Source organism: Thauera phenolivorans, assembly GCF_001696715.1.
Classification (GTDB): domain Bacteria; phylum Pseudomonadota; class Gammaproteobacteria; order Burkholderiales; family Rhodocyclaceae; genus Thauera; species Thauera phenolivorans.
Genome location: NZ_MBFM01000003.1, coordinates 510,431 through 621,810, shown reverse-complemented (window position 1 = coordinate 621,810; position 111,380 = coordinate 510,431). Strand labels below are relative to the sequence as shown.

At 69.0% G+C, this 111,380-nt stretch carries 107 protein-coding genes, 6 pseudogenes and 1 riboswitch (1 of these 114 cut by a window edge); of the genes and pseudogenes, 78 read left to right on the top strand and 35 right to left on the bottom strand.

The features are described 5' to 3' along the window. Nucleotides 1-250 carry the start of a pyridoxal phosphate-dependent aminotransferase gene (locus BB334_RS09830; RefSeq protein WP_068807828.1) on the bottom strand. The gene continues 1,073 nt to the left of window position 1, outside the view, so the window shows 250 of its 1,323 coding nt (coding positions 1-250); its start codon is at nt 248-250; its stop codon lies beyond the left edge, outside the window. A gap of 153 nt (nt 251-403) precedes the next feature. Here BB334_RS09830 and BB334_RS09825 point away from each other — a divergent pair, with 153 nt between their 5' ends. From BB334_RS09825 to BB334_RS09795, 7 genes are all read left to right on the top strand, one after another. Next, nucleotides 404-784, top strand: coding sequence for an Mth938-like domain-containing protein (locus BB334_RS09825; protein ID WP_068807826.1), 381 nt, complete (start codon nt 404-406; stop codon nt 782-784). An 82-nt stretch (nt 785-866) separates the two neighbouring features. Beyond that, complete coding sequence (locus BB334_RS09820) at nt 867-1,322, top strand: peroxiredoxin (protein WP_068807823.1); 456 nt, start codon at nt 867-869, stop codon at nt 1,320-1,322. A 71-nt stretch (nt 1,323-1,393) separates the two neighbouring features. Further along, the gene (locus BB334_RS09815; RefSeq protein ID WP_068807820.1) at nt 1,394-2,881 is read left to right on the top strand and encodes a PhoH family protein; all 1,488 of its coding nucleotides are present in this window, start codon (nt 1,394-1,396) and stop codon (nt 2,879-2,881) included. 50 nt (nt 2,882-2,931) lie between these two features. After that, nucleotides 2,932-4,830, top strand: a complete 1,899-nt coding sequence (locus BB334_RS09810; protein WP_068807816.1) for a DUF294 nucleotidyltransferase-like domain-containing protein — start codon at nt 2,932-2,934, stop codon at nt 4,828-4,830. Next, the gene (locus BB334_RS09805; protein WP_068807814.1) at nt 4,827-5,480 is read left to right on the top strand and encodes a 3'-5' exonuclease; all 654 of its coding nucleotides are present in this window, start codon (nt 4,827-4,829) and stop codon (nt 5,478-5,480) included. The genes BB334_RS09810 and BB334_RS09805 overlap by 4 nt, the downstream gene beginning before the upstream one ends. A 56-nt stretch (nt 5,481-5,536) precedes the next feature. Then, complete coding sequence (locus tag BB334_RS09800; protein WP_068807811.1) at nt 5,537-6,067, top strand: C40 family peptidase; 531 nt, start codon at nt 5,537-5,539, stop codon at nt 6,065-6,067. Nucleotides 6,068-6,279: 212 nt separating this feature from the next. Beyond that, on the top strand, nt 6,280-7,299 hold the full coding sequence (locus BB334_RS09795) for a Fe(3+) ABC transporter substrate-binding protein (RefSeq protein ID WP_068807808.1): 1,020 nt from the start codon (nt 6,280-6,282) through the stop codon (nt 7,297-7,299). A gap of 344 nt (nt 7,300-7,643) precedes the next feature. Here BB334_RS09795 and BB334_RS09790 read toward each other — a convergent pair whose 3' ends face one another. Beyond that, on the bottom strand, nt 7,644-9,302 hold the full coding sequence (locus BB334_RS09790; RefSeq protein WP_068807805.1) for an ABC transporter permease: 1,659 nt from the start codon (nt 9,300-9,302) through the stop codon (nt 7,644-7,646). Between the two features lie 114 nt (nt 9,303-9,416). Between BB334_RS09790 and BB334_RS09785 the strand changes: the two genes are divergently transcribed. From BB334_RS09785 to BB334_RS09770, 4 genes are read left to right on the top strand one after another with little or no spacing between them, the layout of a single operon-like run. Then, complete coding sequence (locus BB334_RS09785; protein ID WP_068807802.1) at nt 9,417-10,538, top strand: ABC transporter ATP-binding protein; 1,122 nt, start codon at nt 9,417-9,419, stop codon at nt 10,536-10,538. Further along, entirely contained in the window at nt 10,535-11,260 is a 726-nt protein-coding gene (aat, locus tag BB334_RS09780) for a leucyl/phenylalanyl-tRNA--protein transferase (RefSeq protein WP_068807799.1), read from the top strand. The genes BB334_RS09785 and aat overlap by 4 nt, the downstream gene beginning before the upstream one ends. 21 nt (nt 11,261-11,281) lie before the next feature. Further along, on the top strand, nt 11,282-12,013 hold the full coding sequence (locus BB334_RS09775) for an arginyltransferase (RefSeq protein WP_068807796.1): 732 nt from the start codon (nt 11,282-11,284) through the stop codon (nt 12,011-12,013). Nucleotides 12,014-12,062: 49 nt separating this feature from the next. Next, on the top strand, nt 12,063-13,070 hold the full coding sequence (locus BB334_RS09770) for a quinone-dependent dihydroorotate dehydrogenase (protein WP_068807793.1): 1,008 nt from the start codon (nt 12,063-12,065) through the stop codon (nt 13,068-13,070). A gap of 43 nt (nt 13,071-13,113) precedes the next feature. Here the strand turns inward: BB334_RS09770 and BB334_RS09765 are convergent, their stop codons facing one another. The 3 genes from BB334_RS09765 to BB334_RS09755 form a co-directional block, all read right to left on the bottom strand. Beyond that, on the bottom strand, nt 13,114-13,407 hold the full coding sequence (locus BB334_RS09765) for a hypothetical protein (RefSeq protein WP_068807791.1): 294 nt from the start codon (nt 13,405-13,407) through the stop codon (nt 13,114-13,116). 69 nt (nt 13,408-13,476) lie between these two features. Further along, complete coding sequence (locus tag BB334_RS09760) at nt 13,477-14,289, bottom strand: N-acetylmuramoyl-L-alanine amidase family protein (RefSeq protein WP_083200380.1); 813 nt, start codon at nt 14,287-14,289, stop codon at nt 13,477-13,479. 37 nt (nt 14,290-14,326) lie between these two features. After that, entirely contained in the window at nt 14,327-16,723 is a 2,397-nt protein-coding gene (locus BB334_RS09755) for a putative bifunctional diguanylate cyclase/phosphodiesterase (RefSeq protein ID WP_068807787.1), read from the bottom strand. A gap of 303 nt (nt 16,724-17,026) precedes the next feature. On the opposite strand from BB334_RS09755, the gene BB334_RS09750 reads away from it, so the two are divergent. The 11 genes from BB334_RS09750 to BB334_RS09700 all read left to right on the top strand — a co-directional run bounded on the left by BB334_RS09750 (nt 17,027) and on the right by BB334_RS09700 (nt 27,581). Beyond that, nucleotides 17,027-17,452, top strand: a complete 426-nt coding sequence (locus BB334_RS09750) for a c-type cytochrome (protein ID WP_068807784.1) — start codon at nt 17,027-17,029, stop codon at nt 17,450-17,452. 34 nt (nt 17,453-17,486) lie between these two features. Continuing rightward, on the top strand, nt 17,487-18,869 hold the full coding sequence (locus BB334_RS09745; protein WP_068807781.1) for a cbb3-type cytochrome c oxidase subunit I: 1,383 nt from the start codon (nt 17,487-17,489) through the stop codon (nt 18,867-18,869). A gap of 158 nt (nt 18,870-19,027) precedes the next feature. Next, complete coding sequence (locus BB334_RS09740) at nt 19,028-19,624, top strand: cytochrome c oxidase subunit 3 family protein (RefSeq protein WP_068807778.1); 597 nt, start codon at nt 19,028-19,030, stop codon at nt 19,622-19,624. A 9-nt stretch (nt 19,625-19,633) separates the two neighbouring features. Beyond that, a complete protein-coding gene (locus BB334_RS09735; protein WP_068807774.1) occupies nt 19,634-19,936 on the top strand; it encodes a cytochrome C oxidase subunit IV family protein in 303 nt (100 codons plus the stop codon). Next, nucleotides 19,936-20,736, top strand: coding sequence for a CbbQ/NirQ/NorQ/GpvN family protein (locus tag BB334_RS09730; RefSeq protein WP_068807771.1), 801 nt, complete (start codon nt 19,936-19,938; stop codon nt 20,734-20,736). The genes BB334_RS09735 and BB334_RS09730 overlap by 1 nt, the downstream gene beginning before the upstream one ends. Before the next feature lie 28 nt (nt 20,737-20,764). Next, nucleotides 20,765-21,175 carry a hypothetical protein gene (locus tag BB334_RS09725; RefSeq protein WP_068807768.1) on the top strand — a complete coding sequence of 137 codons (411 nt, stop codon included), beginning with the start codon at nt 20,765-20,767 and terminating at the stop codon, nt 21,173-21,175. Next, nucleotides 21,168-22,187, top strand: a complete 1,020-nt coding sequence (locus BB334_RS09720; protein WP_068807765.1) for a 4Fe-4S binding protein — start codon at nt 21,168-21,170, stop codon at nt 22,185-22,187. The genes BB334_RS09725 and BB334_RS09720 overlap by 8 nt, the downstream gene beginning before the upstream one ends. An 18-nt stretch (nt 22,188-22,205) precedes the next feature. Next, complete coding sequence (locus BB334_RS09715) at nt 22,206-24,107, top strand: nitric oxide reductase activation protein NorD (RefSeq protein WP_068807762.1); 1,902 nt, start codon at nt 22,206-22,208, stop codon at nt 24,105-24,107. Between the two features lie 4 nt (nt 24,108-24,111). After that, the gene (locus tag BB334_RS09710) at nt 24,112-24,873 is read left to right on the top strand and encodes a Crp/Fnr family transcriptional regulator (protein WP_068807759.1); all 762 of its coding nucleotides are present in this window, start codon (nt 24,112-24,114) and stop codon (nt 24,871-24,873) included. 117 nt (nt 24,874-24,990) lie between these two features. Then, on the top strand, nt 24,991-26,226 hold the full coding sequence (locus BB334_RS09705) for a CNNM domain-containing protein (RefSeq protein ID WP_083200365.1): 1,236 nt from the start codon (nt 24,991-24,993) through the stop codon (nt 26,224-26,226). A 17-nt stretch (nt 26,227-26,243) separates the two neighbouring features. Then, entirely contained in the window at nt 26,244-27,581 is a 1,338-nt protein-coding gene (locus BB334_RS09700) for a hemolysin family protein (RefSeq protein ID WP_068807756.1), read from the top strand. A 1-nt stretch (nt 27,582) separates the two neighbouring features. Here BB334_RS09700 and BB334_RS09695 read toward each other — a convergent pair whose 3' ends face one another. The 4 genes from BB334_RS09695 to BB334_RS09680 all read right to left on the bottom strand — a co-directional run bounded on the left by BB334_RS09695 (nt 27,583) and on the right by BB334_RS09680 (nt 32,264). After that, nucleotides 27,583-28,773 carry an NnrS family protein gene (locus BB334_RS09695; protein ID WP_068807754.1) on the bottom strand — a complete coding sequence of 397 codons (1,191 nt, stop codon included), beginning with the start codon at nt 28,771-28,773 and terminating at the stop codon, nt 27,583-27,585. A gap of 66 nt (nt 28,774-28,839) precedes the next feature. After that, entirely contained in the window at nt 28,840-30,402 is a 1,563-nt protein-coding gene (locus BB334_RS09690; RefSeq protein WP_083200364.1) for a cytochrome D1 domain-containing protein, read from the bottom strand. A 2-nt stretch (nt 30,403-30,404) separates the two neighbouring features. Next, entirely contained in the window at nt 30,405-31,607 is a 1,203-nt protein-coding gene (gene nirJ / locus BB334_RS09685; RefSeq protein ID WP_068807752.1) for a heme d1 biosynthesis radical SAM protein NirJ, read from the bottom strand. A 78-nt stretch (nt 31,608-31,685) separates the two neighbouring features. Continuing rightward, a complete protein-coding gene (locus tag BB334_RS09680; protein WP_068807749.1) occupies nt 31,686-32,264 on the bottom strand; it encodes an NnrU family protein in 579 nt (192 codons plus the stop codon). A gap of 194 nt (nt 32,265-32,458) precedes the next feature. Between BB334_RS09680 and BB334_RS18185 the strand changes: the two genes are divergently transcribed. Continuing rightward, complete coding sequence (locus tag BB334_RS18185) at nt 32,459-32,740, top strand: hypothetical protein (RefSeq protein WP_158014385.1); 282 nt, start codon at nt 32,459-32,461, stop codon at nt 32,738-32,740. A 280-nt stretch (nt 32,741-33,020) separates the two neighbouring features. Here BB334_RS18185 and BB334_RS17570 read toward each other — a convergent pair whose 3' ends face one another. From BB334_RS17570 to BB334_RS18895, 3 genes and pseudogenes are all read right to left on the bottom strand, one after another. Beyond that, nucleotides 33,021-33,221 (bottom strand): SDR family oxidoreductase, encoded by a 201-nt coding sequence (locus BB334_RS17570; RefSeq protein WP_232756709.1) that lies wholly within the window; start codon nt 33,219-33,221, stop codon nt 33,021-33,023. Between the two features lie 88 nt (nt 33,222-33,309). Beyond that, a pseudogene (locus BB334_RS18900) lies at nt 33,310-33,576 on the bottom strand (dioxygenase family protein); the annotation flags it as partial. Further along, nucleotides 33,486-33,974: a DODA-type extradiol aromatic ring-opening family dioxygenase gene (locus BB334_RS18895; protein WP_408646442.1), complete on the bottom strand. Its 489-nt coding sequence runs from the start codon at nt 33,972-33,974 to the stop codon at nt 33,486-33,488. The pseudogene BB334_RS18900 and the gene BB334_RS18895, both read right to left, overlap by 91 nt. Between BB334_RS18895 and BB334_RS09670 the strand changes: the two genes are divergently transcribed. The 6 genes and pseudogenes from BB334_RS09670 (at nt 33,951) to BB334_RS09650 (ending at nt 38,923) form a co-directional block, all read left to right on the top strand. After that, nucleotides 33,951-34,364: a LysR substrate-binding domain-containing protein gene (locus BB334_RS09670; RefSeq protein ID WP_198531217.1), complete on the top strand. Its 414-nt coding sequence runs from the start codon at nt 33,951-33,953 to the stop codon at nt 34,362-34,364. The genes BB334_RS18895 and BB334_RS09670 overlap by 24 nt on opposite strands. A gap of 93 nt (nt 34,365-34,457) precedes the next feature. Further along, nucleotides 34,458-34,828 (top strand): annotated as a pseudogene (locus BB334_RS18670) (ISAs1 family transposase); the annotation flags it as partial. A 79-nt stretch (nt 34,829-34,907) separates the two neighbouring features. Then, nucleotides 34,908-35,336 carry an ABC transporter permease gene (locus BB334_RS09665; RefSeq protein ID WP_068807743.1) on the top strand — a complete coding sequence of 143 codons (429 nt, stop codon included), beginning with the start codon at nt 34,908-34,910 and terminating at the stop codon, nt 35,334-35,336. Between the two features lie 20 nt (nt 35,337-35,356). Next, nucleotides 35,357-36,133, top strand: coding sequence for a PEP-CTERM/exosortase system-associated acyltransferase (locus tag BB334_RS09660; RefSeq protein WP_068807740.1), 777 nt, complete (start codon nt 35,357-35,359; stop codon nt 36,131-36,133). A 190-nt stretch (nt 36,134-36,323) separates the two neighbouring features. Beyond that, complete coding sequence (locus tag BB334_RS09655) at nt 36,324-37,145, top strand: THxN family PEP-CTERM protein (RefSeq protein WP_068807737.1); 822 nt, start codon at nt 36,324-36,326, stop codon at nt 37,143-37,145. A 179-nt stretch (nt 37,146-37,324) separates the two neighbouring features. After that, complete coding sequence (locus tag BB334_RS09650) at nt 37,325-38,923, top strand: FAD-binding oxidoreductase (RefSeq protein ID WP_068807734.1); 1,599 nt, start codon at nt 37,325-37,327, stop codon at nt 38,921-38,923. A gap of 59 nt (nt 38,924-38,982) precedes the next feature. Here BB334_RS09650 and BB334_RS09645 read toward each other — a convergent pair. The 7 genes and pseudogenes from BB334_RS09645 to BB334_RS09615 all read right to left on the bottom strand — a co-directional run. Continuing rightward, nucleotides 38,983-39,573, bottom strand: a pseudogene (locus BB334_RS09645) (IS66 family transposase); the annotation flags it as partial. Between the two features lie 127 nt (nt 39,574-39,700). Further along, complete coding sequence (locus tag BB334_RS09640) at nt 39,701-40,186, bottom strand: YajQ family cyclic di-GMP-binding protein (RefSeq protein WP_068807731.1); 486 nt, start codon at nt 40,184-40,186, stop codon at nt 39,701-39,703. Nucleotides 40,187-40,208: 22 nt separating this feature from the next. Further along, entirely contained in the window at nt 40,209-40,532 is a 324-nt protein-coding gene (gene ppnP / locus BB334_RS09635; RefSeq protein ID WP_068807728.1) for a pyrimidine/purine nucleoside phosphorylase, read from the bottom strand. Nucleotides 40,533-40,552: 20 nt separating this feature from the next. Beyond that, nucleotides 40,553-40,783, bottom strand: a complete 231-nt coding sequence (locus BB334_RS09630) for a DUF2788 domain-containing protein (RefSeq protein ID WP_068807725.1) — start codon at nt 40,781-40,783, stop codon at nt 40,553-40,555. 27 nt (nt 40,784-40,810) lie between these two features. Continuing rightward, nucleotides 40,811-42,040: an argininosuccinate synthase gene (locus BB334_RS09625; protein ID WP_068807722.1), complete on the bottom strand. Its 1,230-nt coding sequence runs from the start codon at nt 42,038-42,040 to the stop codon at nt 40,811-40,813. A 52-nt stretch (nt 42,041-42,092) separates the two neighbouring features. Next, nucleotides 42,093-43,019 (bottom strand): ornithine carbamoyltransferase, encoded by a 927-nt coding sequence (gene argF, locus BB334_RS09620; RefSeq protein WP_068807719.1) that lies wholly within the window; start codon nt 43,017-43,019, stop codon nt 42,093-42,095. 15 nt (nt 43,020-43,034) lie between these two features. After that, entirely contained in the window at nt 43,035-44,210 is a 1,176-nt protein-coding gene (locus BB334_RS09615) for an aspartate aminotransferase family protein (RefSeq protein ID WP_068807715.1), read from the bottom strand. Nucleotides 44,211-44,439: 229 nt separating this feature from the next. Here BB334_RS09615 and BB334_RS09610 point away from each other — a divergent pair, with 229 nt between their 5' ends. Beyond that, nucleotides 44,440-44,730 (top strand): DUF3579 domain-containing protein, encoded by a 291-nt coding sequence (locus BB334_RS09610; protein ID WP_068807712.1) that lies wholly within the window; start codon nt 44,440-44,442, stop codon nt 44,728-44,730. 97 nt (nt 44,731-44,827) lie between these two features. On the opposite strand, the gene rpsT is transcribed toward BB334_RS09610, so the two are convergent. Further along, nucleotides 44,828-45,094 carry a 30S ribosomal protein S20 gene (gene rpsT, locus BB334_RS09605; protein ID WP_068807708.1) on the bottom strand — a complete coding sequence of 89 codons (267 nt, stop codon included), beginning with the start codon at nt 45,092-45,094 and terminating at the stop codon, nt 44,828-44,830. A gap of 178 nt (nt 45,095-45,272) precedes the next feature. On the opposite strand from rpsT, the gene murJ reads away from it, so the two are divergent. Beyond that, nucleotides 45,273-46,811 carry a murein biosynthesis integral membrane protein MurJ gene (gene murJ, locus BB334_RS09600; protein ID WP_068807705.1) on the top strand — a complete coding sequence of 513 codons (1,539 nt, stop codon included), beginning with the start codon at nt 45,273-45,275 and terminating at the stop codon, nt 46,809-46,811. 6 nt (nt 46,812-46,817) lie between these two features. Here murJ and BB334_RS09595 read toward each other — a convergent pair whose 3' ends face one another. After that, nucleotides 46,818-47,747 (bottom strand): LysR family transcriptional regulator, encoded by a 930-nt coding sequence (locus BB334_RS09595; RefSeq protein ID WP_068807702.1) that lies wholly within the window; start codon nt 47,745-47,747, stop codon nt 46,818-46,820. A gap of 112 nt (nt 47,748-47,859) precedes the next feature. On the opposite strand from BB334_RS09595, the gene BB334_RS09590 reads away from it, so the two are divergent. From BB334_RS09590 to BB334_RS09565, 6 genes are all read left to right on the top strand, one after another. Beyond that, nucleotides 47,860-48,636 carry a ferredoxin--NADP reductase gene (locus BB334_RS09590; protein ID WP_068807699.1) on the top strand — a complete coding sequence of 259 codons (777 nt, stop codon included), beginning with the start codon at nt 47,860-47,862 and terminating at the stop codon, nt 48,634-48,636. 139 nt (nt 48,637-48,775) lie between these two features. Beyond that, complete coding sequence (locus tag BB334_RS09585; protein ID WP_232756702.1) at nt 48,776-49,744, top strand: cytochrome-c peroxidase; 969 nt, start codon at nt 48,776-48,778, stop codon at nt 49,742-49,744. Beyond that, entirely contained in the window at nt 49,741-52,311 is a 2,571-nt protein-coding gene (locus BB334_RS09580) for an EAL domain-containing protein (protein WP_068807693.1), read from the top strand. The genes BB334_RS09585 and BB334_RS09580 overlap by 4 nt, the downstream gene beginning before the upstream one ends. 88 nt (nt 52,312-52,399) lie before the next feature. Beyond that, nucleotides 52,400-54,064, top strand: coding sequence for an energy-dependent translational throttle protein EttA (gene ettA / locus BB334_RS09575; RefSeq protein WP_068807690.1), 1,665 nt, complete (start codon nt 52,400-52,402; stop codon nt 54,062-54,064). A 123-nt stretch (nt 54,065-54,187) separates the two neighbouring features. Next, the gene (locus BB334_RS09570; protein ID WP_068807687.1) at nt 54,188-54,538 is read left to right on the top strand and encodes a hypothetical protein; all 351 of its coding nucleotides are present in this window, start codon (nt 54,188-54,190) and stop codon (nt 54,536-54,538) included. A gap of 94 nt (nt 54,539-54,632) precedes the next feature. Then, nucleotides 54,633-55,646, top strand: a complete 1,014-nt coding sequence (locus BB334_RS09565; RefSeq protein WP_068807683.1) for a DnaJ C-terminal domain-containing protein — start codon at nt 54,633-54,635, stop codon at nt 55,644-55,646. Nucleotides 55,647-55,677: 31 nt separating this feature from the next. Here the strand turns inward: BB334_RS09565 and BB334_RS09560 are convergent, their stop codons facing one another. Next, a complete protein-coding gene (locus BB334_RS09560) occupies nt 55,678-56,007 on the bottom strand; it encodes a DUF2249 domain-containing protein (RefSeq protein ID WP_068807680.1) in 330 nt (109 codons plus the stop codon). Nucleotides 56,008-56,149: 142 nt separating this feature from the next. Then, nucleotides 56,150-56,728 (bottom strand): O-acetyl-ADP-ribose deacetylase, encoded by a 579-nt coding sequence (locus BB334_RS09555; protein WP_068807677.1) that lies wholly within the window; start codon nt 56,726-56,728, stop codon nt 56,150-56,152. A gap of 123 nt (nt 56,729-56,851) precedes the next feature. Between BB334_RS09555 and BB334_RS09550 the strand changes: the two genes are divergently transcribed. The 4 genes from BB334_RS09550 (at nt 56,852) to BB334_RS09535 (ending at nt 60,752) form a co-directional block, all read left to right on the top strand. Then, nucleotides 56,852-57,946 (top strand): hypothetical protein, encoded by a 1,095-nt coding sequence (locus tag BB334_RS09550; RefSeq protein WP_068807674.1) that lies wholly within the window; start codon nt 56,852-56,854, stop codon nt 57,944-57,946. After that, nucleotides 57,943-59,634: a single-stranded-DNA-specific exonuclease RecJ gene (recJ, locus tag BB334_RS09545; protein WP_068807671.1), complete on the top strand. Its 1,692-nt coding sequence runs from the start codon at nt 57,943-57,945 to the stop codon at nt 59,632-59,634. Before BB334_RS09550 ends, recJ begins: the two co-directional genes overlap by 4 nt. Before the next feature lie 117 nt (nt 59,635-59,751). After that, nucleotides 59,752-60,186: an RNA polymerase-binding protein DksA gene (gene dksA, locus BB334_RS09540; protein ID WP_068807668.1), complete on the top strand. Its 435-nt coding sequence runs from the start codon at nt 59,752-59,754 to the stop codon at nt 60,184-60,186. Between the two features lie 209 nt (nt 60,187-60,395). Continuing rightward, nucleotides 60,396-60,752, top strand: coding sequence for a BON domain-containing protein (locus tag BB334_RS09535; protein WP_068807665.1), 357 nt, complete (start codon nt 60,396-60,398; stop codon nt 60,750-60,752). Nucleotides 60,753-60,757: 5 nt separating this feature from the next. On the opposite strand, the gene BB334_RS09530 is transcribed toward BB334_RS09535, so the two are convergent. Next, complete coding sequence (locus BB334_RS09530) at nt 60,758-61,459, bottom strand: VIT1/CCC1 transporter family protein (protein WP_068807662.1); 702 nt, start codon at nt 61,457-61,459, stop codon at nt 60,758-60,760. Nucleotides 61,460-61,646: 187 nt separating this feature from the next. On the opposite strand from BB334_RS09530, the gene BB334_RS18795 reads away from it, so the two are divergent. The 3 genes from BB334_RS18795 (at nt 61,647) to BB334_RS18790 (ending at nt 63,326) form a co-directional block, all read left to right on the top strand. Continuing rightward, nucleotides 61,647-61,781, top strand: coding sequence for a hypothetical protein (locus BB334_RS18795; RefSeq protein WP_269799000.1), 135 nt, complete (start codon nt 61,647-61,649; stop codon nt 61,779-61,781). A gap of 45 nt (nt 61,782-61,826) precedes the next feature. Next, nucleotides 61,827-63,062, top strand: a complete 1,236-nt coding sequence (locus tag BB334_RS09525) for a DUF2254 domain-containing protein (protein ID WP_088179168.1) — start codon at nt 61,827-61,829, stop codon at nt 63,060-63,062. A gap of 138 nt (nt 63,063-63,200) precedes the next feature. Further along, complete coding sequence (locus BB334_RS18790; protein ID WP_269798999.1) at nt 63,201-63,326, top strand: hypothetical protein; 126 nt, start codon at nt 63,201-63,203, stop codon at nt 63,324-63,326. Between the two features lie 177 nt (nt 63,327-63,503). On the opposite strand, the gene BB334_RS18180 is transcribed toward BB334_RS18790, so the two are convergent. Then, nucleotides 63,504-63,698 carry a hypothetical protein gene (locus BB334_RS18180; protein ID WP_158014384.1) on the bottom strand — a complete coding sequence of 65 codons (195 nt, stop codon included), beginning with the start codon at nt 63,696-63,698 and terminating at the stop codon, nt 63,504-63,506. 848 nt (nt 63,699-64,546) lie between these two features. Between BB334_RS18180 and BB334_RS18950 the strand changes: the two are divergent. The 4 genes and pseudogenes from BB334_RS18950 to BB334_RS09505 form a co-directional block, all read left to right on the top strand. After that, nucleotides 64,547-64,627: pseudogene (locus tag BB334_RS18950) on the top strand (DUF3309 family protein); the annotation flags it as partial. Between the two features lie 480 nt (nt 64,628-65,107). Beyond that, a complete protein-coding gene (locus BB334_RS09515; protein WP_198531215.1) occupies nt 65,108-66,106 on the top strand; it encodes a rhodanese-like domain-containing protein in 999 nt (332 codons plus the stop codon). Between the two features lie 2 nt (nt 66,107-66,108). Next, nucleotides 66,109-66,618, top strand: coding sequence for a YeeE/YedE thiosulfate transporter family protein (locus BB334_RS09510; protein WP_068807653.1), 510 nt, complete (start codon nt 66,109-66,111; stop codon nt 66,616-66,618). Between the two features lie 8 nt (nt 66,619-66,626). Then, on the top strand, nt 66,627-67,262 hold the full coding sequence (locus BB334_RS09505) for a YeeE/YedE thiosulfate transporter family protein (protein WP_083200360.1): 636 nt from the start codon (nt 66,627-66,629) through the stop codon (nt 67,260-67,262). A gap of 197 nt (nt 67,263-67,459) precedes the next feature. Here BB334_RS09505 and BB334_RS18890 read toward each other — a convergent pair. Next, nucleotides 67,460-67,615 (bottom strand): annotated as a pseudogene (locus BB334_RS18890) (hypothetical protein); the annotation flags it as partial. Between the two features lie 347 nt (nt 67,616-67,962). On the opposite strand from BB334_RS18890, the gene BB334_RS18665 reads away from it, so the two are divergent. From BB334_RS18665 to prfB, 3 genes are all read left to right on the top strand, one after another. Continuing rightward, nucleotides 67,963-68,115, top strand: a complete 153-nt coding sequence (locus tag BB334_RS18665) for a hypothetical protein (protein WP_232756701.1) — start codon at nt 67,963-67,965, stop codon at nt 68,113-68,115. Then, a complete protein-coding gene (locus BB334_RS09500; protein WP_083200359.1) occupies nt 68,112-68,696 on the top strand; it encodes a polyhydroxyalkanoate granule-associated phasin in 585 nt (194 codons plus the stop codon). The genes BB334_RS18665 and BB334_RS09500 overlap by 4 nt, the downstream gene beginning before the upstream one ends. A 116-nt stretch (nt 68,697-68,812) precedes the next feature. Continuing rightward, nucleotides 68,813-69,917 (top strand): peptide chain release factor 2 gene (gene prfB, locus BB334_RS17975; protein WP_108722496.1). Its coding sequence is split into 2 segments (ribosomal slippage): nt 68,813-68,893 and nt 68,895-69,917, totalling 1,104 coding nucleotides; the frame shifts between segments, so codons are not numbered across the junction. A 49-nt stretch (nt 69,918-69,966) separates the two neighbouring features. On the opposite strand, the gene BB334_RS09490 is transcribed toward prfB, so the two are convergent. After that, nucleotides 69,967-70,593, bottom strand: a complete 627-nt coding sequence (locus BB334_RS09490) for a hypothetical protein (protein WP_068807646.1) — start codon at nt 70,591-70,593, stop codon at nt 69,967-69,969. A gap of 201 nt (nt 70,594-70,794) precedes the next feature. Here BB334_RS09490 and BB334_RS09485 point away from each other — a divergent pair, with 201 nt between their 5' ends. Next, nucleotides 70,795-71,640 (top strand): phosphate/phosphite/phosphonate ABC transporter substrate-binding protein, encoded by an 846-nt coding sequence (locus tag BB334_RS09485; protein ID WP_083200358.1) that lies wholly within the window; start codon nt 70,795-70,797, stop codon nt 71,638-71,640. An 18-nt stretch (nt 71,641-71,658) separates the two neighbouring features. Here the strand turns inward: BB334_RS09485 and BB334_RS09480 are convergent, their stop codons facing one another. Beyond that, nucleotides 71,659-72,393, bottom strand: coding sequence for a PEP-CTERM sorting domain-containing protein (locus tag BB334_RS09480; RefSeq protein ID WP_158014383.1), 735 nt, complete (start codon nt 72,391-72,393; stop codon nt 71,659-71,661). 181 nt (nt 72,394-72,574) lie between these two features. Here BB334_RS09480 and lysS point away from each other — a divergent pair, with 181 nt between their 5' ends. The 7 genes from lysS (at nt 72,575) to BB334_RS09445 (ending at nt 82,477) form a co-directional block, all read left to right on the top strand. Continuing rightward, nucleotides 72,575-74,077 (top strand): lysine--tRNA ligase, encoded by a 1,503-nt coding sequence (gene lysS, locus BB334_RS09475; RefSeq protein WP_068807640.1) that lies wholly within the window; start codon nt 72,575-72,577, stop codon nt 74,075-74,077. Between the two features lie 132 nt (nt 74,078-74,209). Next, nucleotides 74,210-75,442: a ChaN family lipoprotein gene (locus BB334_RS09470; protein ID WP_068807637.1), complete on the top strand. Its 1,233-nt coding sequence runs from the start codon at nt 74,210-74,212 to the stop codon at nt 75,440-75,442. Beyond that, the gene (locus BB334_RS09465) at nt 75,439-77,478 is read left to right on the top strand and encodes a M1 family metallopeptidase (RefSeq protein ID WP_068807635.1); all 2,040 of its coding nucleotides are present in this window, start codon (nt 75,439-75,441) and stop codon (nt 77,476-77,478) included. The genes BB334_RS09470 and BB334_RS09465 overlap by 4 nt, the downstream gene beginning before the upstream one ends. A 120-nt stretch (nt 77,479-77,598) precedes the next feature. Next, nucleotides 77,599-78,609: a patatin-like phospholipase family protein gene (locus BB334_RS09460; RefSeq protein ID WP_068807632.1), complete on the top strand. Its 1,011-nt coding sequence runs from the start codon at nt 77,599-77,601 to the stop codon at nt 78,607-78,609. A gap of 61 nt (nt 78,610-78,670) precedes the next feature. Continuing rightward, on the top strand, nt 78,671-80,752 hold the full coding sequence (locus BB334_RS09455; RefSeq protein ID WP_068807629.1) for a hypothetical protein: 2,082 nt from the start codon (nt 78,671-78,673) through the stop codon (nt 80,750-80,752). A gap of 16 nt (nt 80,753-80,768) precedes the next feature. Then, nucleotides 80,769-81,974, top strand: a complete 1,206-nt coding sequence (locus BB334_RS09450) for a ComEC/Rec2 family competence protein (RefSeq protein ID WP_068807625.1) — start codon at nt 80,769-80,771, stop codon at nt 81,972-81,974. Between the two features lie 62 nt (nt 81,975-82,036). Next, the gene (locus BB334_RS09445) at nt 82,037-82,477 is read left to right on the top strand and encodes a GatB/YqeY domain-containing protein (protein WP_068807622.1); all 441 of its coding nucleotides are present in this window, start codon (nt 82,037-82,039) and stop codon (nt 82,475-82,477) included. A 3-nt stretch (nt 82,478-82,480) separates the two neighbouring features. On the opposite strand, the gene BB334_RS09440 is transcribed toward BB334_RS09445, so the two are convergent. Further along, nucleotides 82,481-83,503, bottom strand: a complete 1,023-nt coding sequence (locus tag BB334_RS09440) for a patatin-like phospholipase family protein (RefSeq protein ID WP_068807619.1) — start codon at nt 83,501-83,503, stop codon at nt 82,481-82,483. Nucleotides 83,504-83,713: 210 nt separating this feature from the next. Between BB334_RS09440 and BB334_RS09435 the strand changes: the two genes are divergently transcribed. The 10 genes from BB334_RS09435 to purT all read left to right on the top strand — a co-directional run bounded on the left by BB334_RS09435 (nt 83,714) and on the right by purT (nt 92,555). After that, entirely contained in the window at nt 83,714-84,253 is a 540-nt protein-coding gene (locus tag BB334_RS09435) for a CYTH domain-containing protein (protein WP_068807616.1), read from the top strand. A 52-nt stretch (nt 84,254-84,305) separates the two neighbouring features. Then, complete coding sequence (locus tag BB334_RS09430; RefSeq protein ID WP_068807613.1) at nt 84,306-85,073, top strand: SDR family oxidoreductase; 768 nt, start codon at nt 84,306-84,308, stop codon at nt 85,071-85,073. Nucleotides 85,074-85,077: 4 nt separating this feature from the next. Continuing rightward, nucleotides 85,078-85,249: riboswitch (yybP-ykoY riboswitch) on the top strand. Between the two features lie 11 nt (nt 85,250-85,260). Next, the gene (locus tag BB334_RS09425) at nt 85,261-85,836 is read left to right on the top strand and encodes a TMEM165/GDT1 family protein (RefSeq protein WP_068807610.1); all 576 of its coding nucleotides are present in this window, start codon (nt 85,261-85,263) and stop codon (nt 85,834-85,836) included. Between the two features lie 137 nt (nt 85,837-85,973). After that, nucleotides 85,974-86,474: a c-type cytochrome gene (locus BB334_RS09420; protein WP_068807607.1), complete on the top strand. Its 501-nt coding sequence runs from the start codon at nt 85,974-85,976 to the stop codon at nt 86,472-86,474. A 61-nt stretch (nt 86,475-86,535) separates the two neighbouring features. Further along, complete coding sequence (locus BB334_RS09415; RefSeq protein ID WP_068807604.1) at nt 86,536-87,033, top strand: hypothetical protein; 498 nt, start codon at nt 86,536-86,538, stop codon at nt 87,031-87,033. Beyond that, a complete protein-coding gene (locus BB334_RS09410) occupies nt 87,030-88,382 on the top strand; it encodes a GAF domain-containing protein (protein ID WP_068807601.1) in 1,353 nt (450 codons plus the stop codon). Before BB334_RS09415 ends, BB334_RS09410 begins: the two co-directional genes overlap by 4 nt. Nucleotides 88,383-88,524: 142 nt before the next feature. Further along, nucleotides 88,525-89,487 carry a thiamine pyrophosphate-dependent dehydrogenase E1 component subunit alpha gene (locus tag BB334_RS09405; RefSeq protein WP_068807598.1) on the top strand — a complete coding sequence of 321 codons (963 nt, stop codon included), beginning with the start codon at nt 88,525-88,527 and terminating at the stop codon, nt 89,485-89,487. Nucleotides 89,488-89,506: 19 nt separating this feature from the next. Next, nucleotides 89,507-90,469 (top strand): alpha-ketoacid dehydrogenase subunit beta, encoded by a 963-nt coding sequence (locus tag BB334_RS09400; RefSeq protein ID WP_068807595.1) that lies wholly within the window; start codon nt 89,507-89,509, stop codon nt 90,467-90,469. A gap of 335 nt (nt 90,470-90,804) precedes the next feature. Continuing rightward, nucleotides 90,805-91,269, top strand: coding sequence for a PRC-barrel domain-containing protein (locus BB334_RS09395; protein ID WP_068807592.1), 465 nt, complete (start codon nt 90,805-90,807; stop codon nt 91,267-91,269). An 89-nt stretch (nt 91,270-91,358) separates the two neighbouring features. Further along, complete coding sequence (purT, locus tag BB334_RS09390; RefSeq protein ID WP_068807589.1) at nt 91,359-92,555, top strand: formate-dependent phosphoribosylglycinamide formyltransferase; 1,197 nt, start codon at nt 91,359-91,361, stop codon at nt 92,553-92,555. 37 nt (nt 92,556-92,592) lie between these two features. On the opposite strand, the gene BB334_RS18465 is transcribed toward purT, so the two are convergent. Then, complete coding sequence (locus BB334_RS18465; RefSeq protein ID WP_198531214.1) at nt 92,593-92,769, bottom strand: hypothetical protein; 177 nt, start codon at nt 92,767-92,769, stop codon at nt 92,593-92,595. A 93-nt stretch (nt 92,770-92,862) separates the two neighbouring features. Between BB334_RS18465 and mnmC the strand changes: the two genes are divergently transcribed. Continuing rightward, nucleotides 92,863-94,872, top strand: a complete 2,010-nt coding sequence (gene mnmC, locus BB334_RS09385; RefSeq protein WP_068807586.1) for a bifunctional tRNA (5-methylaminomethyl-2-thiouridine)(34)-methyltransferase MnmD/FAD-dependent 5-carboxymethylaminomethyl-2-thiouridine(34) oxidoreductase MnmC — start codon at nt 92,863-92,865, stop codon at nt 94,870-94,872. A gap of 218 nt (nt 94,873-95,090) precedes the next feature. Here mnmC and gltX read toward each other — a convergent pair whose 3' ends face one another. After that, nucleotides 95,091-96,491, bottom strand: coding sequence for a glutamate--tRNA ligase (gene gltX / locus BB334_RS09380; RefSeq protein ID WP_068807583.1), 1,401 nt, complete (start codon nt 96,489-96,491; stop codon nt 95,091-95,093). A 146-nt stretch (nt 96,492-96,637) separates the two neighbouring features. On the opposite strand from gltX, the gene BB334_RS09375 reads away from it, so the two are divergent. Next, entirely contained in the window at nt 96,638-98,956 is a 2,319-nt protein-coding gene (locus BB334_RS09375; RefSeq protein WP_068807580.1) for an acetate/propionate family kinase, read from the top strand. 25 nt (nt 98,957-98,981) lie between these two features. On the opposite strand, the gene BB334_RS09370 is transcribed toward BB334_RS09375, so the two are convergent. Together BB334_RS09370 and BB334_RS09365 are read right to left on the bottom strand one after the other, a co-directional pair. After that, on the bottom strand, nt 98,982-101,009 hold the full coding sequence (locus BB334_RS09370) for an alkaline phosphatase D family protein (protein ID WP_068807577.1): 2,028 nt from the start codon (nt 101,007-101,009) through the stop codon (nt 98,982-98,984). An 80-nt stretch (nt 101,010-101,089) separates the two neighbouring features. Beyond that, entirely contained in the window at nt 101,090-102,418 is a 1,329-nt protein-coding gene (locus tag BB334_RS09365) for a ferredoxin reductase family protein (protein ID WP_068807574.1), read from the bottom strand. A gap of 216 nt (nt 102,419-102,634) precedes the next feature. On the opposite strand from BB334_RS09365, the gene BB334_RS18175 reads away from it, so the two are divergent. The 7 genes and pseudogenes from BB334_RS18175 to BB334_RS09330 all read left to right on the top strand — a co-directional run bounded on the left by BB334_RS18175 (nt 102,635) and on the right by BB334_RS09330 (nt 109,093). After that, the gene (locus tag BB334_RS18175; RefSeq protein ID WP_068807571.1) at nt 102,635-103,051 is read left to right on the top strand and encodes a hypothetical protein; all 417 of its coding nucleotides are present in this window, start codon (nt 102,635-102,637) and stop codon (nt 103,049-103,051) included. Between the two features lie 230 nt (nt 103,052-103,281). After that, complete coding sequence (locus tag BB334_RS09355) at nt 103,282-103,956, top strand: thermostable hemolysin (protein ID WP_068807568.1); 675 nt, start codon at nt 103,282-103,284, stop codon at nt 103,954-103,956. Then, a complete protein-coding gene (locus BB334_RS09350; protein WP_068807565.1) occupies nt 103,946-105,424 on the top strand; it encodes an AMP-binding protein in 1,479 nt (492 codons plus the stop codon). The genes BB334_RS09355 and BB334_RS09350 overlap by 11 nt, the downstream gene beginning before the upstream one ends. Next, the gene (locus BB334_RS09345) at nt 105,421-106,074 is read left to right on the top strand and encodes a TenA family transcriptional regulator (RefSeq protein WP_068807563.1); all 654 of its coding nucleotides are present in this window, start codon (nt 105,421-105,423) and stop codon (nt 106,072-106,074) included. The genes BB334_RS09350 and BB334_RS09345 overlap by 4 nt, the downstream gene beginning before the upstream one ends. A gap of 11 nt (nt 106,075-106,085) precedes the next feature. Beyond that, complete coding sequence (locus BB334_RS09340; RefSeq protein ID WP_068807560.1) at nt 106,086-106,880, top strand: SDR family oxidoreductase; 795 nt, start codon at nt 106,086-106,088, stop codon at nt 106,878-106,880. 75 nt (nt 106,881-106,955) lie between these two features. Beyond that, nucleotides 106,956-107,615 (top strand): annotated as a pseudogene (locus BB334_RS09335) (response regulator). After that, the gene (locus BB334_RS09330; protein WP_068807558.1) at nt 107,615-109,093 is read left to right on the top strand and encodes an ATP-binding protein; all 1,479 of its coding nucleotides are present in this window, start codon (nt 107,615-107,617) and stop codon (nt 109,091-109,093) included. Before BB334_RS09335 ends, BB334_RS09330 begins: the two are co-directional and overlap by 1 nt. 68 nt (nt 109,094-109,161) lie before the next feature. Here the strand turns inward: BB334_RS09330 and BB334_RS09325 are convergent, their stop codons facing one another. Next, nucleotides 109,162-109,908, bottom strand: a complete 747-nt coding sequence (locus BB334_RS09325; RefSeq protein ID WP_068807554.1) for a phosphatase PAP2 family protein — start codon at nt 109,906-109,908, stop codon at nt 109,162-109,164. Between the two features lie 4 nt (nt 109,909-109,912). Further along, on the bottom strand, nt 109,913-111,380 hold a 1,468-nt coding region (locus tag BB334_RS09320), incomplete at its 5' end, for a phosphoethanolamine transferase (RefSeq protein WP_068808006.1).

The window sequence follows — 111,380 nt, the reverse complement described above, 5'->3', positions numbered from 1 at the left end:
CGGGCGAATCGAAGCCGAAGGCTGCGAGGTTGCCGATGTTGAGCTTGATGATCTGGTGGCCCTCGTCCTCCATCTGTTTGGCACGCGTGAGCACCGGGCCGCGAATGTCGTAGCAGACCTCGGCGAGCTTGGCGGACTTGCGCACCTGCCGCCTGCCGGACCCCGCCCCCCCGCCGGCGGCTGCGGCCTCGGCCTCGCGCGCCGGTTCCGGTGCTGCCGCTGCAAGTTCCAGAGTCTTCACCACTTTCATCTTGGGTCGTCCTGATCGCCGAGGGGGAATGGACGGGCAAGGGCCACGTCCGCCACAAAAGATTGTAATCTTAGCCCCCTCGCCGCACTGCCGCAATTTGCAGCCGGACGGCTCCGCCCTCCACTTCCAGGCGGTCCTCCCGCCCTCTGCGCCATGAAGCTCCACCTCGACAACAACGCCAACACCAACATCATCACCGGCTACGGTGAGGACCACGTGCTGATCAACAAGGTGCGCCATGAGGGCAATCTGCTGGTCACCGCCGGCGAGGTCGTCGGCGGCTGGGCGAGCGGCGGCTTCGACGCGCTGTCGGCGGATGATTTCGAGGCGGTGCGTGCGCTCGGCGTCGAGATCGTGCTGATCGGCACCGGCCGCCGCCAGCGCTTCCCCGCGCCGGTCCTGCTGCGACCGCTGATCGACGCCCGCATCGGCTTCGAGGCGATGGACCTCGCCGCCGCCTGCCGCACTTACAACATCCTCGTCGGCGAAGGCCGCTCGGTGGCCGCGGCGCTGCTGTTCGATCCGCCGCGCTGAAGGCGCGTGTCCCCGGGCGGGCGCATCTGTTGTCCGCCATCGGCGCATCCGGTAGGCTGGCCGCAAGACGACAGGAGACACCATGACCACCGCGCTCGCGCCCGATTTCACCCTGCCCGCCACCGGTAACCGCAGTATCACCCTGTCCGCGCTGCGCGGCAGCAAGGTGGTGCTGTATTTCTATCCGAAGGACAACACGCCGGGCTGCACCAACGAGAGCCGCGACTTCGGCACGCAGCACGCCGCCTTCGTCGAGGCCGGTTGCGAGGTCTTCGGCATCAGCCGCGACAGCCTGAAGAGCCACGAGAACTTCAAGGCGAAGCTGGAGCTGCCGTTCGAGCTCATCTCCGATCCCGAGGAAGTCGCCTGCGAGGCCTTCGGCGTGATGAAGCTCAAGAACATGTACGGCAAGCAGGTGCGCGGCATCGAGCGCAGCACCTTCCTGATCGACGCCAGCGGCGGCATCGCGCGCGAATGGCGTGGCGTGAAGGTCGCCGGTCATGTCGACGAGGTCCTCGCCGCGGTGCGCTCGCTGTAGTTCGCAAGCCCCACGATCCGCTCCCCCAGGCCGCCCGCCGAGGGCGGTTTCCCCAGCTGCCGGACACGCTCATGCCAGCCACCACGACCGCCGCCATCACCGAAGCCGACGCTGCCCCCAGGAGCCCCGCCCGCCGCCGCCGCAAGTCCGCCACGCCGCCGGGGAGCGAGGCGAAGAAGCTGTTCATCCTCGACACCAACGTGCTGATGCACGACCCGACCAGCCTGTACCGCTTCGAGGAGCACGACCTCTACGTGCCGATCATGACCCTCGAGGAGCTGGACAACAACAAGAAGGGCACCACCGAGGTCGCGCGCAACACCCGCCAGGCGAGCCGCATGCTCGACGAGATCGTGTGCTCGTCGCCGACCGGCATCGAGGCCGGCATCGCGCTCGACGGCCCCTCGCGCGGCCAGGCCACCGGTCACCTCTACCTGCAGACCGAGGCGATCGACGTCGCCCTGCCGCCCGCGCTGCCCACCGCGCGCGGCGACAACCAGATCCTCGCGGTGCTGATGCACCTCGCCCGCCGCCACCCCGAACGACCGGTGATCCTGGTGTCCAAGGACATCAACATGCGGATCAAGGCCCGCGCGCTGGGTCTGGCCGCGCAGGATTACTTCAACGACAAGGTGCTCGAGGACACCGACCTGCTGTACTCGGGCAGCGTCGAGCTGCCGCCCGACTTCTGGGAGACCCACGGACGCGGCATGAAGTCGTGGAAGGAAGAGAGCCGCACCTACTACGGGCTCACCGGCCCGCTCGCGAGCACTCTGCTGGTCAACGAGTTCGTCTGGCAGGACGGTCCGACACCGTTCCAGGCCTGGGTCAAGGAGCGTGACGGCGCCGGCGTGGTGCTCGAGACGCTGATCGACTACAGCCACCAAAAGAACAACGTGTGGGGCATCACCGCGCGCAACCGCGAGCAGAACTTCGCGCTCAACCTGTTGATGAACCCGGAGATCGATTTCGTCACCCTGCTCGGCCAGGCCGGCACCGGCAAGACCCTGCTGACCCTCGCCTCGGCGATCACCCAGGTGCTCGACATCAAGCGCTACGGCGAGATCATCATGACCCGCGTCACCGTGCCGGTGGGCGAGGACATCGGTTTCCTGCCCGGCACCGAGGAAGAGAAGATGGCGCCGTGGATGGGCGCGCTCGAGGACAACCTCGACGTCCTCACCGGCGCCGCCGGCGAGGGTGGCGAGGGCGGCGACTGGGGGCGCGCCGCCACCCGCGACCTGATCCGCAGCCGGATCAAGATCAAGAGCCTGAACTTCATGCGCGGGCGCACCTTCCTCAACAAGTTCCTGATCATCGACGAGGCGCAGAACCTCACGCCCAAGCAGATGAAGACGCTGATCACCCGCGCCGGCCCGGGGACCAAGGTGATCTGCCTCGGCAACATCGCGCAGATCGACACCCCCTACCTCACCGAGGGCAGCTCGGGCCTGACCTTCGTCGTCGACCGGTTCAAGGGCTGGGCCCACTCCGGCCACATCACCCTGCAGCGCGGTGAGCGATCGCGCCTGGCCGATTACGCCGCCGAGGTGCTGTAGGCGGCGCGGACACACCTATAATCTTCCGCACCCCGATCGAGCCCGAGACCATGGCCCAGAATGCTACCGATCTGCTGGTCGGCGCCAGCACCGACTTCCTGCAGCATTTCTCGCCGTTCAACGGGATGGAGCCCGAGGCGCTCGCCTATCTCGCCCGCCACGCGGTGCTCGCCTTCCATCCACGTGGCAGCGAGCTGCTGACGCCAGCGATGGGCGAACCGCGCCACTTATTCATCGTCCAGCGCGGCAAGATCCTGGCGCGCCAGACCGGTCCGACCGCGGTCACCGAATACACCGCGATCACCCTCGGCCCGGGCGAATGCTTTCCGATCGGCGCGATCTCCGCGCACCGGCCGTCGACCAACGCCTACGTCGCGGTCGACGACAGCTTCTGTTTCCAGATCGGCGCCGACGAGTTCCACGAGCTGGTGCGGATGAGCCCGGTCTTCCACCGCTTCTGCACCCAGTACATCGCCACCCTCCTCAACCAGTCGCGCCAGCAGCTGCAGGCGAGCTTCTCGCAGCGCGCGGCCGAGCAGCAGACGATGACCACGCCGCTCGGCCAGCTCATCGGCAAGGAGGCGGCCTGGGTCACCCCCGACACCAGCACGCGTGCCGCGCTGGAGATGATGAACGAGCGTCACGTGGGCAGCATGGTGGTCGCCGACGACGACCGCCGGCCGATCGGCATCCTTACCCGCAGCGACCTGCTGCCGCGCATCGTGCTGCCTGGCTTCGACCTCACGCGGCCGATCGCCGAGGTAATGACCGCCAACCCGCATCAGCTGCCGGCGAGCGCCTCGGCCTACGATGCCGCGCTCGCGATGGCGACCCACGGCATCAGCCACCTGCTCGTGGTGGACAACGACGACCGCCTGCGCGGCATCGTCTCCGAGCGCGACCTCTTCTCGCTGCAGCGCACCAGCCTGCGCCAGATTCGCGCCGGCATCGACAGCGCCCAGGACATCGCGACCCTGCAACGTGCGAGCGGCGACATCCGTCAGCTCGCACTCAATCTGATCGCGCAAGGTGTCGGTGCGGAACAGTTGACGCAGTTCATCTCGGCGCTCAACGACGCGCTCACTCGCCGCGTCATCGCTCTCGCGCTCGAGCACCACGAGCTCTACGGCATCGACTTCGCCTGGTTCGCCTTCGGCTCGGAGGGCAGGCACGAGCAGACGCTCTCCACCGACCAGGACAACGGGATCGTCTGGCAGTGCCCCGAGCTGCGCGACGCGGAGCCGATCCGGATCCGCCTGATCGACTTCGCGCGCGAGGTCAACGAGGGCCTTGCCGCCTGCGGCTTCCCGCTGTGCAAGGGCAACATCATGGCCAGCAATCCCGAGCTCTGCCTCACTCTCGAGCAATGGAAGAACCGCTTCGCCGCGTGGATCAACGAACCCGACCCGCAAGCCCTGCTCAACGCCTCGATCTTCTTCGATTTCCGCGTGCTCCATGGCAACGAGCGCCTCGGCCATCAGCTGCGGCGCAGCCTCAACAAGATGACGCGGGCCAACCCCAACTTCCTGCGGCTGATGGCGAGCAACGCGCTGAAGGCGCCGCCGCCGCTCGGCCGCATCCGCGATTTCGTGCTCGAGGAAGACGGCACGATCGACCTCAAGAAGTCGGGCGCGCGCCTGTTCGTGGACGCCGCACGCATCTTCGCCCTGCGCATCGGCATCGAGTCGAGCAGCACCGTCGAGCGGCTGCGCCAGTCGGTGAGCAAGAGCGGGGTGTCCGCCGACGAGGTGGCGGCGATGGTCGACGGCTTCCACTTCATCCAGATGCTGCGCCTGCGGTCCCAGCACCTCGAGAGCGAGGACGGCACGACGCGCGACAACAGGATCGACCCCGACACGCTCAACGAACTGGACCGCCGCATCCTGAAGGAGGCCTTCCGTCAGGCGCGCAAGCTCCAGCTGCGCCTCAAGCTGGACTACCAGCTATGACGGCCGGCTGGCTTTCGCGGCTCGTGTCGCGCCGCGGCGGCGAACGCGGCGAGCTCGACCGCCGGGTGATCGACAAGCTCGCGGCATGGAAGAGCCTGCCCGCTGGACGACTCGACCTGCCCGCATTCGACGCGCGCTACGTGGTGGTCAATACCGAGGCGAGCGGCCTCGACCTCGAGCGCGACCGCCTGCTGGCGGTCGGCGCGCTCGCGATCGAAAGCGGCGTGATCTCGCCCCAGCAGGCCTGGTACGCGACCCTGCAGCACGCCCCGGAGGCGGCGCTCGCCGACCTGCTCACCTTCATCGGCAACAGCCCGGTGGTCGTGTTCAACGCCCCGTTCAACCGCAGGATGCTGCTGCGCGCATTCGACGAGACGGTCGGCTTCGAGCCCGATCTGTTCTGGCTCGACCTCTACTACCTGCTGCCGGCCCTGTTCCCGGAGCGTCGGCGTGACCCGGTGCGGCTGGCCGACTGGATGGAGAGCTTCGACATCGAGACCTTCCAGCGCCACCACGGCCTCGGCGACGGCTGGGCGATCGCCCAGCTCTTCCTCACCGTGCAGGCGCGCGCGACCGGCCGTGGGGCCGCCACCGCCCGGGGACTCGGCGACGTCGAACACGCTTACCGAGAATTTCGCCGCAAATCCTGACAGAAAGCCCGAAATGGGGATTTACCGCCGGGGCGGCGCCGGGTATATTCGCGCGCATGCATTTCCGAGCCACCCTCTTCGCCCTGCTGTTCGCTGCCGCCCCCCTTCCGGCGATCGCCGAAACCCCTGCGCAACCTTCTGCGACAGCCGTCGCAGGCTATACGCATGCGGTGCAGGAACTCGCGATCGAGGCCCTGAGTCATCTCGGCATCAGCTACCGATGGGGCGGTGAATCGCGCGAAACCGGCCTCGACTGCTCCGGCCTCGTGCGCAATGTGTTCCGCAACGCGATCGGCCTCGACCTTCCGCGCACCGCGGCGGAGATGGCCACGGTCGGCGACCGGATCAAGCGCAACGAGCTCCAGCCGGGCGATCTGGTGTTCTTCAACACGATGCGTCGCGCCTTCTCGCACGTCGGCATCTATCTCGGCGAAGGCAAGTTCGTGCATGCGCCCTCGAGCGGCGGCAAGGTCCGGGTCGAAAGCCTGAACGTCAGCTACTGGAGCAAGCGCTTCAACGGCGGTCGTCGCCTGCTCGACGAGAGCCTCACCGATGGTGGCACGATCGCCGCTGCGCTGCTGCGATAGGCCACCTCGCAGCGCCTTCCTGCTTCCACTTTCCGCCGCCCGCGCGCCGCCCGCCCTTCCCTGCCCTTGGGCCTTGAGCGCCCCGAGCGGACGCTTCCAGCCGCACCCGTGCGCATCAAGATCGTGCGACAAAAGTGTTTGCACATGAGAATCCTTCTCGTTACTATTGCGCTGTCCAACACTCTCCAATCTCGACTCAAGGGCAAGCGAACATGAGCAAACGGATCCTCGTCACCGCCATCCTCTCCAGCCTCGCCGCGGCCTCGCCGGCCTTCGCCGCCGACACCGAACTCAACATCTACTCCGCGCGTCACTATCAGACCGACGAAGCCCTCTACGGCGAGTTCACCAAGCAGACGGGCATCAAGATCAACCGCATCGAGGCGAAGGAGGACGAGTTGCTCGAGCGCATCCGTAACGAGGGAGCGAACAGTCCGGGTGACGTGTTCATCACGGTCGACGCCTCGCGCCTCGCGCATGCCGATCGGCAGGGCGTGTTCGCGCCGGTGAAATCGGCGGTGCTCGAGGAGCGGATTCCCGCCCACCTGCGCACCAGCAACTGGTTCTCCTATTCCACGCGCGCACGCATCATCGTCTACAACCCCGAGCTGGTGAAGGCGGAGCAGGTCCAGACCTATGAACAGCTCGCCGATCCGGCGCTGAAGGGCAAGTTCTGCAGCCGTTCGGGCAGCCACCCTTACAACCTGTCGCTCGGCGCCGCGATGATCGAGCACAACGGAATCGACAAGACCGAAGCCTGGGCAAAGGGCCTCGTCGATAACTTCGCGCGCGCGCCCAAGGGCGGCGACACCGACCAGATCAAGGCGGTGGCGGCGGGCGAATGCGGCGTCGCGATCGCCAACAGCTACTATTTGGCACGCCTGATGAATTCGGACAAGACCGCGGACAAGAAGGTGGTCGACAGCATCGAGGCGGTCTGGCCCAACCAGCAGAGCTGGGGCACGCACGTCAACGTCTCCGGCGCCGGCATGCTCAAGCACGCACCGAACAAGGGCGCGGCGGTGAAGTTTCTCGAATACCTCGCCTCCGACCAGGCCCAGGCCTACTTCGCCAACGGCAACAACGAATGGCCGGTGGTGAGCAGCGTGAAGGTCGCCAACCCGGCGCTCGAGAAGCTCGGCGAGTTCAAGGCCGACACCCTGCCGATCGGCAAGCTCGCCGACTCGGTCGCCGAAGCCCAGCGCATCTTCGACCGCGCCGGCTATCGCTGAGCCCCGCCCGCGGGGCCACGCCCTGCCCGTCGCAAGCCGAGCACCCGGTGCCTGCCCCAGGCCCGGGTGTTTTGCCGTCCGGCGGCCGCGCCGGCGAGGCGGCCGTCGACGGCACGGTAGGAGCGCAGCCCTCTGCGCGATAAGCGGCGGTCGTGCCCGCGGCCCGGCTGCCATCGCCCTGGAGGCAGGGCTCCGACAAGGGCTGCGTCTGCCGAAGGCAGGGTAGGAGCGCAGCCCTCTGCGCGATAAGCGGCGGTTGTGCCCCGACACGGCTGCCGTCGCCCTGGGGGCGGGGCTCCGGTGCGTTCGGCGGGGGCACGGTCGTGGTAAGGCGAGCGCTTCGCTCAGCGCCGCTCGAGCCGCCCCTTCACGATCTGGCGCGAGATCACGAACATCGGCAGCAGGCCGACGACGACGATGGTGAGCGCTGCGGTCGAGGCTTCGGCCAGGCGCTCGTCGGAGGCCAGGATGTGGGCCTGGGTGGCGAGGGTGTCGAAGTTGAAGGGGCGGATCACCAGCGTCGCCGGCAGCTCCTTCATCACATCCACGAACACCATGAGCGCGGCGGTGAGCAGGCTGCCCCTGAGCATCGGCACATGCACCCGGCGCAGCGTCGCCCAGCGACCGAAGCCGAGACTGCGCGACGCATCGTCCATGCTCGGGGTGATCTTGCCGAGGCTGGACTCTACGGTCTGCAGCGCCACCGAGAGGAAACGGCTGAGGTAGGCATACACCAGCGCGGCAATGCCGCCGGTCAGGATCAGCCCGGGATTGACGCCGAAGGCCGAGGTCCACCACTGCGCGATCAGATTGTCGAGCCGGGTCAGCGGAATCAGCACCCCGACCGCGATCACCGAGCCCGGCACCGCATAGCCGAGGCCGACGACGCGGTTGAGCGCGTGCGGCAGGCGCGAGCGCGCGAGCCGCGCGGCATAGGCGAGCACCACCGCGAGGATCACCGCCAGCATCGCGCTCAGTGCGGCGAGCAGGAAGCTGTTGCGGGCAAGCTGGACGAAGCGCGCGCCGAACTGTGCGTCGCCCTCGAGCAGCGCCATCTCCAGCAGCAGGCCTGCCGGTAGCAGGAAGCCGAGCAGCAGGGGCATGAAGCAGGAGAAGGCCGCGAGCAGCCCGGCGAGCGGCGCCAGCCTGAGCCGCGCCGGCGCGCCCTGCTGGCGCGAGGTGTTGTTGAAGCGGGCGCGACCGCGACTGGCACGTTCCAGAGCGAGCACGATCACCACGAAGGCGAGCAGCGCGGCCGACAGCTGGGCGGCGGCGATACGGTCGCCGAGCGAGAACCAGGCGCGATAGATGCCCGTGGTGAAGGTCTGCACGCCGAAATAGGACACGGTGCCGAAGTCGGCGAGGGTTTCCATCAGCGCGAGCGCCACTCCGGCCACCACCGCGGGCCGCGCGAGCGGCAGCGACACCCGGAAGAAGCAGCCCCAGGGCCCGAGGCCGAGCGAGCGGCCCGCCTCCAGCATGCCGCCGGCGCGCTCCAGGAAGGCCGCGCGCGCCAGCATGTAGACGTAGGGATAGAGCACGAACATGAACATCGCCACCGCGCCGCCGACGGTACGCACGTCGGGGAACCAGTAGTCGCCTGCGCGCCAGCCGAAGGCCTCGCGCAGCCCGCTCTGCACCGGCCCGACGAACTGCAGGAAGTCGGTGTAGACGTAGGCCATCACGTAGGCCGGCATCGCCATCGGCAGCACCAGTGCCCATTCGAAGAAGCGCCGGCCGGGGAAGTCGAGCATCGTCGTCAGCCAGGCGGTGGTGACGCCGATCGAGCCCACGCCCAGGCCCACGCCGATGCAGAGCACCACCGTGTTGAGCACGAACTCGTCGAGCACGGTGTCGGCCAGGTGGGCCCAGGTCCCGGTGGTGCCGCCGGCGAACACGTTGGAAAATACCGACAGCACCGGCGCCGCGATCAGCGCCGCGATCAGCACCGCCGCCACGCTCAGCGTCGACCAGTATCGGCGGAGCCCTCCGATGTTTTTCATCCTGATCCCGAATCGATGGAGCGCGGCCGCGCCGCGCCAAGCAGCGAATTATAATTGATCGCATTTGAACCGCCCCGATGCAATAATCGATTCATCCGCAACAGACGCCCGACCATGCCTCATCTCGAACTCGTCGACATCGATCTCGCCTTCGGCGGCCACCGGGTCGTGCGGCAGCTTTCCCTCAAGCTCGAAAAGGGCCGCATCGGCTGCCTGCTCGGCCCGTCGGGTTGCGGCAAGACCACCGTACTGCGCTGCATCGCCGGCTTCGAACCGGTCGCCGCGGGTGAAATCCGGCTCGACGGCGTGGTCGTCAGCAGTCCGCGTCAGCACCTCGCGCCGGAGCGGCGCCGGATCGGGATGGTGTTCCAGGACTACGCGCTGTTCCCCCATCTCACCGTCGCGGACAACATCGGCTTCGGGCTGCGCAAGGAAGCGGCGGCCACCCGCCGTGCGCGGGTGGCCGAGCTGCTCGAGCTCGTCGGCCTCGCTGACCAGGGCCGCAAATTCCCCCACGAGATGTCGGGCGGCCAGCAGCAGCGCGTGGCGCTCGCGCGCGCGCTCGCGCCGCGACCCAGCCTGCTGCTTCTCGACGAGCCCTTCTCCAACCTCGACGTCGAGCTGCGCGAGCGCCTGTCGCACGAGGTGCGCGACATCATCAAGTCGGCCGAGACGACCGCGATCCTGGTCACCCACGATCAGCACGAGGCCTTCGCCGTCGCCGACGAGATCGGCATCATGTACGAGGGCTGCATCCAGCAGTGGGACACGCCCTACAACCTCTACCACCGGCCGGCGAACCGCTTCGTCGCCGACTTCATCGGCCAGGGTGCGTTCCTGCGCGGACGGGTGCTCAACGACCGCGAGGTGCGGGTCGAGCTCGGCATCCTCAACAGCTCGATCCCGCTGGTGTGCGGCGAGGACTGCGGCGGCTGCACCCACGGCAGCGATGTGGACGTGCTGCTGCGCCCCGACGACATCGTGCACGACGACACCAGCCCGTTGCGCGCGGTGGTGACGCACAAGGCCTTCCGCGGCGCCGACATCCTGTACACCCTGCGGCTGCCGAGCGGAACCACGGTGCTCTCGCTGGTGCCCAGCCACCACAATCACTGCATCGGCGAGAGCATCGGCATCCGGCTCGACGTCGATCACGTGGTGACCTTCCAGGACGAGCTCACCGGGCTCGATACCGTCGCCCATCCGCCGGCGACGGCCTCCGCCATCGCGAGATGATTCCCTGGCTCCGCGGCGAGCCCGCCTTCCCGCCGCTCGCAAGCGCGCTCGCCGAACCGAACGGCCTGCTCGCGGCGGGCGGTGAGCTCGGGCCGCCATGGCTGCTCGCCGCCTATCGACGCGGCATCTTCCCCTGGTTCGGCGAGGGCGAACCGATCCTGTGGTGGAGCCCGGACCCGCGCCTCGTTCTGGTGCCGGATGAGCTCCGCATCCACCGCTCGCTGCGCCGGACCTTGCGCCGCCGCCCGTTCGAGCTGCGGCTCGACACCGAGTTCGAGGGGGTGATGGCGGCCTGCGCCGCGCCACGCGAACCCGGTGGCGCGACCTGGATCCTGCCCGAGATGCAGCGCGCCTATGGACGCATGCACGAACTGGGCTACGCGCACAGTGTCGAATGCTGGCGTGAGGGCAGGCTCGTGGGAGGCCTTTATGGAATGGCGCTTGGCCGCGTCTTCTTCGGCGAATCGATGTTCTCGCGCGAGACCGACGCCTCCAAGGTCGCGCTCGCGCACCTCGGACGCCTGCTGCACGACTGGGGCTTCCGGCTGATCGACTGCCAGATGACCACCCCTCACCTGCTGTCGATGGGCGCACGCGAGATTCCCCGCGCCCTGTTCTCGGGTGCGCTGGCGCGCTGGACCGGTGAGGGCCGCGCCCCGGGGCGCTGGCCGGCAGACGCCGCCGCGGCCCTCGACTGGTCGCCGGCGGCACGAGCAGACTGACTTTTCGGGCAGGTAGCAAGCATGAAACCGGACTATCCCTACGCACTGATCCAGTTCTACGCGACCGCACCCTACCCGTGCTCCTACCTGCCCGAACGCATGGCGCGCTCGCAGGTCGCCACCCCCGGCCACCTGATCGATCCGCAGATCTACAGCGAACTGGTGCGCCGCGGTTTTCGCCGCAGCGGGGTGTTCACCTACCGACCCTATTGCGACCTTTGCCAGGCCTGCGTGCCGGTGCGGATCCCGGTCGAGCGCTTCCACCCCGACCGCAGCCAGCGCCGCGCCTGGGCCCGGCATGCCGCAACCGAGGCGATTGAGCTCCCGCTCGCCTTCGCCGAGGACCACTACCAGCTCTACCAGCGCTACCAGGCGTCGCGCCACGCGGGCGGCGGCATGGACCAGGACAATCGGGAGCAGTACGCCCACTTCCTGCTGCAGAGCCATGTCGACAGCGGGCTGATCGAGTTCCGCGAGAACGGTGTACTGCGCATGGTCAGCGTGATCGACCGTCTCACCGACGGCCTGTCGAGCGTCTACACCTTCTACGAGCCCGATCTGCCCACCGCTTCGCTCGGCACCTACGGCATCCTGTGGCAGATCGAGGCCTGCCGCCGGCTCGGTCTGCCGCATCTCTACCTCGGCTACTGGATCGCGGAGAGCGCGAAGATGGCTTACAAGTCGCGCTTCCGTCCGATCGAGGCGTTGTCGAACGGCGAGTGGGGCCCGCTCGAGGCACGTTGCACGGGCTGAAGCTTCGGCACGGTCGCCGGCACGCGGCGCTGCCGCTACAATCGCGGCCATGCTCTACGACATCGCCCGCTCGCTCCTGTTTTCGCTCGATCCGGAAACCGCCCACGATCTCACCCTGGTGGGCCTGCACCACTATGGGCGCCTGATGCCCGGCGGCAAGCCCGCCGCCGCCACCCCGGCGGAAGTGATGGGCCTGCGCTTTCCCAACCGCATCGGGCTTGCCGCCGGTCTGGACAAGAACGGCTACGCGATCGACGGCCTCGCCCGACTCGGCTTCGGCTTCATCGAGATCGGCACCATCACCCCGCGCCCGCAGCCCGGCAACCCGCGCCCGCGCATGTTCCGCCTGCCGGAGGTCGAGGGCATCATCAACCGCATGGGCTTCAACAACGCCGGCGTCGATGTCCTCGTCGCCAACGTGCGCGCGGCCAGGTACAGCGGCGTCCTCGGCATCAACATCGGCAAGAACTTCGACACCCCGATCGAGCGCGCCGCCGACGATTATCTCGCCTGCCTCGACAAGGTCTATGCGCTGGCGAGCTACGTCACGGTGAACATCTCCTCGCCCAACACCAAGAACCTGCGCCAGTTGCAGGGCGAATCGGAACTCGACGACCTGCTCGGCCGCCTGAAGGCGGCCCAGACGCGGCTCGCCGACACCCACGGCCGCTACGTGCCGCTGACGCTGAAGATCGCGCCCGATCTCGAGCCGGCGCAGATCACCGCGATCGCCGACGCACTGCGCCGCCACCGCATCGACGGCGTCATCGCCACCAACACCACGATCGCGCGCGAGCGCGTGCAGAGCCTGCCCAACGGCAACGAGACCGGCGGCCTGTCCGGCGCGCCGCTGTTCGAAGCCTCGACCGCGGTGGTGCGCCAACTCGCCCAGGCGCTCAGCGGCGAACTGCCGATCATCGCCGCCGGCGGCGTCGGCAGCGGGCGCGATGCGCGCGCCAAGCTGGAGGCCGGGGCGAGCCTGGTGCAGATCTACAGCGGAATGATCTATCGCGGCCCGGGCCTGGTCCGCGAGTGCGTGCGCGCGACCGCCGGCTGAGCCCCGCCGCGGGCGGAGCGCTCGGGGCGTTCTGAGCGCACGCTCAGAACGCCGGCTCCTCCGCCATCTCGCGGCGGAACTGGAACAGCAGCTCCTTGCAGTCGGCGCAGCTGACGATGCGTCGCTCGTCGCGTCCGTGGCTGAGGCCGATCTCCGTGAACGCCTTCGAGCCGCAGGCGTGGCAGGCGGCTTCGCGCTGGCGGTGCGCGCGCAGATACTCCTCCCGCTGCGGCAGCGCAGCCTGCTTGTCCTGGAACTTGCGGTGCAGCCTCAGGAGGAACCAGCTGAACGCGAAGAACACGAAAAGCACGAGGATCGGCAGGGGGAAATCGGCCATGAGAGGCGCTCCGGCGAATTGAGAGCGCTCGATGCTAACCCGTTTCGCCCGCGCCCGAATCCGCACGCGTCAATTTCGCACGTCGAGGTCCTCGGCGAGCGCTCGCCGCCCGCCCGTTTCCCGCTCCGCCGGGACGGCTCGCGGGGGATCCGGTCGGTCCGCCGCGGCTTCGTCGTCCGCCGGCCGGCCGTTGAGCAGGCAGGCGATCACCGCGGTGGCGATGCCGTCGGCCATGCGGACCTGCCGTTGCGGCGAACGCAGCGACAACTCCTCGTCACGGTTCTTGATCACCCCCGCCTCGAACAGCAGCGCGGGCATGCGGGCATGACGCAGCACCGCGAGACCGTCGTAGTAATGCACCGCATGCTCAGCATCGGCGTAGCTGCGGCGGCGTCCGTTCTTGTGCGTCGGAACGAAGCCGAGGCGCTGCAGACGCGCACCGATCGCACGCGCGCAAAGGATGCTGCGTGCGGTGTCCGGGTTGTCGCGCGAGACGAAGAGCGAGTGTCCGGCGAACTCGTCGTTATGGTCGAGCACGCGGCCCGCCCAGGTCCACGGCCGGAGCTCGACGGCGCTTACCGAGTCGTGATGCACCGAAAGCAGGAGGTCCGTGCCCGCCGCCACCGCGGGCCTCGCCTGCAGCGAAGGAATGCGACCGTCGGCATTGACGACCACGACCCCGGCGCCCCGGGCGCGCAGCGCTTCCACGATGCGCAGGGCGAGCTCGCGATTGAACTCGAACTCGCTGCGACCGCGCGCGCTGGTCGCCCCCGGCGCGAGCAGGGTGTGGCCGATGTCGACCGCCACCCGCAGTTCGCCGCCATCGCCCGCGTGCCCCGCGAGCGGCAGGACCGTCGCGATCCAGCCGAGGGCACGCAGCATGCGGGTGCTCAGCCCGAGCGCCCTCACCGCATCGCTCTCATCGCTCACCCTCTGCGGGCGGCAGAAAGCGTCGCGCGAATTCCTCGCCAGGCAGCGGCGGACTGCACAGATGCCCCTGATAGTAGTCGCAGCCCTGAGCAGCGAGAAAATGCCGCTGCACCGGCTTTTCCACCCCTTCCGCCAGTACCTTGAGCCCCAGGCTGCGGCCGAGCTCGATGATGGTGGCAGTCAGCTGCACGTCGTTGGGATCGTGCGGCAGGTCGTGCACGAAGCTGGCGTCGATCTTGAGCTTGTTCACCGGGAAGCGCTTCAGGTAGGACAGCGAGGAGTAGCCGGTACCGAAGTCGTCGATCGACAGCCCGACGTCGAGGGCGCTGATGGCACGAAACATCGCGAGGGTCTCTTCGGCGTGCGCGATCAGGCTGGACTCGGTGATCTCGAGTTCCAGACGACCCGGGGGAAAGCCGGTCTCCGCCAGCACCCCGGTCAGCCGCTCGACCAGCCCACCGCGGCGGATCTCCTCCGGCGACATGTTCACCGCGAGCAGGTCGAAGCTGCGCCCTTCGTCCAGCCAGCGCCGACCCTGGCGACACACCTCGCGCCGCACCCAGTCGCCGAGCTCGACGATGAGGTCGGAGTCCTCCAGGATCGGGATGAATTCGCTCGGTGCCGCCGGCCCGTCCGCGTCCTTCAGCCGCACCAGGGCCTCGGCGCCGACCACCCGCCCGCTGCGCATGTCAACGATCGGCTGGTAGTGCATGCTGAAACCATCGGCGGCGAGCGCGCGCCGCAGGCGCGACTCGAGCGCCAGGCGGGCTCCAGCGCGTTCGGTCAGGCTCTGGCGGTAAAAGCGCACCAGGTTGCGACCAGCGCGCTTGGCGTCGTACATCGCCGCCTCGGCGCGCTGGATCAGTTCGGCGGCGATCACGCCGTCGCCCGGATGGACGCTGACGCCGATGCTCGCGGTCAGGTGCAGACGCTGGCCCGGGCGCAACTCGAAAGCCTCGTGCAGGGCATCGAGCACCCGCGCCGCAAGCGCCTCGGCCTCGCGCTCCGCGTCGCGGCCGGTGGCGACCGCGACGAACTCGTCGCTGCCGTGGCGGGCGAGCATCACGCCCTCGCCGACGCAGGCGCGCAAGCGCCGGGCCGCCGCCGCGATCAATTCGTCTCCGCGTTCGTGGCCGAGGGCGTCGTTGATGTGGCCGAAGCGGTCGAGGTCGATGAAGAGCACGGTGACCTGCCCGCCATCGGCGTCGGCGGCGGCGATCGCCTCGCCCAGCCATTCCCCGACGCGCTGGCGGTTGGGCAGTTCGGTGAGCGGGTCGTAGAGCGCGAGCCGGCTTGCGCGCTCCTCCGACCGGCGCAGCGGGCTCAGGTCGGTGAACACGCCGACGTAAAAGCGCAGCTCGCCTCGCGTGCCCGCCTCACCGCCGGCGTCGCGATCCTCGGTGACCGCGCTGATCGACATCGACAGGGGCAGGACCTCGCCATCCTTGCGCAGCGTCCACAGCTCGCCCTGCCAGTAGCCCTGCCGGGCGACCGTCTCCCACATCGCATGGAGCGAGGCGGCGTCCTGCCGGCCGGGGCGGAACATGCGTGGGATACGGCCGAGGACTTCGTCCTCCGCGTACCCGGTGATCACGGAGAAGGCGCGGTTCACTGCGACGACGCGCACGTCGGGTGCGGTCACCAGCACGCCGTCGCGGGTGCCGTCGAGTGCGATCCCGTGCAGACGCAGCCGTTGCTGGCTGGCAAGCAGCCCCTCCACCGCGGCACGGCGACGAAGCTCGACCCGCCGGCTCAGGACGAAGGCCGCCGCCATCAGCGCCAGCAGGGTGAGCAGGTTGAAGAGGTCGAGCAGGCGTTGTTCGCGCCGGGCCGCGTCGATCTCGGCGACCATCTGCCGCTCGACCCGCCCCGCGCTGTCGTGGGCGAGGCCGAGCAGCAGGTTGAGCTCGACCACACGGACTTCTCCCCCGGCCCAAGCGCGCACCCGCCGTAGCAGTTGGTCGAGCACGCGTCGGTATTGCAGCGTGCCCTCGGCGAGCGCCGCGGAACGCCAGCGCGCCACCGGCACCACCTCCACCCCGTCCGCGCCCTCGATCGCTCGCGCGCTCTCGAGCACCGCCTCGAAGCTGGACGAGAGCTGGCCCGGTGGCATCGGCGGATCGACCTGTGCAAGCCGGTCGCTGAAGGCCTGCGTCCGGACGATGAACAGGCGCAGCCGGGCAAGGTGTTCCTCGACCCGCGCGGTGTCTCGCAGGGCCGCACTCCAGCGCTGCGAGGACCACGCCATCGACATCAGCACCACCAAGCCGAACAGAAGGATGGCGACCCCCACCAGGCGATTGCCATGCAGCTCGGGCGAAGCAGCGTCGTGCCTCGCCCCTTCATCCTTGCCGGCACGCGTCGCGCGCTTCTCGTTCAACTTCATGGCCTGGTGCCGCCCTCGTCCCCTGTCGCGCCCGCGGCTGCGCGTTTCCGGCTTCCCCGCAAGCAGCCGGGAGTCTAGCATCGACCTTCGCGGCCGACGCTGCCCGGCCTACCCGCGTACGCGCCGCCGATCCGGCCATAGCGGCCATTCCCGCGCACAGGGTGTCGTCGTTGCAACTTGATTCAGATCATGGTGGGGCGGCGTGCTGCAAACCTAAGATGCATCGCGCGTGTAGCTTCCATCGATCCGGGCTCACCTCAACCAACCTTTTCGGAAAACGAGACAAACAATGAGGACCTCACCATGAGCGGCGTATTCACGAAGGCAATGGCGCGGAACATCTTCTATGGTGGATCCGTCTTTTTCTTCCTTCTGTTCCTGGCCCTGACCTTCGACACCGAGCGCGAACTGCCCAATCGCGACAACCGTGCCGAACTGACCGAGAGCGCGAAAGCAGGCAAGCACATCTGGGAGACGCGCAACTGCATCGGCTGCCACACGCTGCTCGGCGAAGGTGCCTACTTCGCGCCTGAACTGGGCAACGTCTATGAACGGCGCGGTCCCGAGTTCATCAAGGCGTGGATCCAGGCCCAGCCCACCGGCGCCCCCGGCCGCCGCCAGATGCCGCAGTTTCACCTGACCGACGAGGAGCTCGACGAGCTCGTGGCGTTCTTCAAGTACACCAACGGCATCAACACCGCCAACTGGCCCCCCAACATCGAAGGCTGACCGGCATCCGGAGAGACCACAAGAGGATCAAGACATGCAATACAAATCACAAGCGGTCGCCATGCCCTACTTCATCGCGGCGATCGGGCTATTCGTGGGGCAAATCATCTTCGGCCTGATCATGGGCCTGCAGTACATCATCGGTGACTTCCTGTTCCCGGCGATCCCGTTCAACATCGCGCGGATGGTGCACACCAACCTGCTGATCGTGTGGCTGCTGTTCGGCTTCATGGGCGCGGCGTACTACATGGTGCCCGAAGAGGCGGAGACCGAACTCGCCAGTCCGAAGCTCGCCCTGGGGCTGTTCTGGATCTTCCTCGTCGCCGGGGCGCTGACCATCGTCGGCTACCTGCTCGTGCCTTACGAAACGCTGGCCGAGATGACGGGGAACAACATCCTCGCCACGATGGGGCGGGAGTTCCTCGAGCAGCCGCTGATCACCAAGGTCGGCATCGTCGTGGTCGTGCTCGGCTTCCTGTTCAACATCTCGCTGACCGTGCTCAAGGGCCGCAAGACCGCCGTCAGCATGGTGCTGCTGCTCGGCCTGTGGGGTCTCGCGATCTTCTTCCTGTTCTCCTTCTACAACCCCGACAACCTCGTCCGCGACAAGTTCTACTGGTGGTGGGTGGTGCACCTTTGGGTTGAGGGCGTGTGGGAACTGATCATGGCCGCGCTGCTCGCGTTCGTGCTGATCAAGGTCACCGGTGTCGACCGCGAAGTCATCGAGAAGTGGCTGTACGTCATCATCACCCTGGCCCTGGTCACCGGCATCATCGGCACCGGCCACCACTACTTCTGGATCGGTGCGCCCGAGTACTGGCAGTGGTGGGGTTCGATCTTCTCCGCTCTCGAGCCGCTGCCCTTCTTCGCCATGACCGTTTTCGCCTTCAACATGGTGAACCGGCGCCGTCGCGAGCATCCGAACAAGGCGGCCGTGCTGTGGGCGCTGGGTACCGGTGTGATGGCCTTCCTCGGCGCCGGCGTGTGGGGCTTCCTGCACACCCTCGCACCGGTGAACTACTTTACCCATGGTTCGCAGATCACCGCGGCGCACGGCCACATGGCCTTCTACGGCGCCTATGTGATGGTGGTGCTGACCATCATCAGCTACGCGATGCCGATCCTGCGTGGCCGCGCCGCCAACCCGGAGCGCGCCCAGGTGCTGGAGATGTGGGCGTTCTGGCTGATGACCGTGGGGATGGTGTTCATCACCCTGTTCCTCACCGCCGCCGGCATCCTGCAGGTCTGGCTGCAGCGCGTGTCCGATACGCCGATGTCCTACATGGCGACCCAGGACCAGCTGATGCTCTTCTACTGGATGCGCGAATGGGCGGGCGTGATGTTCTTCGTCGGCCTGCTGTGCTACCTGGTCAGCTTCTTCGTCAAGGGCGGCACCGCAACCCCGGCCCGCGCCTGAGCAAGGTAGTCTCTCCGCAAACTCCCGGCACCGCCGGGAAGAGCATTCGGGCGGCCTCGGCCGCCCGTTTTTTTTCGTGCCGGCGGGCGACGCCAGCGACTTGCCCCACTTGCCCACCATCAAGGAATCGCCCGCCCCCACCGCTACACTTGCCCCCCATGAACACCACGCACTCCCCCGCCGCGCCGCAGCCGGCGCATGCGCCCCGCCTCGCGGGCGACCTCGCGATCTGGATCTTCATCCTCGCGGAACTGCTCGCGTTCGGCGTCTTCTTCGCCGCCTACGCGTTCACGCGGGCAAGCAACGTCGCGTTGTTCGACGCCGAACAGTTGGCGCTCAGCCGCAACGCCGGCGCACTCAACACGGTGTTGCTGCTCACCGCGGGCTACTTCGTCGTGCGCGCGGTACAGGCCGCCGAACACGCTGCCGACCGTATCGCCGGGCACTGGCTTGCAGCCGCGATCGCCTGCGGCACCGGCTTCCTGGCGGTCAAGATGTTCGAATACGCGCACGCCTTCCAGGCCGACATCAGCCTGTCGAGCAGCCCCTTTCACATGTTCTACCTGTCGCTGACCTTCTTCCATTTCATGCACGTCATCCTCGGTCTGGTGATCCTGATCGCGCTGTGGAAGAACGTGCGCGCCGGGCGCTATCGCCTCGGCGACATGAACGGCTTGGAAACCGGCGCCGCCTACTGGCACATGGTCGACCTGGTGTGGCTGGTGCTCTTCCCCCTCGTCTACGTGATCCACTGAGCGCGAACCATGCAAAAGCAGACCACCCCAGACCACGGCCCCCAGACCCACGGCACGCCGCGACGCGCCACGTTCCAGTGGATCGCGCTGATCCTCGCCACCCTCGCGACCTGGCTGGTCGGCCAGACCGGCGCCACCGGCACCGCCATCGTCGGCCTGCTCGCCGTCATCTCGATCTGGAAAGGCAGCGTCATCATTCTCGATTTCATGGCGTTGCGTCATGGTCCGCTGCTGTGGCGTGCGCTGATCCTCGGCTGGATGGCGCTCGTGTGGGCGGTCATCGGCATCGCATACTGGAAGGCACTGGCTTGATGAAACCCGACACGCCGAATCTAGACATTCCCTTCTATCAGGCCCACGGCGACGAGGTCGACGTCTTCGAGCATGCCTGGAAGAACCGCCTGCCGCTGCTGATCAAGGGGCCCACCGGCTGCGGCAAGACCCGCTTCGTCGCCCACATGGCGGCGCGCCTCGGACTGCCCCTGCACACCGTCGCCTGCCACGACGACCTCACCGCCTCCGACCTCGTCGGCCGCCACCTGATCGGCGACGGCCAGACCGTGTGGTGTGACGGCCCGCTGACGCGCGCGGTGCGCGAAGGCGGAATCTGCTACCTCGACGAAGTGGTCGAGGCGCGCAAGGACACCACGGTCGTGCTGCACCCGCTCGCAGACGACCGTCGCATCCTGCCGATCGATCGCACCGGCGAACTGCTCGAGGCGCCCCCCTCCTTCATGCTGGTGGTGTCCTACAACCCCGGCTACCAGAACCTGCTCAAGGGCATGAAGCCCTCGACCCGTCAGCGTTTCGTCAGCCTGCGCTTCGACTTCCCCGCCCCCGAGCGCGAGGAGGCGATCCTGATCGGCGAGACCGGCTGCAATCCCGACCTCGCCCGCCGCCTGGTCGCGATCGCAGGCGCGTTGCGCAGCCTCAAGGACCGCGACCTCGAGGAAGCCGCCAGCACCCGACTGCTGATCTACGCCGCCCTGCTGGTGAAGGATGGCATGGCGCCGGTCCCCGCCTGCCGCGTGACCATCGTCGAGAGTCTGACCGACGACCCGGAAGTCGCCGAGGCCCTGATGGAAGTCATCAGCGCCACTTTCGGCCATTGAGCGCCGCGATCGCCCACCGGACACAGCCATGAGCCTCGAGCGCCCCGACCCCCTGAAGCACGTCATGCCCGGTCCGCCGATCGCGATCGCGGCCGAGGCCCTGTTCCTGATCAACCTGATGCTGCTGCCCGGCCTGGCCTTCCTCGCGCTCGTCGTGCTCTACCTCAAGCATCGGAACGATGCCGACCCGCTGGTGCGCAACCACCTCCGGCAGACCACCATCACCTGCGTGTGGGGCGGCCTGCTGCTGGTGACGATCAGCGTCGGCATCTTCCTGCTCGGCGGCTTCGACAATCCCTGGTCCTGGGTGATCGGCGTGCTGTACTTCACCTTCGTGCACTCGGCGCTGATTCTGCTCGGAGTCGCCGGCCTGTCGCGGGCGATCAATGGCCGCACCTGGCGCTATCCGATTCTCGGCCCGCGCGAAGACCATGGCTGAGGCCGGCGTCGTCTGCGACACGGGCGCCACGCGGCGGATCATTCCCATCGCCCGCGCCGAGAACGTGGCGCCGCGCGGCCTGCAGCGTCGCCGACGGCTGTTCCAGGCCGGGTTCTTCCTGCTCTTCGTGCTGGCGCCCGTGTTCGACCTGTTCCGCTATGACCTACACGCCGACCATGCGTGGCTGCTCGGCATGGAATGGCGGCTCGGCCTCGACGACTTCCTGGCCGGTCGCATCGGCGCGGGCGAGGCGGCCGCGAACATCGGCCTGCGCCTGTTCCTGCCGCTGCTCGGCGGCGCGGCCCTCTTCCTTTGGGCGGCGTGGAAATGGGGTCGGCTCTACTGCGGCTGGCTATGCCCGCACTTCTCGGTGGTGGAAACGATCAACCGCCTGCTCGTGCGCGCGATCGGCAAACCCAGCGTATGGGAGAAGAAATCCCTGCCACCCTGGAAGCCCGACGGCACGCCCGCCCGCGTCGATGCCCGCTGGTGGTTCGGCGTCGTGCCGGCGGCGGTCGGTTTCGCCTTCCTGTGGGCGGTGGTGCTGCTGACCTATCTGCTGCCACCGGCCGAGGTGTACGGCAACCTCTTCGCCGGCGAGCTCACCCGCAACCAAGCGGTCTTCATCGGTGCCGCCACCGTGGTGCTGAGCCTCGAGTTCCTCTTCGCCCGCCACCTGTTCTGCCGCTACGTGTGCGCGGTGGGCCTGTTCCAGAGCCTGTCCTGGATGAGCAACCGCGACGCGATGGTGGTCGGTTTCGCCCGCCAGCGCGGTCGCGACTGCACCGACTGTCTGCCCGACCGCCAGGCCGCCTGCGATGCGGTCTGCCCGATGCGGCTCACCCCGCGCAACATCAAGCGCCACATGTTCACCTGCACCCAGTGCGCGCAGTGCATCGACGCCTGCGCCGAGACGCAGCGCGACAACCCGCAGGGCCCGCTGCTGCGCTGGGCGAGCGACGAGGCTGCCCGCCAGAACGAGGCCGGCTTCAGTGCCATCCGCAGGCAATAGGTACCGGAAACAAGCGTCATGGAAGAAGTCGTCGGCAAGCTCTGGCACCGTCTGATCACCCGCGCCGCGGGGGGTCACTACCCTCAGGCCGCGGTAAAACTGAAGGAGGTCGAGCGGACCGCCGGCGTGTTCTTCCGGGCCCTCGGCGGCGACCCCGGCCTGCGCGTCGCGGCCGCCACCGCCGACGCCCACGGCGCGCGCCGCAGCCTGCTGTCGCGCATCGCCGGCTCGGATGAACGCATTGCCCGCGCGCGCATGGATGTCGCCACCCTGCGCCTGCCACCCTCACTCGATGTCTTCCCCGAGCGCGGCCTCAACCGCGATCTCTACCTGTGGCTGGCCGCGCTCGCCGCCGCCCACGCCCAGCCGCTCGAGGGCGACACGCCGGCGACGGACGGCACGACCGACCCCGCCAGCCTCGAACTGGCGCGCAACCAGCGCGCCACCGTGAAGGCGCTGCAGCTGTGGCCCGGCCTGCGCGAGCGCTACCAGCGCCTGCTCGCCGCCACCCTCGCCGCGCGCCCCGACCCGGCACGGCTCCCCCCCGCCGAGGCCGAACGCGAGCGTGCGGTCCGCCGCGCGCTCGAGGCCCCCGGCAGCGTTGCCGGCCTGCCCCCGCTCCCGCCCAAGGCCGCCCCAGCGACGCCGGTGCTGTTGTGGCTGGGCGGACTCGATGATCCCACCGCACCCGCCGCGCCCGCTTCGTCCGGCGCCGCGGGCGCGGAATCCACCCGGCCCACGCGGCCACAGGATCGCGACAGCGAACGCGACGCCCACCGCGTCGAGCGGGTCGACAAACCAAAAGAAAAGCTCGGCCTCATCCTGCCCTTCCGCGCCGAGAGCCTGCTCTCGGTGGCCGAGTTCCTGAAAGTCAAGCGCAACCTCGACGACGAGCCCGACGACAACGCCGCCGACGCCGCACTCAATCTCGAACAGCTCGCGATCACCCGCGACGAGGAGCGGGTCGCCTCCAAGGTCCGTTTCGACCTCGATCTGCCGTCCGCCGCCGAGGACGACACCGTGCTCGGTCCCGGCATCCCGCTGCCCGAATGGGACTACCGCAAGAACCTGCTGCGCGAGGACTACGTGCGCCTGAACGAGCTGGTCGCCGCCGCGGACGACCCGCGCGCCGCGCCGGTGCCGCTGCCGCCCCACCTGCGCCGCACTGCGAAGCGGTTGCACCGCCAGTTCGCCGCGCTGCAGCCGGCGCGGCGCTGGCTCAAGGCGCAGACCGACGGCAGCGAACTCGACGTCGACGCGATGGTGCGCGCCGCCACCGACCGCGCCTGCGGCCGACATCCGTCGGACCAGCTCTACCTGTCGCTGGAAAAACGCGAGCGCGATCTCGCCTGCCTCGCGCTCGCCGACCTCTCGCTGTCGACCGACGCCTGGATCTCGTCCGAGGCCCGCGTCATCGATGTCATCCGCGACAGCTTGCTGCTGTTCGGCGAGGCCCTCAGCGCCACCGGCGACCGCTTCGCGCTGTGCGGCTTCTCCTCGGTCAAGCGCGCCAACGTGCGCTTCCACCGCCTGAAGGACTTCGACCAGCGCTTCGACGACCGCGTGCGCGGCCGCGTGATGGCGATCAAGCCCGGCTACTACACGCGCCTCGGCGCCGCGATCCGCCACGCCACCTCGATGCTCGACAAGCAGGACGCCGCGCGCCGCATCCTGCTGATCCTGTCCGACGGCAAGCCCAACGACCTCGACCTCTACGATGGCCGCTACGGCATCGAGGACACCCGGGTGGCAGTGATCGAGGCGCGCAACCGCGGCATCGTGCCCTTCTGCGTGACGATCGATCGCGAGGGCGCGAGCTACCTGCCACACCTGTTCGGACCCGCCGGCTTCGCCGTGATCCGCAAGCCCGACGAGTTGCCCGCCCGCCTGCCGCTGTTCTATGCGCAACTCACGAGATGAGGCCATGAATCCCTGCGACATCCCCTGCGCCACCACCCAGAGCGCCACCGAACCCGACGCCCCGTTGCCGCCGGACGTCGCCCGCATCTGCCAGCTCCTGCAGAAGACGCCGCTGTTCCACGTCCTCGCGCCGCGCGAGCTGGCGCGGCTCGCGCACGGCGTGCGCGAACTGAAGGTGCCCAAGGGCGAGATCCTGTTCCACCGCGGCGACCCCTGCGTCGGCTTCCATCTGATCCTCGGCGGCCAGATCAAGCTCGCCTTCATCTCGCCCGAAGGCAACGAGAAGGTCGTGGAGATCCTGCGCCCCGGCCAGTCCTTCGGCGAGGCGGTGATGTTCATGGACAAGCCCTACGTGGTGATGGCCCAGGCACTCACCGAGGCCTCCCTGCTTCACATCGCGAAGGCGGTGGTGTTCGACGAGATGGCGCGCGATCCGCTGTTCTCGCGCCAGATCGTTGCCGGGCTCGCCCAGCGCCTGCACCACCTGATGGCCGACGTCGAGAGCTATTCGCTGCGCTCCGGCCGCGACCGCGTGGTGGGCTACCTGTTGGGCGAGAAGGACATCGCGGGCGCCATGCCGGCGGAAAACGGCCGCGTCACGGTGCGCCTGCCCACCGCCAAGGGCACGATCGCCTCGCGGCTCAACCTCACCCAGGAGCATTTCTCGCGCATCCTCAACGAGCTCAGCACGGCACGCCTGATCGAGGTCGAGGGCCGCAGCATCCACATTCCCGACCTCGAGCGTCTGCGCCAGAGCCTTGCCTGAGACCGCCGAGCGCCCCCGCTTGCGCAGCGGCGCACGCGCAAGACCACGGCATCGACCGTAGTTTCTGCTAACCTCGCGCTTCCCAGACAAAAGCGCCGGCTGCCGCGCGCGCACTTCATGACCGACCCTGAACCCCGACCTTACCGCTTCACCTCTTCCTTTCTCGGCCTCACGCTCCTCCTCGCGCCTGCGCTGGCCTCGGCCGACGACCCCGTTCTCGCTGTGGACACCACGAGCAGCGATTTCATCCTGCTCGTCGCGTACGTGTTGCTCGCCCTCGTGCTGTCCTTCATGTGCTCGGTGGCGGAAGCCGTCCTGCTCAGCATCACCCCCTCCTTCGTCGGCAACCTCGAGACCACCGACCCGCGGCGCGCCGCCCTGCTCAAGAAGCTGAAGGGCGAGAACATCGACCGCTCGCTCGCTGCCATCCTCACGCTCAACACCATCGCCCACACGGCGGGCGCGATCGGCGCAGGCGCCAAGGCCACCGCGGTCTTCGGCAGCGCCTGGTTCGGCGTTTTCTCGACGGTGATGACCCTGCTGATCCTGTTCCTGTCGGAGATCGTGCCCAAGACCCTGGGCGCGGTGTACTGGCGCGGCCTCACCGGAATCACCGCGTGGTATGTGAACCTGCTGATCAAGCTGATGTATCCGCTGATCGTGGTCGCCGAGCTTCTCACCAAGCTGATCGCACGCGGCCGTGCGGTGCACGTCTTCAGCCGCGACGAGTTCATCGCGATGGCCAACATCGGCCAGGAGGCGGGCCACATCAACGATCGCGAGTCGCGCATCATCCGCAACCTGTTCCGCTTCGGTTCGCTGCGCGCGCAGGACATCATGACGCCGCGGACGGTCGTCGTCGCACTGCCCGAAACCATGACGATCGCGGCGGCGCTGCAAACGCGGATGAGCCCGCCCTTTTCGCGCATCCCGATCTACGCCGACAGCCTCGACGCGGTCACCGGCTTCGTGCTCCGCGAAGATCTCCTGATCGCCCAGACCCAAGGCACCGGCAGCCGCCCGCTCTCCGCGCTGCGGCGCGAGATCCTCGCGGTCGCCGGCGCGACGCCCTTGTCGACCCTGCTCGAATTGCTGCTCGACAAGCGCCACCACATCGCGGTGGTCATCGGCGAGTACGGCGAGACCAAGGGCGTGGTCACCCTCGAGGACGTGGTCGAGACCCTGCTCGGCATCGAGATCGTCGACGAGGGCGACCGGGTGGAAGACATGCAAAGCCTCGCCCGCCAGCTCTGGCGCCGCCGCGCGAAGGTTCTCGGCCTCGAGGTCGATCCGCCCGAGAACGAGGCCGCGCCCGCCGCCGCGACCGCCAACGACGTAGCTCCCCGCAAGTAAGCAAGCACGACGCCGCCATGGAAATCACGATTCTGGTCGCCCTCATCGCGCTCAACGCCCTCCTCGCCCTCTCCGAAACCGCCCTCGTCGCCGCGCGGCGCTCCCGCCTGGCGCGGCTGGCCGAGAACGGCGACGGCGCCGCGCGGACGGCGCTCGAGCTCAACGAAGAGCCCCGGCGCTTCCTGTCCACGATTCAGGTCGGCATCACCTCGATCGGCATCCTCAGCGGGATCGTCGGCCAGGCGATCCTCGCCGACCCCTTCGCCGCCTGGTTGCAGGAGCTCGGGGCGGCACCGCGCACCAGCGAACTCGGCGCCACCGCGATCGTGGTGATCGCGCTGACCTATGTCACCATCGTGGTCGGCGAGCTGGTGCCCAAACACATCGGGAACGCCAGCCCGGAAGACATCGCCCGCCTCGTCGCCGCGCCGGTGAAGGCGCTCGAGACCCTGTCGCGCCCCGCGGTTTACCTGCTCAGCGTCTCCACCGCCGCGGTGCTCAAACTGTTCGGGCAGAGCGCGAGCCGCGACACCAGCCTCACCGAAGAGGAAATTCACGCGATGCTCGAGCAAGGCTCCGAGGCGGGCGTGATCGACAAGAGTGAACACGACATGGTGCGCAACGTGTTCCGCCTCGACGAGCGCCACATCGCCTCGCTGATGGTGCCGCGCGCCGACATCGTGTGGCTCGACGTCAACCGTCCGCTCGAAGACAACCTCGCGGTGGTCGCCGAGTCCGCACATTCGCGCTTCCCGGTCTGCCGCGGCGGCGCCAGCGACATTCTCGGCGTGATCGGCACCAAGCAGATCCTCAACCAGAGCATGCGCAAGCAGCAGGTGGATCTCGAGCAGAACCTGCAGCCGGCGGTCTACGTACCCGAGTCGCTCACGGGCATGGAACTGCTCGAGCGCTTCCGCGCCTCCGACACCCACATGGTCTTCGTGGTGGACGAGTACGGCGAGGTCGAGGGCATCGTCACCCTGTACGACCTGATCGAATCGGTGACCGGTGAATTCGCGCCCGGCGACACCGAAGAGCCGTGGGCGGTGCAACGCGAGGACGGATCCTGGCTGCTCGACGGTCTGATCCCGGTTCCCGAGCTCAAGGACCGACTCGAACTGAAGGCGGTGCCCGACGAGGAACGCGGCCAGTACAACACCCTGTCGGGCATGATGATGTGGCTCCTCGGCCGTCTGCCAGGCACCGGTGACATCGCCACCTGGCAGGGCTGGCGACTCGAGGTGGTCGATCTCGACGGCAAGCGCATCGACAAGGTCCTCGCTTCGCGCCTGCCGGAGCCGACGCCCGAGGACGCGGATGCGGAAGCGCCCGAGCCCCCGGCGACGAAGGACTGAATCAGCCCGGTTTGCCGTCCACCCGGGCTCGGCTGAGGAACGGGAAGTAGCGCCACACGTAGAGCAGGAAAGCGAGCGACCATGCCGTGGCGGCGAAGTGGATGCCGGCGACCGTTGCCGACGGGATCGCGCTCACGGTGAGTACTCGCACCAGCGCCGCGCTCATCACCAGCACGTAGGCGATCGTCTCCACCGGCCCGGCGGTCAGCATGCGGCCGGTGTGGCCGAGCGCGGTGCGGGTGATCATGCCGATGATCAGCCCGCCCATCGAACCGATCGCCAGCGCGTGCACCCCGGCCGAGCGCGGCAGCAGGCCGAACTGGCCGAGTCCGATCAGGATCAGCCCGATCGGGATCCACAGGTAGGCCAGGTGCAGGATCCACAGCAGCGGGTTCTTGCGTGTCGCCCAGGGGTTCCAGCCGCCGACCCGCACCAGGTGCAGCGCCGCCGCCAGCAGCGAGAGTGCGCCCGCCGCGCCGCCCACGCCCATCGCCCACAGCAGCAGCGCGAGGCCGCCGGCGATCACCGCCGCATAGTCGAGGGTCTTGTTGCGCCACTGGCGCACGCCGCGCACCGCATTGGCGGTGAACATCGGCACCACCCGGCCGGCAACGATGGATTCGAGCACCACCACCAGGCCGAGCGCGAACAGCAGGGTGGCGAGCGGATCGAGCGCGAGCGCGCCGTGCAGCGCCAGGTGGAAGACGAGGTTCACCAGCCCGAGCATGCTCAGCAACAGTCCGATGAAGTAGTTGCGCGTGCTGCCCGCTTTCAGCAGCACGCGGAAGAAGATCGCCGCGCACAGCGGCAGGAAGGCGACGTCGATCGCGGAGGCCAGCACCCCGCCGCCACCGAAGGCCATCGCCAGCCGGCCGGCCAGCCACAGGGCGGCGACCGCGGCGAGCGGGCCCTCGGTCGGTGTCTGAAGACCGGTCCAGGCCTTCCCGGCGGTGAACAGGAAGCCGACGATGATCGCCACGCCGAAGCCGAACAGCATCTCGTGGGCGTGCCACCAGATACCCGGAATCGGCGACTGCAGGACACCGACGAAGACCATCACCCAGGCGGGAATCGCAATCGCGGCGAAGGCCGCGCCGAGCAGGTAGAGCGGCCGGAAGCCGAGGGCGAACAGGGAAAAGGTGTCCGGCGGAATGCGTTTGGTGGTGGGCTCGTCGAGCGGAATCAGGGGCATTGCTTCGTTTCTCGCTTGCTGGTGTTGCGGGCGGGCAGCGGCAGGGAGTCGCCGCCCGGGGAGGGATCAGTGGCTGGTGCCTTCGTCGCGGGTGATCTTGTTCCAGACGTTGTACTTGCCCACCGGCTTGCTCATCGGCAGGCGCTTCACTTCCTCCAGCGTTTCGGCGTCGAAGACGATCACCGCGCCGTCCTCCTCCCACAGGCTGGCGAGTGCGTAGCGGCCGTCGCGGGTGAATTCGATGTGGGCGAGCGTCCTGCCCGGTTCGCCGACGATCTCCTTCACCACCTCGAGGGTCTGCTTGTCGATCACCTGCAGGATGTGCTTGGCGGTGGGACTCATCATCGAATCGACGAAGGCGTGCCGGCTGTCGCCATGGCTGCGCAGGAAGAAGCCCGGCCCCCGGGTCGGGATGCGCTTGACCACCTCCCAGCTCTCGAGGTCGATCACCGTCACCTCGGCCGCCTTCAGGTTGGTGCTCGCCATCACCGTGCGGCCGTTCCACTGCCAGGTGATGCCCGAACCGAGGTGGGGCATGCCGTCGAGCGGCAGGTCGGCGATCTTGCGCCGCACGTCGAGGTTCACCACCTGGCCGACACCGTCGCGCGAGGCGCCCATCAGCTCGGCATAGCTCTGGGTGAAGAAAAAGTCGTCGAGCGGGTCCTGCAGCAAAGTACGCCGCGGGTTGAGATAGCCCGGCACGAAGGTGCCCTCGCGCATGCGGAAGTCGTGGATGAGGCCGACCGGGATCTCCTCCGCCTGCGCGTCGTAGCTGATCTCCCACACCTCGGGCACGTCCTTGAGCGCAACGACGAAGGAATTGCGCGGGGTCGCGTCGTACACCGCCGAAACCCGCGAGCTGTGCCTGCCGCTCTGGTCGATCGCCGGGATGGTCTTGATCAGCTGCAGATCGCCGTCGAGCAGGACCAGGCTGTGCGGCAGGTAGTTCGCCACCGCCACATGGCGACCGTCGGGCGACACCGCGACGTTGCGGGTGTTGATGCCGGCGCGCACCTCGGCGACGACCGCGAGGTTCCACAGGTCGTACTTGGTGATCCAGCCGTCGCGCGAGCCGAAGAAGACGTAGCGGCCGTCGGCGGTGAACTTCGGCCCGCCGTGCAGCGCGAAGCGCGACTGGAAGCGGTGGATCGGCTCCAGGCGATCGCCGTCGAGCACGCTGACGTGGTGATCGCCGCCCTCGACGACGAGGAAGAGGTTCATCGGATCGGCGTCGAACACCGGCTTGTCCGACAGGCGCGCGGGATCGGCGTGGACGACGCGCGACGCGCGGATCGCCGCGTCGGACCAGTCGGGCGCCGGGCTCACCGGGGTGTAGATGAAGTCCGCCAGCGCGGCGATCTCGGCCTCGCCGAGCTGCTCGCCGAAGCCGGGCATCTGGGTGGCAGGCCGGCCGTCGCGGATCACCCGCAGCGCCTCCTCACGGCGCAGGCGGGCGAGGTTGTCCGGCAGCAGCGCCGGGCCCATCTGGCCGAGACGGTCGGCCGCATGGCAGGCGGCGCAGTGCTGCTGGTAGAGCGCGCGGGTCGCCTCGGAGACGGGCGCGGCCAGCGCGGCACCGGCAACCGACATCGTCAGGGTCGCCAGGGACAGGATCGCAGCCGGCTTCATGATCAGACCTTTTCCATCCGCACCCAGGGCGTCACCGTCACCCGCTTGTCACCGTAGTCGGCGGCGCTGACGCCGATCTCCTCGTCGCTCAGGTAGCAGGCCGGATCCTCGGCCCAGGGGTTGCCGGTGACCTGCCCGGCGCGCACGCGGGAGCTGCCGTTGCAGATCTCGAGGTAGCGGCACGCGCCGCAGCGTCCCTCGAGCGTTCGCGGATGCTGCTTGAGGCCCGCCATCAGCGGGTTCGAGACATCGTTCCAGATCTCGCCGAAGGCCCGTTCGCGCACGTTGCCGACCGGCACGTGCCACCACATCGTGTCCGGATGCACGATGCCGAGGTTGTCGATGTTGGCCACGTTCACCCCGCTGGCGTTGCCGCCCCACTGGCGCAGCCTGGCCTCGATGTGGGCGGCACGCTCGGGGAAGCGGGCGCGCACCCAGTGCAGCAGGAAGACCCCGTCGGCGTCGTTGTTGCCGGTGACGAAGTCCTTCTCGATGCCGCGCCGGTGCAGGTCGAGGCAGGTCTCGAACAGCAGCTCCATCGCCTCGCGGGTGGTGCGGTGACGGGCGTCGCCCGCGCGGTGCTTGTTGCCGCGGCCGGCGTAGTTCAGGTGCGAGAAGTAGAACTTGTCGATCCCCTCGTCCTCGACCAGCTGCAACAGCGGCTTGAGGTCGTGGGCGTTGCCCTCAGTCATCGTGTAGCGCACGCCGACCTTGATGCCGCGCGCGAGACACAGCCGGATGCCGCGCATCGAGGCCTCGAAGGCGCCCGCCAGGCGGCGGAAGCGGTCGTGGGTGGCGCCGATCCCGTCCAGGCTCACGCCGACGTAGTCGAAGCCGATCTCGTCGATCGCGTCGATGTTCTGCTCGGTGATCAGCGTGCCGTTGGACGACAGCGCCACATAGAAGCCCATGTCCTTGGCGCGACGGGCGATGTCGAAGATGTCGGGACGCAGCAGCGGCTCGCCGCCCGAGAGGATCAGCACCGGCACCCGTGCCGCCTTCAGGTCGTCCATCACCTTGAACACATCGGCGGTGTCGAGCTCGCCCGGGAAGTCCTTGTCGGCCGAAATCGAATAGCAGTGCTCGCAGGTCAGGTTGCAGCGCCGGACCAGGTTCCAGATCACCACCGGCCCGGGCGGATTGCGCCGCGGTCCCGCCGGCGTGGGATGGTCGAGTTCGCGGATGAAGTTGGAAATGCGGAACATGGGCGCCTCCTGGTTGGGCCGATTACAGCCGAAGCGGGCGGGGGAGAAAATGATGACGGTCAAGGGGGGGCCGGCCGCTCAGCCGAAGGGCGCGACGCCGAACAGCCAGGCGTGGAGCTTGCGCACGAACAGGACCCAGAGCCCGGCACCGATGACGACCGCCAACCCGTCGCGCGCCAGCGAGCCGGCGGCACGCCCCACCCCGACCGCCCGATCGCGCCTGCGCGCGCTGACGAAGGCGGCGCTCGACCAGGCGAGAAAGCTGCCGAACAGCAGCACGTCGGCGAGCGTGCCGTTGGCGAGCAGGTGCGCGAGCGCCCACAGCGCCACCCCCGCGCTCATCGGATGCCCGAGCGCGCGCTTGATCCGCGTCCCCGGCAGGTAGGCCGCCACCACCAGCACGAAGGCCGGCAGCAGGAGCAGCGCAGCGAGATGACGGGTGCCAGGTGGCGGCAACCACAGCTGCACCGGCGCCGCGCGCGTCTGCCCATACCCCCAAACGATCAGCGCCAGGCCGATCGCCGACGCGATGGAATAGGCCAGCTTCCACTTCGCCATCCCGTAATGGGCGATGTACTGCGCCCGGTTGTCCTCGGCGAAGATGCGCGCCGAATGCGTGCTGAGAAACAGCAGCAGCCCGATGATGAGTGCGGTCATGTGAGGTGCTCCAGACAAGTCAGTGGGTTCGGACCGCATTGATCGGCGTTTGCTCCCGCCCAGCCAGCGTCATGCCATCGCCACCAGGCAGAAACGCACGATTTCCTCCGCCTTCGTGACGAAGTCGTCGGTGCGATCGAGGCACCGTCGTTAACATTCCGTCATTGACGCCACCAGCCCCCCCACCCCCTGAGATGAAACGCATCAGCGCCACCCTCGCATTTCTCCTGACTGCCGGACTCGGCCCGCTCGGCATCGCCTCCGACGCCGCCGCGGTCCAGGCGGTGCATCGCTGCGAAGTGGACGGGCGTGTCATCTATTCGGACTTGCCGTGCGCGGTGCAGCCCGCCGAAGACCGGCGCGCAACGGCACGGGGTGAAGCAGCTGCGGATTCGGTGCAAACGCAGACCCCGGCCGAGACCGATGGGAAGGGCGTAACGACGGGTCCGAATGCAAGGGCTGATGGGTTGGATTGATTCACGTCGCCCGCTCATGGACGCGCTTGGTCGAGACCTGCGCACCTGCTTCCCTCAGGCCTCCAGCGACGGCCGACGCCATCGCTTCGATGTGCCCAGGCGACGAGTGATACAACCCCGCTCGTCGGTCGTCGCGCCGTCTCCTCAGGATGGACGGTGCATGAAGGCTCCGCCGCTCACACACCTGGCGCCCAACAAGGGCGCGCCAGGCGCCAAGCAGTGAAGGCGGTCCGCGCAAGCACGCGATGCGACAGATCGACGCCCCCTGGCGCCCCGTGCGTCAGGCGATGCTCTCGACGATGCCGCCCTCGACCCGCAAGGCCGCGCCGGTGGTCGCGCTGGCCTGCGGCGAGGCGGCGTAGACGCACAGGGTGGCGACCTCCTCGGGGCTGGCCAAGCGCCGGATCAGGCTCGACGGACGGTTCTCGGCGAGGAACAGGGCTTCCATTTCGGTGGCGGATACGCCGCGTTCCTGCGCCATGCCGGCGATGAACGCAACCGCGCCCTCGGTCCGGGTCGGCCGCGCCAGCCGCCACCATCAGCGGCAGCAGGTGTTCCTCGGCGCGCGGCGGATGGCACAGCCGCGCCGACGGCGCCTGTTCCCAGGCGGCCAGGGCGGGCTCGCGCTGCGGCGCGGCGGACTCGACCGTGCGCACCAGCCAGCGGTCGAACTCGTCCGAGATCGGCCCGAAGCGCGGGTCGCCATAGCCGCGCATGTTGTGAAAGCTCATGCCGCTGCCGACGATCAGCACGCCTTCGTCGCGAAGCGCGGCGAGCGCGCGGCCGGCATCGAGGTGCGCCTGCGGGTCCAGGTCTTGGCGCAGCGAGAGCTGCACCACCGGGATGTCGGCGTCGGGGACATCAGCTTCGCCGGAATGAACATGCCGTGATCGAAGCCGCGCGCGGCGTCCTGCTGGGCTGGCAGTTGCGCCTGGCCCAGCATCCCGGCGATGCGCGCCGCCAGTTGCGGCGCACCGGCGGCCGGATAGCGCAGCTCGTAGGTATGCGGCGGAAAGCCGTAGTAGTCGTAGAACAGCTCGGGCTGCGCGCCGCTGGTGACGCTGAAGGCCGGCTGCAGCCAGTGCGCCGACACCACCACGATGGCCGAAGGGCGCGCGGGCAAGGTGTTCGCCACGTTCTTCAGGAAATCCGCCATCGTGTTCCACGCGTCGGGCGGGTTCCAGTCCATGAAGAAGCAGGGGCCGGCGCCGTGCGGGATGAACAGGGTGGGCATGCGGGTGTTGCTGTGGGCGGTCTGGGCTACACCCTGTCGTCCTGGGCCGGCGGCAAGGTCTGGGCCTTCGGCCAGGATGGCAACGTGCGCGTCGCGGTGCATGGCGATCTCGCGGCCAACAATGGCGACGCCCTGCTGGCTGCGGCCGTGGGCGGTCAGGGGGTGATCACCCAACCTGACTTCATCGTCTCCGACGCCGTCAAGCGCGGCGAGCTCGTGGTGCTCGAACTGGATCAGCCCACTTATGCGCTGGGCGGCATTTTTGCCGTCTACCCGCCGGACCGCCGACCGCCGACCGCCGACCGCCGACCGCCGGCCAAGGTGCGGGTGATGATCGATTACCTCGCCGAGCGCTTCGCCTCATCGTCCTTCGCCTGGCAGCCTCGCTGAACCGCGCCGAACGGCGGAGCCAAAACGTCGGCGCCGCCCACGCCGTGCCGATGACGGCGAGCACGTGATGAGCGATGCACACACGGGCCACTGTGGCCCGGCTGCAAGACGGTCGGCTGCGTCTTCTCGCAACGGTTGGTCGGCGACAAGGTGGCTGAGCTCGAGGAGCGCTACTACATCAGCTCGCGCAAACTCACCGCCGAGGAGTTGGCCCAGAGCGTGCGTGCGCATTGGGCCATCGAGAATCGCGTTCACTGGATGCTCGATGTTTGCTTCGGCGAGGACCCTGGATGATCCGCAAGGACAACGCACCGCAGAACCTCTCGCAGCTCAAGAGGATCGTAATGAACCTGATTGGTGCGGACAAAACCGACACCGCCAAGACCAGCCTGCGGCTCAAGCGCAAGCGGGCGGCCTGGAATGACGATATCCGCATGAAAATGCTCGGGATTCATCCGTTATGACTTTCGAGTGCGATAGCCCTGGCCCCCGGATCTCGAGGCCCGAGGCTGGCGCGAGCTGTCGGATTTCTACGACAAGGCGGTGGAACTCTACGACCGCCAGTTTGGCGTGTTGCAGCTCATCATCCTGTTGATGGTCCTGCTGTCAGTCGCAAATGCAGTCAATATGGGCGTGTTCGAACGCTACGGCGAATTCGGCACCTTGCAGGCGCTGGGCAACACGCGCGCCCACGTGTGCCGCCTGGTCGTGGTCGAGAACATGCTGCTCGGCATGATCGGCGCCGGGCTTGGCGTTATCCTCGGGCTTACGCTCGCTGGCGCAAGCCCGGCGGTTAGAATCCCGATGCCCCCCAACTCGAATCAAGGGTACACCGCACACATCCGGCCGGTTCTGCTGACGGTCGTGCTGGCCTGGATCGTCGGCTTCGCTGCAACCGTGCCGGCCGCCTTGCTGCCGGCACGGCGGGTGTCTCGCACGCCGGTGGTCGATGCCCTGCGCCAGTCGATTTAACTTTCTCGGAAGCGCCAACCATGTCATTCCTCGACAACTTCAACCTCGGCCTTGGGTTCAGGAAGTACTTTCGGATTGGCGCTGCGCTCGATGATGATCTGCGCAATGCGGTCTATCACATCCGCCACGAGGTCTACTGCGAGGATCTGCAGTTCGAGCCCGCGCGTCCCGACCGGCGCGAAACGGACGAGTACGATGCCCGCAGCCTGCACTGTCTGCTACGAAAGGTCGGTACGCCCGCTCATCCGGTTGGGTGCGCCCGGCTCGTATTGACCGATCCCGACTCGCCTCTCACTCCCTTGCCCTTCGAGAACACCTGTGCCGCGACGATCGATCGTTCGATCGTCGATCCGGCCAAGCTGCCGCGTGAGCGAATCGCCGAGGTGTCACGTCTGGCCGTCCGGCGCGCATTCCGCCGCAGAAAAGGCGAGGAGCGCGTCAGCACGTCGATCCAGGACGAGGATTTCGGTGTCGGCGACCAGCCCCGATTCCCCTACATCCCGATCGGCCTCTACATGGGGGCGATCGCGCTGGCGGCGCGCAATGGAATCGATGTGCTCTTCATGTTGACCGAGCCCAGGTTGGCGACCCACTTTGCCCGCCTGGGGGTCGACATTCGCCAGATCGGGGGCCCCGTGTCGCATCGCGGCACGCGTGTGCCCTCGATGCTCGACGTGCAGGAGACCATTGGCAGCATGCGCCTGATCATGAAGCCGCTGTGGCGTGAGATCCATGCCCAGATGGAGCTCAGCCACAACGAGCCTGCCTTCCTGCAAGGCCCCCAGGAGGCGGACTGATGTCGGATTTTTTTACAAGTCAGCGAGGCATGCAAGCGGGTTGATCCGTTCTTTCTATTAAGCAACTGTTGTATAAGCACTTTTATGTTCATTGTTTTCTGGCCTGACTCTTGCTTAGTGGTTAATGCCGGCAAGAACTTATCACCTGAGACGAAAAACTCACGTCTCGCCATCCACGAGGAGAGTCACCATGAAATCACGTCCAGCTCTGAAGAAGCTTTCCGTCCTGCTGGTAGGCTTGGCAAGCGCCGCGACCGTCCAGGCGGCCCCGGTGGTTACCGATTGGACCTACACCCTGACTGGCGTCTGGCAAGACTTCGCACCCAATGCGGGTATCACCCTGTCAGGCGATCAAAAGACCCTTTCCTGGGGAACCCCTGCCTTTGGTGGTGACCCGTCCTCGCTGGTGATCACCGATCCGGCGGCGGGTGCTGTCAGCACGCAGATCACTGGCGACAGCCCGCAGCCTGGTAGCACTGCGCCTGGGGTTACGCTGACCCACAACAACAACCCGATCTTTGCCCCGAGCCTGGACAGTGCGGTGCTGCGTGCAACGCTCAACCTCACCGCGGCCAACCCCGCAGAGGCTGTGATCGGTGGCCCGGGGGTATTGCCTCCCCTGGTGTACGACATCCTGTTTACTGAAACTCCGAACGTGGGTGGCACCTGCGTCATTGGCACCAGCCCCACGCCCTGCAACGACATCTTCGTTCAGGCGACCGGCTTCCTCAATCAGTTGCTTTCGTACAACGGCAACGACTATTTCATCAACATCTTCCCGACGTCGGGAGGGGTGCTGAGCACGCTCTCGAACGCAGCGTGTGCCGCCGCCGGGGCGGCAAATGGTTGCATCGGATTCAGTACGCCGGAGGGTCAAAGTACGGCTCTGGCATTCGGCTTCACGATTTCGACCGAGCAATTCAGCCAACAAGTTCCGGAGCCTGGCATTCTTGCGCTGCTCGGCATTGGCCTTGCTGCCGGTGCGTTCAGCGCTCGCCGTCGTCGGGCCTGAGCCTGCAGGCCGCATTGCGGCTGGCAGCCTGGTTGTTGTGAAGGTGTGAAGGGTGGGCCAGGCAACTGGCCCACCCTTTTTGCGTTCTGCTTCGACAGCGCTTCGCTTCGCATCCATGTGGCGCTCCTTCGATGGCTGCAGGAGAATGCGACCACTTCTTTGAGGGCTGGAGCAGAAGGATGGACATTGCGGCGGCAACGCGGGCTTGGAGTGAATTGGGGGCAGGGCTTGAGGTGCTCGATGGCGTGGCCGCTGCTGCTGCGTATGGGGTTGACACCACTGAGGTGCGACGTCGCTTCCTTGGCGCGCTGAAGCTCGAGCGGGCTGAATTGGTACCGGACGTAATGCGCATTGCCTCGCGGTTTGGCGTACCGGTACATCCCATCAGCACGGGACATAACTGGGGCTATGGCACTTCGCTCCCGGTACGTGACGACTGTATGGTTCTCGATCTGGCTGGGCTTAATCGCATCGTCGACTTCGATGCAGAGTTGGGTATTGTCACGCTCGAGCCCGGCGTCACGCAGCAGATGCTGGCTGACTTTCTCGATCGCGGACAGCACCCTTTCCTGGTGCCAGTAACCGGCGCCGGGCCTACGTGCAGTTTAGTGGGCAATGCGCTTGAACGCGGTTACGGCATCACGCCCGAGGGGGATCACTTTGCCGCGGTGACGAACGTCGAGTCCGTGCTCGCGGATGGATCCGTGTATCGGGGCATGCTGAGCGAGGTGGCCGGAGAGGGTCTCGGCAGGTTGTTCAAGTGGGGGCTCGGCCCCTATTGCGATGGACTTTTCACGCAGAGCGGATTCGGCGTCGTCACCCGTGTATCGATTGCGCTGGCACGCCGCCCGCAATGCATCAAGGCCTTGTTCTTCAGTGTGCGCGACGACAGTCTGCTCGAGGACGCTGTCGAACGTGTCCGCGATATCCTCGCGTCACTGCCTGGGGTTGTGGGGGGCATCAATCTGATGAACCGGAGGCGCGTGCTGGCCATGGCGGCGCCTTACCCGGTCGACCAGCTGGGCCCGGACGGGCTGATCACGCCCGCGGCGTTGGAGGCGATGGGGCGGGCCTATCAGGTCATGCCATGGACCGGTTTCGGCACGCTCTACGGCACAGCGCGGGTGGTTCGCGCGGCCCAGCACGAGATTCGACGAGCCTTGTCCGGAGTCGCCACCCGGGTCGTTTTTCTGTCAATGGGTCAGGCTCGGTGGCTTGCGCGCATCGCGCAGAAGTTGCCGGGTAAGCTCGGGGCGCGCCTGGGCAAGACCGCGGCGACCATCGCACAATCGCTCGAACTCGTTGAAGGACGTCCCAACGAGACCGCCCTTCCGCTGTGCTATTGGCGCGGGGGAACCATGCCGCCGCCGGGGACGCCGCTCGACCCGGCGCGGGATGGCTGCGGCCTGATCTGGCATGCGCCACTTGTGCCCATGCGCCCCGGCACGGTGCGCAAGTATGTGGAGATGGTCGAGGAGCAGTGCCAACGACACGGAATCGAGCCCCTCATCACGCTCACCTCGCTCAATGCAAGGCTGTTCGACAGCACCGTGCCCATTCTCTTCAGGAGTGACAACGCTACCGAGGTCGCCGCCGCGCGGGACTGTCTTGCAACGCTTAGTGAGTCGGGGCGGGCGCTCGGCACACATCCCTATCGACTCGGGGTGCAGGAGATGACGAAACTGGGCGAGCGCGATCGCGCCAGCGCTGACCTCTCGCGCCGGCTGAAGGAGGCGCTCGATCCTCAGGGGCTGATCGCGCCGGGGCGGTATGAGTAAGTGGCCTCACCTGCGGGCGGTCAGTTAGCGCTCCACAAACCCCATTCTTCCCCGTCTCGCTACGCTGTGATCAACTCCTCTGCCTTGAGATTCCAGGGCAGGAGGGCCTCGAAGTGTTCGACGGTGGTGGCGGTAGGCAAGGCGCGCAGTACGTGGCGCAGCCACAGGTCCGGCTCGACGTTGTTGGCTTTGGCGGTCTCGATCAGCGAGTAGATGAGCGCGCTGGCGCGCGCGCCGGCCTGGGTATCCGAGAAGAGCCATGCTTTCCCAACGACAAAGGGGCGGATGGCGTTCTCGGCGGGATTGTTGTCGATCGGCAGGTCGCCCCGTTCGAGGTAGCGGGTCAGTCCCGGCCACTGCTGTCGATGCAGGTAGCCCAGGGCACCATCGAGTATCGAGGTGGGCGGCACGGTGGGGAGCACCTGGTCGAGCCAACCGCGCAGCTCACCGATGACGGCACGGCTTCGGCTCTGGCGTAGCGCCAGACGCTCAGCGTCGCTCAGTTCGCGCGCCTCCTTCTCGATGGCGTAGAGCTTGCCGATCAGGGCGAGCGCTTCGTGGGCGCGACCGCGCTTGCCGGCGGGCAGCACCTTGCCGGCGTCGACGAAACGGCGGCGTGCATGCACCCAGCAGCCGAGCCGGGTCACCCCTTCGGTGAAGGCAATCGCGTATTCCGACCGATCGTGACCGATTCAGGCCGTCGTCGGAAACACCGGTCACGTTGTCGGAATCAAAAGGCCCTCCAGGAGGGCCTCGTAGCGTTCGAAGCTGCTGGAATCAGTCGCGGAAATTGCCGAACTGCAGCGGGAAGTCGGTGATCTCCTTCTTCACCAGCGCGATCGCCTCCTGCAGGATGTCGCGCTTGGCGCCGGAGACGCGCACCGCGTCGCCCTGGATCGCGGCCTGCACCTTCATCTTGCTGTCCTTGAGCAGCTTGACGAGCTTCTTCGCCAGATCCTGCTCGACGCCGACGCGCACCTTCACTTCCTGCTTGACCTTGTTACCCGAGATCTTCTGCACGTCGCCGTAGTCGAGGCAGCGCACATCGACGTTCTTCTTGGTCATCTCGGGGAGCAGGATGGTCTTGATCTGGTCGAGCTGGAAGTCACTGTCACCGTAGAGCGTGAGGAGCTTTTCGGCGTGCTCGATGTTGGCGCTGGTGCCCTTGAAATCGTGGCGGCCGGCGACCTTGCGGTTGGCCTGCTCGACGGCGTTGCGCAGCGCGGGCTGGTCGACCTCGGACATGATGTCGAAAGACGGCATCGCGTTATCCTCCCCCGTTCGCTCAACCGAAGTGGCAGATGTAGTGGTAGGGCTCGCCTTCGACCTCGATGTCGAAGCTCGAGTTGGCCGGCACGTCGAAGGACTCGCCCGCGCCGTAGGTCTTCCACTCGGTCTCCCCTTTCAGCCGTACGCGGCAGCTGCCGGCCACGCCTTCCATGATCTCGGGGGCGCCGGTGTTGAAGGTGAGCGAAGCGGGCAGGATCACGCCCACCGATTTCTGCGTGCCGTCGGCCAGGCGGATACCGTGGCTGATGCACTTGCCGTCGAAATAGACGCTGGCCCTGGTATTGACGGCGACGCCGTCGATCTTTTCGGTAACGCTCATCTCTGGTGCGATTCCTTGCCTTATTCGATGCCGAGCATTCTCTGGATGAAGGCCTTGGCGACGAAGCCGACGAAGCCGAGGCCGAGGGCGAGGAACATCCAGATCGTGCCGTACTTGCCGGCCTTGGATTGCCTGGCGAGGTTGCCGATGATGAACAGCATGTAGACGATCAGCGCGGTGAACAGCACCTTGAGGGAGATGTCCTCGAACTCCGCGATCGTCAGCCCGAATATGAAGACCTCGTTGTCCATCACCGGTGTTCCGTTGCGCCCCGCCGGTCAGCCGCGCTTGCTCTTGGCGTTGGCCGCGATGCGCATGCGCAGCGCGTTGAGGCGGATGAAGCCGTGCGCGTCCTTCTGGTTATAGGCGCCGGCATCGTCCTCGAAGGTAGCGATCGTCGGGTCGAACAGCGAGTCGGTTTGCGAGTCGCGCCCGGTGACGATGACATTGCCCTTGTAGAGCTTGACTCGCACCCAGCCGTTGACCGTCTGCTGGGTGTTGTCGATCAGCGCCTGCATGGCCTGGCGCTCGGGGCTCCACCAGTAGCCGTTATAGATCACGCTCGCGTAGCGCGGCATGAGGTCGTCCTTGAGGTGGGCGACTTCGCGGTCGAGGGTGATCGACTCGATCGCACGGTGGGCCTTGAGCAGGATGGTGCCGCCCGGGGTCTCGTAGCAGCCGCGGCTCTTCATGCCCACGTAGCGGTTCTCGACCAGATCGAGGCGGCCGATGCCGTGCTTGCCGCCGAGCTCGTTGAGCTTGGCGAGCAGCTCGTGGGCCTTCATGCGGGTGCCGTTGATCGCGACCAGGTCGCCCTTCTCGAACTCGAGGTCGACGTACTCGGCCGCGTCGGGCGCCGCCTCGGGCGACACCGTCCAGCGCCACATGTCTTCCTCGGCCTCGGCGGCGGGATCCTCGAGGTGGCGGCCCTCGTAGGAGATGTGGAGCAGGTTGGCGTCCATCGAGTAGGGCGAACCGCCCTGCTTGTGCTTCATCTCGATCGGGATGCCGGCCTTCTCTGCATAGGCGAGCAGCTTCTCGCGCGACAGCAGGTCCCACTCGCGCCACGGCGCGATCACCTTCACGCCCGGCATCAGCGCGTAGTAGCCGAGCTCGAAGCGGACCTGGTCGTTGCCCTTGCCGGTGGCGCCGTGCGACACCGCGTCGGCGCCGGTCTCGCGGGCGATCTCGATCTGGCGCTTGGCGATCAGCGGGCGGGCGATCGAGGTGCCGAGCAGGTACTCGCCTTCATACACCGTGTTGGCGCGGAACATCGGGAAGACGAAGTCGCGCACGAACTCCTCGCGCAGGTCGTCGATGAAGATGTTCTCGGGCTTGATGCCGAACTTGAGCGCCTTCTGGCGCGCCGGCTCGAGCTCCTCGCCCTGGCCGAGGTCGGCGGTGAAGGTGACCACCTCGCACTGGTAGGTGTCCTGCAGCCACTTGAGGATGACCGAGGTGTCCAGCCCGCCCGAATAGGCGAGCACTGCTTTCTTGACGTCGCTCATGCGTGTTTTCCTGTTTTGTCGTGCCGTACGGGGGCACGGTCCGGTAAGCGGATTACTGGTCCCCGACGCGGCCGAGCATCAGGAACTCCATCAGCGCCTTCTGCGCGTGCAGGCGGTTCTCGGCCTCGTCCCACACCACCGACTGCGGACCATCGATGACGTCGGTGGTGACCTCCTCGCCGCGGTGCGCCGGCAGGCAGTGCATGAACAGCGCGTCGGGCGCGGCCACCGCCATCATCTCGGCATCCACGCACCAGTCGGCGAAGTCCTTCATGCGCTCCTCGTTCTCGGCCTCGAAGCCCATCGAGGTCCACACGTCGGTGGTCACCAGGTCGGCGCCCTTGCAGGCTTCCATCGGGTCGGCGAACTCTTCGAAGTGGTCGGTGCCGTAGAGCCCGGCGCGCTCGGGCTCGACCTCGTAGCCCGGCGGCGTCGACACGTGCACGTTGAAGTCCAGCACCTCGGCGGCCTGCAGCCAGGTGTTGCACATGTTGTTGCTGTCGCCCACCCAGGCCACGGTCCTGCCCTGGATGGAGCCGCGATGCTCGATGAACGTGTAGATGTCGGCGAGGATCTGGCAGGGATGGTATTCGTTGGTCAGGCCGTTGATGATCGGCACGCGCGAGTTGGCGGCGAAGCGCTCGACCATCTCCTGCTCGAAGGTGCGGATCATCACCAGGTCGCTCATGCGCGAGATCACCTGCGCCGCGTCCTCCACCGGTTCGCCTCGGCCGAGTTGGGAGTCGCGCGTGTTGAGGTAGATCGCCGAGCCGCCGAGCTGCTGCATGCCCGCCTCGAAGGACAGCCGGGTGCGGGTGCTGGCCTTCTCGAAGATCATCACCAGGGTGCGATCGAACAGCGGGTGGTAGGGCTCGTAGCGCTTGAACTTGTCCTTGATCCACTTCGCGCGGCGGAAGACGTATTCGTAGTCCTCGCGGCTGAAGTCCTTGAACTGGAGATAGTGTCTGAGTGCCGTCATGTAATGGGCCCCGTGTCAGGCTTTCTGCAGGAAGTCGCGGATCAGCGGCGCAAGGCCGGCGACCAGCGCCTGGGCGTCCGCCGTGGTGAAGATCAGCGCCGGCAGCAGGCGCACCACCCGCTCGGCGGTGACGTTGATCAGCAAGCCCGCCTCGAGCGCCTTGCCGACCAGTTCGCCGCAGGGGCGGTCGAGCTCGATGCCGATCATCAGGCCGCGGCCGCGGATGTCGACCACGCCTTCGAGGCCGGCCAGGGCCTCGCCGATGCCGCGGCGGATTTCGTCGCCGACCGCGACCGCGCTGGCCATCAGCCCGTCCTGCTCGATCGCGTCGAGGGTGGCGAGCGACGCCGCACAGGCGAGCGGGTTGCCACCGAAGGTGGAGCCATGGTTGCCCGGCCCGAACAGGCCGGCGGCGGCGCCGCTGGTGAGGCAGGCGCCGATCGGCACGCCGGAGGCCAGCCCCTTCGCCAGCGTCATCACGTCAGGCTTCACACCGGCATGCTGCCAGCCGAACCACTCGCCGGTGCGACCCATGCCGCATTGCACCTCGTCGAGCATCAGCAGCCAGCCGCGCTCGTCGCAGATCGCTCGCAGTTCGCGCAGGTAGTCGTCCTCGGCCATATTGACGCCGCCCTCGCCCTGCACGATCTCGAGCATCACCGCCACCACGTGGTTATTGTGCTCGGCAACGCGGCGCACGGCCTCGATGTCGCGGTAGGGGACCCGCACGAAACCCGGCACCAGCGGGTCGAAGCCGGCCTGGGTCTTGCGGTTGCCGGTGGCCGACAGCGTCGCCAGGGTGCGCCCGTGGAAGGCGTTCTCCATGACGATGATGTTGGGCAGATCGACGCCCCTGTTGTGGCCGAACATGCGGGCGAGCTTGATCGCGGCCTCGTTGGCCTCGCAGCCCGAATTGCACATGAAGACCTCGTCCATCCCCGACACCGCGGCGAGGCGATCGCTCAGGGCCTCCTGCAGCGGGATGCGATAGACGTTGGAGGTGTGAAGCACCCTGCCGGCCTGCTCGGTGATCGCGCGCACCAGGCGCGGATGGTTGTGACCGAGCGTGGAGACGGCGATGCCCGACAGGGCATCCAAGTAGCGCTTGCCGTTCTCGTCATAGAGCCAGACGCCCTCGCCGTGGGTGAAGGCCACCGGCAGGCGGGCGTAAGTATTCATCAGATGAGACATGGAAACCCCGGTCAGGACGAAGCACAAAACGTACACGGCGGCACCAGCCGCCGTGAAGGGATAAGCGGCGATGTTAAGCCAAAAACCGCGCACCTGTATATATCGCCGCCCTTCGGCGCACGCGCGTCACGCCCGTCCGGGGGGCGGAAATCTGGTAGACTCCCGCCCGTTTTGCGCGCCGCCCGCCCGGGCGGCTCCGACGAAACCCCATGACCGCCAGGCGTCATAAATGAACCAGAAGATCCGTAGCTTCGTCATTGTCGGGGTCACTCGGGACGGGAAGCGATTCCGCCCCAGCGATTGGGCAGACCGCCTGTGTGGCGTGATGTCGGCCTTCGGGGCCGACCACCGCATGAAGTATTCGCCCTACGTGCGTCCCGGCTGCACGCTGAAGGGCGACAAGACGGTGATGATCGATGCCCGCCTGCACGACGTCGAGCCGCTCGCGTACAAGTTCATGGTCAATTTCGGCAACGACAACGACCTCGTCATCGAGCAGATCGAGGACGACCACCTCTGAGCCTCGCGCCGGTGGCGGACACAAAAAAAGCGACCCACGGGTCGCTTTTCTTATGCCTCGCAACGCCATCGGCGCCGCGGGCGAACTTCCGGCAAGATCAGGCAGCCATCGACTTGACGGCGGCCGACAGGCGGCTCTTGTGACGGGAAGCCTTGTTCTTGTGAATGATCTTCTTGTCCGCGATGCTGTCGATGGTGCTCATCGAGGTGCGAAAGACCGACTGAGCCGCCGCCTTGTCGCCACCCGCGACGGCCTTGCGAACGGCCTTGATCGCGGTACGCAGGCGGGAGCGGAGGCTGGCGTTGTGAGCGCGAACCTTGACTGCCTGACGGGCGCGCTTGCGAGCTTGTGCCGAGTTGGCCATAGATTGGATTCCGTTTGGTGGTTCTTGAAAACGCGTGATTTTATCCGTGCGCCGGGCAGGATGCAAGCGTCACGTGTATCGCCGCGCGATCCGACACAGGCCGGATTCTACCTGACGACCCCGCCGGGCACGGCTATCATGCGCGCTCCCGCAAATTCGGCCCCCCGCCCCGCCCCCGATGAACCTGCTGCGCGCCCTCGCCACCGTGAGCGGGATGACCCTGCTGTCCCGCATCCTGGGATTCGTCCGCGACTTCGTCATCGCCCGCGCCTTCGGCGCCGGCATCGCCACCGACGCCTTCTTCGTCGCCTTCCGCCTGCCCAACCTGCTGCGGCGCATGTTCGCGGAGGGCGCGTTCTCGCAAGCCTTCGTGCCGATCCTCGCCGAATACAAGAACCGCCGCGGCGAGGCGGAGACCCACCTGCTGGTCAACCGCGTCGCCACCCTGCTCGGCCTGGTGGTGGCGGTGGTCGCCGCGCTCGGCGCGCTGGCCGCGCCGGCGATCATCTATGTATCGGCCCCCGGCTTCAGCGCCGACGCCGACAAGTTCGCGCTCACCGTCGAACTCACCCGCATTACCTTCCCCTACATCTTCTTCATGTCGCTGGTGGCGCTCGCGGGCGGCGTGCTCAACACCTGGAGCCGCTTCGCCATCCCCGCCTTCACGCCGGTGCTGCTGAACCTTTCCTTCATCGGCATGGCGCTGTTCGCCGCGCCGTACTTCGACCCGCCGGTACTGGCGCTGGCGTGGGCGGTATTCATCGGCGGCGCGCTGCAACTGCTGCTGCAGCTTCGCCCGCTGGCACGCATCGGCATGCTGCCGCGCTTCTCGCTCGACGTCTCCGACCCCGGGGTACGCCGCATCATGAAGCTGATGGCGCCCGCCATCCTCGGCGTCTCGGTGAGCCAGATCTCGCTGCTGATCAACACCATCTTCGCGTCCTTCCTCGAGAGCGGCAGCGTGTCCTGGCTCTATTACGCCGACCGCCTGATGGAGTTCCCGGCCGGTCTGCTCGGCGTCGCGCTCGGGACGATCCTGCTGCCCAGCCTCTCCAAGCTGCACGCCGACGAGAACCCCGAAGCCTTCTCCTCCCTGCTTGACTGGGGCCTGCGCCTGACGCTGATGCTGACCCTGCCGGCGGCGCTCGGGCTCGCGCTGCTCGCGGTGCCGCTGATCTCGACCCTGTTCAACTACGGCGCCTTCACCCCGACCGACGTGCTCCACACCCGCAGCGCGCTGATCGCCTACAGCGTCGGCCTCACCGGCCTGATTCTGGTGAAGGTGCTCGCGCCAGGCTTCTACGCCCGCCAGGACATTCGCACGCCGGTGAAGATCGCGCTGGTGACGCTGGCCGCGACCCAGCTCATGAACCTCGCCTTCATCCTGCCGCTGCGCCACGCCGGCCTCGCGCTGTCGATCGGCATCGCCTCCTGCCTCAACGCCGGCCTGCTCTATCGCGGCCTGCGCAAGCGGGGCGTCTACCAGCCGCAGGCGGGCTGGGGCGCGTTCGCGGCGAAGCTGTTCGGCGCGCTCGCGGTGATGGGCGTGGTGCTCTGGTTCGCCGCCGGCACCGAGGCGCTATGGCTGCAGATCGGCGGCCTCGAGCGCGCGGGGCGGCTGGCGGCGGTGGTCGCGGCAGGCGCGGCGAGCTACTTCGCCACCCTGTTCGCGCTCGGTTTCCGGCTGCGCGACTTCCGCCGCCGCGCGGCGGGCTGATCCGGTTCAGGCCACCGGCGGCAGCGCGATCTCCTCGCTGCGGCGGGCGCCGCCGGTGAACGTGCGGCAGTCATCGATGAAGCGGCGCATCGCCGCGCTGTGGTACTTGCCGCGATGCCAGACGAAGCTGAAGCTGCGTCGCAGGTCGAGCTCGGGCGTCTCGATCGGCACCAGGCTGCCGCGCCGGAAGGCGTCGCGCAAGGCCAGCCGCGAGATGCAGCCGATCCCCAGTCCGCTCTCCACCGCGCGCTTGACCGCCTCGGTGTGCTGGAGCTCCAGCCGCACCGACAGCCCGCCGGCGACGTGGCCGCTCAGCGCCCGCGCCAGCGTCTCGCGCGTGCCGGAGCCGCGCTCGCGCAGGATCCAGGGCTCGCGCGCCAGCTCGGTCAGGGTCGCCATGCCGCGCGCGGCGATCGGATGATCCGGCGCGCAGAACACCACCAGCTCGTCGTCCACCCAGTGCGCGGTCTCGAGTTCGGCCGGCTCGACCTCGCCCTCGAGCAGGCCGAGATCGATCTCGTAATGCAGCAGGAGGCCGGCGATGGTCGCGGTGTTGTCCACCTTGAGCTCGACCCGGCTCTCAGGATGGCGCTGCAGGAAACCGGCGACGATCAGCGGCAGCAGGTAGTTGCCGATCGTCATCGTCGCGCCCACCCGCAGATTGCCGAGACCGCGCTCGCCGCGCAGCAGGGTTTCGATCTCCTCGGCGCGGTCGAGGAGCTCCACCGCATGCGGCAGCAGCAGCCGACCCTGTTCGTTGAGTTTCAGGCGCCTGCCGATGCGATCGAACAGCGGCTGACCGAACAGATTCTCCAGCTCCGCGAGGGCGGCGCTGGTGGCCGACTGCGACAGCGAAAGTGCCTCGGCCGCGCGCGTGACGTTCTCCCCACGGGCGACCGCGACGAAGGCCTGGAGCTGGCGCAAGGTGTATCGCATATCGATTCCTTCGATGGTCGTTATTTGTATTATCCGTAATTCCGCTAAGGCGATCGCCCTACCATGGCCCCCATCCCCGATTCCCCTTGACCACTCCGGAGGGAAACCAGCCATGAGCAATCTCGCCACCGAACGCGTGCTGAGCGTCCGTCACTGGAACGACTCGCTGTTCAGCTTCCGCACCAGCCGCAATCCTGCGCTCCGCTTCGAGAACGGTCAGTTCGTCATGATCGGCCTCGAGGTCGACGGTCGCCCCTTGACCCGCGCCTACAGCATCGCCAGCCCGAACTACGAGGAGCACCTCGAGTTCTTCAGCATCAAGGTGCCCGACGGCCCGCTCACCTCCCGCCTGCAGCACCTGCGCGAGGGCGACCCGGTCGTGGTCAGCAAGAAGCCCACCGGCACCCTGGTGCTGCACGACCTGCGCCCGGGCCGCCACCTCTACCTGTTGTCGACCGGGACCGGGCTCGCCCCCTTCCTGAGCGTCATCCAGGACCCGGAGACCTACGCCCGCTTCGAGAAGGTGATTCTGATCCACGGCGTGCGCACCGTGTCCGAGCTCGCCTACGCCGACTTCATCGAGCACGAACTGCCGGACAACCCGTTCTTCGGCGAGCAGGTGCGCGCCCAGCTCATCTATTACCCCACGGTGACGCGCGAGCCCTTCCGCAACAACGGCCGTATCACCGCGCTCGTCGACAGCGGCCGGCTGTTCACCGACACCGGCCTGCCGCCGCTCGATCCGGCGCTCGACCGCGCGATGCTGTGCGGCAGCCAAGCGATGCTGAAGGATTGCGCGGCGATGCTCGACGCGCGCGGCTTCGAGGTCTCGTCGCGCATCGGCGAGCCGGGCGACTACGTGATCGAGCGCGCCTTCGTGGAAAAATGAGCGCGCCGGGGGGTGCACACCGGTTTTTTATTGATCGAGATCAAACTTCGGCGATCGAGTCGGGCTAGCATCCGCCCCCGTGAAACATGGCGCCCCCCACCTCCTGATTTTCGCTTTCATCTCGGCGCTGGCAGGCGGATTGGTTTTCGCTGCCCGCGACACGCAAGCCGGCATCGACGACCGCGATCTCCACCCGATGCTGCAGGCCTGGCAGCGCGGCGGCCCGGTCTCACCCGTCCCTCACCCTCCACCCTCGCTGGGCGAGAAGGCGGCACTCGGCGAGGCGCTGTTCCACTCCCGCCTGCTGTCGCACGACGGCAGCATCGCGTGCGCGAGCTGCCACAGCCCTGAGGCCGGCGGCGGCGACGGCCGGCCCCATTCGGTCGGCGTCGGCGGCGCTGTGGGCGAGATCAACGCGCCGAGCGTGCTGAACGCCGCGCTCGGCCTTGCCCAGTTCTGGGACGGACGCGCTGCCACCCTCGAGGAGCAGGTCGCCGGCCCGATCCATGAACCGCACGAGATGGGTTCGAGCTGGGAAGAGGTGCTCGCCCGCCTCGCCGCCGACCCGCCCTTGCGCGCCCGCTTCGATCGCATCTACCCGCATGAGGGCATCTCCCCGGCCACGGTCGCCGACGCCATCTCCCATTACGAGCGCAGCCTGGTGCCGGTGGACGCCGACTTCGACCGCTACCTGCGCGGCGACGAGCGGGCGATCAGCGCCACGGCGCGCGAGGGCTTCGCGCGCTTCAAGGCCTTCGGCTGCGCCAGCTGCCATCAGGGCGTGGGGGTCGGCGGCAACATGTACCAGCGCTTCGGCGTGATGGGCGACTACTTCGCCGACCGCGGCGGCGTCACCGAGGCCGACCTCGGCCGCTATCGGGTGACGGGTCGCGACGAGGACCGCCACGTGTTCAAGGTGCCCAGCCTGCGCAACGTCGCGCTCACCGCGCCCTACTTCCACGACGGCTCGGCCGCGACCCTCGACGAGGCGATCCGCGTCATGGCGCGCTACCAGCTCGGCCGCGAGATCGGGGAAGACGATCGCCGCCTGATCGCCGCCTTCCTCGAGAGCCTCACCGGACGCGTCGCGCCGAGGGCCACGCGTTGATCGCGCGCCCTGCCCCGTCGAGCCTGCGCCGGGCGCTCCTGGTGCTGTGCTGCGCGCTGGCGCTCGGCTGGCTGTTCGAACGCGCCGACTCGGTGTCGAACACCGAGCACCAGCCCTACGCCCGCGAACTGCGCGAGCTGCGTGGCGCCTCTGCCGAACTCGACCTCGCGGTGCTCGGCAGCCGGCTCGGACTCGCAGCCGACTTCGACGCCCTGGTCGCCGGCAGTCGCCGGGTGCACGGGCAGCTCGGCCGCCTCGCCGAAGTGCCGTCCTTCCTCGCCCCCGAGGACGGTCGTCAGCTCCGCGAACAGATCGAGGCCTACCGCAGCCTGCAGCAGCACAAGGACGAGCTGATCGACCGCTTCAAGCGGGAGCACTCGGTGCTTCGCAACTCGCTGAGCTATTTCCCGCATGCGGCCGATCAGCTGCTCGCCCGCCCCGATCTGCCCGCGGCCCTCGCCGCGCCGATCGCCCGGCTCGCCCGCGAGGTGATGACGATCGCGCTCGGCGTCGAACTTCCCCGCCACGCCGACACCCTCGCCGGCATGAGGGCGCTCGAGCGCCAGGCCGAGCGCCATCCGGCGCAGCGCGACGCGCTGCGCAACCTGCTCGCCCACGCCGGGGTGATCCTCGAGCGCGCGCCACGGGTCGACGCCCTGAATCGCCGGATCGTCAGCCTGCCGAGCGCGCCGCTCGGCGAGCGCCTGATCCACGCCTATGGCGCCGGGCACGAGCGCGCCGCCCGTGTCGCGCAAGGCTACCGAGCGGTGCTGCTGCTCGCCGCCCTCGCGTTGGGCTGCTATCTCGTGCTCGAGAAGGCCAGGCTGCGCCGTGCCTCGGGCGCGCTCGCCGCCGCCAACCGCGAGCTAAGCGACAACCTGGATGCGCTGCGGCGGACCGAGGACGCGCTGAGACTTTACGCCGCGGTGTTCACCGAGGCGAGCGAAGGCATGCTGATCACCGACGCCGAGGCCCGCATCGTCGCGATCAACCCGGCGTTTACCCGCATCACCGGCTACGGCCCCGACGACGTTCAGGGACGCAAGCCCTCGATCCTCGGCTCGGGCCGCCACCGCGGCGACTATTACCGCGACATGTGGGCCACCCTCGCCAGTCACGGCCAGTGGCAGGGCGAGATCTGGAACCGCCGGCGCGACGGCTCGGTATTCCCCGAGTGGCTGTCGATCACCGCGATCCGCGACGGCGACGCACCGCCGAACCGCTACATCGGCATTTTCTCCGACGTCACCGAGCGCAAGGAGGCCGAGGCACGCATCAGCCACCTCGCCCATCACGACCCGCTCACCAGCCTGCCCAACCGCGCGCTTTTCCTCGACCGGCTCAACCAGGCGGTGCTCAAGGCACGCCGCGACGGCCGCCGCGCGGCGGTGCTCTTCCTCGACCTCGACCGCTTCAAGGCGATCAACGACGGCCTCGGCCACGACGCCGGCGACACCCTGCTGCTGCAGTTCCGCGACCGCTGCCTGGCCGAGATCCGCGACACCGACACCCTCGCCCGCCTCGGCAGCGACGAGTTCGCCTTCGTGCTGCCCGACGTCGGCAGCAGCCAGGATGCGGGGACGATCGCGCGCAAGATCCTCGCCATGCTGGCCGCGCCCTACCGCATCGGCGAGCACGAGCTCACGGTCACCGCCAGCCTCGGCCTCGCCCTCTACCCCGACGACGCCCAGCGCGCGCCCGACCTGCTGCGCAACGCTGAATCCGCCATGCAGCGCAGCAAGTCCATCGGCCGCGGCAACTTCCAGTTCTATTCGGCGGACATGAACTCCGCCTCGCTCGGCGAACTGCTGCTCGAGAACCAGCTGCGCGGCGCGCTGGTGCGCGACGAGCTGCGCCTGCACTACCAGCCCAAGGTCGAGGCGCGCAGCGGCCGCCTGATCGGCGCCGAGGCGCTGCTGCGCTGGCAGCATCCAGAACTCGGCCTGCTGGGGCCGGGCCGCTTCGTGCCGGCGGCCGAGGAGTCCGGCCTGATCGTGCCGATCGGCGAATGGGTGCTGCGCGAAGCCTGCCGACAGCTGCGCGCCTGGCTCGATGCCGGACTCGAGCCCGTGCCGGTGGCGGTGAATCTGGCGGCCGCGCAGTTCGTGCAGCAGGACCTGGTGACGCTGGTGCGCGACACCCTCGCCGCCAACCGCCTGCCCGCCGCCCTGCTCGAGCTCGAACTCACCGAGACGATGCTGATGCGTGACATCGAGCGCACCATCGACACCCTTTCGCGCCTGCGCAAAATGGGGGTGGCGCTGTCGATCGACGACTTCGGCTCGGGCTACTCCTCGCTCGCCTACCTGCGCCAGTTCGATGTCAACGTGCTGAAGATCGACCGCAGCTTCGTCGCGGACATCGGCGACGACGCCACCGACGGCAAGATCGCCACCGCCGTCATCGCCCTCGGCCACAGCCTCGGCCTGCAGGTGATCGCCGAAGGCGTCGAGACCGAGGCCCAGCGCGACTTTCTCGCCGCGCGTGGCTGCAACCATCTGCAGGGCTATCTGTTCGATCGCCCCCTGCCCGCTGGCGAGTTCGCCCGCCGTCTGGGGCGCGGCTGAAGAGCGCGCCCGCCGCGGGCGATTCCCCGCCCGCTGCCGGCTGCGGTAGACTCGCGGCCTTACGCCATCCACACAGAAGACGGACTCCATGGCCCAGTATGTAATGAGCATGCTCCGCGTGAGCAAGATCGTGCCGCCCAAGCGTCAGATCATCAAGGACATTTCCCTCTCCTTCTTCCCCGGCGCGAAGATCGGCCTGCTCGGCCTGAACGGTTCGGGCAAGTCCACCGTGCTGCGCATCATGGCGGGCGTGGACAAGGAGTACGACGGCGAGGTGCAGTGGCTCGCCGGCCAGCGCATCGGCTACCTGCCGCAGGAGCCCGAGCTCGACCCCACCCGCACCGTGAAGGAAGAAGTCGAATCCGGTCTCGGCGAGATCATCGAGGCGCGCCAGAAGCTCGAGGAGATCTACGCCGCCTACGCCGAGCCCGACGCCGACTTCGACAAGCTCGCCGAGGCGCAGGCGAAGTACGAGAACATCCTCGCCGCCGCCGGCGGCGACATCGAGAACCAGATGGAGATCGCCGCCGACGCGCTGCGCCTGCCGCCCTGGGACGCGGTCGTCGGCAACCTGTCGGGCGGTGAAAAGCGCCGCGTGGCGCTGTGCAAGCTGTTGCTGTCCAAGCCCGACATGCTGCTGCTCGACGAACCGACCAACCACCTCGACGCCGAATCGGTCGAGTGGCTCGAACAGTTCCTCACCCGCTTCCCCGGCACCGTGGTGGCCGTCACCCACGACCGCTACTTCCTCGACAACGCCGCCGAGTGGATCCTCGAGCTCGACCGCGGCCACGGCATCCCGTGGAAGGGCAACTACTCGTCCTGGCTGGAGCAGAAGGGCGACCGTCTCGCCCAGGAATCCAAGCAGGAAGCCGCGCACCAGAAGGCGATGAAGACCGAGCTGGAATGGGCGCGCTCCAACCCCAAGGCGCGCCAGGCCAAGTCCAAGGCGCGTCTGGCACGCTACGAGGAGATGGCGAGCGTCGAATACCAGCGCCGCAACGAGACCCAGGAGATCTTCATTCCGCCGGGCGAGCGCCTCGGCGACAAGGTCATCGAGTTCAACGGCGTCAGCAAGGCCTTCGGCGACAAGCTGCTGATGGACAACGTCAGTTTCAGCATTCCGCCGGGCGCGATCGTCGGCATCATCGGCCCTAACGGCGCCGGCAAGTCGACCCTGTTCAAGCTGATCGAAGGCCGCGACACGCCGGATGCGGGCACGGTGGAAATCGGACAGACGGTGAAGATCGCCGCGGTCGACCAGACCCGCGAGGGCCTGGCCAACGACAAGACGGTGTTCGACGCGATCGCCGACGGCGCCGACGTGCTCACCGTGGGCCGCTTCGAGATGCCGAGCCGCGCCTACCTGGGCCGCTTCAACTTCAAGGGTGGCGACCAGCAGAAGATCGTCGGCAACCTGTCGGGCGGCGAACGCGGCCGGCTGCATCTGGCGAAGACGCTGATCGAGGGTGGCAACGTGCTGCTGCTAGACGAGCCGTCGAACGACCTCGACGTCGAGACCCTGCGCGCCCTCGAGGACGCCCTGCTGGAATTCGCCGGCTGCGCGCTGGTGATCTCGCACGACCGCTGGTTCCTCGACCGCATCTGCACGCACATCCTCGCTGCCGAGGGCGACTCGCAATGGACCTTCTTCGCCGGCAACTTCCACGAGTACGAGGAAGACAAGAAGAAGCGCCTGGGCGAAGAAGGCGCCAAGCCGAAGCGGATCCGCTACAAGCCGATCAGCCGCTGAGCCGTGCCAGCGACACGGATGCTATCGCCCTGAGGGCAGGGCTCCTACGGCCGCGCTCGCCCCCGCTGGAGCGCAGCCCTGTGCGCGATAACGGCGGTTGTAACATCGACACGGCTTACGGTCATGAAGAAGAAATCCTCTCCGACCTGCCCCGAGTGCGGCAGCACCAATTGCAGCGAATCGCCCTGGCGCTCCGATGAGGAGCGGACGGCCCACGCAGGCGAGCAAGCCTACCGCTGCCTCGCCTGCGTGCACCGCTTCTACGTGCCTCGCAGGCGCTGGCGGCCGCAGGATCATCCGGTGGTCGCGGCGGTCGGCGGCGGCACTTTCGTGCTGCTCGTCGTGGTCGTGCTGCTGACTGGCTGGTGGCGCTCGGGAGACCGGCCGGGCGCGCCCGAGATGAATCGCAAGGCCCAGCCCGACACCGCCATCGACGCCCCGCCCGCATCGCAACCGCCCGCGCCCGACAATTGAAGGGCGGTCCAGCGCGCATCGACGTATCGATCGCTGCATAATTGGGGCGCGATGCACCTTCTTCAGCCCACCCCCGGCCAGGATCTCTGACCCGATGGATGCCTACACCCTGCTCGGCGTCGCGCCGGGCGTCGACGCTCCCGCACTCAAGCGAGCCTTCCGCAAGCTCGCGATGCGCTGGCATCCCGACCGCAATGGCGACCCCGCCGCGGTGGAGCACTTCACCCGCCTGCGGCTCGCCTACCAGAGCCTGCTCGATGCCCTCGAGGCGCAGCCGGAAGAAACCCACGAGCCCGATCCGCAGCCGGAGGCCCCCCCGGAACCCGAGCGCCCCGCGCGCAAGCGCGGTGCCGACCGCAGGCAGGAGCTCAACCTCAGTGTGGAAGAGGCCTGCCTCGGTTGCGATCGCATCGTGGATCTCATCGACGAAGCCGTGTGCGAGACTTGCGACGGCGGCGGCGTCGAGACCTTGCTGAACAGCCGGCTGTGCGGTCACTGCCACGGCACCGGCCGGCTGCGCGCGAAGGGGCGCACCACCGCCTGCACGGACTGTGACGGACGCGGCTACCTCAAGCGCCAGGCCTGCAGCGAATGCGGCGGCAGCGGGCGCGGACGGGTACTGCGTCGCCTGCTCGCCCACGTCCCGCCGGGAATGGGGAACGGTGACGAACTCCGCCTTGAAGGCGAAGGGATGGCACACGAGGAGGTCGACGGCGTGCGCGGTGACCTCCGACTGCGGATCGCGATCGCCCCTCACCCGCTGTACACGCTGGAGGGTCGCGACCTGATCATCACCCGCCCGGTCAGCGCCCTGCGGATGCTGATCGGCGGGACGATCGAGGTGCCGGTGCCGGGCGGGGCGCGCAGGCTGGAACTTCAGCCCGGCAGCGCCAAGCGCCGCGAACTTCGTATCGAAGGCGCCGGTCTCCCCGGACGGCGTGGCCGACCCGCGGGCGCGCTGATCGTCCGCCTCGAGCCAGTACTGCCGGAAAGCGACGACGAACGCGTGCGCGAACTCGCGCTGCTGCTCGAACGCGAGCTTGCCAGCGACCTCGCCCGCCATCTGCCTGAAGTGGCAGGCTGGGAGGGACGCTGGCTTGCGGCCTGATCCCGCGCCCGCACTCCGCGCGATTCAGGTCTCAGGCGCAGCCGCAGCCGTGCCCGCCGCCGCCGCAGCCACCACCGGCGGCCGCACCCGCCGCCGCACCGGCGCCGCGCTGCGCCTCGAGCTGAATGGAGAAATCGATGACGATGTTGCCCGGCTCGCGCGCGACGTACTTGATCGCGACCTGGTGGCCGTAGCGCTGCTGGATCTGGCCGAGCAGCGGCAGCGGGTCGTGGTCATTGACGAAGCGCATCGTCTCGCCGTCGCTCAGGCTCTCGAGCGCGCCGAAAATCGCCGCGTGCCGAAAGCGCTTGGCCACGCCGCGCGCGTCGAAGGGATGGATGTCGTTGTCGAAGCCGGACATAGAAGTCTCCACTGGGATTTTGCATGCGGCACCGCGCCGCAGGTTCCGCACTCTGCCCGTCCGACCTTCGCAAAACCTTGAGCCAAGGCAAGAAATCATCGTCGCCCGCGCACGCGCCGAGGGTGCGCAGCCCTCTGTGCGATCAGGCCCGCTCCGCCGGTGGATCGAAGTCCGCGGCGGCGAGAAAGGTCTCTGCCTGCTCGCGATCGAAGAACACCAGCCTGACCTCCTCCAACTGGCGTTCGCCGGCGAGTTCGTCCTGCAGCGTGCGCGACACCACCCGCGCCGCGGCGTCGGCGGGATAGCCGAAGATGCCGGTTGAGATGGCGGGGAAGGCGAGCGTCTTCAGGCCGTGCTCACGGGCACGCCCGAGCGCCTTGCGATAGCAGCTCGCCAGCAGGCCCTCCTCCGCCCCGTCTTCCTGCCCATACACCGGACCCACGGTATGGACGACGTGACGCGCCGGCAGCGCCCCGCCGGTCGTGATCACCGCCTCGCCGGCAGACAGGCCGTCCGGATGCGTGGTGCGCCGGATCTCGCTGCACTCGGCCAGGATCGCCGGCCCACCCCGACGGTGGATCGCGCCGTCGACCCCACCGCCGCCGAGCAGGCCGCTGTTGGCCGCATTGACGATCGCATCGACCTTCTGCTCGGTCAGGTCACCCACCATCACCAGCACGCGCCCGCCGAGCGCGCGGGCGAGGATCTCTCCTTCGCTCATGCCAGCCTCCCGACTCCGGTTCGCTCCCTGGTGATCTTAGTTCACCGCCGGACCGGCTGCCCGCGGGCGGGAGCGGGTGGCGGCCCCATGCTAGACTTCGCGGCTCACCGGCTTCCCCAATAGATGCAGATCCAGCTTCTGATTCCCGGCCTGATGTGGCCCGGCGCCAGCCTCGTCAGCCCGGCCAGCGGCCTTGCCCTGCCCGGCCTGGAACGTCTGCTCGGCCTCGGCCGACGCACGCTCGGCGCCTTCGAGCCGCTTGACCGCCAGCTCGCCCGCCTGTTCGGCCTCGACAGCGGCGACGCACCCGTCGCCGCGCTGCGCCGGCTCGGCGAGCCCGACGCGCCGGCGCCGGCGACCGGCGAACACTGGTTGTGCGCCGACCCGGTCAACATCGCCTTCGCGCGCGAGCACATGCTGCTGCACGAGCTCCCCGAGGGCGAGCTCGACGGCGACGAGGCCGCCGCCCTGATCGCCGCGCTCAACGAGAGCTTCGCCGACCTCGGCCGCTTCGAGGCCTGCAGCCCGACGCGCTGGTACCTGCGCCTCGCGGCGCCGACCCGCGCCCTCCTCTATCCGCTGCACGACGTCGCCGGCCGGCCGATGAAGCACTTCCTGCCCGAGGGCGAGGACGCCCGGCTGTGGCAGCGCACGATGAACGAGGTCCAGATCGTGCTGTACAACCACCCGCTCAACCAGGCGCGCGAACAGCGCGGCCTGCGTCCGGCGAACGGCGTGTGGTTCTGGGGCGCCGGCACCCTGCCGGCGGCGCCGCGCGCGCCGTACGCGGCGGTTCAGGCGAGCGAGCCGCTGGTGGTCGGCCTCGCGCGCGCCGCCGGCGTGGAGCCGACTCCTCCGGGGCTCGAGGCCGCGCTGCGCGCCGACACCCTGGTGGTGCTCGACACCCTGCTCAAGCCCGCCCAACAGCTCGATCTGGCGCGCTGGCGCGCCGGGCTGGAGACGCTCGAACACGACTGGTTCGCGCCGCTCGCCGCCGCGCTCGGCAGCGGCCACCTGCGCGCGCTGCAGCTGCGCGCGCCCGGCGACCGCGGCACGCTCGAGCTGCAGGTGCGCGCCGCCGCGCGCTGGAAATTCTGGCGCAAGCCCTACGCCTTCGACGCGCTGCTGAAGTCAGCGCTGCCGCCCCCGCGCGCCCTCCCCGACGCAGCACCGGCGCCTCCGCCCGGCGCTGCCGATTCCGACCCGACCCGACGATGACCCGCATCCAGCCCCGCACCGTGCCCCAACGCGCCTTCGCCGCGCTCGCCGACGCCGGCCTGCACCCGCTGCTCGCCCGCCTCTACGCCGCGCGCGGCATTGCCCGCGCCGACGAGCTCGACACCTCGCTGCGCGCCCTGCTACCGCCCGAAGCGCTGCGCGGCACGCGCGAGGCCGCCCAACTGCTGGCCGACGCGATCGAGGCCGGTGCGCGCCTGGTGATCGTCGCCGACTACGACTGCGACGGTGCCACCGCCTGTGCGGTGGGCGTGCGCGCGCTGCGCGCGTTCGGCGCCGATGTGCATTACCTCGTGCCGGACCGCGTGACCCTCGGCTACGGACTCACGCCGGCAATGGTCGAGATCGCCACGCGGCTCGAGCCCGACGTGCTGATCACGGTCGACAACGGCATCGCCAGCGTGGAGGGCATCGCCGCCGCGCGCGCCCACGGCATGGCCACGGTGATCACCGACCACCACCTGCCGGGTGAGGTGCTGCCCGAGGCCGACGTCATCGTCAATCCGAACCAGCCCGGCTGCGACTTCCCGAGCAAGGCGCTCGCCGGCGTGGGGGTGATGTTCTACACCATGCTCGCGCTGCGCGCCGAGCTGCGCGAACGCGGCGCCTTCGCCGGCGGCAAGGAACCCAACCTCGCCGAACTGCTCGACCTGGTCGCGCTCGGCACCGTCGCCGACGTGGTCAGACTCGACCGCAACAACCGCATCCTGGTCGCCCAGGGCCTCGCGCGGATGCGCGCCGGGCGTATGCAGCCGGGCCTCCGCGCGTTGTTCAACGTGGCCGGCCGCGAGCCGGCGCGCGCCGCCGCCACCGACCTCGGCTTTCTGCTCGGTCCGCGGCTGAACGCCGCCGGTCGGCTGGCCGACATGAGCCTCGGCATCGAGTGTCTGATCACCGACGATGCGGGCCGTGCACTTAACATCGCCCAGGAGCTCGACAAGCTCAACCGCGAGCGCCGTACGATCGAGGCCGGCATGCAGGAAGAGGCGCTCATCCGGCTCGAGGGGTACGACGCCGGTCGCCGCGCCACCGTGGCGCTGTTCGAGCCCGACTGGCATCAGGGCGTGATCGGCATCGTCGCCGGCCGCATCAAGGAGCGCCTGCACCGGCCGACGGTCGCCTTCGCGCGCGCCGGCGACGGCGAGCTGAAAGGCTCGGGCCGCTCGATTCCCGGCCTGCACCTGCGCGACGCGCTCGACCTCGTCACCAAGCGCCATCCGGAGCTGATCGTGCGCTTCGGCGGCCATGCGATGGCGGCCGGCCTCACCATCCGCGAGGCCGACCTCGCCGAGTTCGACGAAGCCTTCGAGGCGGTAGTTGCCGAGCTGCTCGAGCCGGCCGACCTCGAGCGCCGGATCGAGACCGACGGCGGGCTCGAGTCGGGCTACTTCGCGCTCGACGCGGTGCGCATGCTCGACAACGAGATCTGGGGCCAGGGTTTCCCGGCGCCCCTGTTCGACGACGTCTTCCGCGTCGAACGCCAGCGCCTGCTGAAGGATCGCCATCTCAAGCTCGAGCTCTCGCGCAACGCCGCACGCTATGACGCGATCCGCTTCAACCATGCCGAGGGCGCCGCCGACCAGATCCGCGCCGCCTACCGGCTGTCGGTCAACGAATACAAGGGCGTGGCGAACGTGCAGCTGATGCTCGAGCATTTCGAGCCGGCCTGAGCCTGACGAAGAAAGGAGGCAGGAGACTCGATCCGGGTATATGGTGATGGAAATTTTTGGCCGCCCCGCGCACGGATCCCCCTTTCGTGTGATGCCGCGACCAGGAGGAGACACACCATGAAAGCGAACGACAAGGCTCCCGACCCCCTGCCGACCGAAGAAGAGATCCGCAACGCGCCGCCTGCGGACTACATGTCTGCCCGGCAGCTGGCCTTTTTCCGCGATCGCCTGATTCGCGAGCGCGACGAACTGCTCGAGTCGGCCCACCGCACCACGCTGCACCTGCAGGAGTTCGAGAGCACCCCCGACCCCTCGGACCGTGCCTCGCTCGAAGAAGACCACACCCTCGAACTGCGTGTGCGTGACCGTGAGCGCAAGCTGCTGCACAAGATCGACCAGGCCATTGCGCGCATCGACAACGGCACCTACGGCTGGTGCGAGGACACGGGCGAACCGATCGGCGTCGCCCGCCTGCTGGCGCGCCCGACGGCCACCCTGAGCGTCGAGGCACAGGAAATCCTCGAGGCGCGGCGCAAGATGCGAGGCGGTTGACCCCCTCGCCGGCACGGCGCGCGGGCGCAAGCAGCTTCCCACACCGCATACGGAATTGTCCTACACGCTGTTCCGTATCGTCGGACAGCCGTTCGCGCCGTGGACGCATAAAGTTCAGTCATCGCCTCGCGCTCGAGCAGGCTCAGGCCCGGCGCAGGCGGTCCCAACACGGCTAAGCCCCAGGACAAAGTTCGTAAGGAGACACGACCATGAACAAGAAGCTGAACGCCGCGATCGCCGCCGGCATCCTCGCCCTCTCGGCCACCTCCGCCCTGCAGGCGGCCGACCGCCATGCCCAGGCCTCGACCGACCAGGCCCCGAGCGAATCCGCAGCCGAACGCTTCATCGACGACGCCGCGATCACCGCATCGATCAAGGCCCGCCATGCCCAGGACGACCTCGTGCGCGCCTTCGTCATCGAGGTCGAGACGGTTGGCGGCGAGGTCCAGCTCTCCGGCTTCACCGCCTCGCCCGAAGAGAAGGAGCGCGCCGAGAAGCTCGCCCTCGGCGTCGACGGCGTGCGCGCGGTGCGAAACGACATCGTCGTGCGCGCCGCGGCCGACTGATCGCGTCAGACGACCGCCCCGAAAAGCGCACCGGCCCCCGCGGTGAGCGCCATCGCGAGCGCGCCCCAGAAGCACACCCGCCACGCTCCTGCCAGCTTGCCCGCGCCGCCCACGTGGGCTGCCGCCGCGCCCAGGACGGCGAGGAAGGCGAGCGATGTTCCGGCGACCCAGGGGATCAGGCTCTCCATCCGCGTCACGATGCTCACGCCCAGCGGCAGCGCCGCACCCACTGCAAAGCTGCCGGCAGACGCCAGGGCGGCCTGCACCGGCCGTGCGCCGAGCGTATCGGTGATGCCGAGTTCGTCGCGCGCATGGGCGCCGAGCGCGTCGTGTGCCATCAGTTGTGCGGCAACCTGCCGCGCCAACTCGGGCTGCAGTCCGCGGCCGACATAAATCGAAGCCAGCTCCCGCCGTTCGGCCGCGGGATCGGTTTCCAGCTCGTCCCGCTCGCGCGCCAGGTCTGCCTTCTCGGTATCGGCCTGCGAATGCACCGACACATACTCGCCCGCGGCCATCGACATCGCGCCTGCCACCAGCCCGGCGACCCCCGCCACCAGCACACTCTCCTTGCTCGGCCCGGCCGCTGCGACCCCGACCAGCAGGCTGGCGGTGGAAACGATACCGTCATTGGCACCGAGCACGCTGGCCCGCAGCCAGCCGATGCGATCGGTGCGGTGTCGTTCACGATGGCGGGCTGGTGTTCTCATGTGGACGGTCTCGCAGATGTCGCGCCTGGATAGCGGCGGGCGCCCTTCCGAAGGATGACTCCTCTCGTATGGACTAGTATCGCCTACTGGCTGCCTGCATGCGTTCGGCAGCGCCCACAAGCGCCGCCGACGCCCTCGCGCCCGCCAGCGCGCGACGACCGGTGAGGCCTCGATCACCGAGTCTTTGATGCCCGACATCGCCGAGAACCGTATCCTCGCCGGCCTCCCCGTGAACGAGCGGGCGCGCCTGACCGAAGACCTGGAACAGGTCACCGTGCCACCGTTTACGATCCGTGCAAGAGGTGATCAGGACCCGCCATAATCCCGGCAGTTCAGGGTGTGCCTGAAAAACATTGGGAAGTCGCGCGTGTCACGTCTACGCTGGTTGTTTACCGAACTCGGCCGGCGCCTGTGGGTGCGGGCGAGCATTTTTGCCGTAGCCGGCATCTTCACTGCCATCGCCGCCATTGCGCTTGCGCCCCTGATCCCTGCCGGCTGGTCGGGCAAGATCGGTGCCGACTCGGTCGGCAACGTGCTTCAGATCCTGGCGTCGAGCATGCTCGCGGTGACGACCTTCTCGCTGGCGACCATGGTGTCGGCCTACGCCACCGCATCGAGCGCGACCACGCCGCGGGTCGCCGAGCTGCTGATCCAGGACAGCAGCGCGCAGAATGCGCTCGCCACGTTCGTCGGCAGCTTTCTCTTCAGCCTGGTGGGGATCATTGCGCTCAACGCCGGCGTGTATGGCGACAGTGGTCGCGTTGTGCTGTTCGTCGGCACGATTGCAGTGATCGTCGTGATCGTCATCACCCTGCTGCGCTGGATCGACCTCCTCGCACGCTTCGGGCGGGTTGGCGATGCGATCGACCGCGTCGAAGCCGCAGCCATCGATGCCATGCGCGCGCGCTGGAAGCAGCCCTGCATCGGCGCACGCATGCGCGCAGGACCGGTGCCCTCCGTCGCGGCGGTCACCAGCATGAAGATCGGCTACGTTCGGCACATCGACGTCGAGGCGCTCGAGCGGGTGGCGTCCGCGGCAGGGAGCGAGATTCACGTGGATGCCGTGCCGGGCACGTTCGTCGATACCGCGATCCCGATTGCCTGGCTCGACTTCGCTCCGGATGAGGATGGCCGTCAGGCCATACGCGAGGCCTTCGACGTCGGTGCCCGGCGCACGTTCGACCAGGACCCCCGCTTCGGGATCGTGGTCCTGTCCGAGATCGCGTCGAAGGCGCTCTCCCCCGCGATCAACGACCCCGGCACCGCGATCGCCACGCTCGCCGCGCTCGTGCGCGTGCTCGCCGTCCTGACCGATCGAGGTGACGAGCAAGGCGAGATCTTCTACCCGCACGTCTTCATTCCTGCACTGGCGGTCGACGACCTGTTCAATGATGCGTTCTCGCCGATCTCCGAATCCGGCGCCGCCACGCTCGCGGTCGGCATCCGCCTGCAGAAAACCCTCTGCTCCCTGTCCGCGCTCGACCATCCCGAATTTCGCGCTGCAGCCCGACACCAGTCCGCGCTTGCCCTCGAGCGCGCACGGCACGCCCTGCCGCTGGCCGAGGACGTGGCGAGGCTCGAGCGTTTGTCGGGCGCGATCTGAGCGCCTTCGCCGGGCGCTGGATCGGCACCGAAGGACGCGCCGCCGAAGCTATCATTTGCCCCCCTCCGGTTCCCCGCTCCCAATCGGCCTATAGTGAGGAATGGCCTGCATTAGCCAGGCCCATTCAGGAGCACGACCATGACCAAGCCGCAAAAAAGCAACAAGGAAGCCAAGAAGGAAGCCCTCTTGACCCCCAAGGAAAAGAAGGCCGCCAAGCAGGCGAAGAAGCATGCCAACGACGTCGTTCCGCTGATCACCCGCTGAACCCGGCTCGTGTCCACACGCGCACCCCCCTGGGCAAGGCTGGCAGGCTCGACGCGCTTACACCGCCCTGCTCGCCGGCTCTGGCCTCGCGCCGTAACTTCAGTTCGACCCGATGCTCGCGCCGGCACGATCCATCATCGCCAGGCGCTCGCGATCGCGCGCGCCGGCGGTCGCGAGCTAACGCTTCAGTTCGCCCAGCCAGGCTTGCTGTGACGCCGTCAATGGCGGGGATGCTGGCGATCCCGTGGCCAGCCGCTGGGAGATCGCCGCGCCGCATTCGAGTTCGGGCCGCGCGAGCGCCCGCAGGGTCGGGATCGGCGCGTCCGCGCCGAGGGGGGCGAGTTGGCCGGCAAGCTCGGCTTCCAGCCCCACGGGGGGGCGCCGGCATGGCGAGCCAGGGGGCAAGAAAATCCAGCTCTTCAGCGGCTACCCGACACTGGCGGGCAAGCGCGTGTGCCCATTCGCCAGCCGCAGCTTCCGGCGTGCGCTCCTCCCGGACCAGCGCGCCGGCGCCACCGGCAGCAGCCACGCGAACGCGCCGGCCGACTCGACGCCGGCGCTGAACTGCCCGAGCAGGCCGGTGGAGACGGCGACACTCAGCAGCGCGCTGGCACCAAGGTGGAGAACCAGCGGGCGCCGTGCCGTCAAAGCCCGGATCGAGTCGCGCCCGAGGGGCGAAAGGCGACCGCTCGCTCGAGCGCCTGCCGGCCCTTGTCGATAAGGCAGAAGCCGACATGATCGGCGCGACCTGCCCGTTCGCCAGCCGGGTCAGCAGCTGATTCGGACACGGACCGGCCGCCAGCACATGGGTGGCGGCAAGCGCCTTGCCGTGCTGCGCCATCAGCTCGCTGCTGAACAGCTCCGCGCGCAGCGGCGGCTCAGCGTCGGCCGGTACGGCCCTCAGGGTACGAAACAAAGAAAAAATCGCAGGGAGAGCCCCGCGTCCACCGTCGATGATGCGCTTCAGCCGTGGCCACGGGGCAGACATCGCTTACTTGAGACGCATATCGTTGCTGACCGACTGTTTCGAACTCGACGCTCTATCCACTGCATTGATCGGGGAAATCGAGCGGAGAAGCGCGGAAAGATGCGTGCCAAACCGTCTCATGGTCGATGTCTCCAAGGCTTGATGATGCAGAACTTCACGACTGCTGCTTCATTCCGGCAGTCCGCAGGTAGTCGGTGGAGAATACGCCTGGACTGAATGCTCTACCTTGAATGTGATTGGGAAACATGCCGTGATCGTGCTGATCCCGATAGGGGTTTTTCGCAGCTGGCCGCACGGCCGGGCCTGGGGTTACGGTCCAAACCGACTGCTCGACGCGACTCCCCAACGCAGTCCAACACCCACGCGTGACGCCGCGCGCGCGGCCATTCTGGAGGGCACACATGTTCTTTCAGCGATTGAAGACACCAGGACTGGGACACAACTCCTACCTCCTCGCGTGCGGAGACGGACTTGCCGTCGTGGTCGATCCGCGCCGCGATGTCGACGCGTATCTGCGTCTGGCGCGGGAAAACGATCTAACCATCGTCTACGTGCTGGAGACGCACCGGCAGGAAGATTTCGAGTTCGGTTCGAGGACGCTTGCGCAGACGTCCGGTGCCAGGATCGTCAGCGGCAGCCACGCATTGTTCGGGGAAACGGATGTAAAGCTCGAGGACGGCGAAGAACTCGAGGTGGGCACGACCCGTTCGTCGCGCTCGAGACGCCGGGCCACACGCCGGAGAGCATGTCCTACGCGGTATATGTCGAGGACGCCGGCGACAAGTGCTGGGGCGTGTTCACCGGCGATACGCTGTTCGTCGGCGACACCGGGCGCACCGACCTGCCCGATCCCGAGAAAACCGGTGAGAACGCCGGCATCCTGTACGACTCGGTCCACCGCAAGATCGCCCCCCTCGGCGACCACACGCTGCTCTTTCCGGCGCACGGCGCCGGCTCCGCGTGCGGTGGCAACATATCGGAGCGCGACGATTCCACCCTGGGGATCGAAAAAGGCACGAACCCGGTGTTCAGCAAGAGCCGCAGCGATTTCGTCGCGCACAAGCTGGCCGAGAAAATGGCGCGACCGCCTCATTTCCGGCATATGGAGAAGGTCAACCTGCTCCCCGGAAGACCGCTCGAGCGCCCGCTCGCCGTTCAGGTGCTACAGCCCGAGGCATTCCAGCTTCGGATGAAAGAGGGCGTGGTGATCGATACCCGCTCGCCTGAAGCCTTCGCCGGGGCACACATTCCCGGCGCCTACAACGTCTGGCTCGACGGCCTGCCGGCGGTGGGCAGCTGGGTCGCCAACGAGAACACCCGGATCTTCCTGGTCGCGGACGGACCCGAAGCGATGGAACTCGCGGTCATGTCACTCGCGCGCATCGGCATCGACACGGTGGAGGGCACCCTCGCGAAGGGCATCGAGAGCTGGCGCGACCAGGGCCTGCCGATCGAATCCATCTCGACGACGAGCGCCTCCGAAACGGCAGACTGGATGCAACAGGGTCGCGTCCACGTCCTCGACGTGCGGGACGAATATGAATGGGACGAGAAGCACATCCCGGGCGCGGTGCATCGCTTTGTCGGCCATCTGGAAGACGAGCTCCCGCAGCTGGCCAAGGACAGTGAAATCGTCGTGCATTGCAATGTGGGCCACCGCTCGGGCGTGGCTGCGAGCATCCTGAAGCGCAATGGCTTCACGCGCATCCACAACATGCTCGGCGGACTCACCGCTTGGGAAAAGCTGGGTCTCCCGCTCGAAAAGCCCGGCGAAGCGAAGAAGGCTGGCTGATCATGGAGTCCGGATCGGGCGCATGGTCGCCCTACCTGGTCGGCACCCTGATCGGCCTGCTCTCGATGGCAACATTCTATTTTTCCAACAAGCCGCTGAGCGTGTCGACCGCCTACGCCCGGCTGGCAGGTCTGGTCGGCAACCTGTTCTCCAGGAGCCATAGGGAGAGCCTGAAGTATTACCAGGAGACGAAGCCGAAGATCGAGTGGGGGGTGATGCTCGTGTTCGGCATGCTCCTCGGCGCCTGCATCGCTGCAGTCACCGGCGGCGAGTTCACCGCCGCCTGGGTGCCCCACCTGTGGGAACACCGCTTCGGCCCTGACCTTGCACTGCGCCTCGGAACGGCTTTCGTCGGCGGCGCGATAACGGCGTACGGTGCCCGGCTCGCGGGCGGCTGCACCAGCGGCCACGGCATCAGCGGTGCGCTCCAGCTGTCGGTGAGTTCGTGGATCGCGCTCGCGTGCTTCTTCGCCGGCGCCGTCGCGACCGCCCACCTGCTGTATCGCCCGTGAGAAGCGCGATGAGTACGCCCCTCACCCCCCCGCCCGAGAATGCCCCGCCGGTGCTGGTCATCCCGGCGCCGGCGCACGAGCAAAGCGAAACGGCCGACGCCGGCAAACCGGATTCGACGCGCCAGCTCGTGCTCGGCCTTCTGTTCGGCGTCGTGTTCGGCTTCCTGCTTCAGAAAGGCGGCGTCGCCAGATACGAAGTGCTGATGGGGCAGTTCCTGCTCACCGATTTCACCGTCATCAAGGTCATGCTCACGGCGATCATCGTTGGCATGATCGGCATCTTTTCGCTACGCGCGCTGGGCCTGGTCGAATTGCATGTGAAGCCTACGCGCTACGCCGCCAACATTGCAGGCGGGCTGCTGTTCGGTGTCGGGCTCGGCCTGCTCGGCTATTGCCCCGGGACCGGTGTCGCCGCGCTCGGTCAGGGCAGCTACGACGCGATCGCCGGCATCCTCGGCCTGCTGGCGGGCAGCTATCTGTATGCCGAAACATCCGGCTTCCTCGGCGCCACGATCCAGAAAATCGGCAACCGCGGCCGCATCATGCTGCCGGATTTGCTGGGGATGCGTTTCGCCGTCTTCCTGGCGGTGTTCGTCCCGGCGCTCGTCCTGGGGCTGTTCCTCATCGCGCAGCTGGCACCCTGAGCCCACCTCGCGAATTCACGTGGCGTTCCACCCAAGGCCGAAGGGCCGCCGTGGAGCGACGCTCCGCGTCTCGAGTCCGACGCAGGCCTGAAGTCCCGCGCCGTCTGGGGGAACACGCACTTACTTGCCGGCCTCATGTCCAATCACGCGGCCGACCGCAGCGCCACCGACGGTGTCGACCGCGCTGCTACCGGAGATCACCCGGGCCACCGCCAGTCGCGGAACTCGGGCATATCCTCGCCATGGCGCTCGATGATGTTGCCGGCGACGATGGCGTGGATGTCGCGGCCGCTCTCGAGGCAATGGTCGGCGGCGGCGAGCAGCGTGTTGGCGTCGGGCGGCAGATAGCCGCGGACAGCGCGGCCGGATCGGGTCCCGGCCCCTCGACGCGGTGGCGACGGCTTGAAGGAATCGAATCAAGGCTTGACTCTCAACGGGATGGGCCCACACTGGGGCGCCGTACTGCGGCGCAACATACAAGCCGGACGACGGGGAGGAAGCCCCCATTCGCTCGCCCGCACCAGGTCGACCCACCCAGTCATTCCCACAAGGAAGACCCCATGCAAGCTGTCAACACTGAACAAAAGCGCACTGCCGAGACCTACACCAATGCGGTGCGGGCACCGAGATCCTCAAGGCCCATTTCGCAACGCTCGGATCGGGTTCGACCGCCAGTGAAAACATCCAGGCCGGAATCGACATGCTCTCCCGAATGGCCCGCCAGACGACTGACATGATGAATGCCAACATCGAAGCGGCAGGCGAAGCTGGTGACAGGCTTGCCCGTCAGACCAAGGACATGATGCACACCAGCGTCAAGGCCGCAGCCGCCAAAATCAAGGAATATCGATGACCTCACCGACCCTGCAAAGTACGACACCCCAGGACTTGGCGCGCACGGACGCCACCGCCAGCAGGCAGCCCGATCCACCCACCGCTGTCATTCAGGACGATCCCGTGCAGCTGTGGACTGCGCTTTCGAACCAAGCCACCGAGATGATGTTCGCGTCCGCTCAGGTCATCGGCCACCGCACCGGGCGCATGGTCACGGCCGGCCCCGCACCGAGCGCCGACGATCTGGATGAATTCAGCCTGATGACGCAGGAAAAGTTCGAGGCCGCGGCCGAATCGTCCTCGTCGGTGGCCGCACACTGGCTGCACTTGAACCAGCAGGCGTGGACGCAGATGTGCGTTCAGTTGCAGACAGGCATGACCGCGATGCTGTCGGCGGCGACGAGCTGGAACCCCGTCGAATCGATGGCCCACCATGTGACGCTGTTCGCTGCCATGTCCCCCAGCGCCGATGCGCACACGCAGTTCTCCAACGCCGCTGCGGGCCTCACTCGCCGCGCGCTCGAGCCGCTGCACGCTCGCGCAACGGCCAATGCGGAACGACTCGGCCGGCCCGATGCCGCGGAAGACGCCGCATCCTGAAGCCGATTTCCAGGGCTGACATCGTCGCGCGCGACTGCAGGCGGTCGTCGAGAACCTTCCCCGCGCAGCATGGCCCTATAATGCGGGGTTTCCCAGATTCAGCCGGAGCCTTGCACATGGAAGCCGAACGCCAGAACGCCATCGCCGAAAAACTCGCCGACCTCGCCGCCCGGGGTCGCGAACTACGGAGGTATCTTTGACTACGATGTGAAAGCATCGAAGCTCGAAGAGGTCAATCGCGCGCTCGAGGACCCGACGGTCTGGGACAACGCCGAGCGCGCCCAGGAGCTCGGCAAGGAAAAGCGTCAGCTCGAGGACGTGGTGGTGACGCTGCGTCGGATCGACCAGCAGGGCAAGGACCTGAAGGATCTCTACGAACTCGCCGACGCGGAGGATGACGACGACACCTTCGAGGCGGTCGAGGTCGACCTCGCCGACATGCAGGCGACGATCGAGAAGCTCGAGTTCCGCCGCATGTTCAGCAACCCGATGGATCCGAACGCCTGCTTCATCGAGATCCAGGCCGGTGCCGGCGGCACCGAGGCACAGGACTGGGCGGGCATGCTCGAGCGCATGTACATGCGCTACTGCGAGGACAAGGGCTTCACCGTCGAGCTGATGGAGGAGACCGAGGGCGAAGTCGCGGGCATCAAGAACTGTACGATCAAGGTCAGCGGCGACTACGCCTACGGCTACCTGCGCACCGAAACCGGTATCCATCGCCTGGTTCGCAAGTCGCCCTTCGACTCCAACGCCCGTCGTCATACCAGCTTCACCTCGGTGTTCGTGTACCCGGAGGTCGACGACTCAATCGAGATCGACATCAACCCGTCCGACCTGCGCGTCGACACCTACCGCGCCTCGGGCGCCGGTGGCCAGCACATCAACAAGACCGACTCCGCGGTGCGCATCACGCACGAGCCGACCGGCATCGTCGTGCAGTGCCAGAACGACCGTTCGCAGCACAAGAACCGAGCGGAGGCGATGTCGATGCTGAAAGCGCGTCTTTACGAGCACGAGATGCGCAAGCGCCAGTCCGAGCAGCAGAAGCTGGAAGACTCGAAGAGCGAGATCGGCTGGGGCCACCAGATCCGCAGCTACGTGCTCGACCAGTCGCGCATCAAGGATCTGCGCACCGGCCACGAGGTGGGCAACACCCAGGCGGTGCTCGACGGCGATCTCGACGACTTCATCGCCGCCAGCCTGAAGCAGGGCGTGTAAGGCGCGCGCCGCGCGCGCTGCGCGGCACGCGCGTCGGGCGGGCGGGTGGCTATGTTCGGCTGGGGCGCGCGACCGGGCGAACGTGGAAGACCCGCGCATCGTCCCAGTGCTCGAGCAGGATGCTTTCGACCCGCTGCTGCCACAGACGGCCGAACCGGCGGCGCGTGTCGGTGTCCGCTTCGCCGCGAATGCAGCGCCCGATCAGCTCCGGCATCTCCGCGTCCGGCGGCACCAGCGAAAGGTCGGCGCCCGCCTCCACCGCCGCGCCGGTGTCGAGCCGGGTGAGCCGGAAGGTGAGCGGCACCGCGGCGTCGAAGTGCTGCAGGCCGCGGCGCACGAACTGCCCGCCGATCCCCTTGAAACCGCCTTCCTGTGCCGCGCCGGTGAGCAGGCTCAGCACGCTGGCGACGACGCCGGTGACGCCATGCTCCAAGGGCTCGCCAAAATCCACTCGCAGCGCCCCGCGCTCGGGCAGGCCGTCGGGGTAGAGCATCGCCATCGCGTGGCACCCGAGGGCGTAGGCCGAGGCGACCGTGGGACAGGAATGTCCGGCGAGCTTCACCGCGTCCTCGTAGCCGTAGTCGAGGATACCGTCCTCGGCAGCGCCGAGGAAATCGGCGAGCGGATCGCGCACCCGCAGGTGGGGCACGCGCTGGAAGAATTCGGGAAACGACATCGGCGCCTCACTCGCATCGTGGGTCGGGACAGGACGGCATTGTCCGCACCCGCCGCCGGCCTCACCTTGATCCAGCTCATCCGGGCGCAGATGCGGGTCGTGACGCATTCCACGTCGCCCGCACGAACGAGCTTGCCGCCGCCGGCGCCCGCCCCAATCCTTCAGCATCCCCGCAAACTCGACGGAAAAGAAGGAGTCCCGATGCCCCGCCTGCGCCCCCGCCCCCTGCTCACCCTGCTCACCCTGCTTGCCGCCCTGCTCGCGGTCGGCGCGCTGCCGGCCTCGGCGCAAGCGGCCGCCAGCCTCAGCCTGGCGGTCAGCGAAGGCACCTCCGGCGGCATCGACGCCGCGACCGCGCGGAAGAAATATGCGCCCATGGCCGAACGCCTGTCGGCCGCCCTCGGCACGCCGGTGGAGATCGTCTTCGTGCGCGAGTTCGCCGCGCTCGAGCAGGGCATGAAGGACAATCGCTTCGACTTCGTCGTCGCCCGGCCCTCCGACTACCCGGCACGCGGGCTGCGCGACTACCGCTACCAGTACGTCGCGAACGCGGAACCGCAAGGCCACTGCATGCTCGCGGTGACCGCCGACTCGCCGATCCGTGCCGTCGCCGAGCTGCGCGGCAAGACCTTCGTGATGCCCGAGGAGGCGGCGTACATGACCCGCTTCTGCCGTGCCGAACTGCGCGAGCAGGGCATCGACCTCGCGAAGGAGAACGTCTTTTACGTGCGCGAGCAGGGCGCGATCCCGTTCGGCCTCGAGAACGGCATCGCCGATGTCGGCGGCATGGCCTCGTACTCGGGCGCGATCGTCCAGTGGGAGAAGAAGGCGCAGCGCGTGCTGCACAAGTCGGCCGGCCAGCCCTACATGCCGGTGGTCGCGTCCCCCGACCTGTCGGCCGAGCAGATCACGAAGGCGCGAGCGGTGCTGCTCGGCCTCGCCGACGACGCCGCCGGCCAGGCCTTCCTGAAGCAGCTCAAGATTACCGGCTTCAGCGCCGGCGGCGAGGAGCGGCTGCGCAAGCTGCTCGCCTGGCTCGGGGTGTAAACCGCCCGGGCTGCGCCTTCAGTCGCCCGTACGCCGGCGGCGCGTGGCGAACATCGCGCCGAGGCCGGCCACACCGAGCAGCATCAGGCTGGCGGGCTCGGGCACCGGCGTCGACTCGGCCACGCCGCGCACCGCGAAGGCGAAGTCGGGCGGTGACTCGATCCAGTCCTGGTCGTCCCCGGCACGCAGGTAGGACGAGCCGTCGCCGCCCGCGCCGCCCGACAGCCAGTACCAGTTGGCGTAGTCAGGCGCCTCCACCGTGATATCGGCCGGCTGTACCGTAGCCGACAACTCGTCTTCGTTCGAGATCGAAAGGAGGTAGCGTGTATTCGCGGCTGCCTCGAAGGCGTCGGCGAGATCGACCGAGTAGCGGAAGATCGGGTAGGTCCAGGAATCCAGCAGGGTGGTGGGCGTGACATCGACCGTCAGGCCGCAACCAACGACGCCGTAACCGCAGGCGAACACCGGGGAGGCACCACCCTCGGTGGTATCGAAGATCCGGATCAGGAACGCCTCAGTGGCCGCCTCGACCCCCCACCAGTCGAAGCCGCCGACCCACTGCGTGTTGGACAGCGTGAAGTCGTCGGCGCTCTGCAGGCTACTGCTCACGACCGACTCGTAGGATTCGCCACCGTCGATCGGGGCCTGCTCGTACAGCACCGTCGCCGATGCGACCGCGGGCAGCAGCGACGCAGCGAGCGCACAAGCCACCGCTCGCACGATGCGCCGCGAGTTCTCCGTCAATGAAATCACAGGTACTCCTGTCGGTCGGCATGAATTTGGCGACAGTCTAGTCCCCGTTCCGGGCACCCGGCCAGCCCGAATGTCCTCCCGCCCTGCCCCCGCCTGATGTTGTTGCCGTGCAGCAACGCGGATTTGCCCCGAACGTGCGCGCCTGCGACAATTACGCACTTGACCCGGCGAACCTCACATCATGTCCGAACAGACCTCCCCGAACGCGCCCCTGGATGAAAATCGCCTCATGGCCGAGCGCCGCGAGAAGCTCGCCGAATGGCGGGCGAGCGGCCGCGCCTTTCCCAACGATTTCTCGCGCGAGAACACCGCCGGCAAGCTCGACGAGCTCTACGGCGACAAGGAGGCGGACGAGCTGGAGGCGACGCCGGTCGAGGTCAAGATCGCCGGCCGGCTCATGCTCAAGCGGGTGATGGGAAAGGCGAGCTTCGTCACCATCCAGGACCTCTCGGGCCGCATCCAGCTCTACGTGCAGCGTGACGCGGTGGGCGAGGACGTCTATGCCGACTTCAAGACCTGGGACATCGGCGACTTCGTCGGCTGCGTCGGCACCGTGTTCAAGACCCGCACCGGCGAGCTGTCGGTCAAGGCGAGCGAGGTCCGCCTGCTCACCAAGAGTCTGCGCCCGCTGCCGGACAAGTTCCACGGCCTCACCGACGTCGAGCAGAAGTACCGCCAGCGCTATGTCGACCTGATCATGAACGAGCAGTCGCGCTTCACCTTCGTCGCGCGCAGCCGCATGGTGCAGTCGATCCGCAACTACATGACCGGCCACGGCTTCCTTGAGGTCGAGACGCCGATGATGCACCCGATCCCGGGCGGCGCCGCGGCCAAGCCCTTCACCACCCACCACAACGCGCTCGACATGGAACTGTTCCTGCGCATCGCGCCCGAGCTCTACCTCAAGCGCCTGGTGGTGGGCGGCTTCGAGAAGGTGTTCGAGGTCAATCGCAACTTCCGCAACGAAGGTCTCTCGCCGCGCCACAACCCCGAATTCACGATGATGGAGTTCTATGAGGCGTACGCGAACTACAGGACGCTGATGGACTTCACCGAAGGCCTGATCCGACACGCCGCGCGCGAGGCGCTCGGCACCGAAACCTTCGTCTACCAGGGCCGCGAGCTCGACCTGTCGACGCCCTTCCACCGGCTGACCATCGTCCAGGCGATCCGCAAGTACCATCCCGGCTTCACCGAGGAACAGCTCGCCGACCCCGACTGGCTCAAGGCGCGGATCAGCGCCTTCGGCGAGAAGGTGAAGCCGGGCGGCCTCGGCAGCCTGCAGCTGCAGCTGTTCGAAGCCTGCGCCGAGGCCGAGCTGTGGGAGCCGACCTTCATCATCGACTACCCGGTCGAGGTCTCGCCGCTGGCGCGCGCCTCCGACACCGACCCCGAGATCACCGAGCGCTTCGAGCTCTTCATCGTCGGCCGCGAGATCGCCAACGGCTTCTCCGAGCTCAACGACCCCGAGGACCAGGCCGCGCGCTTCCGCGCCCAGGTCGAGGCCAAGGAGGCCGGCGACGAGGAGGCGATGTACTACGACGCCGACTACATCCGCGCGCTCGAGTACGGCCTGCCCCCCACCGGCGGCTGCGGCATCGGCATCGACCGCCTCGTCATGCTGCTCACCGATGCCCCGGCGATCCGCGACGTGATCCTCTTCCCGCAGATGCGCCCGGAATAAGCGTCGCTCCCGCCCGCACCGACCCGCACGGCCGCAAGGCCCTGCGGGTCGCGTCATTCAGGAGGCTGCGTTCAGGAACTCGCGCGCGCGGCGAGGCTCTACCCGGCTCTGCCCGCCGGAAATCGACCGACCATGCCTCTTCGCGCCCGCCGCCTGCTTGTCGCCACCCTCGCCTGCGCCGGCCTCGGCCTGAGCGCCTTCGCCGGCTCCGAATCGCAGCCGGCCGGCGGGTCGTCGCTCGCAGCCTGCATCGCACCAGCGACCTGGGCCGCCCCCGCCCGCGTCGACAATCGACCCGCACCACGACCGCTCGCCACCGATGCGCTGCTCGCCGACATAGCGCAGCGCCAGGTGGTGCTGCTCGGCGAACAGCACGACAGCGCCGACGACCACCGCTGGCAGCTCCAGGTGCTGGCCGCGCTGCACGCCCGCCGGCCCGACATGGTGATCGGCTTCGAGATGTTCCCGCGCCGCGTGCAGCCGGTGCTCGACCGCTGGGTGGCAGGCGAGCTCGGCAGCGCGGAGTTCCTGCGTGAAGTCGGCTGGGACGGCCTGTGGAGCTTCCCCGCCGAGCTCTACATGCCCCTGTTCGAGTTCGCTCGCCTCAACCGCGTCCCGATGATCGCGCTCAACGTGGACATGAGCCTGATCCGCAGCGTCGCCAGCGGCGGCTGGGACGCGACCCCGAGCGCCGCGCGCGAAGGCGTCGGCCGCGCGAGTGCGCCGCCAGCCGACTACGTCGATCTGCTCTTCGCCAGCCATCGCGAGCATGCGCGGATGCGCGGCAAGGGCGAGCCGGCGCGCGAGGACGCCGCCTTCCGCCACTTCGTCGAATCGCAGTCGACCTGGGACCGCGCGATGGCCGAGGCGCTCGCGGCCCACGTGCGCGCGGCGGCCGGCGAACGGACGCCGCTCGCGGTCGGGATCATGGGCAGCGGCCATGTGCGCTTCGGCCACGGCGTGGCCCACCAGCTGCACACGCTCGGCGTCAGCGAGATCGGCACTCTGCTGCCACTGCCCGCCTCCACCGACTGCGCCATGCTCGAGGACGGGCTGGCGGACGCGGTGTTCGCGCTGCCGGCGCGCGCCGACGCCGCGCCGCCGCCCCCGCGCCTCGGCGTAATGCTCGAGACGCAGGAGCGCGGGGTCAGGATCGCCGACGTCACCGCCGACAGCCTCGCCGCGCGCAGCGGGCTGGAGACGGGCGACCTGATCGTCGATATCGGCGGCCGACCGGCGAAGAGCGCGAGTCAGCTCGTTGCCGCGATCCGCCGTCAGCCGCCCGGCACCTGGCTGCCGCTCACCCTCGAGCGCGCGGGCGTGACGCGCGAGATCGTGATCCGCTTTCCGCCGGACCAGCCATGAGCGCCGCAGTCCTGCTGCGAACCACCGTCCTCCTTGTCGCCGTCCTCGGCTGCAGCAGACCGGCCCTGGCTCAGACCTTGCCGCTCGAAATCGAGCTCAGCCTCGACCCCCACACCCGGCAGATGGAGGCGCGCGCGGCGGTGCGCCCGCCCGCGGGCGAATTCGTCTTCGTCCTGCACGAATCGCTCACGGTCGCCGCCGCGACGATCGACGGCAAGCCGGCGTCGCTGGGCGCGAGCGCCCCGCAGCAGGGTCTGCGCGCGTGGCGCACGATGGTGCCGGCGGGTGCCACCCTGCAGCTCGAGTACGGCGGTCAGCTGCCCGCGCTCGCCGCCCGCCTCGATCATCGCCAGGTGCTGCGTCGCCTGCCGCCGATGGCCTCGCGCGCAGGCAGTTATCTGCCCGCGGGCAGTGGCTGGTATCCCGCCCCGGCCGCCCGCTTCGCCTACCGCGTTGCGCTCTCGCTGCCCGCCGACCAGCGTGCGCTGGTGCCCGGCAGCCTGCTCGACGAGCGCCTGCCCGTGGATGAGGGCGGGCGCTACCGCGCACGTTTCGAGTTCGCCGACCCGGCCGACGGGATCGACCTGATGGCCGGCCCCTGGGCCGTGCGCGAGCGCATGGTGCACCGCAACGGGCAAGCCCCGCTGCGCCTGCGGACGTATTTCCCGGCCGAGCTGGACGCCGAGCCGGGCCTCGCCGACGCCTACCTCGACGACAGCCGGCGCTACATCGAACGCTATGCGGCCCGCATCGGTGCATACCCCTTCGACGCGTTCTCGGTGGTCGCCAGCCCGCTGCCGACCGGCTTCGGCATGCCGACGCTGACCTACATCGGCGCCGACGTGCTGCGCCTGCCCTTCATCCGTGCGACCTCGCTCGGCCACGAGATCCTGCACAACTGGTGGGGCAATGGCGTCCAGGTCGATTACGCGAGCGGCAACTGGTCCGAGGGCCTGACCACCTTCATGGCCGACTACGCCTTCAAGGAGGACGCTTCGGCGGAGGCCGCGCGCGAAATGCGGCTCGGCTGGCTGCGCGACTTCGCCGCCGTACCCGAGGGTCGCGAACACACCCTGACGCAGTTCCGCGCCCGCACCCACGGCGCCGCGGCGGCGATCGGCTACGGCAAGGCGGCAATGCTGTTCGTCATGCTGCGCGACCTGATCGGCGAACAGGCCTTCGAGCGCGGGATCCGCATCTTCTGGATGGAGCAGCGCTTCCGCGTCGCCGGCTGGACCGAGCTGCGGCGCGCCTTCGAGCTCGCCTCGGGGCGCTCGCTGGCGGTGTTCTTCGCCCAGTGGCTCGAGCGCGCCGGCGCGCCCGACCCGGCGATCGTCGACGCCCGCGCCAGCACCGAGAGCGGACGCACCCGACTCACGCTCGCGCTCGCCCAGCCCGCCCCGCCTTATGCGCTGCGTCTCCCGATCGAGCTGCTGACGGACAGCGGCAGCGAGATGCACTGGGTTGCGCTCGAGGGCAAGGCCGCCTCGCTCACGCTCGCGCTGGACGAAGTCCCGCGCGGCGTGCGCCTCGACCCCGAACTGCGCGTGTGGCGCATGCTCGAGCCGGGCCAGCTGCCGCCGATCCTGCGCCAGTGGATCCTGGCGCGTACGCCGCGACTGACGATCGCGAGTGGCGACGCGGCGGTGGTCCAGGCCGTCGAGGCCCTGGCCGCCCGCCTGTTCGAGAATCCCGTTCGCCGCGCCGCCGCCGACGCCCTGACCGAGCCCCACGGCCCGGTGCTGCTCGCCGGCCTGCACGACGATATCGATGCCACCCTCGCCGCCAGCGGCCTTCCCCCGCGCCCGGCGGCGATTGGCCGCCGCGGCAGCGCCCAGGCATGGACCATCGCGCTCGAGGGCAAGCCGCCGGTCGCTGTCGTCTCGGCGCGCGATGCGGAGGCGCTGCGGTCGCTGCAACGCCCGCTGCCGCACTACGGCGCACAGAGCTGGCTGGTGTTCGAGGACGGACGCGCGCTCGAGCGCGGCACCTGGCCGGCACCCGGTCGCGTGATCCCGGTACTCGCGGCCGAGTAATCCGTCACGCCGTCCCGTCCGACTCTCCTTTCGGATTCCAGGTCCGTCTTCTAGATTGAAAAGGCAGTCGCAGCGCCCGGACAGACGGGCGCGCGGATCATCCGACCAGGGGGAGGCACGATGACAGTCAGCGTGGGCGGTATCGACAAGCGCATCGGCCTCGCGCTGTCCGGCGGCGGCTTCCGTGCCGCGGCCTTCCATCTCGGCGCCTTTCGCAAGCTGCACGAGCTCGGCCTGTTGTGGAGACTCGACCTCCTGACTTGCGTCAGCGGCGGCAGCATCGCCGGCGCCTTTCTCGCTGCGCACTGGGGTGAGGACGATGCGCTCGACCGCCTCGAACACTACCTGCGGACCACCTCGATCGCCGCCGCCTCGGTGATCGGCGGCGTGCTCGACCCCTTCGCCAGCCGCCTGGACAAGCTCGCCGCCAGCTACGAGCGCGACCTCTATGGCAAGCGCACCCTCGGCTCGCTGTCGGGCGCGCCGAGGCTCTACCTCAACGCGACCAATCTCGCCAGCGGCAACCTGTTCTTCTTCGTCACCGGCGGTGGCGGCCCGGCCGAGATGGGCGAATGGGAACTGGGCGTCGCGCCCGCCCACGGCTTCCGGCTCAGCCGCGCGGTGGCCGCCTCCTCCGCCTTCCCGCCGGTGTTCCCGCCGCTGCGCATCGACCATGATGAATATCCCACCGGCGGGGTCGATTACGTCTGCCTCACCGACGGCGGCGTCTATGACAACCTCGGGGTCAATCCGCTGCTGCGCAAGCGTAACGCGCTCGACTACGTGATCGTCAGCGACGCGGGCAAGCCCTTCGCGATCGAGGAAAGCCCGACCGAGTCCGGCGCCGTGGTGCTAACCGAATCGATCGGCATCATGATGGAGCAGGTGCGCGGCCTGCAGTTCAAGCGACTCGAGCTCGGCGCGGGCAAGGAAGGCGGCGCCAAGCCGGTGTGGTTCTCGATCGACAGCGAGCTCGGCGAGGCACGGCCGGGCGACGCCGCCTTCGCCTCCGCGATCCGCACCCACCTGAAGAAACTCTCGCAGCCCGAGCTCGACGTGCTGGTGCGCCACGCCGGCGCACTGCTGGGCGACCGGCTCCAGCGCTACGTTCCCGAATTGCTGCCCGACTGATTTCCTGCGCGGCGCTGGCATCCCCGCAGCCCGCCCGCCAGCGAGGAGCCGAAGCTCAGCCATGATGACCAAGATAGACGCCGCCGCCCTCGCCGACCTGCTCGCCGTAGTACGCGCCGAGATGCCCGACACTCAGCGGATCGCCGCCCTCGAGGCGGCGCTCTGTCTTCCGCTGGACGAAGCCGGGTGGCGGGCATGCGCGGACCTCGCCTGGCAGCTGCTCGCCGGACTGGCACCCCATTCGCCGTCGCGGCACCGGCTCCTCGCGCTTGCGGCGCGGATTCCGCTTCGCTCGCTGCGCGAACGCCTGCGCACGTTTGCCGCCGTCGCTCCAGCCACGGAGCGCGCGGTGATCGAGGCCGCGCTCGCCGAGGCGGCTCGCACCGGCCCGGCGGCGATCGACGACCTGCCCCAGGCGGCCGCCCGCAGCGCGCCGCGGGGTCAGGTCGAACGTGCTGCCGCGGCACCGGCGGAAGCCCGCCGGGTCAACGCCTGCCTCCTCCACCAGGGCGAGCGCCGCAACACCTTCGTCGCCGGCGCACACTGCGTGCTGCGCTGCTGGATCGGCCTCCCAGTGCCCGACCTGGCGGCCCACGCCGACCTCGCGGTGCCGACGGTCGATATCCCCGACGAAGGACTCGAGCTGACCGCGGTGATGACGTCCGGCGGCAGCGCGATGCGGCGCAAGCTGGTCTTGCCGGCCGACCGCAGCCTGCCGAGCAACGCCTGCGACTTTCCGCTCGAGGTGCCCGCGCACGAGCGCCACCTCGCGGTGGAGCTGGTTTTCCTCTTCCGTGGCCGGGTGTTCGAGGCGGTCTCGATCGACGCCGCGGTGCTCGCCGCGGGCGAGCCCGAGCTGCCGGGCCAGGCCCTGCTGCGCGTGCGCGTGCTCGCCAGCCGGCGTCAGGCGCTCGAGATCGCCGACAGCGCGCCGGTCGACAGCCTGCTGGTGTGCGGGGCGGCGGGACTGCAACGGATCGGCGAACTGGAAGTGCGGCGCTACGACCTCAGCCAGGCCAATCGGGCGATCGACTGGCTCAACGAGAAGGCCTTCCTGACCCAGGCCACGCTGGTGCGCCGCGAGGAGGCGAACGGCGAGTCCGGCGCCGGACTCGACCCCGAAGACCCGGCGGTGCTGGCCCTGCTGCGCACGATGGCACGGCACGGCGCGACCCTTCATGGCGTGCTCGCGGTGCAGGGTTTCACCGACCCGGGCGAACGCATCCAGGTGCTGAACCTCGACCCGCAGACCTACGCCCCCTTCGAGTTCGTCTACGACCGCGGCTACCCGGCCGACGACGCCCGCCTGTGCCCCGAGGGCCTGGCGGCACTCGCCACCGAAGCCGCCCACTGCCCGCGCTGCCGCGGCCCGGTACCTGACGACCAACGCGCCGCGATGCCGCTGGTGTGCCCCTTCGGCTTCTGGTCGATCGCGAAGATCATCGAACGCCTGGACCCGGACGAACTCGCCGACCCGTCGCTGCCGAACGCACGGCGGCGCAGCCTGCCCGCGCTCGACGCGGTGGTGTTCGCCAGCAGCGAGCTCGTCCCGGAGGACGAGCGCGAACTCACCTGGCGCGCGCTGCAGCGCAGTTTCGCGCGCGCCACCCTCGCCCGCGACTGGAGCGAATGGCGCCAGGCGGTGCGCGCCCATCCGCCGCTGCTGCTCGCGCTGCCGCACCACGGCGAGGCGGACGCGCTCGACTATCTGCAGATCGGCGAGGACACCCTGCCGCCTCGGCTGGGCAGGCTCAGCCGCGGCCAGATCGGTGCCGAGTACCTCAATCCGGGCGGGCTGGAGCCGGGGCCGATCGTCCTCCTGCTCGGTTGCCGCACCGCGACCGAGAGCGGTGCCGGCTATGTCCAGCTCACCCGCTACCTGCAGCAGCACAAGACCGCGATCGTGCTCGGCACCCTGGCCGAGGTGCTCGGCCGCCATGCCGCGCCCCTCGCGCGCGAACTGGTCGCCGAGCTGGTCGCGGTGAACGATCCTCGGGCCGACTTCGGCACCATCCTGCGCCGCGTGCGACGCCGTATGCTGGCGCGCGGCCACCTCATCGCGCTCTGCCTGGTCGCCCTCGGCGACGCCCAATGGCGGCTGACGCCGCGCCCGGCGGAAGCCTCCGCCCGGCCTGCCGCGTGATCCCGGAGGAGGCCCCATGTTCCGTATCGAGATGCTGCCTGCCGCCCACGGCGACTGCCTCTGGATCGAGTACGGCAGCGGCCGGGATGTTTGGCGCATCCTGATCGATGGCGGCCCCGCCCACACCTACCCGACGCTGCGCGAGCGCATCCTGCACCTGCCGGCGGGCGAGCGCCGCTTCGAGCTGTTGGTGATCACCCACATCGACGGCGACCACATCGAAGGGGTGATCCGCCTGCTGCAGGACGCCGAGGCGCTCGGCTGCCGCTTCGAGCGCATCTGGTTCAACGGCCGCGACCAGCTCGACCGAGTACCCGATCCGGCAGGTCGGCCGCTCGGTGCGGTGCAGGGCGAGATCCTCGGTGTGCTGATCGCCGACTACGAGGCGCGCACCGGTTGCGAGGCATGGAATGCCGGCCTGCCCGACCGGCTCGCCGCGATCGACCGCGGCCAGCCCGGCCTGCCGGTAGCGGAGCTGCCGGGTGGCTGCCGGCTGACCCTGTTCTCGCCCGACTTCGAGCGTCTGCTCGCGCTGAAGGACCGTTGGCGCGCCGAACTCGCCAAGGCCGGCGTCGCGTCGGGCGACGCCGACAGCCTGCGACTGAAGCTCGAGGCGGCGCGCAACCTGCGCCCGCTCGGCGACGTGCTCGGCGAGTTCGATGCGGAAGAAGAAGGCTGTGAGTTTCCCGATCCGCAAGACCGCGACCTCGCCCTGCCCCCGCGCGACACCCTCGGCGGCGAGGAGGAGGCCGAGGCCGGGCCTGAAGCGCCCTTCGGCAGCGACGCCAGCGTCGCCAACGGCAGCAGCATCGCGCTGCTGCTGGAGTATCCGCTCGACAAGCCGAAGATCCGTTTCCTGCTCGCCGGCGACGCCTGGCCGGCGGTGCTCGAGGCCTCGCTCGCGCGCCTGCTCGACGGCGACGCCAGGCTCGCGCTCACCGGCTTCAAGCTGCCGCATCACGGCAGCGTCGCCAATCTCAGCGAATCCCTGCTTGCCCGCCTGCGCTGCAAGCACTATCTGCTGTCGACCAGCGGCGCGGTGTTCCGCCACCCGCATGCGGCGGCGGTCGAGTTGCTGCTGCAGGCACACCAGGGTCAGGGCGCGCCGCGCCTGCACTTCAACTACCTCACCACCACCACCGCGCCCTGGAGCGAGGCGGCCGACCAGAAGCGGCGCGGCTACCAGGCCTACCATCCGAAGGGTCTGTCGCTCGAGCTGTGAGCGCGCGGACGGTCGCGCGCGTGCGCTAAACTGCGTGCCGATCCCCCACTCGGAGCATCCCGATGAGTCTTCTCGCGCAACTGAAAAAAGACAACCTGCTCGCGCGCAAGGCCGGCGACGGCGTGCGCGCCACCCTGCTCGGCACCCTGGTGGCCGAGGCGGCGATGGTGGGCAAGAACGCGGGCAACCGCGACAGCACCGACGAGGAGGTGCAGCAGACCATTCGCAAGTTCCTGAAGAACAACCAGGAAGCGCTCGCGGTGATCAAGGACCCGGCCCGCCAGGCCGCCCTCGCCGAGGAATCGACGATCCTCGAGTCCTATCTGCCGGCGATGGCGAGCGAGTCGGAAGTCCGCGCGCTGATCGCGGAGACCGTCGCCGGCCTCGACGATCGAGGCCCGAAGTCGATGGGTGTGGTGATGGCGGCGCTGAAGGCGCGCTGGGGCAACAATTTCGATGCCCGCCAGGCCAACGCCTGGGTGCGCGAAGCGCTCGCCGGCTGAGGCTCAGTAGAAGGCGTCGCGTACGTTCAGCGAGGAACGCTTGCCCAGCTTAGTGTAGTGGCGCGACAGCCAGGCGGCGGCATGGTCGCGGCCCTGGTCGCGCAACATGTGCAGGAAGGCCAGGCTGGTGGTGAGGCGGGTCTCGGCGGCGAGCTGGCTGAGCAACTCGTCGGCCTCGACGAGGTGGAAGTGCACCCGCTTCAACCGCCGCTCGAGGCGACCGAGCGGCAGCACCGAGCGGGAGGCGTACTCGCGCGCATGCGCGATCGAACGCATCTCGCGCAGGAAGTTGGTCGAAAAGGCGAGATCGAGCGAGCGCGCGCGGATCTCCTCGGCGGTGCGCGGGGTCGCGCCGTGAAGCATCGGGCTGAGCAGGACGAGCATGATGTTGCTCGCCGCGCAGTCGTACAAGAGAGGGAATACCGCGGGATTGGCGGAATAGGCACCGTCCCAGTAGGGCTCGCCATCGATCTCGATCGTGTGGTGGATCGAGGGCAGGCAGCCGGAGGCGAGCAGCGCCTGCACGCTCATCTCGCGCGTGGTGAACAGGCGCAGCCGGCCGGTGTTGGCGTTGGTGGCAGCAATGAACAGCTTCAGCGCGCTCTTCTCGCGCAGGCGCTCGAAATCGATCTGGGCGCTGATGATGTCGCGCAACGGGTTGATGTCGAAGGGATTGAGCTGCTGCGGCGAGAACTGTCGCGCCCAGTAGAGCATCATGCGGATGCCGGGCGCCAGTCCGCCGTTCTCGGCATCACCGCCCATGCTCAGATCGAAGGGCACGGCGTTGCCGACCGCGTCCCAGAATTTCGCCAGCGCCTCGCGTGCGCCCTCGCGGCCGCCCCGCACCATGCCGTCGGCGAATACCACCGCGTTCATCGCACCCGCGCTGGTGCCGCTGATGCCATCGAATTCGACGCGGCCGTCTTCGAGCAGCGCGTCGAGGACGCCCCAGGTGAAGGCGCCATGTGCGCCACCGCCTTGCAGCGCCAGGCTCACGCGGCGGTCGGCTGGGGGACGGAAGATCATGGTCGTGCTCCGGACAAGAAAGTATGGCCCATATGGTGCACTGCCGCATTCGACAACGGAAGCACCGATGTGCCGTGCTTACAACGCTTACATCATGCAACGCAGGCTGACCGACACGATTCTTCCGCAGCGCATCACACTGGAGTAGCTCGCGCCGGGCCCCGGAAAACTTTGTTAGAATCCGATTTTCGCAAATGCAAGGAAGGCACGATGGCCAGGGAAATCGAACGCAAGTTCCTCGTCCCGGACACGGGTTTCCTGGTCGGCAGGGTCGGCGAGCCGATCGTGCAGGGCTACGTCGCAAAGGAATCGGGCGCGATGTCCACCCGGGTGCGTGTCCGTGGCGACAAGGCCTTCCTTACCCTCAAGGGCTCACGCAGCGGGATCGCGCGCGACGAATTCGAATACCCGATGCCGATTGCCGACGCGCTCCAGATCCTCGCCAGCCACTGCGGCAACCGTCTGATCCAGAAGACCCGCTTCCTCGTGCCGTATCACGGCCAGACCTTCGAGGTCGACGTGTTCGAGGGCAAGCACGCCGGGCTGGTGATCGCCGAGATCGAGCTCGCGCACGAGCGTCAGCCGATCCTGCTGCCGCCCTGGGTGGGCACCGAGGTCTCGCTCGACCCGCGCTACGGCAACTTCTCGCTCGCCCAGTTCGAGGGTCCGGTGCGCCCCTTCGACGGCGGCTTGCACACCGCGGCACTGGCGACGATCACGCCCTCCGTTCGCCTGTTCGCCGCGCACTGAGCGCCATCGCCCCCCGGCGCCCGAGTCCCTCCCCCACTTCCGCTCCCCGAAAATGACCCACGCGATCCTCACCGGTCACAGCCGCGGCCTCGGTGCCGCCGTAACCGCCGAACTGCTCGCCCGCGGCGTCGCGGTGCTCGGCCTCTCCCGCAGCGAAAATCCCGCGTTGGCCCGGGCCCACCCCGGCCAGCTCGAGGAAGTCTCGATCGACCTCGCCGACGGCGCGGCGCTCGCGCACTGGCTCGACGGCGGCACGCTCGCCCGCTTCGTCGCCGACGCCGACCGCGTGCTGCTGATCAACAACGCGGGTCTGCTGCAACCGGTCGGTCCGCTCGGCAGCCAGGACGGGGCGGCGATCGCGCGCGCGCTGGCGGTCAATGTGCTGGCCCCGCTGAGCCTCGCCAATGCGCTCGTCGCCGCGCGGCCCGCCGGGCGCGATTGCCGCATCCTCCACGTCTCGAGCGGCGCGGCGCGCAAGGCCTACGCGGGCTGGAGCGTCTATGGCGCGACCAAGGCCGCGCTCGACCAGCACGCGCGCGCGGTCGCCGCCGACGCCCTCCCCGGCCTGCGCATCTGCAGCCTGGCGCCCGGCGTGCTCGACACCGGGATGCAGGCCGAGGTGCGTGCCAGCAGCCCGGACCGCTTCCCCGCGCGCGAACGATTCGCCGCCCTCGCGCGTGACGGGCAGCTGGTGCCGCCACAGGACGCCGCGCGCCGCCTCGTCGCCCATCTGCTGAGCGAGGACTTCGGTCGCGAAGTGGTGGCCGACCTGCGCGAACTGCCACCCGAGGCAGTGGACGATGCCCGCGCGCCTCGCTAGAATCCGCGCCTTCATCGGGGAGTAGCCGCCCGGCCATCACCACGGCAGGGGCCTGCGTCAACACACTTGGCCCCCCGGGCCATGGCGCAGGCAGTCCGTCGACCTGGCAAGACCTTTGATCATGGACCTCCGTAACGGCCGGGGAGGCGCATGGTCATTGGTTTCTTCCGGCCGCGGAGCGAATTCGATGGAAGCCTTCCTCCTCTCCACCAGCATCGTCGCTCTCGCCGAGGTCGGCGACAAGACCCAGCTGCTCGCCTTCCTGCTCGCTGCCAAGTTCCGCAAGCCGCTGCCGATCGTGCTCGGCATCCTGGTCGCGACCCTGGCCAATCATGCGGGCGCCGGCGCGCTCGGCGCCTGGCTCACCTCGCTCCTCGCGCCCGGCACGCTGCGCTGGATCCTCGGCCTGTCCTTCCTCGCCATGGCGGTGTGGATCCTGGTGCCCGACGAGCTCGAGGAGGACGAGGCGAAGCTCGCCCGCTTCGGCGTCTTCGGCACCACCGTGGTCGCCTTCTTCCTCGCCGAGATGGGCGACAAGACCCAGGTCGCCACCGTGGCGCTCGCCGCGCAATACCAGGCCCTTGCCGCGGTCGTCGCCGGCACCACGCTGGGCATGATGATCGCCAACGTGCCCGCGGTGCTGCTCGGCGACCGTATCGCCGAGAAGATCCCGGTCCGTCTGGTGCACGGCATCGCCGCGGCGATCTTCGCCGCGCTCGGCATCGCCACCCTGCTCGGCGCCGGCGAGAGCCTCGGCCTGTAGGCGACTTCACGCATAAGCCATTTTTAAGATTTCGCGAGCGGCGTTTTAGGCTCGCGGCCGTCGGAGCTCGACCACACTGCAGCTGCAGGGCCGGGAATCGACGCGGCCCGACGTCCCCAACCCGACGGAGCACGACGATGACCGACACCGCGCGATTCCTTCTCTCCCGGCTGGCCGCCCTGTTGCTGGCGGCGGCGACCTCCCCGGCCCTGGCCGACGGCCCCGACCCCGCGTCGGCGAAGCTGATCGAGCGCGGCCGCTATCTGGTCAAGGTCGCCGGCTGCAACGACTGCCACACCCCCGGCTACGCGCAGAACGCTGGCGCCGTGCCGGAAGCGCAATGGCTGACCGGCGATCGCATCGGCTGGCGCGGCCCCTGGGGGACGACCTACCCCAGCAACCTGCGGCTCGCGGTGCCGCGACTGAGCGAGGCGGAGTGGCTGCAGAACGCCCGCACGCGGCGCTACCGCCCGCCGATGCCATGGTTCGCCCTGCGCGACATGTCCGACGACGACCTGCGCGCGATCCATCGCTACCTGAGCGCGCTCGGTCCCGCCGGCGAACCGGCGCCGGCCTGGGTGCCGCCGGGCGGGAACCCGCCCGGGCTGGCGATCGTGTTTCCATCCCCGCCGCAATGAGCGCAGGCGGAGCGCGCCCCGCCTTTCGCCCGCGACCGGCGCTGTCTATGATTTCAGGATCATGGACGCGCCCTTTCCTCTCGTTCTCGATGCGGCGCAGGCCGCCTTCGTCTGCGGTGGCGTGTCGATCAGCGCCGCGTCCTGCCGGCGGGGCGGGCTGCCCAATCTGGCCCGCGCCACCGGCTGCCGGGTCGGCGCCGATCGGCGCACACTGAACGTGCTCTTCGCCAGCGCCGCCGCCGCCGCCCTGCTCGAGGACGTGCGCTGCAGCGGCCGCATCGCGGTGACCTTCAGCGAACCGCCGACCCACCGCACCGTGCAGTTCAAGGGCAGCGACGCCCGCATCCTGCCGCCCGAGCCGGACGACGGCGCGCTCGCCGCCGCCTACGTCGATGCCTTCGCCAGCGCGCTCACGCAGCTGGGCTATTCCGGCGAGGTCATCCGCGCGGTGCTCGCGAGCGAGGCCGACGAACTCGTCGCGGTCAGCTTCACGCCCAGCGCCGGCTTTTCCCAGACCCCGGGCCCGAATGCCGGCACCGCCCTCGGAGCGGGCCGATGAGGATCCGCCTCGACGCCATCCGCGACTGCCTCGAAGGGGCGATTCCCGGCCAGATCGCCACCGCCGACGCCGAGGGCGTGCCCAATCTCGCCTACCTGTCGCAGGTGCAGTATGTCGACGCCGGCCATGTCGCGCTCTCCTACCAGTTCTTCAACACCACCCGCCGCAACATCCTCGCCAACCCGGTCGCGCGCGTCGCGCTGATCGATCCGGTGTGCGCGGCGCATTACCGCCTCTCGCTGCAGTACCTGCGTACCGAGGAGGCCGGCCCGCTGTTCGAGAAGATGAAGGCCAAGCTCGCCGGCATCGCCTCCCACACCGGCATGGCCGGCGTATTCCGTCTGCTCGGCGCCGACATTTACCGCGTGCTAGACATCGAGCGCGTGCCCGGCCGCACCCTGCCGGTGCCGGCCGCGCGGCGCAACCTGATCGCGGCGCTGCGTGCGAGCGCCGAGACCCTGTGCGAGTGCGCCGACCTCGACAGCCTGCTCGCGCAGACGCTGAACTGCCTGGAGATGCAGTTCGACATCCACCACGCGATGGTGCTGCTGCTCGACGCGCGCGCCGGCCGCCTGTACACCGTCGCCAGCCGCGGCTACCCGGTGTCGGGCGTGGGCGCGGAGATCGGCCTCGGCGACGGCATCATCGGCGTCGCGGCGCGCGAGCGCACCCCGATCCGCATCGGCCACTTCGCCGCCGAATACAGCTACGGCCGGGCGGTGCGCGACAGCCTCGCGCGCAACGGCCTCGACGCCGGCCTGGAGACCGAGATTCCGCTGCCCGGCCTGCCCGATTCGCGCAGTCAGCTCGCGGTACCGATCCGCGCCGGCCACCAGCTGCTCGGCGTGCTCTACGTCGAGAGCCCGCTCGACCTTCGCTTCGGCTACGACGACGAGGACGCGCTGGTGGCGCTCGCCGGCGGACTCGGTGCCGCCATCCAGCTGCTGCAGCATGCGCCGCCCGAGGCGCCGGGCAGCCCGGCGCCGGCCGCGCCGCCTGGCGCCACCCCGGCCGGGCCGCCGCTGCGGGTGCGCCACTATGCCGAGAACCACAGCGTTTTCCTCGGCCCCGACTACCTCATCAAGGGCGTCGCCGGCGCCATCCTGTGGGTGCTGCTCAGCGACTTCGTCGCCCACGGCCGCACCGCCTTCAGCAACCGCGAGCTGCGCCTCGACCACCGCATCCGCCTGCCCGAGCTGAGCGACAACCTCGAGGCACGGCTGATCCTGCTTGCCCGCCGCCTGATCGAGCGCCAGGCGCCGATCCACATCGAGAAGACCGGCCGCGGCTGCTTCGAGTTGCGGGTCGAGCGTCCGCTCGAGCTGCTCGAGCTGCCGCCGGCCGACTGAGCGCGGGCGCGCGCTTCCTAAATCTTCGCTGCGCGCCTGCTAAGAATTTCCTAAGCGGCGCACGCTTTCCGGTCCAGGTCCTAGAGTGGAGACATCGCGCTGACGCGCGGACCTACCCCAAGAACTGCGCCAGGAGGCCTCCATGTCCCCGCTTCCCTCTCTCGCCCGCCCCGCAGACCGCCTCGAGGCGATGCTGCTGATCCGCGCCTATGAACTCCGCCTCGCCGCGCTCGCCGCCGAAACCGGCATTCCCGGCACCTGCAGCGCGGTCGGCCAGGAGGCGGCGGCGGTCGGCGTGGTGTCGGCGCTCACCGGCGACGACCTTATCCTGACCAACCATCGCAGCGCGGGTCACCTGCTGGCGCGCGGCGCCGACCCGGGCCGGATGATGGCCGAGGTCATGGGCCGGCGCGACGGCTACTGCAAGGGGCGCAGCGGCTCGCTGCACATCTCGGCGCGCGAGCTCGGCGTGGTGCTGACCTCGACCATCGTCGGCGGCGAACTGTCGCTCGCCACCGGCGTCGCGCTGTCGCAGACGATGCTCGGCCGGCCCGGCATCGTCGCCTGCTTCTTCGGCGACGGCGCCGCCTGCGAGGGCATCTTCCACGAGGCGCTCAACCTCGCCGCGGTGTGGAAACTGCCTATCCTCTTCGTCTGCGAGAACAACCAGTGGCAGGCCTTCGTGCATCGGCGCGAGACCATGCTCGCCGAGCACATCTCGGGCTTCGCCGCCGCCTACGGCGTCGGAGGCGCGACGGTCGACGGCAACGACGTCGAGGCGGTGCGCGCCGCCGCGCTCGAGGCGGTCGAAAGCATCCGCGCCAGCGGCCGGCCCTTCCTGCTCGAGACCGCCACCTACCGGATGCGCGGCCACCTCGAGCCCGACGACCAGCACTATGTGGACGCCGGCGAACTCGCGGCCTGGCGGGCACGCGACCCGATCGCGCAGCTGCGCAGCCGCTTGCTCGCAGCGGGCGGTCTCACCGACGGCGAGGCGGACGCGATCGACGCGCGCATCGCCGCGCGCGTCGCCGCCGCCGAGGACTTCGCCCTCGCCTCGCCCTGGCCCGATCCCGCCGGCCTCGCCGACGACGTTTACGCCTGACCCCGGACGGAGAACGATCATGGAACAGATCTCGATCGAACGCGCGATCGGCCAGGCGCTGGCCGAGGAGATGCGGCGCGACGCCCGCGTGCTGCTGTTGGGCGAAGGCGTCGCCACCAAACGACCCGAGCTGGTGGCGGAGTTCGGCCCGGCGCGGGTGCGCAACACCCCGCTCGCCGAGGCGATCATCGCCGGCACCGCGGTGGGCGCAGCCGCCACCGGCCTGCGCCCGGTGATCGACCTGCTCTTCGCGCCCTTCCTGAGCTACGCCATGGACGCCCTGGTCAACAGCGCGGGCAAGCTGCGCCACCTGTCGGGTGGCCAGTTCGAGTTCCCGCTGGTGGCGATCGCGATGACCGGCGCGGGCTGGGGCGTGGGCAGCCAGCACAACCACAACCTCGAGGCCTGGTTCGCCCATGCCCCCGGCCTGAAGGTGGTGATGCCCTCCACCCCTGCCGACTTCAAGGGCCTGCTGAAGTCCGCCATCCGCGACGACAACCCGGTGCTGTACTTCGTCGACATCGGCCTGCTGCAGCAGGCCGGCGAGGTGCCGGCAGGTGAGTCGCTGGTGCCGCTCGGCCGTGCGGCGATCGCCCGCAGCGGACGCGATCTGAGCCTGGTCTCCTATGCGAAGACGGTCCCGGTCTGCCTCGAGGCGGCGGCGCGCCTGGCGGCCGACGGCATCGAGGCGGAGGTGATCGACCTGCGCTCGATCAAGCCGCTCGACCTCGGCACGGTGCTCGACTCGGTGCGGCGCACCGGACGCGTCGTCGTGGTGCACGAGGCGAACCGCAGCTTCGGCGTCGGCGCCGAGCTCGCCGCGCTGGTGGCCGAGCACGCCTTCGACGTACTGAAGGCGCGACCGCTCCGGCTCGGCGGGCCCGACGCCCCCGCGGCGGCCAGCATCCCGCTCGAACAGGCCTACGTCCCCTCGGTGGGCGCGGTGTGCGAGGCTGCGCGCAGCTTGCTGCGGTGCGACTAAGGAGTGGTTGTTGCAATTTCTAACGGTTGCCTATTGCAACTAGTTTTCCGGACGATTAGAATTCATCCCGTCTCCTCCTCTTGAAGAACCCTTCGAGTGGTTAAAGCCTCGCCCCCTCCCGGCGAGGCTTTTTTTTGTCCCTCGTTTCGGTATCTCCATGCTCGAGCGCACCGCGCGGGACGGGTGCCCGAGGGCCGATCCGGGTCGGGGAGTTTCCCCGCGGGCAAATAAGTGGTTCACTTGCAGGGAACCCTGACGGCCCGACTGCACGATGCTGCGGCGCGCGCGACCGGACTGTCCTCCGATTTCCAACCGCCCACTCAATGGAGCAGCCCATGAATGCGAACATTCCCCACCCGGGCGAAGCCGCCGGCGCCAACGAAACGACCCCGATCCTCGAGGACATCACCTGCCATTCGGGCGGTCCCGGCCCCGACGTCATGAACGCCGGCTCGCTGACCGGCGACGCCGTGGTCAACGCCGCCGGCGAATCGCTCGGCAAGATCGACGCCATCATGATCGACGTGCGCTCGGGCCGCGTTGCCTACGCGGTGCTGTCCTTCGGCGGCTTCCTCGGGGTGGGCAACAAGCTGTTCGCGATCCCCTGGTCGGCGCTGGCACTCGACGCGATCCACAAGCGCTTCGTCTTCGACGTCAGCCGCGAGCGCCTCGAGGCGGCCCCGGGCTTCGACAAGTCGCACTGGCCGTCGATGGCCGACCCGGCCTGGGCGAAGGAGATCCACGACTACTACGAAGCCGAGCCCTACTGGGACGATCCGCTGTCGACCTCGGGCGGCTGAGCGCGCCTGACACGCGCCCGACGGCGAGCGCTGCAGCGCACTGAACCCCGAAAATCAGCCTGGCGGGCCGTGCGGTCCGAGGAGAACACATGAAACTGGGCACCCCCCTGTCGCCGAGCGCACTGCGCGTGATGCTGCTGGGCTCCGGCGAGCTCGGCAAGGAAGTGATCATCGCGCTGCAGCGGCTCGGCGTCGAAGTGATCGCGGTCGACCGCTACGCCGACGCCCCCGGCCATCAGGTCGCGCACCGCGCCCACGTGATCCCGATGACCGACGGCGTCGCGCTGCGCGCGCTGATCGAGCAGGAGCGGCCCCACCTGGTGGTGCCCGAGATCGAGGCGATCGCCACCGACGTGCTCGCCGGGCTGGAGGCCGAGGGCCTGGCCGAGGTGATCCCCACCGCGCGCGCCGCGCAGCTGACGATGAACCGCGAGGGCATCCGCCGCCTCGCCGCCGAAGAGCTCGGCCTGCCGACCTCGCCCTACCGCTTCGCCGACTCGCTCGAGGCGCTGCAGGCAGCCGCCGGGGAGATCGGCTATCCCTGCATCGTCAAGCCGGTGATGTCCTCCTCCGGCAAGGGCCAGTCCACCCTGCGCGGACCGGCCGACGTCGAACCCGCCTGGGACTACGCTGCCGCCGGCGGACGGGTGAATCAGGGCCGCGTCATCGTCGAGGGCTTCGTCGACTTCGATTACGAGATCACCCTGCTCACGGTGCGCGCGCGCGACACCGACGGCGCGCTGAAGACCTTCTTCTGCGAACCGATCGGCCACCTCCAGCAGGCCGGCGACTACGTCGAATCCTGGCAGCCCCAGCGCATGAGCACAGCGGCGCTGGCGCGCGCGCAGGAGATCGCCGGCGCGGTCACCGGTGCGCTCGGCGGCCGCGGCCTGTTCGGCGTGGAGCTGTTCGTCAGAGGAGACGAAGTGTGGTTTTCCGAGGTCAGCCCGCGGCCGCACGACACCGGCCTGGTGACCCTGTGCTCGCAGCGCTTTTCCGAGTTCGAGCTGCACGCGCGCGCCATCCTCGGCCTGCCGGTCGACACCGCGCTGCGCGAGCCGGGCGCCTCGGCGGTGATCTACGGCGGCATCGAGGCCGCCGGCATCGCCTTCGAGGGGGTGGCGGAGGCGCTCGCTGTGCCGCGCAGCGACCTGCGCCTGTTCGGCAAGCCGGAAGCCTTCGTCAAGCGCCGGATGGGCGTGGCGGTCGCCAACGCCGACACGGTGGAGGAAGCGCGCGAACGCGCCCGTCTCGCCGCGAGCCGGGTGCGGCCGGTGGCGGGCTGAACGGCGGCGCAAGGAGCGCGGGAAAGGGCGAAGGGGCTCAGGCTTCGCCGACCACCTGCCAGGCGTACAGCAGGCTCGCCTCCGAGAACTCCAGCCCGGTCTCCTCGTCCCGCCACCAGGCGAACTCGCCGCCCGCGCTGCCGAGGTAGCGCCAGCACCGAAGTTCGCCGCTGCACAGCTCGATCCGATAGACCCGCCCCAGTTTCAGTTCCATTTCCGACGCCGCCCGCGCTGTTCCCACACTCGAGACCTGCAGGATAAGCCCGACCGCACCCGCCGGCCCCCTCAGAGACGACAAGCACCGACCATGCCGATCACTCCTGCCCGACTCGCGTGGACCGCGGACGGCACCCCCTACTCGGAACGCTTCGACGACGTGTATCACTCGCGCGACGGCGGCCCCGGCCAGGCGGAGAGCGTCTTCCTCGCCGGCAATGGCCTGCCCGGACGCTGGCGCGGGCGCGAGCGCTTCGTCGTGCTCGAGACCGGCTTCGGCCCCGGCCTGAACTTCCTCGCCACCTGGGCGGCATGGCGCGCCGATCCGCAGCGTTGCCGGCGCCTGCACTTCGTCTCCTGCGAGCTGCACCCCTTCCTGCGCGATGACCTCGCGCAGCTGCACGCGCGCTGGCCGGAGCTCGCCCCGCTCGCCGGCGAACTTCAGTCGCGCTGGCCGCTGGCCGCCCCCGGCGTTCACCGGCTCGAACTCGACGGCGACCGGGTCTGCCTGACCCTGTTCTTCGGCGACGCGCGCGACGGCCTCGACCGCCTCGCGCTGCGCGCCGACGCCTTCTTCCTCGACGGCTTCTCGCCGACGAAGAATCCCGAGCTGTGGTCGCCGCGCGTGTTCCACCAGCTCGGTCGGCTCGCCGCGCCGGGCGCCAGCCTCGCCACCTGGTCGGTGGCCGGCACGGTACGCGAGGGCCTGCGCCGCGCGGGCTTCGAAATCGCGAAGGCGCCGGGCTTCGGCGGCAAACGACAGATGCTGCGCGGCGTGCTTGCCGCACGCCGGGCTGCCCCGGGGCGCGACGCCGAGGCACTCGCCACGCACGACACGATCGCGCAGGCGGCGGCAGCCTCCGGGCCGGGTGCGCCCGCATCGCCCTCCGGCGCCGCCCACGCCGCCCGCCATGCCCTGGTGATCGGCGCCGGCGTCGCCGGCACGTCGGTCGCCGAACGGCTCGCCGCCCGCGGCTGGACGGTGGAGGTAATCGACGCCGCCGCCCACGCCGGGGCCGGCGCCTCCGGCAACCATGCCGGCGTGCTGCGCCCGCTGCCCAACCTCGACGACAATCGCATGAGCCGGCTGACCCGCGCCGGCACCCTCTACGGCCTGCGCCACCTCGAGCGGCTGGCGGCGCGCGACCTGCCGGTGCGCTTCGAGGCGTGCGGCGTGCTGCAGCTCGCGCGCGACGCGGCCCAACGCGAGACGATGGCGGCCGTGATCGAGCGGCTCGCGCTGCCCACCGAGCTGCAGCGTTTCGTGGACGCTGCGGAGGCGGAAGCGATCGCCGGCTGGCCGCTGCGCGAAGGCGGATGGTGGTTTCCGGGCAGCGCCTGGGTGCAGCCGCCCAGCCTGTGCGCGGCCAACCTCGCCGCCCATCCGCAGCGCATCCGTACCCACTTCGGCAAGCCGGTGGCCGGCCTGCGGCGCGAACGCGGCCGATGGCTGGCACTCGATGCGGCGGGCGAGACGATCGCCGCCGCCCCGGTCGCGATCCTCGCCGCCGGTGCGCGCATCGGCGGCTTCCCCGAGGCCGCCTCCCTGCCGGTCGGCAGCGCGCGCGGCCAGGTCGCGCTGCTGCCGGCTGCGGCGGGCAGTCCGCCGCGGGTGGTGGTGTGTCGCGGCGGTTACGTCAGCCCGGCGATCGACGGCCTGCGCTGTGCTGGCGCCACCTTCGCGATGGACGACGCCGACGAGACGGAGCGCACCGCCGACCAGCGCGAGAACCTGGAGACGCTCGAGGCGATGCTGCCCGGCTACACCGCCGGTATCGACCCGGCGACGCTCGCCGGCCGTGTCGGCTTCCGCCCCACCTCGCCCGACCGCCTGCCGATGGTGGGCGCCCTGCCCGCCACCGATCAGCCGCCCGGTATGGCGAAACTGGCCGACGTCGTGCGCGAGCCGGGGCTGTACGCGGTGTCCGGCTTCGGCGCACGCGGCCTCGTGTGGGCGGCGCTGATCGCCGAGCTGCTCGCGAGCCAGCTCGAGAACGAGCCCCTGCCGCTCGAGCGCGACCTGGTCGACGCGCTCGACCCGGCGCGCTGGCTGCTGCGCGACGCGGCACGCCCACCCCGCCGCGCACCGCCTCCCTCGTAGGCGCCCTGCCCCCAGGGCGATAGCCGTCGTCGCCGGCACGACCGCCGTTATCGCGCACAGGGGTGCGCTCCTACAGCCCCTTCGACAAACGCCCCCCTGTAGGAGCCCCGCGCCCAGGGCGATCAGCGGCCGTAAGCGTCTGCACGACCGCCCCTATCGCGTACGGAGGTGCGCGCCCACCGTGCCACGGTGCAGCGCCTACGCTGCGGGAGCCCTGCTCAGAGCTGGCGATCGAGCCGTGCCAGCACGTGCTCGCGGCCGAGCACCTCGAGCACCGCGTCGATCGAGGGCGTCTGCGGCACGCCGAGCACGACCACGCGCAGCGGGATCGCGACCTGCGGCATCTTCAATCCGTGCGCGGCCATGGTCTCCTTGATCGCCTGCGACAACGCCGCCTTGTTCCATTCGACGGCGGCGAGCCGCGTGCGCAGGCTGGCGAGCGCGGCTTTCGCCGTGTCGGTCAGGTGCTGGCCGAGCACTTCGGGTGCCGGATGCAGGTCGGCGACGAAGAGTTCGGCCGAGTCGGCCAGTTCGTTGAGGTTGGAGACGCGATCCTTGTACAGCGCCACCACCGCCTCGAGGGAGGGCCCGGTCTCGGGGTTCACCCCGCGCCGCGCGAGCCGGTTGGCGACCTCGGCGGCGAGCCGGCCGTTTTCGGCCTGCCTGATGTAGTGGGCGTTGAGCCAGTTGAGCTTCTCGGTATTGAACTGCGCCGCCGAGGGTGTGATGTGGTCGAGGTCGAACCACTCGACGAACTGCTGACGACTGAAGACTTCATCGTCGCCGTGGCTCCAGCCAAGGCGCGCAAGGTAGTTGATCACCGCCTCGGGCAGATAGCCTTCGTCGTCATATTGCATCACGCTGACCGCGCCGTGGCGCTTGGACAGCTTGGTGCCGTCGTCGCCGAGGATCATCGACAGATGGGCGTAGAGCGGCACGTCGGCACCCAGGGCCTCGAGCACGTTGATCTGGCGCGGGGTGTTGTTGACGTGGTCGTCGCCGCGGATGACGTGGGTGATGCCCATGTCCCAGTCGTCGACCACCACGCAGAAGTTGTAGGTCGGCGTGCCGTCGGCGCGCGCGATGATGAAGTCGTCGAGTTCGGCGTTGGCGATCTCGATCCGGCCCTTCACCAGGTCGTCCCAGGCCACCACGCCCTCGGTCGGGCCGCGGAAGCGCACCACCGGCTGCACGCCCGCCGGCGGCGCCGGCAGTTCCTTGCCCGCCTCGGGCCGCCAGCGGCCGTCGTAGCGCGGCTTCTCGCCGCGGGCGCGCTGCGCCTCGCGGATCGCGTCGAGCTCTTCCGGCGAGGTATAGCAATGGTAGGCGGTGCCGGCCTCGAGCATCTGCGCGATCACCTCCTTGTACCGATCCATGCGCTGCATCTGATAGAACGGTCCCTCATCCGCGTCCAGCCCGAGCCAGCTCATGCCGTCGAGAATCGCCTGCACCGCCTCCGGGGTGGAACGGGCGACGTCGGTGTCCTCGATGCGCAGAACGAAGCTGCCGCCGTGGCGGCGGGCGAAGGCCCAGGCGAACAGCGCGGTGCGCGCGCCGCCGATGTGAAGGTAGCCGGTCGGACTGGGGGCGAAGCGGGTGCGGACGGGAGTGGCAGACATCGTGGGAGCGTTCGGACGGAGATAAAGGCGTGATTCTAAGCGATTGCGCCGATGCGCGCGGCGCGCCGGGCGGGCGCGCCGTGTGCGCTGCAACATCCAAAGTGCTAACCTGCGGGCTACCCCCTGCGTCAGCACTGGAAACCGCCATGAGCGAAATCGATCTCCACAAATTCTTCCTCGAACAGGTCCGCCTGTTCGAGAGCCTCCCCGCCGACAAGGTCGAGGAGATCATCCACCTGTCGCGCCAGGTCACCTTCGAAGGCAACGAGGCGATCCTCGAGACCGGCGAGCCCGGCCGTTTCATCGGCGTGATGATCAGCGGCCAGGCCGAGATCTCGGTCAGCGACAACACCGGCACGCGCACCGTGCTGCAGGAGCTGGTGCCGGGCGAGATCTTCGGTGCGATGTCGCTGCTGAGCGGCGAGCCCAACGTCGCCGACGTGATCGCGGGCACGCGCTGCTTCGTACTGCTGATCCCGCAGGAGGTGGTACACACCCACATCCTCACCAGCCCCAAGGCGGTGGCCTACCTGACCCGCCGCCTCACCGAGCTCACCCGCGCGCTGGCGGCATTGCCGGTAACGGCAACCGCGCGTCCGGCGAGCGCGGCGGACGATCCCTACGCGCTGTCGCTGACCACCGACATGCCGGGCAAGGTGATCGTGCTCAACGTCGGCATCAGCCGCATCCACTTCGGCGTGTACGACACTCGCGACCTCGGCTCCGACGTCACCGGCGTGATCGACAACGCGGATCCGGCGGCCGCCCGCATCCGCGTCGCCGTCGGCTCGCAGACCCGCAGCCTGGAGCGCGAGCCCTTCCCGATCGAGCAGCTGTTCCCGGTGATGCAGGAGGCCTGCGCGCTGCTCGGCAGCCACTTCGCGCTGCACCTGCCCGAGATCGTCGCAGTCGGCCACCGGGTGGTGCACGGCGGCAACCGCTTCTCGAGCGCGGTCGTCGTGACGCCCGGCGTGATCGCCGACATCGAGGCGCTGTCGCGCTTCGCGCCGCTGCACAATCCGCAGAACCTCGCCGGCATCCGCGAGGCGATGAAGCGCCTGCCCCACGTGCCGCACGTGGCGGTATTCGACACCGCCTTCCATCACACCCTGCCGCCCTACGCCTACCTCTACGGCCTGCCCTACGAGCTGTACAAGCAGGAAGGGATCCGCCGCTACGGCTTCCACGGCACATCTCACCGCTACGTGTCGCTGAAGGCCGCCGAGGTGCTCAAGCGTCCGCTCGGCGAACTCGAGATCGTTTCCGCCCATCTCGGCGTCGGTGCCTCGCTGTGCGCGATCGACCACGGCCGCTCGGTCGACACCACGATGGGCATGACGCCGACCGACGGCCTGATCATGCCGAGCCGCTCGGGAAGCCTCGACCCGGCGGTCGTGCTGCACCTGATCCAGGATCACCAGATGTCGGTCGACGAGGTCGCCACCCTGCTCAACACGCGCAGCGGCCTGAAGGGGATCTCGGGCATCTCGGGCGACATCCACGAGATCGAGGCCGCCGCCAGCGAGGGGCACCACCGCGCGCTGCTCGCGCACAAGGCCTTCTGCTATCAGGTGCGCAAGAACATCGGCGCCTACGTCGCCGCGATGGGCGGCATCGACGTGCTCGCCTTCACCGGCGAGATCGGCGAGACCAGCGCCACCGTGCGCAGCCTGGCCTGCCAGGGGCTCGGCTACATGGGCATCAAGCTCGACGAGGAGCGCAACCGCAACCTCGGCCGGCTCGACTCGCACGCGGTGATCTCCGCCGCCGACTCGCCGGTCGCGGTGATGGTGATCGCGAGCGACCACGAGCGCCTGGTGGCCTGGGAGACGCTGCGCGCGATCGAGCGCAACGAGCTGCTGCTGGCGAGCGAGAAGCAGCAGCTGCCGATCCCGATCGAGGTCTCGGCCCACCATGTGCACCTGTCGCAGGCCGATGTGGACGCGCTGTTCGGCCCCGGCCACCAGCTCACCCCCCAGCACGAGCTGTCGCAGCCGGGCCAGTACGCCTGCGAGGAGAAGGTGCACCTGGTCGGTCCCAAGGGCCGCATCGCCAACGTGCGCGTGCTCGGCCCGACGCGCAAGGGGACCCAGGTGGAGATCGCGATGACCGAGCAGTTCAAGCTCGGCGTGCAACCGCCGATCCGCGAATCGGGCGATCTCGCCGGCACCCCCGGCCTCACCCTGGAAGGCCCGGCCGGCAGCACCGTCATCGAGCGCGGCGTGATCTGCGCCCAGCGCCACATCCACATGACGCCGGAAGATGCGATGCGCCTGCACGTGCGCGACAAGTACGTGGTGCGGGTCCGGGTCGAGGGCGCGCGCGAGCTGACCTTCGGCGACGTCGTCGTGCGGGTGAGCCCGTCCTACCGGCTGGCGATGCACATCGACACCGACGAGGGCAACGCCGCCAGCGTGCAGACCGGCATGATCGGCTACATCGACGCGATCCAGAGCCGGCACTGAGCGCGGCGCCGCGGCAGGGGCGCGCTCAGTGCCAGCGCGACTCCTCCTCGCGCCGGCTGAAGAAGACCTCGCGCCCGTCGGCGAGCAGCTCGCGCACCCGCCACGGCACGCCCTCGGCGTCGAGCTCCACCAGACCGATGCCGCTGCCGTTGAGCAGGCGGCGGCCGTGCGGAATGCCTTCGGGCTTGCGCGGGATCACCCGCATGCGGCGCCGCCGGGTGAACCAGTTCAGCGGCGAGCGCGGCGAGTAGAGCCACCGGTTGGCATGATCGAGCACGGCGAGCAGGCGCGGCGGAAAGCCGTTGCGGACCCCGCTGCTGCAGATCTGCCAGATGTCGGGGCCGCGCACCCTGCCCCGCAGCTCGACGTCGTACACGAACGAGTAATGCACGTCGCCCGACAGCACGACGAAGTGCTGCGGCGTCCGGCGGTGACGGAAGATGTTGAGGATCGCCTCGGCCGCGCCCGGGTGCGCCATCCAGTTCTCGGCGTCGACCATCAGCGGATGGCCGAACCAGGTGAACACGCGCTGGATCGCCTCGATCAGCTTGACGCCGAAGATCGGCGCCGGCGACACCAGCAGCACCGCCGGCAGGCCGCGCAGGGTGTGCTGCAGGTCGGTGAGCGCCTCCCAGTCCATCAGGCCGGAGGGGCGCCGTGCGGCGTACTCCGAATGCCAGCGCTGGGTGCGGGTGTCGATCACCACCAGCGGCGGCGTCGTCGGCCAGGTGTAGTGCCACTCCTCGAACTTCAGCAGGCGATCGATGGCCTCCTCGTGCGCAGCCCCCCCGGGCGCGACGAAGCCCTCGCCGAGCCGGGCGAGCAGGTCCGCATCGAACACCTCGGGGCGGTTGCCCCAGCCCTGGTTCACCAGGTAGGCGAGCAGCGCATTGCCGATCACCCGCCGCGAGAACGGATGGCCGTAGGCGATCTCTTCCCATTCGCGGCTCAGGTTCCAGTCGTCGGTGACGTCGTGGTCGTCGAAGATCATCGCCACCGGCAGGTGGGCGAGCACGCGGCGCACCGCCGGCAGGTCGGCGACGAAAGCCTCGATCCTGCCCCGCTCCTGCTCGAACAGGGCGCGCGATTCGGCATCCAGGCCCGGTGGCGGCGCGGGCTCGATGCCGGCCCAGGCCGCGGGCGACCACACGAGCAGATACATCGCGAGCACTTCCGCCAGCGTGATCAGGTGATTGTGCGCGCTCGCCGAGGTGAACACCGGCTTTTCCACGCCGCCGAACAGGATCTCGATCAGCGCGTAGTTCCGCTTGTGGCGCGGCAGCAGGGTGTCACGCGCGTAGTAACACGCCGGATGCCGGTAGAGCTCGCGCGCGTCGGTGACGCCGGCCTCCTCCGTCCCGGCGAGCCGTTCCGGCGGAAAGCCGAGGCGCTCGAGCAGACGGTGGATCGCCACCAGCATCGGGCCGGCGACATCGTCGGCATAGATCTGGTCGCCGGTCATCACCAGCACCGAGGGCCAGGCGGGCGAGGCTTGATCGGCGCGCGCCTCGCCCTCGTCGTCGGCACCCCGTCGATCCGGCGCCCCGGCCGCGATCAGGGCGCCGAGCAGCCCGTCGACGCGCACGAGGCCATCGCCGCCATCGTGATGCGGCTTGCGGCACGAGCCGTGCAGCAGCGAGCCCACCTGCGGAGCGAAGACGAAGCCGGGCGAGGACTTGCCGGGATAGCAGAGGTCGGCCGCCCACGCGCGCCAGTCCTGCCAGTCGTCCGACTCCGAAGCCGCATCGGACAGCGCCAGCGTGTAGCCGACCCAGCGGCCCACCGGCAGTTCGTCCTCGAGTCTCAGGTCGATCAGCAGGTAGTGCAGCCGCTCGGCAGCGGCGAGGTGGGCGCAGCCGGATGCGCCGGGCGCCAAGTCATGCACCCGGGGCCTGCCGTCGCCGTAGTCGAGCGCGATGCGGACCCGGGCCGGCGCGCGTGCCGCGAGCCAGAACACCAGGCGCTTCGCCTCGACACGCCTGAGGATGGGCCCCGCCAGCACGAGCGGGAGGCTCTCGCCCGCCTCGCCCGGGCATTGTGAATTCGATGTCATCGTAGTGGCGGAAACGAACCGGGGGCCGCCCGCGGCAGCGGAAACAGCCCCCGAGTTTACCGGAGCAACGCGCAAGCGGATCAGCGCATGTCGAACAGTTCCTGGTGGAAACGTTCCTCGCCGAAACCCTTGGCGGCGAAACCCTCGCGCAAGGCCTGGCCGAAGCCGGCCGGCCCGCAGAACCACACACGGCCGGCCTTCCAGTCGGGCACCCGGTGGCAGATCGCCTCGGTGTCGAGGCGGCCGTCGCGACCGCTGACGAGCACGTGCAGCTTCACCTTCGCCTTGCCGGCGAGCTCGCGCAGCCTGGCGATGAAGCCTTCGTCCGGCGCACTCGTGCTGTAGAAGAGGTCCACCGCCTTCGGTGCCGGGTCGCTTGCCAGCGCCTGCAGCCGGGCGATGAAGGGGGTGATCCCAACCCCGCCCGCGACCCAGATCTGGCGCGACTCCTCGCCGGCGAAATCGAAGCGCCCGTAGGGCCCTTCCACCTCGACCCGATCGCCGGCCTTCAGGGTTTGCGGCAGGGTGCGCGTGTAGTCACCAATGCCCTTGATCATGAAGTTCAGCCGGCCGTCACCGCGCCAGGCGGACGCGATCGTGAACGGATGCGCGCCTTCCTGCGGATCGAAGCTGACGAAGGCGAACTGGCCTGCGTGGTGGCCCGGCCACGGGCCCTTCAGGCGCACGCCGACCTCGAGCACCCCGTTGTCGGCGTGCCGCACCAGATGCTCGATCTCGCCGACCTTGCGCCGGCTGCGACCGATGCCGCGAAACAGCGACTTCAGCGCGGCATACGTGCCCACCGCCATCAGCACACCCATCAGCGCGCCGAGCGGGGTCGTCCAGTAGCCGAAGGGCAGCAGCATGACGCTGTGCGCAACCAGGGCGAGATAGACGAGCGCCATCAGGCGGTGGCTCTGCAAGAAGCGGCGATAAGGAAAGCGCTTGATCAGCGCAATCGCCGCCAGCACGACGAAGGCGTAGAAGGCCCATTCGCCGATGCTCTCGGCGAGCCCGCGCTGTTCCTGGAAGAAGCGGAAGATCTCGACCGTCTGCTCGGCGCGCGGCCCGCGCGGGGGACGTTCCAGCCAGCCCCAGCCGACCGCGTACTTGGTGCCCTTCGCCCACAGCCAGTGCACCACTGCCAGCGCGAGGCCGGCGATCCCGAGCCACTTGTGCACCCGATACACCTTGTCGAGCCCGCCGAGCAGCGGCTCGAGCATGACCGGACGCAGCGCGAGCAGCATCGCGACGCTCATGACCCCCATGCCGAGCACGCCGGTGTAATTGACCAGCACACCGCGGAGGGCGAAGAAGCGGTCCCCCTCGAGGACCAGCGGATCGGCCTGCCACCACAGCAGGCTCAACAGGGCGAGAACGCCGAGCAGACTCAACTTGATGCGTTTCATGATAAGGCTCCTGCACTTGCGTCGATGCCGTCGCAGTCGCGACAGTTTCTTTGAGCAACATTATCCCCCTAGCGTGCGCGTCCGATGTACCGCCGTGTACTTCAGGGCGAGGCGGGCAACATGCGGATACAGACTCGCTCCCGGCCCGGGTCTAGATTGAGAGCGACCGCGGCGGACGAATGCGCCGCAGGCGGCGCCTTCTGAAAGGGGAACAGGATGAAAGCGAAAACCGTTGTCGCCGCGCTCGCCGCGGCACTGCTATCGACCGTTGCCGCCGCGCAAGTGGAGGGCGGGCAGCCGCCGGTGGCCGATGACGCACCGATCTTCGGCGCGCAGATCATGACCGAGCAGGAGCGCATGGAGCACCGCGACCGCATGCGCGCTGCAAGGACTCTCGAAGAACGCGAGCGTGTTCGCGCCGAGCACCACGAGCAGATGCTCGAACGCGCACGCGAACGCGGGGTGACCCTGCCCGACGAACCACCGGCGCGCGGCGGCGGCATGGGCCCGGGTGGCAGCGGCGTGGGCGCGGGCGGTGGTGGCATGGGCCCGGGCGGTGGCGGCATGGGGCCGGGCGGTGGCGGAATGAGACCCGGCGGTGGCGGCATGGGCCCGGGCGGCGGCGGTCGCTGATTCTTTCGCAACGCGCGCGCGGCATTGCCGCGGGGGCGGGGTTTCCGGCGACGCAAGTTCCCGGGTGCCCCGCTTATTTCGATTCGCGCCGCCCGCCCCACTGACCCGCCCCACTGACCCGCCGCACTCACCCGCACGACTTGACGCCGCCGCCTCGCCGCCGGCCGACTTAAGCCAGGCTTAAGCTCGCGCCCGCAAGATCCGCCCCATTCCCACCGACGAGAGACACCATGAACGCGGAATGGCTGGCCCCCGGCGCGGCGATCGCCCCCCGAGCCGTCGCACCCCCCTGTGCGCTCGCGCTGCGTGCGCCCGCGCGGCCCGAACGCCGCAGCGCGCTCGAGGACTTCATCCGCACGCGTTTTGCCGAACACTATGGCGCGCGAGTGCGGAACTTCATGCCGGAGCTGCTCGGCCTCGAGGCGGACGACGGCGAACTGCACGGCGCGCTCGGCTGCCGCCGCGCCGGCGACCAGCCGCTATTCCTCGAGCACTACCTCGACCTCCCGATCGAGGACGCGCTCGCGCAGCGCTACCGTTGTGCGGTCGACCGTGCCGACATCGTCGAGGTGGGCAATTTCGCCGCCCGCGGCCCGGGCGCCGGCCGGCGCCTGATCGTCGGGCTCACCGAGCACCTCGCCGCCCTCGGGCTGCGCTGGGTGGTGTTCACCGGCACCCGCGCGCTGCTCAACAGCTTCCGCCGCCTCGGGCTCGAGCTGCAGCCGCTCGCCGCCGCCGATCCGGCGCGCCTCGGCGACCAGGCGGGCGGCTGGGGCAGCTACTACGACAGCGGGCCGATGGTGATGGCTTGCGAGGTCGAGGACAGCCACCGTCGCCTGGTGCAGTCGGGCCGCTGCCTGCCCCCCGCCCCCGCGCCCGCCCCGGAACTGCGCCATGTCGCCTGAGCTGAAGACCTTGCGCGAGGCGATCGCGGGATACGGCGCGCGACCGGCGCTGATCGCCGCCGATCGCACGCTGGACGGCCGCGAAGTGCTGGCGGGCGTCGCCGAGCGGATGCACACGCTCGACGCGATCGGCGCCCACCGCGTCGCCCTCGCCCTCGACAACGGTGCGGACTGGGTGATGTGGGATCTGGCCCTGCTGTTCGGCGGCCGGGTCTGCGTGCCGCTGCCGGACTTCTTTTCCGCCGCGCAGCAGCGCCACGTGCTCGACAGTGCGGGCATCGACACCCTGATCGGCGATCGGCACGAGGCCGGCCCCGGCTCGGGTTTCACCGCCAGCCGACCCGGCATCGGGCAGCGCCGGCCGGCGTGCACCCCGGCGCTGCCGGCCGGCACGCTGAAGATCACCTACACCTCGGGCACCACCGGCCAGCCCAAGGGCGTCTGCCTCGACGCCGCCGCCCAGCTCACGGTCGCGCACAGCATCGCCGCGGTGATCCGCGACTGCGGCGTCCGCCACCACCTCTGCGTGCTGCCGCTGGCGACCCTGCTCGAGAACGTCGCCGGCGTGTACGCACCGCTGCTCGCCGGTGCCGGCATCGAGCTCCGCCCGCAGGCCGAGATCGGCCTCCAGGGCGCGAGCGGCTTCGACGTGGGCCGCTTCCTCGCCCGCCTCGGCCTCAGCCGGCCGCACAGCCTGATCCTCCTGCCCCAGCTGCTGCTGGCGCTGGTGAGTGCCGCCGAGCGCGGCCTGCCGCTGCCCGCCGTGCTGCGCTTCGCCGCGGTCGGCGGCGGTCGCGTCGCGCCGGGGCTACTGCAACGCGCAGCCCGGCTCGGCCTGCCGGTCTACGAGGGCTACGGCCTGTCGGAATGCGCCTCGGTGGTGTGCCTGAACACGCCGTCCGCCAATCGCCCCGGCACCGTCGGCAAGCCACTCGCGCATGCCGAAGTGCGGCTCGCCGAGGACGGCGAGGTGCTGATGCACGGCGCGCGCATGCTCGGTTACCTGGGCGAGTCGCCGCCCGCCGGTGGATGGCTCGGCACCGGCGACCTCGGCCATCTGGAGCACGGTTTCCTGGTACTGCACGGCCGCAAGAAGCACCAGTTCATCACTGCCTTCGGCCGCAACGTCAATCCCGAATGGGTGGAGGCGGAGCTGGCGCAACAGGCGCCGATCGCCCAGGCCTGGCTTCATGGCGAGGCCCGCGCCGAAAACCTCGCGGTGCTGGTGCCGCGCGCGCCCGGGTGCACCGACGCCGAGCTGGCGAGCGCGGTCGCGGCGGTCAACCGGAACCTGCCCGACTACGCGCGCGCCCACCGCTGGCTGCGCGCCGACGAAGCCTTCACCGCCGCCAACGGCCTGGCCACGACCAACGGCCGGCTACGCCGCGACGCGCTCGTCGCGCGCTACCGCCCCGCCCTGGACGAATCCCCCTCCCCGACCGCCTGCAAGGACGAAACGCCCGCATGAACTTCTACGACCAGCTCCAGCTAGACACCGCCGCCGAACGCCAGCACCTGCTCGACGCCCCCGTACTGCGCCGCGCCCCCGAGGGTCGCATCGACCTCGACACCTACCTCGCCTTCCTCGGCCAGGCCTATCATCACGTCAGGCATACCGTGCCGCTGCTGATGGCCTGCGGCGCGCGCCTGCCCGACCGCCTCGAATGGTTGCGCGAGGCGATCGCCGAATACATCGACGAGGAGTACGGCCACCAGGAATGGATCCTCAACGACATCGCCGCCTGCGGGGCCGACGCCGAGGCGGTGCGCCGCAGCCGGCCAGCGCTGGCGACCGAGCTGATGGTGAGCTACGTCTACGATCGCATCGCGCGCCACAATCCGGTGAGCTTCTTCGGCATGGTCAACGTGCTCGAGGGCACCAGCATCACGGTCGCCAGCCAGGCGGCGCACGCGCTGCGGGAATCCCTCGGCCTCCCGGCGCAGGCTTTCACCTACCTCGAGTCGCACGGCAGCCTCGACCTCGAGCACATCCAGCTCTTCGCCGGCCTGATGAACCGGCTCGAGGATGCCGACGACAAGGCGGCGGTGACGCACACCGCGAAGGTGGCCTATCGCCTGTACGGCGACATCTTCCGCAGCCTGCCGCTGTCGGCGTGAGGACCACCGCGATGCATCGACGCGAGCTCCGCGCCATCGTCACCGGGGCCAGCGGCGGCATCGGCCAGCCCCTGGTCGACAAACTTTGCGCGGGCGGCGCCCGGCTGCTGCTGGCCGCGCGCCAGCCGCTCGCCCTCGAGTCGCTCGCCCGCAGCCATCCCCCGGGCCAGGTCAGCGTGGTCGAGGCCGACCTGCTCAGCGCCACCGGACGCGATGCGGTGCTCGCCGCCGCGCAGGCGCTCGGCGGGCTGAACTGCCTGATCAACGCCGCCGGGGTAAACCGTTTCGGCCTGCTCGAGGACCAGGACGACGGCGCCATCGCCGACCTCATCGGGCTCAACCTCACCGCCACCGTCCAGCTCACCGCGCGCCCGCTGCCGCTGCTGCAGCAGGCGGACAAGGCCTTGATCGTCAATGTCGGCTCGACCTTCGGCTCGATCGGCCATCCCGGCTTCGCCGCCTACTGCGCGAGCAAGTTCGCCCTGCGCGGCTTCTCCGAGGCGCTGCGCCGCGAGCTCGCCGACACCCGGGTGAAGGTCCTCTACGTCGCCCCGCGCGCGACGCGCACCGCGATGAACAGCACCCCGGTGATGGAGATGAACGCCGCGCTGTCGGTCGCGATGGACGAGCCCGACGCGGTCGCCGCGGCGATCGTGCGCGCGATCCGCACGGAGCGCAGGGAGAGCTACCTCGGCTGGCCCGAGAAGCTCTTCGTGCGCCTCAACGGCCTGCTGCCGCGCGCGGTCGACCACGCCCTGCGCAAGCAGTTGCCGGTGGTCAAGCGCTTCGTCCGCGGGCAGTCGTGAGGCTGGGCGGCCGCCGAATGATCCGGCGGTTGCCGCCGCGATCGTCGGCGTTGGATCGGAGAAGGGGAAACGGCATTGCGAATCCTGCTGGTGGAAGACGAGGTCGGGCTCGGCGAGGGCATCCGGGTCGCCCTCAAGCCCGAGGGCTATACGGTCGACTGGGTGCAGGACGGCGCCAGCGCCCTCCATGCGCTCAGCCACGAGGCCTTCGATCTCGCCATCCTCGACCTCGGCCTGCCGCGGATCGACGGCCTGGAGGTGCTGACACGGCTGCGCGCCGCCGCCAACCCGGTACCGGTACTGGTGCTGACCGCGCGCGACGCCACCGAGGACCGCATCGCCGGGCTCGACGCCGGCGCCGACGACTACCTGGTGAAGCCCTTGGACGTCGACGAGCTCAAGGCCCGCCTGCGCGCCCTGCTGCGGCGAAGCTTCCAGCGGCCGTAGCCGATCCTGAGCCACGGCGAGGTCCGCCTCGATCCGGTGAGCCAGCAGGTCAGCTATCGCGGCCAGGCGGTCGCGCTGCAGCGCAAGGAATTCCTGCTGCTGCACGAACTGCTCGCCCAGCCCGGCCGCGTGCTCACCCGCGACAAGCTGCAGCAGGCGCTCTACGGCTGGGGCGACGAGGCCGAGAGCAACACGCTGGAGGTACACATCCACCACCTGCGCAGGAAGCTCTACCCCGAGCTGATCCGCACCGTGCGCGGAGTCGGCTACCTGGTGGACAAGGCCTGATGCGTTCGATCCGCCGCCGTATCCTGCTGCTCGTGCTCGGCCTGCTGAGCCTGTCGCTGCCGCTGATCTCGTACAAGAGCTACAGCGACGCCCGGCACGAAATCGAGGAGCTGTTCGACGCCGAGCTCGCCCAGCATGCCCGCCTGCTCGCCGGCATGGTCGATCGCGAGATCCGCGACGACCTGCGCGCGGCGCTGCAGGCCTCGCTCGACGAGGCGGTGGCCAGCGGCAGCCAGGGCAGCACGCCCGGCCACGCCTACGAGAAGAAGCTCGCCTTCGTCGTCATCGACGACCAGGGGCGCGCGCTGCTGCGCTCGGCCAGCGCCCCGCTCGCCGCGGTCGACCGCCTGCTGCGGGGCGACACGGGCACCGCCGCCGCGGCGCCCGCCGCCGGCATCGCGCTGAAGACCCCGACCCAGGGGCTGGCCGGCTACCACGACCTGCTGATCGACGGCGAGCAGTGGCGCGTGTTCCTGCTCCACGAGGCGGTCGACCGCCACTGGGTGCTGGTCGGCGAGCGCAGCGACGTACGCGGCGAACTGGTGGCGAAGGTCGCGCTGCAGAACCTGGTGCCCGACCTCGTCGGCCTGCCGCTGGTGGCCCTGCTGGTCTGGCTCGCGGTCGGCTGGGGCCTGCGCCCGCTGGACCGGCTGGTCGAGCTGATCCGATCGCGAGACCCGGACAGGCTCTCGCCGCTCGTGCTCGAGCCGATCCCGGCCGAGCTCGAGCCGGTGGTCGCGGCGCTCAACCGGCTGCTGCTGCAGATCACCGACCTGCTCGGGCGCGAGAAGCGCTTCATCGCCCATGCGGCACACGAGCTGCGCACCCCGCTCGCGGTGCTCCGCATCCACGCCCAGAACGCGCTCCAGGCCCCCGACGACGGCGATCGCGAGAACGCCCTGCACCAGCTGCGCGCCGGCGTCGATCGCGCCACCCGGCTGGTGGCGCAGCTGCTGACCCTGGCCCGGCTCGACCCGGGCGGCCTGAGCCCCGAGCATCAGCGCATGGATCTGGCCGCCTTCGCCCGCGGCGAGCTCGCCGAGCTGACCCCGCTCGCGCTCGAACGCCACCAGGAGCTGACCCTGGAGGCGCCCGACGAGGCCGACTGCCGCCTGGAGGCCGACCCGCCGGCGATCGGCGTGCTGCTGCAGAACCTCGTCGGCAACGCGATCCAGCACACCCCCGAGGGCGGCCGCGTCCGGGTGGTGCTCACGCCCTCGCCTGAAGCGATCGAGCTGCGCGTGCAGGACAGCGGCCCGGGCGTTGCACCTGAACGCCGCACCAAGGTGTTCGAACGCTTCTTCCGCGAAGGATCGAGCCAGGGCGCGGGCCTTGGCCTGTCGATCGTCGCCCGCATCGTCGAGCTCCACGGCGGCGGCATCGCGCTGCACGACAGTCCGCTCGGCGGGCTCGAGGTGCGGGTGAGCCTACCGCAGGCGCGGCCCACGACGAACGCGACGCATACGGCTGCGCGCTGACCACGGCTCAGGCCGGGCCGGGCGCCGGTGGTCAGCGGCTAGGGCTCACCGCGCCCCAGACCATCCGCTCAGTTTTCGCACCGGCCGCCCACGCCGACGTCGGCGCGCACCGCCGCTGCGAGGCTCACGCTCACGCCCCAGGCCAGCCACAGGGTCCATAGCGTGTGGGACAGGAAATGAGCGCCCTGCAGCATGCGCGCCGCGCCGAGGATGGCGCCGGCGAGCAGGCCGGCGAGGAGCGCACGGCGCGCCGCGCGCAGCCCGGCCGGCCGCAGCGCCACCGCCCACACGATCCACAGGAAGCCGGTCGATGCATGCCCGGCGGGGAAGCACTGTCCGGCCTTGATGCCCGGCGGCGCCGGGTCGAACAGGCCGAGATAAGGCGCATAGCCGCCGAACTCGATCAGGTCCCAGGGACAGTAGCGCGACGTGAGCAGCTTGGCGGTCGAGGTCGCGAGCGGGATCGCCACCATGCCGAGCGCCGCGAGCAGGGCATTGCGCGGCGGCAGCCAGCGCAGCCGGCCTTTCCAGCCCTGCTGGCAAACGTAAAGGCTGGCAGCCACCAGCACGTAGGTAACCTGCTTGGCCGTCTTGTGCATCACCGCCTCGAGGAGCCAGTTGCGCCGCAAGGGAAAGATGCCGAGTCCGGGATCGAAGAGCGTGTGCGCCAGCTGGCGGTCGAGATCGGTGGCTTCGAAGGTCCAGTACAGCAGCACGGCGCTCAATGCGAGGAGCGCGGACTGCGCCAGCAGCCATCTGCGCGTGGGCTCTAGCGCGGGCACGGGCACGAAAGGGGCGAGTTCGCTTGGCTGCACGTGTTCAGCTCCGGCATGGGGCGGTGAGGTCCAGCGCGTCGTCGCGGACCGAGGTACGCACGTCGAGCAGGCCGAGGACGGTGTGGTAGAGGTTGTCGTGCGTAGCGGGTTTGTCCGCCTGCGTACGCAGGCAGGCCGGATCGACCCGGTTGCGAGCGGCGAAGCCGGACGACAGCCACATCATCATCGGCACGCGGGTCTGCTCCGCGGGGGCGATCGCGTACGGCAGGCCGTGCAGGTAGAGGCCGTTCTCGCCGAGCGATTCGCCGTGGTCGGAGACGTAGAGCAGCGCGGTGTCGTAGCGCGACGCCAACTCCTTCAGCAGATCGATGCTGCGCGCGAGCACATGGTCGGTGTACAGCAGGGCGTTGTCGTAGCTGTTGGCGATCTGCTCGCGACTGCACTTTGACAGGTCCTCGTCGTCGCAGGTGGGCGTGAAGTGGCGGAAACCCGCCGGATAGCGGCGGAAATAGGCCGGGCCATGGTTGCCGAGCTGGTGCAGCACGAGCACGAGGTTGCCGTTGGCATCACGCAACAGGCTGCGGCTGCTCTCGACGAGGGCCTCGTCGAGGCAGCGCTCGCCATCGCACAGTTCGGGCAGGTTGGCCGGGTCGGGGCGCATGCGCTCGATCCCGGTGCACACGCCCTTGCAGCCCGACTGGTTGTCGTTCCACACTACGCGCAGGCCCGCGTGCTGCAGCGTGTCGAGCAGGGACTCGCTGCCGCGAATGGCATCCTCGTCGTAGTCGCGCCGTCCCTGCAGCGAGAACATGCAGGGCACCGACACCTCGGTGTTGGTGCCGCAACTGCTCACCTCCGGGAAGTTGATGACCGCGCGGCGTGCGAGTTCGGGCGTGGTGTCGTGGGTGGGCGACTGCCCGCCCACGCGGTTCAGCCCCCAGTTGGCCGCGCGCGCGGTTTCGCCGACCACGATCACGAACAGCGCCGGCTTCTTCGCCGTGGCCCAGCTCGCCCCCAGGCGGGCATCGGTGCCGATGGGCTGGCGCGGCAGCGTGGCCGCCTGCGCTTCGCGGCTCAGCACGCGCGCCATCGACCACAGCGGCGCGGCCGGCGTAATCAGGTAACGCAGTTCCTTGTGGTTGCGCATCTGCCCGGAGAAGTCCTTGAACACGCTGCCGAGCGCCGCAGCGGCCACGAGCAATGCGAACATGACGGATACGCTGCGGATCGCCAGCGCGCGCCGCAGCGGACGCCGGCGCAGCCGGGAGCGCTGCAGAACGAAGAGCGGCGGCAGGGCCAGCGCCGCGACGTGCAGGACGAAGCCGGGCGTGAGCAGTTCGCGCGCCTCGGCGACATCGGTGCGCAGCACATTGCGCAACATGCTCGGGTCGAAATACACGCCGAAGTGGCCGGCGTAGTAGCTCGCGACCGCGGCGACGAGGATCAGTCCGCCCAGCAGCGGCTTGGTCATCCACCGGCCGAGCAGCGGTGCGAACAACAGAAAGTTGAGC

Coding starts and splice junctions, on each gene's coding strand:
- BB334_RS09825 (WP_068807826.1), top strand. CDS start 404: ATGAAGCTCCACCTCGACAACAACGCCAACACCAACATCATCACCGGC.
- BB334_RS09820 (WP_068807823.1), top strand. CDS start 867: ATGACCACCGCGCTCGCGCCCGATTTCACCCTGCCCGCCACCGGTAAC.
- BB334_RS09815 (WP_068807820.1), top strand. CDS start 1,394: ATGCCAGCCACCACGACCGCCGCCATCACCGAAGCCGACGCTGCCCCC.
- BB334_RS09810 (WP_068807816.1), top strand. CDS start 2,932: ATGGCCCAGAATGCTACCGATCTGCTGGTCGGCGCCAGCACCGACTTC.
- BB334_RS09805 (WP_068807814.1), top strand. CDS start 4,827: ATGACGGCCGGCTGGCTTTCGCGGCTCGTGTCGCGCCGCGGCGGCGAA.
- BB334_RS09800 (WP_068807811.1), top strand. CDS start 5,537: ATGCATTTCCGAGCCACCCTCTTCGCCCTGCTGTTCGCTGCCGCCCCC.
- BB334_RS09795 (WP_068807808.1), top strand. CDS start 6,280: ATGAGCAAACGGATCCTCGTCACCGCCATCCTCTCCAGCCTCGCCGCG.
- BB334_RS09790 (WP_068807805.1), bottom strand. CDS start 9,302: ATGAAAAACATCGGAGGGCTCCGCCGATACTGGTCGACGCTGAGCGTG.
- BB334_RS09785 (WP_068807802.1), top strand. CDS start 9,417: ATGCCTCATCTCGAACTCGTCGACATCGATCTCGCCTTCGGCGGCCAC.
- aat (WP_068807799.1), top strand. CDS start 10,535: ATGATTCCCTGGCTCCGCGGCGAGCCCGCCTTCCCGCCGCTCGCAAGC.
- BB334_RS09775 (WP_068807796.1), top strand. CDS start 11,282: ATGAAACCGGACTATCCCTACGCACTGATCCAGTTCTACGCGACCGCA.
- BB334_RS09770 (WP_068807793.1), top strand. CDS start 12,063: ATGCTCTACGACATCGCCCGCTCGCTCCTGTTTTCGCTCGATCCGGAA.
- BB334_RS09765 (WP_068807791.1), bottom strand. CDS start 13,407: ATGGCCGATTTCCCCCTGCCGATCCTCGTGCTTTTCGTGTTCTTCGCG.
- BB334_RS09760 (WP_083200380.1), bottom strand. CDS start 14,289: ATGCTGCGTGCCCTCGGCTGGATCGCGACGGTCCTGCCGCTCGCGGGG.
- BB334_RS09755 (WP_068807787.1), bottom strand. CDS start 16,723: ATGAAGTTGAACGAGAAGCGCGCGACGCGTGCCGGCAAGGATGAAGGG.
- BB334_RS09750 (WP_068807784.1), top strand. CDS start 17,027: ATGAGCGGCGTATTCACGAAGGCAATGGCGCGGAACATCTTCTATGGT.
- BB334_RS09745 (WP_068807781.1), top strand. CDS start 17,487: ATGCAATACAAATCACAAGCGGTCGCCATGCCCTACTTCATCGCGGCG.
- BB334_RS09740 (WP_068807778.1), top strand. CDS start 19,028: ATGAACACCACGCACTCCCCCGCCGCGCCGCAGCCGGCGCATGCGCCC.
- BB334_RS09735 (WP_068807774.1), top strand. CDS start 19,634: ATGCAAAAGCAGACCACCCCAGACCACGGCCCCCAGACCCACGGCACG.
- BB334_RS09730 (WP_068807771.1), top strand. CDS start 19,936: ATGAAACCCGACACGCCGAATCTAGACATTCCCTTCTATCAGGCCCAC.
- BB334_RS09725 (WP_068807768.1), top strand. CDS start 20,765: ATGAGCCTCGAGCGCCCCGACCCCCTGAAGCACGTCATGCCCGGTCCG.
- BB334_RS09720 (WP_068807765.1), top strand. CDS start 21,168: ATGGCTGAGGCCGGCGTCGTCTGCGACACGGGCGCCACGCGGCGGATC.
- BB334_RS09715 (WP_068807762.1), top strand. CDS start 22,206: ATGGAAGAAGTCGTCGGCAAGCTCTGGCACCGTCTGATCACCCGCGCC.
- BB334_RS09710 (WP_068807759.1), top strand. CDS start 24,112: ATGAATCCCTGCGACATCCCCTGCGCCACCACCCAGAGCGCCACCGAA.
- BB334_RS09705 (WP_083200365.1), top strand. CDS start 24,991: ATGACCGACCCTGAACCCCGACCTTACCGCTTCACCTCTTCCTTTCTC.
- BB334_RS09700 (WP_068807756.1), top strand. CDS start 26,244: ATGGAAATCACGATTCTGGTCGCCCTCATCGCGCTCAACGCCCTCCTC.
- BB334_RS09695 (WP_068807754.1), bottom strand. CDS start 28,773: ATGCCCCTGATTCCGCTCGACGAGCCCACCACCAAACGCATTCCGCCG.
- BB334_RS09690 (WP_083200364.1), bottom strand. CDS start 30,402: ATGAAGCCGGCTGCGATCCTGTCCCTGGCGACCCTGACGATGTCGGTT.
- nirJ (WP_068807752.1), bottom strand. CDS start 31,607: ATGTTCCGCATTTCCAACTTCATCCGCGAACTCGACCATCCCACGCCG.
- BB334_RS09680 (WP_068807749.1), bottom strand. CDS start 32,264: ATGACCGCACTCATCATCGGGCTGCTGCTGTTTCTCAGCACGCATTCG.
- BB334_RS18185 (WP_158014385.1), top strand. CDS start 32,459: ATGAAACGCATCAGCGCCACCCTCGCATTTCTCCTGACTGCCGGACTC.
- BB334_RS17570 (WP_232756709.1), bottom strand. CDS start 33,221: ATGGCGCAGGAACGCGGCGTATCCGCCACCGAAATGGAAGCCCTGTTC.
- BB334_RS18895 (WP_408646442.1), bottom strand. CDS start 33,974: ATGCCCACCCTGTTCATCCCGCACGGCGCCGGCCCCTGCTTCTTCATG.
- BB334_RS09660 (WP_068807740.1), top strand. CDS start 35,357: ATGTCATTCCTCGACAACTTCAACCTCGGCCTTGGGTTCAGGAAGTAC.
- BB334_RS09655 (WP_068807737.1), top strand. CDS start 36,324: ATGAAATCACGTCCAGCTCTGAAGAAGCTTTCCGTCCTGCTGGTAGGC.
- BB334_RS09650 (WP_068807734.1), top strand. CDS start 37,325: ATGGACATTGCGGCGGCAACGCGGGCTTGGAGTGAATTGGGGGCAGGG.
- BB334_RS09640 (WP_068807731.1), bottom strand. CDS start 40,186: ATGCCGTCTTTCGACATCATGTCCGAGGTCGACCAGCCCGCGCTGCGC.
- ppnP (WP_068807728.1), bottom strand. CDS start 40,532: ATGAGCGTTACCGAAAAGATCGACGGCGTCGCCGTCAATACCAGGGCC.
- BB334_RS09630 (WP_068807725.1), bottom strand. CDS start 40,783: ATGGACAACGAGGTCTTCATATTCGGGCTGACGATCGCGGAGTTCGAG.
- BB334_RS09625 (WP_068807722.1), bottom strand. CDS start 42,040: ATGAGCGACGTCAAGAAAGCAGTGCTCGCCTATTCGGGCGGGCTGGAC.
- argF (WP_068807719.1), bottom strand. CDS start 43,019: ATGACGGCACTCAGACACTATCTCCAGTTCAAGGACTTCAGCCGCGAG.
- BB334_RS09615 (WP_068807715.1), bottom strand. CDS start 44,210: ATGTCTCATCTGATGAATACTTACGCCCGCCTGCCGGTGGCCTTCACC.
- BB334_RS09610 (WP_068807712.1), top strand. CDS start 44,440: ATGAACCAGAAGATCCGTAGCTTCGTCATTGTCGGGGTCACTCGGGAC.
- rpsT (WP_068807708.1), bottom strand. CDS start 45,094: ATGGCCAACTCGGCACAAGCTCGCAAGCGCGCCCGTCAGGCAGTCAAG.
- murJ (WP_068807705.1), top strand. CDS start 45,273: ATGAACCTGCTGCGCGCCCTCGCCACCGTGAGCGGGATGACCCTGCTG.
- BB334_RS09595 (WP_068807702.1), bottom strand. CDS start 47,747: ATGCGATACACCTTGCGCCAGCTCCAGGCCTTCGTCGCGGTCGCCCGT.
- BB334_RS09590 (WP_068807699.1), top strand. CDS start 47,860: ATGAGCAATCTCGCCACCGAACGCGTGCTGAGCGTCCGTCACTGGAAC.
- ettA (WP_068807690.1), top strand. CDS start 52,400: ATGGCCCAGTATGTAATGAGCATGCTCCGCGTGAGCAAGATCGTGCCG.
- BB334_RS09570 (WP_068807687.1), top strand. CDS start 54,188: ATGAAGAAGAAATCCTCTCCGACCTGCCCCGAGTGCGGCAGCACCAAT.
- BB334_RS09565 (WP_068807683.1), top strand. CDS start 54,633: ATGGATGCCTACACCCTGCTCGGCGTCGCGCCGGGCGTCGACGCTCCC.
- BB334_RS09560 (WP_068807680.1), bottom strand. CDS start 56,007: ATGTCCGGCTTCGACAACGACATCCATCCCTTCGACGCGCGCGGCGTG.
- BB334_RS09555 (WP_068807677.1), bottom strand. CDS start 56,728: ATGAGCGAAGGAGAGATCCTCGCCCGCGCGCTCGGCGGGCGCGTGCTG.
- BB334_RS09550 (WP_068807674.1), top strand. CDS start 56,852: ATGCAGATCCAGCTTCTGATTCCCGGCCTGATGTGGCCCGGCGCCAGC.
- recJ (WP_068807671.1), top strand. CDS start 57,943: ATGACCCGCATCCAGCCCCGCACCGTGCCCCAACGCGCCTTCGCCGCG.
- dksA (WP_068807668.1), top strand. CDS start 59,752: ATGAAAGCGAACGACAAGGCTCCCGACCCCCTGCCGACCGAAGAAGAG.
- BB334_RS09535 (WP_068807665.1), top strand. CDS start 60,396: ATGAACAAGAAGCTGAACGCCGCGATCGCCGCCGGCATCCTCGCCCTC.
- BB334_RS09530 (WP_068807662.1), bottom strand. CDS start 61,459: ATGAGAACACCAGCCCGCCATCGTGAACGACACCGCACCGATCGCATC.
- BB334_RS18795 (WP_269799000.1), top strand. CDS start 61,647: ATGCCCGACATCGCCGAGAACCGTATCCTCGCCGGCCTCCCCGTGAAC.
- BB334_RS18790 (WP_269798999.1), top strand. CDS start 63,201: ATGACCAAGCCGCAAAAAAGCAACAAGGAAGCCAAGAAGGAAGCCCTC.
- BB334_RS09510 (WP_068807653.1), top strand. CDS start 66,109: ATGGAGTCCGGATCGGGCGCATGGTCGCCCTACCTGGTCGGCACCCTG.
- BB334_RS09505 (WP_083200360.1), top strand. CDS start 66,627: ATGAGTACGCCCCTCACCCCCCCGCCCGAGAATGCCCCGCCGGTGCTG.
- BB334_RS18665 (WP_232756701.1), top strand. CDS start 67,963: ATGCTCTCCCGAATGGCCCGCCAGACGACTGACATGATGAATGCCAAC.
- BB334_RS09500 (WP_083200359.1), top strand. CDS start 68,112: ATGACCTCACCGACCCTGCAAAGTACGACACCCCAGGACTTGGCGCGC.
- BB334_RS09490 (WP_068807646.1), bottom strand. CDS start 70,593: ATGTCGTTTCCCGAATTCTTCCAGCGCGTGCCCCACCTGCGGGTGCGC.
- BB334_RS09485 (WP_083200358.1), top strand. CDS start 70,795: ATGCCCCGCCTGCGCCCCCGCCCCCTGCTCACCCTGCTCACCCTGCTT.
- lysS (WP_068807640.1), top strand. CDS start 72,575: ATGTCCGAACAGACCTCCCCGAACGCGCCCCTGGATGAAAATCGCCTC.
- BB334_RS09470 (WP_068807637.1), top strand. CDS start 74,210: ATGCCTCTTCGCGCCCGCCGCCTGCTTGTCGCCACCCTCGCCTGCGCC.
- BB334_RS09465 (WP_068807635.1), top strand. CDS start 75,439: ATGAGCGCCGCAGTCCTGCTGCGAACCACCGTCCTCCTTGTCGCCGTC.
- BB334_RS09460 (WP_068807632.1), top strand. CDS start 77,599: ATGACAGTCAGCGTGGGCGGTATCGACAAGCGCATCGGCCTCGCGCTG.
- BB334_RS09455 (WP_068807629.1), top strand. CDS start 78,671: ATGATGACCAAGATAGACGCCGCCGCCCTCGCCGACCTGCTCGCCGTA.
- BB334_RS09450 (WP_068807625.1), top strand. CDS start 80,769: ATGTTCCGTATCGAGATGCTGCCTGCCGCCCACGGCGACTGCCTCTGG.
- BB334_RS09445 (WP_068807622.1), top strand. CDS start 82,037: ATGAGTCTTCTCGCGCAACTGAAAAAAGACAACCTGCTCGCGCGCAAG.
- BB334_RS09440 (WP_068807619.1), bottom strand. CDS start 83,503: ATGATCTTCCGTCCCCCAGCCGACCGCCGCGTGAGCCTGGCGCTGCAA.
- BB334_RS09435 (WP_068807616.1), top strand. CDS start 83,714: ATGGCCAGGGAAATCGAACGCAAGTTCCTCGTCCCGGACACGGGTTTC.
- BB334_RS09430 (WP_068807613.1), top strand. CDS start 84,306: ATGACCCACGCGATCCTCACCGGTCACAGCCGCGGCCTCGGTGCCGCC.
- BB334_RS09425 (WP_068807610.1), top strand. CDS start 85,261: ATGGAAGCCTTCCTCCTCTCCACCAGCATCGTCGCTCTCGCCGAGGTC.
- BB334_RS09420 (WP_068807607.1), top strand. CDS start 85,974: ATGACCGACACCGCGCGATTCCTTCTCTCCCGGCTGGCCGCCCTGTTG.
- BB334_RS09415 (WP_068807604.1), top strand. CDS start 86,536: ATGGACGCGCCCTTTCCTCTCGTTCTCGATGCGGCGCAGGCCGCCTTC.
- BB334_RS09410 (WP_068807601.1), top strand. CDS start 87,030: ATGAGGATCCGCCTCGACGCCATCCGCGACTGCCTCGAAGGGGCGATT.
- BB334_RS09405 (WP_068807598.1), top strand. CDS start 88,525: ATGTCCCCGCTTCCCTCTCTCGCCCGCCCCGCAGACCGCCTCGAGGCG.
- BB334_RS09400 (WP_068807595.1), top strand. CDS start 89,507: ATGGAACAGATCTCGATCGAACGCGCGATCGGCCAGGCGCTGGCCGAG.
- BB334_RS09395 (WP_068807592.1), top strand. CDS start 90,805: ATGAATGCGAACATTCCCCACCCGGGCGAAGCCGCCGGCGCCAACGAA.
- purT (WP_068807589.1), top strand. CDS start 91,359: ATGAAACTGGGCACCCCCCTGTCGCCGAGCGCACTGCGCGTGATGCTG.
- BB334_RS18465 (WP_198531214.1), bottom strand. CDS start 92,769: ATGGAACTGAAACTGGGGCGGGTCTATCGGATCGAGCTGTGCAGCGGC.
- mnmC (WP_068807586.1), top strand. CDS start 92,863: ATGCCGATCACTCCTGCCCGACTCGCGTGGACCGCGGACGGCACCCCC.
- gltX (WP_068807583.1), bottom strand. CDS start 96,491: ATGTCTGCCACTCCCGTCCGCACCCGCTTCGCCCCCAGTCCGACCGGC.
- BB334_RS09375 (WP_068807580.1), top strand. CDS start 96,638: ATGAGCGAAATCGATCTCCACAAATTCTTCCTCGAACAGGTCCGCCTG.
- BB334_RS09370 (WP_068807577.1), bottom strand. CDS start 101,009: ATGACATCGAATTCACAATGCCCGGGCGAGGCGGGCGAGAGCCTCCCG.
- BB334_RS09365 (WP_068807574.1), bottom strand. CDS start 102,418: ATGAAACGCATCAAGTTGAGTCTGCTCGGCGTTCTCGCCCTGTTGAGC.
- BB334_RS18175 (WP_068807571.1), top strand. CDS start 102,635: ATGAAAGCGAAAACCGTTGTCGCCGCGCTCGCCGCGGCACTGCTATCG.
- BB334_RS09355 (WP_068807568.1), top strand. CDS start 103,282: ATGAACGCGGAATGGCTGGCCCCCGGCGCGGCGATCGCCCCCCGAGCC.
- BB334_RS09350 (WP_068807565.1), top strand. CDS start 103,946: ATGTCGCCTGAGCTGAAGACCTTGCGCGAGGCGATCGCGGGATACGGC.
- BB334_RS09345 (WP_068807563.1), top strand. CDS start 105,421: ATGAACTTCTACGACCAGCTCCAGCTAGACACCGCCGCCGAACGCCAG.
- BB334_RS09340 (WP_068807560.1), top strand. CDS start 106,086: ATGCATCGACGCGAGCTCCGCGCCATCGTCACCGGGGCCAGCGGCGGC.
- BB334_RS09330 (WP_068807558.1), top strand. CDS start 107,615: ATGCGTTCGATCCGCCGCCGTATCCTGCTGCTCGTGCTCGGCCTGCTG.